The sequence below is a fragment of the Kangiella shandongensis genome, assembly GCF_020005365.1.
GTDB classification, from domain to species: Bacteria; Pseudomonadota; Gammaproteobacteria; order Enterobacterales; family Kangiellaceae; genus Kangiella; species Kangiella shandongensis.
The window spans coordinates 230,686-346,028 of sequence record NZ_JACNML010000003.1 but is presented as its reverse complement, the minus strand read 5'-3'; the positions used below and the strand labels follow the sequence as shown (position 1 = coordinate 346,028).

Below are 115,343 nucleotides of genomic sequence, written 5' to 3'. Positions count from 1 at the left end.
AAACTAATGCTGACAGGAAGTGCTCCATTTCCAATAAGGGTGGTAATAATGGATGGATATCACCGGGCTTGTGGCGAAGCTTGTCATGGAGTACCAAAACCAGAATACTTTGTAGGGTTGCCGCAAGCAATAAGCTAAAGCCGATAATAGCCAGCCAAACGTGAATAATACCCAGTGTATTACCGTCGAAGTTAGCGATTTCGGGTTCTTCGGGGAAAATGGTCAGTAAGCTGGCTATACCTGCAATCACTGCAGTGTATAACATTAAATGTGGAGTCTGCTTGCTGAAGCGATAAACCGCCACCAGCAATACTAAGATTAAAGTAACCAGTGAAACTAAATTTAGCAGTGACAGATTTTGGCCACCGTTGCTGGACCGCTCAATCAATAGATAGACCGTGAAAAGATGACAGGCGGCAGGAATGAAAGGCAACCATTTGCCCCACTCGGGGACCTGCTTCTCAGGGTGTTTTAGACGACGCACCAGAAACAGGGCCAGGCCAAGGTAAGTGAGTCCGGTTAAAACTTGAAAGTAGAGTGTCACTGTTTTAGTTATAACTATAAGTTGATTCTAGGGCTTATTTTAGAGGAAAACCGCGCGTTAACAAGCGGTTCTAGGGCCTGATTATCTTTTTTGATTGAATTTTGTTAAATCCAAATATGTTTTGAAGGAGGGGTGGAGATTATTGCATGGTTATTTTGTGATAATAGGAAGTAACAGGAGCAAGACATATTCTGGTAGACGCTACTGACAAAATAGTGGCACAAAGCCCTTGTTTATCCGTTATAATGCCCCATAATCTTAAAATTCGTTAAATTTCGAGTGAGTTTTAAAAATCTTGGCACAAGTCAATTATAATAAACACAGCTTTCTTGAACTTAATTAGTGAGACTGAAACCGCATGTTTGATAGTTTAAGTGATCGCCTCTCAGGTGCGTTAAAAAGCCTGACCGGTAAAGGGAAAATTAGTGAAGATAATATTAAGGAAACTCTCCGCGAAGTGCGCATGGCACTGCTGGAAGCTGATGTTGCGCTGCCCGTTGTAAAAGAGTTTATCGGGGCGGTTAAAGCGCGTGCTGTTGGTACGGAAGTTGGCAAAGCTCTGGACCCTGGTCAGGCCTTCATCAAAATCGTTAATGATGAAATGGTTAAAGCCATGGGGGCTGAGAATGATGCGCTTGAACTGGGGGCTAAGCCTCCGGTCGTTATTTTGCTGGCAGGCTTACAGGGTGCGGGTAAAACCACGAGTGCCGGTAAACTGTCTCATCTCCTGATTAATCGCGAAAAAAAATCAGTGATGGTTGCCAGTGCCGACGTTTACCGTCCGGCCGCAATTAAACAGCTGGAAACGGTTGCTGGCGAAGTTGGTGCCACTTTCTTCCCGAGTAGCACCGACCAAAAGCCAGTCGATATTGCCAAAACCGCGATTGAAGAAGCGCGTAAGCAGTTTATGGACGTCATTATCATCGATACCGCGGGCCGTCTGGCGGTTGATGAAGCCATGATGAGTGAAATCAGTGAATTGCAGACAGCTGTTGAGCCGACTGAAACGTTATTTGTGGTCGACTCCATGACTGGTCAGGACGCGGCGAACACTGCTAAAGCCTTCAATGATGCACTGGACTTAACCGGTGTTATCTTGACCAAGGCTGACGGTGATGCACGTGGTGGTGCTGCTTTATCTATTCGTCAAATTACGGGTAAGCCGATTAAGTTTATCGGTATGGGCGAAAAGCTGGATCAGCTGGAGCCGTTCCATCCGGATCGTGTCGCGTCACGTATCCTCGGTATGGGCGACGTTCTCAGCTTGATTGAGGAAGTTGAGCGCAAGGTCGATAAGAAGAAAGCCGAAAAAGTTGCGAAGAAGATCATGAAAGGTAAAGGCTTTGACCTGCATGACTTCCGCGAGCAGTTATTACAAATGTCCAATATGGGCGGTATGGCAGGGTTGATGGATAAATTGCCGGGAATGGGGCAAATTCCGGAAGCTGCCAAGCAGAAAGTGATGAACGATAAATCGACTGGTCGCATGATTGCCATGATTAACTCGATGACGCCTAAAGAGCGTGCTCGCCCTGAATTAATTAAAGGATCGCGCAAAAAACGTATTGCGCTGGGGTCTGGCATGCAGATTCAGGACGTCAATCGCATGTTGAAGCAGTTCAATCAAATGCAAAAGATGATGAAGAAGATGAAAGGCAAGGGCGGCATGATGAAAATGATGCGCGGCATGCAGGGAATGAACCCTCCAGGTGGTGGTGGAATGGGAGGTATGCCTCCTTTTGGTCGAAAATAGGTTGTACTCAGCTTGAGTTTCGTTAGAATCGGGCGGACTTTCATTCGAAAAACTTGGAGAATTACATGAAATTAGTTGGATTGTTCGCAGCAGGTGCACTGTTAGCAATGTCTTCAATGACAACCACTGCTGCAGAAGGTGAAGCCGCTCAGAAAACACCGCCACCCAATATGGAAGCGATGATGACGCAAATGATGAAGCAGCAAGCAAAACAACAGGTTAAGCAAACTTGCTCTAATAAAGAGATGTTATCTTGTATGGGATTTGAAGCGTCGAACTGCGAAGAAACCATGACAAAAATGATGGATGATGTACTAAAACAATGCATTACGCCAAATATGCAGAAGCTAATGGCGGCAAAAAATATGAGTCCAGAAGAGCGTGAAGCTTTGAATAAGACGATTGAAAGCTGCGCGAACAAAACGTCAGATAAACATGGTTTTGATACTGAGAAAGCAAAAAGCTGTTCTAAACAGGCTCAAAGCGCTGAATAAGTCGTTATCTTATTTGCAAAAGGCGGTTAAGTTTACTTAGCCGCTTTTTTTGTGGTTGTAGTCCCCTTAAAGGCCTTGCTTTCGCTGTGCTAGAATAGTGCTTCCGGTGCGGAACTATCAGTATTTTGTGCTATTTTCCCACCACAAAGAGGTTTTAGCCCATAAAAGTCTTAATTTTTAAGGTAAAACCGTTTCCAAAAGGGTGTGATTTCATGTAAAATTCGCGCTCTTAAAAATTTGTAAGCCTTAAAAGCGCCTATAAAGGGGGCTTTGGGGTGTTTTGTATTTAAACGTAGAGGATATAAACGTATGGTTAGCATCCGTTTAGCACGTGGTGGTTCAAAAAAGCGTCCTTTTTACCACTTAGTCGTTGCTGATATTCGCGCACGTCGCGATGGCCGTTTCATTGAGCGTGTTGGTTTCTTTAACCCGGTAGCTCGTGGTAACGAAGAGCGTCTACGTGTTGACAGCGAACGCGTTCAGCACTGGATCGAGCAAGGCGCTAAAACTTCTGAGCGTGTAGCTGCTTTGTTAAAAGAAGCTGCTAAAGCTTAATAAGTTTTTGATTTAGTTAAGAATATTTGATTCAGATGTCGGAAGCTTTTGACCCCATTATCGTTGGTAAGTTAAATGGCGCGTATGGCATCAAAGGGTGGGTTAAGGTTTATTCTCATACCTCACCTAAAGAAAACATTCTTAACTATAAACCGTGGTATTTAAAGCTTAACGGCCAGTGGCAGGAAGTTGCTGTTTTAAATGGTCGTGAGCAGGGCAAAACGATAGTTGCTCAGCTTGAAGGTTGTGATGATCGAAACATGGCCGAAAGTTACCACGGCATAGACATTGCGATTGCAAAGTCGCAGCTGCCAGAGCTGGAGCAGGGCGAGTATTATTGGCGTGAACTGATTGGTTTGAACGTCGTTAATCAGTCTGGTGAGCAGTTGGGGCAGATTAAAAAGTTGATGGAAACTGGTGCCAACGACGTATTGATTGTGAAAACACCGAAAGGTGCGGAGCTGTTAATACCTTATGTACCAGATTACAGTATCATCAATGTTGACTTGCAGGCGGGTATTATGACCGTCGACTGGGAGTCTGACTATTAACACTGATGGAGTTCATTTAATGAATATCCACATTATCAGCTTATTTCCGCAGATGTTTGATGCGGTGTGTGAGCAGGGTGTCGTCGGACGAGCAGTCAAGCAGGGCAAGGTGAATGTTGCGGTAACGAATCCTCGGGATTTTACTCAGGATAAGCATCGCACCGTTGATGATAGACCTTATGGTGGTGGTCCGGGCATGTTGATGATGACAGCGCCATTAACCGAAGCGATAAGGTATGCTGAGAGCTCGATGGCAATCAGTAATGATGCTCAACCCGTGTATAAGGTATATTTATCACCGCAGGGGCAGCGTTTAGACCATCAGCTGGTGAAAACATTAGCGCAAAAGCAAAATTTGCTTTTGGTTGCTGGCCGCTATGAAGGAATTGATGAGCGAGTCATCGAGTCAGAAATTGACTTGGAAGTCTCTCTCGGTGATTTTGTTCTTAGTGGTGGAGAAATCGCAGCGATGGCTGTGATGGATTCAGTTGTTCGAACCTTGCCAGGCGTTCTGGGACATCAGGACTCGGCGGAGCAGGATTCGTTTGCGGAGGGTTTATTGGACCACCCGCATTACACAAGACCTGAAGTTTACGAAGGTCAACAGGTCCCGCCCATATTGCTAACTGGCGACCACGAAAAAATTCGTCGCTGGAGGCTGAAGCAATCTCTGGGGAGAACCTGGTTACGACGCAAGGATTTGTTGGAGCAAACCGAATTGAACGATGAGCAACAGCAACTTCTGCAAGAATTTATTGAAGAATATAGCGCTAGCAGCTAGTTCTTCTCGACGATTAATTTTGACAGAGCAAACGCTCAAATGAGGAGCAAACAGCCATGAGTAACATCATCCAACAGCTAGAAGCTGAACAAATGAATAAAGACGTACCAGAGTTTGGTGCGGGTGACACAGTTGTTGTCCAAGTTAAAGTAAAAGAAGGTAACCGTGAACGTCTACAGGCGTTTGAAGGCGTTGTTATCGCAAAGCGTAACCGCGGTCTTAACTCTGCTTTTACCGTTCGTAAAATTTCTTCTGGTGTTGGCGTTGAGCGTACGTTCCAGACATACAGCCCACTAGTAGACAGCATCAGCGTTAAGCGTCGTGGTGATGTTCGCAAAGCGAAAATCTACTACTTGCGTGAGCGTAGTGGTAAATCAGCACGTATTAAAGCAAGACTTGACGTTAAAAAGTAAGCTTTTCTTACTGCATAAAAAAGCAGCCGCAAGGCTGCTTTTTTATTGTCTTGAGTTTTTATTCTAATGAAAAGCTCACTAAAGCAGTGCCACTGGCGCCCACACTGTCAGTGATCTGTATCATTCCGGCATAATTGCCAGCTTTCCAGTTATCGTTGTCGTTATTTAAACGATCGATAAACATGCTGTAAACACCGTTGGACCCGCCCTGGAACCAGTCGGCACCACAGTCCACATCACACTTGATCGCTGAAGTGCCGCCCGCTGGTACAAACGAGTTGTTATAAGTAAATTGGCTTGAGCTTAAACCAGAGACCGGCTCCCCATTTTTGCTGACCAGAATACGAATGGGAAAAGGGTTGTGGTTAGATGATGAAGCTGCGTCAAAAGTATGTGCATCAGCAGCATCAGAGTTACACTGCACAGGCGCCGATTCACACGTGTCGGTATGAGCTATAACCTCTACGTCCAGAGTGTTGCCCAGCTCAGAAACCTCGTCAGCAATATCATCCAACTCATTGCTGATGGCTGTTTGACCGTTGAGTAATGCCTGAACATCGACTGCTAGCCCGGAAACTTGAGCTTTGACTTCGTCGATCTCTTCAGTGAGTGTTTCGACAACGCCCTGGAAGGGTTTTCCGGGAGGTGTTCCTGGGGCTGCAAGAACAGTTGAGGTAGAAGATAATAAAATAACGGATGAAATAACGGATAATTTCATAATAAACTCCTTTTTTGTGTTAAGTCCTTAAATCCACACTGTGATAATATCAATTTTGCATTGCTAGTATAAGGTATTAGTGTGAACTGTTTAAAAATTAATCAATTTTGTTGAGGCTTTTAGGTGAATTCTGTATTAATCGAGCGGTTTTGTGATCATGTCTGGATGGAACAGGGGCTCTCTGATGCCACTTTGGCCAGCTACCGCAGCGATTTGAAGCTCTTTGCTCAGTGGTTAAATAAGGAGAATAGCGAGTTGCAGCATTGTAACCTGGCGACACTTCAGCGTTATATGGCCCATCGCTACCAGCAAAAGTACAGCAATCGTTCGACTGCCAGATTCTTATCCTCTGCACGTAAATTCTACCAATATTTGTTACAGACGAATCAGATCAAAGTGGATCCGACGCAACAGATTGAAACTCCTAAAGTACAGCCACCGGTTCCTAAAACTTTGAGTGAGGAGGACGTTGAGTCTTTATTGGCACAGCCGGATCCGGATACAGCCCTGGGCTTGCGCGATAAAGCCATGCTGGAATTATTGTACAGCAGTGGTCTACGCATAACCGAGCTGATCAGTATGGAGGTTAATCAAATCGGCTTTGTGCAAGGTGTGATGCGAGTTGTCGGTAAAGGGAACAAGGAGCGCCTGGTGCCGATTGGGGAAGAAGCGCTGATGTCGATACAGGCTTATATACAGTATGGTCGGCCTGAGTTAGCGACAGAAACGCCTAATGATTGGCTTTTTTTGAGCACCAGGGGCAGCAAAATGACTCGGCAGACCTTTTGGTACCGCATTAAGCATTATGCCAAAACAGCGGGGATCAGTACGGATTTGTCTCCACACACCTTGCGCCATGCTTTTGCTACTCATTTGCTGAATCATGGCGCTGATCTGCGGACTTTACAGATGCTGTTAGGCCATAGCGACCTGTCTACCACCCAAATATATACTTATGTCGCCAGAGAGCGCCTGAAGCAGCTTCACAGCGAGCACCATCCTCGAGGCTAGTCGTTGTAAATCTTTGTAAATCAACTTACTTTTTGTGATGTTGCGCGGCTAGAATGAATGCTATGGGATGGAAGTAGTTCGTATTATCTGTTGCACGACTACTTGCAATGTATGAATTTCTTTAAGAAGAAAATGGTGTTATGCAAACATTTACGAAGTTTTTATTATTGAGTGTTCTTGGGACATTGTTCATGGCTGACTCACAAGCTGCGACTTTGAAAAAGGCCGATAATACTCAAGCACAGCTGCAGGATGGCAAGGTTTTAAACCCTGAGCAGATTCAACGACTGCTGCAAGGTAAATTCCCATCGGCGAAAATTCAGCATGTAGCCATGTCAGAAATTGATGGTCTATACTCTTTTATGCTTCAAGGCGATTTGTACTATATTTCTGATAACGGTAAGTATTTGATTAAGGGTCAGGTGCTGGATATTTCCACATCGAAAGTGAAAAATGTATCGTCGGAGCGTCTGTCTGAAATCCAGAAGCTGGAGTCGCCAATGCGTATGGCTGCTATTAGCGAGCTGGATGAAAGCGATATGGTGGTCTATAAGGCGCCAAATGAAAAGCATGTCGTTACGATATTCACTGATGTTGACTGTGGCTTTTGTCAGAAGTTGCACCGTGAGCGTCAAAACTACCTCGATCTTGGGATTACCTTACGTTATTTGGCATTCCCTCGTGCTGGTTTGAAGTCAAAATCGGCAGCAAAATTACAAGGGATCTGGTGTGCTGCGGATCAGCAAACGGCTATGACGGAAGCAAAAGTACAGCATAAGTACCGTTCGGGTAGCTGTAAAACACCATTTAAAGAGCATATGGCTTTAGTTCGACAGTTTGGCCTTAACGGCACGCCGGGCATTATTCTAGAAAACGGCGATCTGATTGGCGGCTACCTGCCTGCTGAAGTACTCAGTAAACGTCTAAACCAGATTTCAGCCGACCAGGCTAATACTGAAAAAGTCGCTAATAAATAAGGCTTTTACGGGTATAAAATCGCCAGTACTTGTCGACCTTCACTGGCTAAGACGGTGAAGGTACGACAGGCGGCTCCAGTTGACATGATCTCTAAGGGGGCGCCCATCATTTGCGCGGCCTCAATAAGCTCCCACTCAAGTAGCTCCATATGCTCCCCGGTACCCAGCAATACTGCTTCGTATTGCTCTATCTTTAGCTCCTCAAGCAAACTTTTGTCGATGTCCTGAATATTTTGTGGTAGCGACTGTTGATGAAGAGTCTCCAATGTGACCATGACAGGGTGTTGGTACTGTTCGTCATTAATCGTAATCGTGCCGGGCTCGTAGGATCGAACTTGATATTGGCCTGTCGATTTATCTAATGAAATATCCATGGAATTTGCCGTGAATTTTATGGATGAACACTTTGCAGCTCGTACGAATTTCCAGTATAACGAACTCCAACTATGAGTGTAACCGATTATATCTGATATGCCTTTGAATATACGCCGTCGAGAAGCTTCTGAAATATTGCCGTTGACCGAGTCGAGTCTGCTTAACCGGGTTTATGCTAACCGTGGAGTCTCTGCAAAAGAAGAGCTGCAATATGCGTTGTCTGAGCTTGAGCCTTATCATAGTTTAAAAGGGATAGAGCAGGCCGTATCCTTATTGTGGGGTAGTTTAGAGCGCAATGAAAAAGTTTTGATCGTCGGTGACTTTGATGCTGATGGTGCCACCAGCAGTGCTTTGGCGAAGTTGGTACTAACTCGGTTGGGAATGCAGGTTGAGTATCTGGTGCCTAACCGTTTCGATTATGGTTACGGCCTATCGCCCGAGTTGGTTGAAGTGGCGAAAGAGCGTCAGCCAGCGCTTATCATTACGGTGGATAATGGCATTTCCAGTATCGCTGGTGTTAAAGCGGCGAAGGAGGCGGGAATTAAGGTGTTAGTGACCGATCACCATCTGGCCGGTGACGAGTTGCCTCAGGCTGACGCGATAGTGAACCCCAACCAGCCTGGAGATGAATTTCCGAGCAAGAACCTGGCCGGTGTCGGGGTTATTTTCTACGTCTTATTGGCTTTTCGAGCTTATTTACGCGATAACGGCTGGTTTGAGCTTAACGGAAACAAGCCGCTGAATTTAGCACACTACCTGGATCTGGTTGCACTTGGCACCGTCGCCGATGTAGTGCCGCTGGATAAAAATAACCGTATTTTAGTCCATCATGGGCTGAAGCTGATTCGAGCCATGAAATGCCGTCCGGGCATAATAGAGCTCCTGAGAATGGCGAAAAGGGATCCGGTGAAAATTAAATCCAGTGATCTGGGCTTTGCCGTAGGCCCTCGCTTGAACGCAGCCGGCCGTCTGGACGATATGGGGCTGGGAATAGAGTGCTTATTGACAGACTCAGCGCATCGGGCGCAGGAGCTGGCACAGGTACTGCATAGCCTGAATGTGGATCGTCAGCAGGTTGAGCAGGAAATGCAGGATGAGGCTTTAGCTCAGCTGGAGACGATGGAATTTGATAGCGATAAAAGACATTCCCTGTGTCTGTACGAGCCCCACTGGCACCAGGGAGTGGTGGGTTTGGTGGCTTCTCGACTGAAAGAGCGTAGCTACCGTCCCTGTATTGTCTTTGCTAACGCTGACGATGGTACCATCAAAGGCTCGGGCCGCTCGGTGAAGGAAGTCCATATTCGCGATGCGCTGGCATTGGTGGATGCTAGAAACCCCGATTTAATTGATAAGTTTGGTGGGCATGCCATGGCGGCAGGCCTGTCGATAGCGAAACAAAAGTTTAACGAGTTTCAGCAAGCCTTTGAGCAGGCGGTGCAAACCGTACTGGGTAACCAGGTTCTGGAAGATGTTGTTGAGACTGATGGTGCGCTACAGGCTGACGAATATCATTTGGGGAGTGCTCAGCTGTTAGCGCAGGCAGGGCCTTTCGGACAGGGCTTTGTTGAGCCGGCTTTTGATGACGAGTTTGAAGTCCTGAATCAAAGGATCATTGGTGAAAATCATTTAAAATTAACGCTGAAAAAGGACGGCTGCTCTCAGCCGATTTCGGCAATAGCCTTTAGGATCGACCCACAGGAATGGTCACAACCTGCTACAGCGATTCGAGCGGTATTCAGGCCGGACATCAACGACTACTATCAGGCAGAATTACAGCTGATTATTACGCACCTTGAAGCAATTTAAGCGAGCGGCCTATGAGTTATTCCGCTCTGGGATAGCTGCATCACAGGCATCGGGATCGCCGGTCCACTTGGTTTGGGTGACGGTTCCCCTGTCGTTGTAACCGATTTGAACGGTACAGTGCAGGCTTTCTCTGCCACCGAACAACGTGGTGCCGATACTACCGAAAACATGACTCCCGAAGCCCCCGACACCGATGTTAAATGATGGACGATTTCTGATCTCTCGGGTATTCCATTCCGCATATTTTTTGCCGTTGATTTCTCTATCAGCGGTCGGAACCCCCCAGCTTTGAATAACCGTATCAATGTCGGCTCCCTGCCATGCCGATAGTTTCGATTCGACTTCTGCTGGTTTGATACTGGCGCAGCCGGCGGTGAGCCCTGCTGTAAGAGTCAGCGCGCTGCAGAGTTTCAACTTGGTCATAGTGCCTCCTTTCGGTACATTATTGACGGGTATTAACTCGATTATTAGCCATAAATTAACAGAAATGTAGGGTATTGTCGTTAAAATTTGTAAAACTAATGGGTGGTTATCACCTTGTACTTGTTACATTTTTTCGGTATGACTACAATGACCTGGTTGTTTAATTCTTTCAATAAGGGGAGCACCACAATGTCAACAACAGCTGCTAAGTTAGCAGAGTCAGCGGGCATCAATACAGAACAAATGTCCAGCTGGGCTGCTGCTGCGATGGAATATGCAAAAATTTACCTACCAAAATTAGCCGTTGCCATAATCATTTTAATCGTTGGTTGGATCTTGATTAAAGTATTACTGGGTGGCATGAAAAAGTTGTTTAAGGCAAAAGATTTTGATGTCACGTTAGAGAGTTTCTTGCTGAGTTTTACCAGCATCTTACTGAAGATCATTCTGTTAATTACCGTGATTAGTACTATGGGCGTGCAGATGACGACCTTCGTTGCGTTGTTGGGTGCTGCCGGTTTAGCCGTTGGTATGGCGTTATCAGGTACGTTACAAAACTTTGCCGGCGGGGTCATGTTGTTGATTTTCCGTCCATACAAAGTCGGAGACTTTATTGAAGCGCAGGGCCATTCGGGCACGGTAAAAGAAATTCAAATCTTTAACACTATTCTGAAAACCCCAGATAATAAGATTATCATTATTCCAAACGCTCCTATCTCGAAAGACTCGATGATTAATTACAGTATGGAAGCGACTCGTCGCGTTGATTTCCTGCTGGGTATTGGTTACGACGATGATATTGATCAGGCGAAGAAAGTGATTATGGATGTCATCACTGCCGATGAGCGTGTCCATAAAGATCCTGAGCCTTTTATCGCGGTTAAAGAGCTAGCTGATAGTTCAGTTAACTTTGCGGTTCGTGTCTGGGTTGATAGTGGTGATTACTGGGGCGTTTATTTTGATAACCTGGAAGCGGTTAAGAAAGCGCTGGATGCCAAAGGTATCTCGATCCCATACCCACAGACGGATGTTCATTTACATCGTATAGAACAATCATCGTAGGATTCTCGATTATTTTGTTCTATGGAAGGCGCCACTGGCGCCTTTTTCATGGAAAGGATATTAATTTGGTGTTGAAAAGAGGTGATTCTAATGCTTAATATCTGTACAATTGGCGCCCGTTTTCGCTGAGCTCTGGTTGCTCAGCACTGTGCTTATAAAACGTTGGATAGGATGTGTAGAGTATTATGCAGGTACATTTAAGTGCTTTAGGTTGCCGTTTGAACGAGGCCGAATTACAGAATTGGGCGACGTCATTCCAGAAAGTCGGTTATTCCCTTGCCGCATCAGCCGATGCTGCGGACTTAATTGTACTGAATACCTGTGCAGTAACTGCAGAAGCTGCGCGAAAATCACGCCAGACAGTGCGACGCTTTCACCGAAGTAACCCCGAAGCACGTATGGTGGTGACTGGCTGTTATGCGTCCTTAGAACCAGAAAAGCTCGAACAAATTATGGGCGTTGATTTGGTCGTGGATAACGCTGATAAAGACGTTTTGGTCGATAAGGTAAAAGACGTGCTGGATATGCCGGTCATGCCGGAGTTTGCGACTGAGCCGGGCGAGAGTGCACTGTTTGCACGTAACCGTGAACGCGCCTTTATTAAAATCCAGGATGGATGCCGATACCGTTGTACTTACTGTATTGTCACCGTTGCCCGGGGCGAAGAAAAAAGTCGCTCGATCGATGATCTGGTCGATGAAGTGAATCAGCTGCATGCCGAAGGTGTTCAGGAGATCGTTCTCGCCGGCGTTCACGTTGGTGGTTATGGTTCGGATATCGACTCCAGCCTTTATGAATTAGTGCAAAATATCCTTGAGCGCACGGACATGCCGCGCATTCGCTTTGCCTCGGTCGAGCCGTGGGACTTGGGTGAGAATTTCTTTGAGTTGTTTGCCAACCCGAGATTGATGGCACATATGCACCTGCCCATCCAAAGTGGAGCAGATAGCGTCCTTCGCCGCATGTCTCGTCGATGCCGCACCGAAGACTTTGCTCAGCTGGTTCATGATGCCAGAACTCAGGTGCCGGGCTTTAACGTTACGACGGATGTGATCGTTGGCTTTCCCGGCGAATCGGACGACGAGTTTGAACAGACTATGGAATACATCGAACAGCTGGGTTTTGGACATATCCATATTTTTACATACTCTGATCGTGAAGGGACTAAAGCGGCGCGCTTGCCGAACAAGATCGCTAAAGATGTTAAAAAAGAACGCAGCCGTCGTTTACACGAGCTTGCTGCTGAGCTGAAAGCTAAAGAACTGAAGGCCCAGATAGGTCAAACGGTCCCGGTGTTATGGGAAAGTTCGAACCAGCAGGTGAGTGACGATACTCGGCGTTACTTTGGATACACACCTAACTATCATAAAGTCGCAGTAGATGTTCCGCTGGGGCACAGCCCCGAGCGCTGTATCTTGGCGACAGAGCTAAAAGCAGTCGATGAAGAGCAGGGCATTTTAGTTGGGGAGATCATCGAAGATATTCCAGTATCGTCCGCTCAGCAAAGCGAAATACAGATTACCCAGCTTTAATCACTTTCCACGGGGCTGCTCGTGTCTTCCAGGTAGGGACGAGCAGCTTCGTTGATCGCTTTAAGCTCACTTATTAATTCTTGATGTAAGTCCTCAAGCAGGTTGTACTGCTGCTTTTTCAGTTTGCTTTCGTACTGATTACTCAGGCGTTTTAGACGGGGTGTGCCGACGTAGCAGCTGGCACCATGCAGTTTATGGATATGCTGTAACAACTCATCAAAGTCCTGCGCCTGGTAGCAAGCATGAATGACCCGTCCGGTTTCATGATTAGACTCGACCATCATTTTCAGCATATCTTTAGCCAGATCGGCTTTGCCGTTTGCCAGTTTTAAACTTAGCTCCCAGTCCAACGTTTGCTCAGTATCTTCATCGGATGATTCTTGCTCTTGCGGAGCGGTCGTCAGGGTGCTGTCGGCCTGAGTCCACTTCAGAAGCACGTTAACAAGATCCTGTTCAGATACTGGTTTAGTCATGTAGTCATCCATGCCTGAGTCCAGCAACATCTCTCGCTCGTTCGCCATCGCATGGGCGGTTAAGGCGATAACCGGGGTACTCTGGTTGGTGGCATTAGCGCGGATGGTGCGAGTTGCCTCGAGGCCATTCATTTCAGGCATTTGAATATCCATCAGGATGGCGTCGTAGACTTTGTCTTTCGTTAGTGCTACAGCCTGCATGCCGCTATCGGCGGTATCAACTTTTATCCCCAAGTCTTCGAGCAGGGTTGTCACCAGGCGTAAGTTAGCCGGATTGTCGTCCACGGCCAGCACATAGCTACCTTTCAATTCATTCGCTTTTGCGTGGGTTACCGGTTCAGGTTTGGCTTTAGACTTTTCGGTTTTATTGGAACGTAACAGCTCAATTAATGAATTGTACAGAGCGCGGTAGGTGATAGGTTTTTCCATGGCACGGGCGACACCCAGAGCAGATAAATGCTCTAAGAAATCGACATCCCCGGATGTACTGAAGGTTATAACTGGACAGCCCAACTGGCTGTTGACCTTATTACAGATATGCTCAAGACGTTGGATACGTCGCCTGAAGCGCTGACCGCCAATAATAATCAAATCGACATTCTTTCCGCTCTGTGCGTAGAGATCGACCTCTGTCATCAAATCATCAATTTTCTCAAAACTTCGCACCTGCATCTGCCAGTCTTCCAGCATCTGCGTTAACGACAGTCGTGTCGCAGGATGTGGATCGAAAACAAGGACGGATTTTGAAGCTAGGAATTCGCCTGTTAAGCCATCCTCTGGTAATGATTCCGCGCGCTCGCACTGCAAGGTAAACCAGAAGGTTGAACCGCCGCCTTCCGAACTTTCCACGCCGATATTACCGCCCATTTTCTCAACCAGAGATTTCGAGATAACTAGACCCAGACCGGTGCCACCAAACTCGCGAGTCGTGCTACTGTCAGCCTGACTGAAGGCTTTAAACAAGTTGTTCTGTTGTTCTTTAGTGAGACCGATACCAGAGTCTTTAACCTGTATTTTGAGTTTAAGACCTTTCTTACCTTCTGACTCAACTTCGGCATACAGCTCAACACTACCAGACTTGGTAAACTTCACAGCATTGTTGAGTAAGTTGGTAATGATCTGCTTGATTCGAATCGGATCGCCCAGCAATGCTTTCGGTACGTCGGAGTAAATCAGTGATACCAGCTCAATACCTTTCTGTGAGGCATTCGGGCCGAGGATTTTAAAGACATCATCGACGCACTCACGTAGATCGAACGGATAACGTTCAAACGACATCTTACCCGCTTCGATTTTCGAGTAGTCGAGAATATCGTCAATAATGGATAACAGACCGGAAGCCGAACGTTTAATATCAAACAGGAAGTCTTTCTGTTTATTGTTCAGCTCTGTTTTCAGTAGTAAATCGGTAAAACCGATAACACCGTTCATTGGCGTACGGATTTCATGACTCATGTTTGCCAGGAATTCGGTTTTAATGCGGCTGGCTTCGATAGCCTGGCGGCGTGCAATATCCAGCTCAAGGTTGTTTACTTCGAGCGTCTCCAGCGTCTCACGTAGATCTTCAGTGGCCTGATCGACCGCTTGCTGCATCTCTTCCTGGTTATGCTCCATGCTTTCAGCCATAAGGTTGATGCCGTCTTGTAACGTTTTTAATTCAGCACTGGCATCGGAGCTGATTCGGGTATCCAGTTTACCATCCTTAATTTTATCGACACCCTTAGCCATGCTGACGATAGGTTCGGTAACGCTGGTGGACATGCGGCGAGCCAGGAAGCCGCCGATTAATAAGCCGATTAAGCTGATGAGGATGGTGGTGATGATGGTGCTGTAGCGGCTCAGCATGGAGAAGTCCTGAGACATTAATACCGCGACGTAGCCCAAGATCTCGGTGTTGTTCTTGACGTTGGTGCGCCAGGATTCATGGTCTTCCGGAAACTTCGAAAGAATAGGAGCATGGAAGAGCATACCATTGTCGCGTTTTTCCATGCGGGCAAAGCGCATCAAGTTGGTCTGAGCGCCGATCTGAGCCAAGTCATGAGGACTTTCGATGTTCATTTGTGACAGATATTCTGCCGCTCCAACTGACGTCAGGACTCGATTGTTTTGATCATAAATGGCAACCGCGAGCAACTCTTTATCATTATCTCGGGCTGCCTGAGCCATTTCCTGCAGAGTGCTGTTATCGAGCGTAATAATGCCGTATTCACTGGCTAGAGCTAGATGGGTAGCGATGGTTTTACCACGGGAAATCAGTGAGTCTTCGCTGTCCTGAATATGGTTATTAATAAAAAAAGAGCCCAATAATAAGCAAACCAATAACGTTGGCGTGAGCGCTAACGTTAGAATGCGTCGACTGATTCCCCAGTTTCTCATGGTGTTTGATTATTCCCGTTAACCATCGTTTTATGAATAAATTCTAAGGCTTCTACTTTTTGCATCAGGCCTCCAACTGTCAGTTCTTCATAACCCAGTAAACGGGCAACTTTGCGATTAATACTGACGGCAAAGCTAGTAGGGAACTGGTAAGGCTCTTGCAGTGTGCCGCTCAATATTTGGTGATACAGTTGGGCTGCCTGTTCGCCAATATCATGCGGTTGGGTAAACAATGTTAGCATTGCTCCCTCTTTTAGTACACTTTGCGAGTGTGCTATCACAATAATTCGCTGTCGGTAGGCGTTGACCAGTACCGATTTCCGGACTTTACCCGGTCTGAAAACGCAGTCACTTTCCATGACGATAACCGAGCAGCAATTCTTGAGCTGTTTCATGGTGTCGCGCCCCTTGAGCTTCGGGTCGACCATCACCGGGCGGTAAAACAAATCGTAGAACTTTGACAGTTCTTCAAACCGCTGGATATTGTATTTTGTTTTCGGCGAAATGAAGCTGCCAATTTGAGCCTGATAGACATTTAAGCTTTTGGCTAGCTGCACGAAACGGACTGTGGGCTGGGCGTGGGTTATGGCGTAAACGTTGTTTCTGGAATTCTGCTTCAGTGACTTAAATAACGACTTATTAAGCATTAAGGCCAGAACGGGAGCTGATAACTCCAGCTCCTCAATTTTTCGATAAGACTGGTTCCCGATAACAATAATGAGATCGGGTTTATTCGATTCCAGCTGTTGCTGCCAATTATTTTGCCGCTCCCAGAAAATCAGCGTGTCATCGACTTTCATATTGTGCTGGCTAAGCAGAGACTGCTTAAATGAATACAGTAGCTCGCGTTCCTGAGGCGTTGAGAAGGCACTGAGTACGTTCACTCTGACTACTTCGGGTTCGCTGGAGTGCTCTGCGCTGGCCGTTTGAAGCAATAAAGTACTGCTTAAAAGGACTAAGGACAGTATAAAGATTGACAGTGCTGTGGGTCGAACTGGATTCAAGTCGGAATTCTCCAAGCTTTTTGGTGGCAAAATCGTTATACTACGTGGTCTTTTAGCCTAATCTACCTTGCTTCAATGGCAGTGGCAAGGTCGAGTTAGTTAAGGTTATGATTTTAACGCAATTTTAGTGGAAAAGTGATCAGGATATATGAATCTATTTGTATTTGATATTGAGACCATTCCCGACGTTGAAGCAGGGCGCTTGCTGAATGAATTTAAGGGATTAAGTGATGAAGATGTGGTGTCGGCGATGGAGCACCTGCGTGTCCAACAATCGGGAACCACTTTCCAACCATTGTATTTGCATAAGGTCGTGGCGATTTCGGCAGTATTTCGTCATGGCGATAAAGTCAAAGTCTGGTCGCTGGGTGAAGAAGATGCTGATGAAAAGGAAATCGTACAGCGCTTTTTTGATGGCATCGAACGCTTTGCACCAACCATTGTATCCTGGAACGGTTCAGGTTTTGATTTACCGGTGCTGCACTACCGGGCGATGAAGAATAATGTCGTTGCGCAGAAATATTGGGATACCGGCGAAATCGATAACCAGTTTAAGTGGAATAACTACATTAGCCGTTACCATAATCGCCATATCGACCTGATGGATCTGCTGGCGCTGTATAACCCGCGAGCTAATGCGCCGCTGGATAAAGTTGCTTCGATGCTGGGTTATCCCGGAAAAATGGGCATGAGCGGCGCCAAGGTATGGGAAACCTATAACGAAGGCAATTTAAAGGCAATTCGCGATTACTGCGAAACCGACGTATTGAATACTTACCTGGTGTATCTGCGCTTTGAAGTGATGCGAGGCAATATGACTGTCGAAGAGCTGGAGTCGGAAGAAGCTTTCCTGAAACAGTATCTTGAGCAGGAAAACCAGGAACACTTTAATGAATTTTTAAGCGCCTGGAAAGGTGATGAATAGTTTTTGCTGATATTCAGCATTATTTTTTAGCGATTTTAATAAGAGACCGATTGTAGATGGCACGTAGACGACGTAGAAAGGCTTTGCCGAAAGATCCTGTTCGCGCAGAGATCCACGCTTTTTCACACGAAGGGCGAGGTATTGCTTCCGTAGAAGGCAAAACTGTATTTGTAGATAACGCACTGTTAGGCGAAGATGTTTCGTTTGTTTATACCGCAAAACGTGGCAAGTTTGATGAAGGTGTGGCTGAGGACATTCACGTTGCTTCAGAAGACAGAGTCACGCCACCGTGTGAACATGCGGATATTTGTGGCGGTTGTAGTTTGCAGCATATGAGCAACCCAGCGCAGATTGCTCATAAGCAGTCGGTACTGGTCGAACAGCTCAAGCATTTTGGGCAATATGATTTAGATAAAGATGACTATGATTTAGTCGAGCCCATGCAGGCCGACGTACTTGGTTATCGTCGTAAAGCTCGTCTAGGCGTCAAGTTTGTGCCTAAAAAAGGCGGGGCGCTGGTTGGATTCCGTGAGAAACGTAGCAGCTTCCTGGCGACTATTGATTCGTGTGTGGTGTTAGACCCAAGAGTGGGTCAATTAATCACACCTCTGAAGAAGATGATTTCAGAGCTGGATACCAATAACAAAACCGCTCAGCTGGAAGTCGCCATGGGCGATGATCAAGTTGCGCTTGTTGTGCGTCACCTTGAGCCGCTCAGTGAGAAAGATCACGACATGTGGGTTGAGTTTGGTAAAGAGCATGGGCTTTACATTTACCTGCAACCGAAAGGCCCTAAAACGGTTCATAAGATTTACGGCCCAGATGAAAGAGACTGGCTAAGCTATAAACTGGATGATTACGGTGTTGAGTTACTGTTTCACCCAATGGACTTTACTCAGGTCAATGCCAGCATTAATCAGAAAATGGTTAAGCGTGCTATCGACTGGTTAGAGCCGAGCAAAGATGACCGAGTACTCGACTTATTCTGTGGCCTGGGCAACTTCACCATTCCTCTGGCGACCCAAGTGCAAAACGTCGTAGGCGTCGAAGGTAGCGAAGAAATGGTCGAGCGTGGTGGTATGAACGCCAAGCACAATAATCTCGATAACGTGAAATTCTACGCCACTGACTTACAAGCTGACTTTACGCAAGAAGAGTGGGCACAAGAAGGTTTTAACAAAGTCCTGATTGATCCACCACGCAGTGGTGCACTCGATGTAGTGCAAAACATTGCACGTTTTAATCCCGAGCGCATTGTGTATGTTTCCTGTAACCCTGCGACGCTGGCACGTGATAGTGGCGAGCTAAAGGAAAGAGGCTATAAGTTAGTGAAAGCGGGAGTGATGGATATGTTTCCTCACACAGCACACACCGAATCAATCGCACTATTCCAGAAGGTCTAGTTTTAAATAGTCTTTTTCATCCAATACTACGTTATAAGTCTTATTTGAGGTGCTCACGTACAACTCGTACGCTCCGCGCCTCAAAAAGTCTTATGCCTTGTCTTGAATGAAAAATCCTGCTTTAAAACCATGTCGAAAATGTAATTGCTTGAACTTAAGTATTTTATTTCATTCTTGACGGTGAGGAAGAAGGGGGCACTGTTTTGGCGCGCCTAAAGCAATTTTATATCCCTTTCAGCAAGTTTCGTCATCCTGTGGCTTGAGAGCTACTGAGTCAGCTAAGTCGTGTCTGCCCCGCTGGGTACAGCAAGTCATTATTGTTTATTGTTGGGGTTCATTTTTCACTTCGTCCTACGTTTAGTATATTGTTTTCGTTTCTAATTTCTTTTTCCAGTACTCTTTTATTTCAGGTGTATTACTTAATGAGATGAGTACTTCTACTGATTTTTGATGCCCTGCTTCAGCGGCTTTTTCCAAATATGAAACACCTTCTATAAAATTTTTCTCGGTATACTTCCCTACCATTAAATATCTTCCTAGATTATACATTGCAGAGATGTTTCCCTTATCAGCTGCATCCCTAAGCAGTTCTAATCCTTTTTCCTCTTCTCCACTTTCTAGTAATAGGATAGATAAATTAGCTTCAGCCTCCGGTATCCCACAATCAATGGCCCTTTTATAGTTTTCAATAGCTGATTTAAGCTCTGAGTAGTGATAGATAATCCCAAGCTTCAAAGCAGAATAACAGTACCCCTTACTTAAGGACTTTTCAAAATGCTTAATCGCTTTATTCAGTTGGCCAGTTTCTTTCCAATAAATCATGCCAAGATTATGTAAAGCTTGCCCTGTTTCTTTTAACCCTATTGATTTTTTCAGAAGCTCAAGTGATTTTTTTATGTCCTTCTTAACATAATTGCCTTGAAAATAAGCCCACCCAACATTAGACAGTGCAACGGGATCATTCATTTTTTCTAGAGTTGACCAATAACTGATATCCCAATCTACTTCTACTCCTTTTATGTAGTAGTAAGACAGTCTACTAAGTGCTGGCTGGTACCCTCTTTTGAAGGCTTTTAACAGAAGGTTCGCAATTTGTTTCTCGCTTAACTCAACCTCGTCACTCTTTTCCCCTATTAATGCCATGATATATAAAGCCACAGGAAAACTTCCGGAAATATCTTTATATAACTCATAAGCTTTTACGTAATATTGATTGTTATTTTGCCCGGCTTTGAAATAACTATTTGCGATATCAAGCTTAGCATTTAGAATTCCTTTATTCACAAAACGCTCAAGCAAGTCAACCTGCTCCTCTAAAGAATAAGAGCTTAAGCTGTCTACAGTTAAGTAATACTCAGCAATATAACCATCTCTCTCATTAAGCGAGAGCTTGAATAGCTCTTTTTCTCTAGTTCTTTCATCACTATCCAGGGCTTTATTTATCTTAAGTGCAAAAAGTGGGGTTGGCTCACTTTCTAAGACAAGAGTTGGTTCATCATAAGTTTGAAAGGAAAAATATAATTCTGCTTCCGCTGTGCAGATATTGTGGGTGAGCATTAAAGCGATAAAGGGGAATATTATTTTCTTAATATTAGCCATAGATTAATTTTCCGTATTACCCATAAAAGTCAGCCTTATCATTAAAAATTATAGTATAAATTGGGCATGGTAGCCTAATTTAGTCAAAACGAGTAGGTGACTGAAAGGAATCCCTTTAGGGGAAGTCGAGTTTGACGGCGCGTGAGTAACTTTGATGAGCGAGGGGAGTGCGGAGCACCTAACGTCATGGGGTGCCTTTCTTTTGGTTACTTTTCTTGGGCAAGCAAGAAAAGTGACATTAAATACAATATCTTTAATGTAGCGAACGCAGGGTACATCAAAGCGCATCAAAGTATTAACAAATGAATGTATTTTTCCCCTATTAATTACATATAAAAGCTATAGATTACTATTACTAAAAAGAGTGAGAATAAACTAACACGCATTAACCAAAGCCATTTATATGAACGGCTATTACTTGAGAAGGGACTAGGGAATAATATGAGAACCCAGAATTTCAAAATGGCTCCGGGGTGTAACATCAAGGTAAAGAAGCCCGGACTTCCAAGCTTTTCGAAATAGTCGGGCTTTTCCTCTTCTATGGCGGAAAAGAGAACTCTCTCGAATATAAGCACAACTATTACGAGAGTAAAAATTAGAATTGTCATCATTTCCCTTAGGTATAACAGTATTTATCTTACTATAACGACTGAAATCGATGTATGCGCCACTAGGCGGCTAGCATTAGACTTGAAAAAATGATCCATAAAACGTGGCACATGCGAAGCCATTACAACTAAGTCAGCACCCATGGCCTCTCCAGTATCAGCCAACGCATCATCAAGTTCGACTGCCGGATCATTGCTATGAACCGTTTTATGGTCAAACTGTATACCATGCTCCGCTGATTGTTTTTCGGCGTATTGTGCCAGTTTTTCCTTGTATTCATCTTCATTATGAGCGGCTTCGCTTGGTGGAGATGCACTTACTCCGACAAGACATACGCTTGCTGAATAGAGCTTACCAATATCCGCGGCCACTTTAATTGCTTTCTCCAGAGTGGATTCATGTTCTAAATCCACCGGAACCATAATTTTTGTGTACATAATGTTATCCCTTCAATATGAGTTGCACCGTTTAAGGCATTAACAACAGGCTAACATTTTATAAAAAAATTTTCTTTGTAAGCCTTTATGGTTATTTGCTTACCACGCGAACCAGTGGCTATAAGTTGTGTTGAACGGGCGAAGTTCAGCGAATTCTCTTGTGACCTAAGTCATCCCGCGGTAAGCGACCGAAGGAAGTGCCCTTGGTACCGCGGGATGACAGAGCTTATTACAGTAAATTTAGTGAAAACTAACCCAAATCAAACCGATCCGCATTCATCACCTTACTCCAGGCCGCAACAAAGTCGTGAACAAACTTTTCTTTGTTGTCATCCTGGGCATAGACTTCGGCGTAGGCTCGCAGAATAGAGTTGGAGCCGAATACCAGATCGACGCGTGTGGCCGTCCACTTAACCCTGTCGGTTTTTCGATCACGAATTTCGTATAAGTTATTACCCGTAGGTTCCCATTTGTAGTTCATGTCCGTTAGGTTAACAAAGAAGTCGTTGGATAAGACGCCTTCGTTATCAGTGAATACTCCGTGCTTGCTGCCACCATGATTGGTGCCTAGTACTCGCATGCCGCCAACGAGAACCGTCATTTCTGGCGCGCTAAGTCCTAAAAGCTGGGTTTTATCGAGCAATAGCTCTTCGGCGTTGACAGCATAATCTTTCTTCAACCAGTTGCGGTAGCCGTCGTGAATCGGTTCGAGAGGTTCGAAAGATTCGACATCCGTCATATCGTCGGTGGCATCGCCGCGCCCAGGTGAGAAGGGTACTGTGATATTAATACCAGCAGCCTTTGCGGCTTGTTCGATACCAACATTACCCGCCAGTACGATAACATCGGCAATGCTGGCGCCAGTTTCGGAGGCTATGGGTTCTAATACCGATAGCACTTTAGATAAACGTTGCGGCTCGTTACCTTCCCAGTCTTTTTGTGGTGTTAAGCGAATTCGTGAGCCATTGGCGCCGCCACGCTTATCGGAATCTCGGTAAGTTCTAGCGCTGTCCCATGCAGTTGAAACCATGTCGCTGATCGTCAGGTTACTAGCGGCTAGTTTGTCTTTTACGGCTTGGACATCATAGTCGGTGCTCCCAGCTGGGACAGGATCCTGCCATAGCAGATCTTCTTTCGGCACGTCAGGCCCTATGTATCGAGCTTTAGGCCCCATATCTCGGTGGGTTAGCTTAAACCAGGCACGGGCAAATACTTCTGCCAGATATTCCGGATCTTTGTAAAAGCGCTCAGAAATTTTGCGATATTCCGGATCCACTTTCATCGCCATATCGGCGTCTGTCATGATCGGATTCTTACGAACTGAACTATCTTCGGCATCTACTGGTTTATCATCTTCCTTAATGTCCACGGGTTCCCATTGCCAAGCGCCAGCAGGACTTTTGACCGATTCCCATTCGTGGTTTAACAGCATCTCAAAATAACCGTTGTCCCATTTGGTTGGCTCTTTGGTCCATGCGCCTTCGAGGCCACTGGTTACGGCGTCATTACCAATTCCGCGTGTGGACTTATTGAGCCAGCCAAATCCCTGAGCTTCTAGCGGAGCCGCCTCTGGCTCAGGCCCGAGTTTATCGGCATCGCCATTACCATGAGCTTTACCCACGGTGTGGCCACCGGCTGTTAATGCTACGGTTTCTTCGTCGTTCATGGCCATGCGCTTAAAGGTTTCTCGCACGTCCTGAGCGGTTTTAAGTGGATCAGGTTTGCCATCAACACCTTCGGGGTTGACGTAGATTAAGCCCATCATCACCGCAGCGAGAGGGTTTTCCAGCTCTCGATCGCCCGAATAGCGACTGTTTTTATTATCGCTGGGCGCGAGCCATTCTTTTTCAGAACCCCAGTAGGTATCTTTTTCTGGATGCCAGATATCTTCACGGCCGAATCCGAAACCAAAAGTTTTTAAGCCCATAGACTCGTAGGCAATTGTTCCGGCATAACTAATTAAGTCGGCCCAGCTTAACTTGTTGCCATATTTCTTTTTGATAGGCCACAACAGTCGGCGAGCCTTATCCAGATTGCCGTTATCCGGCCATGAATTCAGAGGAGCGAACCGCTGGTTACCTGTTCCGGCGCCACCACGACCATCGGCAATACGGTAAGAACCTGCAGCATGCCAGGTAAGCCGTATCATCAAACCACCATAATGCCCCCAGTCGGCAGGCCACCAGTCCTGGCTGTCGGTCATTAATGCGGTTAAATCTTTTTTTAGAGCGTCAAAATCAAGTTTCTTAACTTCCTTCTGGTAATTAAAGTCTTCGCCGAGAGGATTGGTTTTTGTGTCATGTTGGTGAAGAATGTCTAGGTTCAGAGACTTCGGCCACCACTCCATATTCGACTGACTGCTTTCTGTAGCAGCACCATGCATCACGGGACATTTACTGTTAGACATGCTTGATCTCCTATATCGTTCTAAGAAGGGTTGTGAGAACAACCTGCAACTGTTAATCCATACTATTGGTCATTTACGGTAATTTGTATAATCCTTTCTCTATACTGCAACAATTGATTTTTTCTATCAACCACAAGGCGGTGTGTTGAGATGTTCGGCTGGTTTTGTGTAGTAGTCAAACCTTTAAGCTATCATTTGTTCTGGAGACTCAATGACAAACTCTAATCATGATAAATTCTGAACTATCCTTCTCCTTTCCAATAAATTTTTATACTGCTACTATGTTTTATTCATGGATTTTAAAGACACCTTTACTTAACACGCTAGTCTTTCAATTGGTAAACAATAAAGATTTATTGGTATGAAACGGAAAGAACACGATATATTCGAGATTGTTGAATCGAGTCAGTTTGATTTCGAGCAGTGGTTAACGCTGAATCATTTATCTCTACCGGATAAGGGGAAGAAAAAGCTGAAGAAGGCTGTCGATCTCGCCGACAAGAATGCCTCGATAACGCCGGTGATCCGTTTGAATACCTTAGCAGCTGGACTTGAGTTGGCGGAGGTTCTGACGCATTTCAATGCGGATAACGATACCTTAACAGCGGCAACGTTATTGCCTGCGGTTATCAGTGAGCAGCTTGATGATGAGGTACTGAATAAACACTTTGGTAAAGGGATTGCTGAGCTGGTTCGCGGTGCAGGACAGATGGAGGCGATGCGTAGCTTGCAGCAGTCCTCTGGCGCAGAGAATGATGAACACCAGGTAGAAAGCCTACGCAAGATGCTGTTGGCGATGGTTAACGATGCGCGGGTGGTGCTACTGAAGCTGGCGGATCGTGTGGTGACGCTACGCCATATTAAGGATGCCAGTGATGAGCTACAGTATTTATTTGCTAAGGAAACCAAGGACATTTTCGCGCCACTGGCCAATCGCCTTGGTATCGGTCAGTTAAAGTGGGAACTGGAAGATCTGGCGTTTCGTTATCTTGAGCCGGGTGCCTATAAAAAGATTGCCAAAAGCTTACGTGAAAAGCGGGTTGCCCGTGAGCAATACATTGTTGACGTTATCGACCTTTTAAATAAGAAGCTAGAAGCTGAATCGATTCGTGGTGAGGTCACCGGGCGAGTTAAGCATATTTATTCGATCTGGAAGAAGATGACTCGCAAGAAAGTCAGCTTCGAAGAAATTTACGATGTTCGTGCGGTTAGAATCCTGGTCGATAAGGTTCAGGACTGTTATGCCACTTTAGGTGTGGTCCATGGCAGCTGGCAGCACATCCCTAAAGAGTTTGATGACTATATCGCGACGCCGAAACAGAATGGCTACCGGTCGATTCACACGGCGGTCGTGGGGCCGGAAGGTAAGGTACTGGAGATCCAAATCCGTACTCACCAGATGCATGAAGAAGCGGAAAAGGGTATTGCTGCGCACTGGGCTTATAAGGAAGGCGCGAATCTGGCTAAAGTGGGCGTCGATGAAAAAATCGCCTGGATGCGTCAGTTACTCGAGTGGCAAAGTGAGCTGGCGGATATCAGTGCTGATGATTTGATGCACGAGTTTCAAACATCGGTATCCGACGATCGGATTTTTGTCTTTACACCGCAAGGTAAGGTGATTGATTTGCCATCGGGCAGTACACCGATCGATTTTGCTTATCGTATTCATACTTCGGTTGGGCATCGCTGTATCGGTGCTAAGGTTAAGGGACGGATCGTTCCTTTGACGCATCAGCTTGAAACGGGTGATGTGGTCGAGATTATGACCAAGAAAGAGGAGCTACCGAGTCGCGACTGGTTAATTTCATATAACGGTTATATTGGTAGTTCCAGAACGCGCAGTAAGATTAATCAGTTTTTTAATAAATTGGACCGCGAAGACAATGTTAACGAAGGACGGATTTTGCTGGAACGGGAGTTGAGCCGCAATGAATTATCCGATGTTGATCATCGTGAGTTAGCGCAGCGTTTACACCTGGCTAGCCAGCAAGAGCTGTACATTAAAATTGGTACCGGTGACTTAGGGATAATGCAGGTCCTTAACCGGGCCAAGGAACAAAAAGAAGATAAAAAGCCAAAAGAAGATATCAAACCAGTCTTACGTAAAAAGTCGAAGCGTAAGTCAATGGGGGATATTTCGGTATCGGGCGTTGGCGATCTGCTGACACAGATCGGCAAGTGCTGTAAGCCGGTACCGGGAGAAGCGATTGTTGGCTATATTACGCGTGGCCGGGGGATCGTTATCCATCGAAAAAATTGTACTCATATCAAAAAGGCGCAGCAAGATCGTCCAGAGCGTTTGATTCCAGTCAGTTGGGAAGGCGAGGCCAGCAATGCTTATGCCGTTGATCTGAGAATTGTTGCACTGGATAGAAAGTCATTACTGAAAGACGTGACGACGGTGTTGGCCAACGAACATGCCAGCATTACGGATCTCTCCACACGACGTGATAATGAGCAGGTTGAGCTATGGCTGGAAGTAGAGCTCGGACAGGTGGATGATTTAAATCGAGTCATGACTCTGTTAAAACAGTTGCCTAATGTGTTTAGCGTTAATAGACGAGCCAGTTAACTTATGAACCAACAAGAATCGTTACACCATACCCAGCGCCTGTTGAGTATTATGCAAGCCCTGCGGGATCCGGATAACGGCTGTCCCTGGGATCGACAGCAAACTTTTCAAACCATTGTGCCACATACGCTGGAAGAAGCCTATGAAGTAGCGGATGCCATTGAAAGTGGTGACATGGCGGAGCTCGAGGGCGAGTTAGGGGATTTGTTGTTTCAGGTTGTGTTCTACGCGCAGCTGGGGCAGGAAGAACAACTGTTTGACTTTGAGTCGATTGCTAAGGCCATGTCCGATAAGCTGATCCGTCGTCATCCGCACGTCTTCTCGGATAAGAGGTTGGAAACCGACGCTGAGATTAAACGTAACTGGGAGCAACTGAAGCAACAGGAGCGGCAGGCGAAAAACGAAAGTAATACCAGTTTGATGGATGATTTGCCAAAAAACTTTCCTGCTTTATCTCTGGCACAGAAAATGCAAAAGCGCGTGGGGCGTCATGGTTTTGACTGGCCGGAAATCGATGGTGTTATCGCAAAGCTGGAAGAAGAAGTCGCTGAGCTGAAAGAAGCGATAGCAAGCAATGACCAACCTCATATTGAAGAAGAGCTGGGCGATCTGCTATTCAGTTGCGTTAATTTATCGCGTCATCTTAAAGTCGACCCGGAAGCTGCTTTGCGAGCTAGTTGTCGTAAGTTTGAGCGTCGTTTCCGTGAGTTGGAAAAGGTGATCGCGGCACAGGGCCTAACCGTCGATAGCGCCAGTCTTGAGCAGTTAGAAGACGCCTGGCAGCAGGCCAAACGTTCTTTAGGCTGAATTCACGAAGAATTTTGTTGTTTAGCAATAATGTGATCCAGATGATTGGCAAACTTCATGCGATCGCTCTGATTTAATGGCGGCGGCCCGCCGCTCTGAATACCGCTGGAGCGTAATGTTTCCATAAAGTCACGCATGGTCAGACGGCCTTTGATGTTTTCCTTGGTAAATAACTCGCCTCTTGGGCTAAGCGCGGTACAGCCCTTATCAATGACTTCATCGGCTAACGGGATATCAGCCGTGATGACCAGATCGCCTTTGCTGGCGCGTAATACAATTTCATTATCGGCCACATCAAAACCGGAGGGAACCTGCAGCGACTTAATGTAAGGCGAGGGGGGAGCTTTGATGTATTGATTCGCGATCAGACACAAGTGGAGCTGCGCTCTTTGTGCGGCCCGAAAAAGAATCTCTTTTATAACTACAGGACAAGCGTCGGCATCGACCCAGATTTTCATTCGTCTTTCCCGAGTTGGTTGGAGTGATTAATGGTCCGTATGATATATCACGTAGCGGTGAAAGTCTTACCTTAGTTTTGTTAGCTTAAGGATTTAGAAGCAAAAAAGACTCGCCAATCATCCGACCTTTTTGATATACTGTTTTCCCGTCCTGGGAGTCCTTTCTTCTCAAAGACAAACGTACGTTTAACAGCCAATTTTGGGCTGGCAATATGCTTTAATTAATTTTTAAGGCATTGATTTTCAATAAATATAGGTTTCTTAATCGTAAAATACAACTTGTATGGTCCATACCATGAGCAAGGGCATTTTGCGATTTGTTGTATTTGAATAGCTGCTGTGTTGACAGCGGTTTCTAAAATTTCGATTGATTGGGTTAGGCTTATGACCAAGTATGTATTTGTAACCGGCGGTGTTGTTTCTTCTTTAGGTAAAGGTATTGCGGCGGCTTCTATGGCGGCACTTCTAGAGTCTCGTGGCCTGAAAGTGACGATGCTCAAGCTTGATCCTTATATTAACGTTGACCCGGGTACGATGAGCCCGTTCCAGCATGGTGAGGTTTTTGTAACTGATGATGGGGCAGAAACGGATCTGGATTTAGGTCACTATGAGCGTTTCGTTCGTACCCGCATGAAGCAAAGCAATAACTTCACTACGGGTCGAGTATATTCTGATGTTTTACGCAAAGAACGTCGGGGTGACTATTTGGGCGGCACGGTTCAGGTGATCCCGCACATTACCGATGAGATTAAGCAGAAAGTTAAAGATGGCGCGGAAGGTTACGATGTCGCCATGGTTGAGGTTGGTGGTACTGTGGGTGATATTGAGTCATTACCATTTATGGAAGCCATTCGTCAGTTGCGCTTTGAAGTCGGTAAAGAGAATGCCATGTTCGTTCACCTGACGCTATTACCTTATATCGCTGTTGCTGGTGAGTTAAAAACCAAACCTACTCAGCACTCGGTCAAAGAGTTGCGTTCGATTGGTATTCAGCCAGACATGTTGATCTGTCGTTCCGATCGTACGATCCCTGCGGGTGAGAAAGCTAAAGTTGCGTTATTTACTAACGTTAAAGAAAAAGCGGTGATTTCTCTACAGGATGTGGATAGTATTTATCGTATCCCATCAGTGTTATTGAACCAGAAAGTTGACCAGATTATCTGTGAGCGCTTCAAGATCGATGCGCCAGAGGCGAATCTGGCCGAGTGGGAAGAGGTGCTTTACCGCGAAGCGAACCCGAATGGTGAAGTCGATATCGCTATGGTTGGTAAATACATGGACTTAACCGAAGCTTATAAGTCGTTAACAGAAGCTCTTAAACACGCGGGTCTGCATAACCGTCAGCAAGTCAATATTCACTATGTCGATTCGCAGGATATTGAGAATCGCGGCACCGATATGCTGAAGGACATGGACGCAATCCTAATCCCAGGTGGTTTTGGTGAGCGCGGTGTAGAAGGTAAAATCGCAACGGCCAAGTTTGCCCGTGAGAATAACATTCCCTATTTAGGTATTTGTCTGGGTATGCAGGTGGCGGTTATTGAATATGCTCGTCACAAAGCAGGTCTCGAAAATGCCAACAGTACTGAGTTCGATGCCGATACGCCGAATCCAGTGGTCGGCTTGATTACCGAGTGGATTAATCGTGACGGTTCGAAAGAAGAACGCACCGATGATTCGGATCTGGGCGGCACCATGCGTCTGGGTGCGCAGCCGGCGAGCGTGAAGCCTGGAACTAAAGCCCATGAAATCTATCAAAGTGATGAAATTAACGAACGTCACCGTCATCGCTATGAAGTTAACGGAAACCTGGTGTCAAAGCTTGAAGATGCAGGCCTTGTGGTATCATGTACTTCTAGTATCAAAGATTTAGTGGAAATGGTTGAGCTTAAGGAGCATCGCTGGTTTGTGGCGTGTCAGTTCCACCCTGAGTTCCGCTCAACGCCACGTGATGGTCATCCATTATTCAGTGCATTCATTGCTGCAGCTAAAGACTATCATGCTGAAAAGGCGGATGCTTAACGCTGTAGCGTCAACTGGTGAAAGCCGAAGGCTGTAATATGAAACTATTAAACTGGGAAGTGGGTTTAGATAAGCCGTTTTTCTTAATCTGTGGTCCTTGCGTTATCGAGAGTGAACAGTTAGCTATCGATACCGCTGGTTATTTAAAGGAAATGACGGATCGTCTTGAGATTCCGTTTATTTATAAGTCATCATTCGATAAAGCCAATCGGTCATCGAGTAAGAGCTTCCGTGGTCCGGGTTTAGAAAAGGGCCTGAATATTCTGCAGAAAGTTAAAGATCAGGTTGGCGTTCCGGTACTGACCGACGTACACGAAGATACGCCGTTTCACGAAGTGGCGGCCGTGGTTGATGTCATGCAAACTCCAGCGTTTTTATCTCGCCAGACAAACTTTATTCGTAAGGCCTGTGAGCCAGGAATTCCGGTCAACATTAAAAAAGGGCAGTTCCTGTCGCCCTGGGATATGAATAATGTGGTCGAGAAGGCACGTGAAACGGGTAATGAACAGATTATGGTATGTGAGCGTGGCGCGTCGTTTGGTTATAACAACTTGGTGTCGGATATGCGCTCGCTATCCATTATGCGCGAGACAGGTTGTCCTGTAGTGTACGATGCTACTCACTCGGCACAGTTACCTGGTGGGCAAGGGGCTTCATCTGGCGGTTTACGTGAGGTGATTCCTGTGTTGGCGCGAGCGGCGATTGCTGCAGGCGTCTCGGGAGTCTTTATGGAAAGTCATCCAGATCCAAGCGTTGCCAAGTGTGACGGACCGAATTCGTTTCCGATGTATCGTATCGAAGAAATGCTTAAGGTGATGAAAGAGCTGGATACGATTGTAAAGCAAGCTGGGTTTGCTGAAGATACGATTACGGACTTTGGTTCCGGCAATTTGTTGTAAAAATTTTTTTGTACTTTGATTGTATAGAACATTAGAGGGTGTGATTTTGAAAATCAAAAATGTTATTGGACGTGAAGTTCTAGATTCTCGTGGTAATCCGACGGTAGAAGCGGAAGTCGTTTTAGAAAATGGCGTTAAAGCGATAGCCTGTTCGCCATCCGGTGCTTCTACTGGTTCTCGTGAAGCGTTAGAACTACGAGACGGTGATGCATCTCGTTACTTAGGTAAAGGCGTATTGAAAGCCGTTGCTTACATTAACAATGACATTAAAAACGCCCTGGTTGGTCAGGATGCTTCTGATCAAGCGGCTATCGATCAAATCATGCTGGACCTTGATGGTACGGATAATAAAGAAAAGTTAGGTGCTAACTCTATCCTGGCCGTGTCTCTGGCTAATGCTAAAGCAGCGGCGATGGCGTCTGGCAAGCCTTTATATCAACATATTAACCGTGACGGAAAATTTGCGATGCCAGTACCAATGATGAACATCATTAACGGTGGTGAGCACGCGGATAACAATGTTGATATCCAGGAATTCATGATTATGCCGGTTGGCGCGCCGACATTCTCCGAAGCTTTGCGCATGGGCGCTGAAATCTTCCACAGCTTGCGTAAGGTACTTCAGGCTAAAGGCTTGAATACTGCGGTTGGTGATGAAGGTGGTTTTGCGCCGGATTTGGGTTCTAATGAAGAAGCTATTCAGGCGATTGTCGAAGCGGTCGATAAAGCCGGTTATAACCTGGGTGAAGACGTTGCCCTGGCGCTCGATATTGCCTCGAGCGAATTCTATAAAGATGGTAAGTATCATCTAGCTTCAGAAAACAAGGAATTAACTTCTGAAGAGTTTGCTGACTATTTGGCTGATTGGGTTGAGCGTTATCCAATCGTATCAATCGAAGACGGTATGGACGAAGGCGACTGGGATGGCTGGAAAGCACTGACTGAGAAGATCGGTGACAAATGTCAGCTGGTCGGTGACGATTTGTTTGTGACCAATACCAAGATCCTGAAAGAAGGTATCGACAAAGGTATCGCTAACTCGATTCTGATTAAAGTGAACCAGATTGGTACCTTGACAGAAACATTAGCCGCTATCGATATGGCTCATAATGCTGGATATACGGCAGTGATCTCGCACCGTAGTGGTGAAACGGAAGATACGACTATTGCCGATTTAGCGGTGGCAACAGCCGCCGGTCAAATTAAAACGGGTTCACTGTGCCGTTCGGATCGGGTCGCTAAATATAATCAGTTATTACGTATTGAAGGTGAATTGGACGGTAAAGCTCCTTACCCAGGCAACGCAGCCTTTAAGTTTAAAAAATAATCTAAAAACCTTGACTGCTGCGGTATCGTACCGCAGCAATTGCTTTATTTACGGAATTTTTTCTGGCATTGTTAGTTTTATGAAGTGGATTGCGCTGATATTAGTCATCATCTTGATGTCGTTACAGTACCGAATGTGGTTCGGGGAATCTTCTTTTCGCGAAATAAAGCTGCAGCATCAAAAAATAGACAACATTAAAAACGAAAACAAAGAACTGGAACTCAGGAACCAGAAAATCGTTGCTGAAATCAACGACCTTCGTGATGGAACCGATGCTATTGAAGAGCGTGCCCGTTATCAACTGGGAATGATAAAGGAAGGTGAAACTTTTATTCGAATCCTAGATTCTCATTAAGCGAGGCGTTTAACCCATGAGCTCTGAGCGTATTTGGGCCGTTATCCCTGCTGCAGGGATTGGCTCTCGAATGAACTCTGATACCCCAAAACAATATTTAAAGATAGCAGAGAAAACGATCCTTGAGCACAGTATTAATTGTTTTCTTGAGCACTCCAAAATTTACAAGGTCGTTGTTGCTTTACATCCTGAAGATACATACTGGGAAGAGTTACCCTTTAAAAATAACCCTCGCGTTATTACAACGACAGGCGGCAAGGAGCGGGTGGACTCGGTGCTCGCTGGCTTGAAGGTGATTCAGGAAACAGAATCTTCTCAGCACGACTGGGTTATGGTGCACGATGCGGCGAGACCCTGTTTAAAAGCCGAACAAATTGATGATTTGATTCATGCCAAAGACTCTTCACCGGAGGGTGCGATTCTGGCTATCGGGGTTACCGATACGGTAAAGCTGGCCAATAAAAAGCAAACTATAGAGAAAACCATCGACAGAGATACCATCTGGTTGGCACAAACACCCCAGTTTTTCCCCGTTGATTCGTTAAAACGCTCTATCGAGTCCGCCCTGGAAAAAGGTGAGTGGGTTACTGATGAGGCTTCGGCTATGGAGCTTTCAGGGCATCATCCTTCTCTCGTTATCGGTTCGCGCAAAAACATCAAAATTACAGAGCAGGAGGATTTATTTCTCGCCTCTCTGTGGTTAAGTCGTCATTAGTTCACACTTTTCCGGATAAACCGTCAAACAGTTTGCACTGTTGCTCTACAGTCTATATTTTCTAGCTTCACATAAACCAACTCATAAAACACCATGATAATACTAAGAAAGAGTTGGCTGTTATTGTTGCTGGTCGCTGCAGTTGCCTGCGGTGGCGGGGGAGATGAAGACGGTGATAGTAACGAGTCAACAAACCAGAAACCAACCATTACCGGAGAGCCTGAGCCTGCTGTTGAAGGCTCGAGTTATGAATTCATGCCATCCGTCGATGATCCCGACGGTGACGAGTTAACGCTGAGCATCGAGAATAAGCCTGACTGGCTTAACTTTGATGACGCAACCGGAGCCCTGACTGGCACACCTTCCGCCCAAGATGTCGGCATGGTTGAAGATATCACCATTAAGGTATCCGATGGCGACCTCAGCGACAGCCTTAATCTTTCTATGACGGTTAATTATGATCCTCTCGAGGAAGCGATACGTACTGGTAAGGCGTCAATTGTCGAAGAGGAGCAGGTGTATTTAGACGGTGCGCTTACGACGATTAATGATAATCAAACTGCTTTCGACGACGCGCTGGTCAAGTTATTCCAGCTTGGGGACAATGGTGAGGTCGTGTCGAACAGTCTCAGCCAGATAGACTGGGATCCAACGCATGATGCAGCATTATTGAGCGGCACTTTTGGCTTTAACCACCCAATACTGATATCCAATGCCGTAACCAATGACAGTTATTCGGTTAATAACAGAACATTGGGAATCGTGGGTAAAGCCGAGGACACACGCTATTTTGTTTTGGGCAGTAACCCGATGCGAACCTGGAAGAGTAATCCTGCGTCTGTGAACACCCAGATGCAGCAGTTTCTACAAAATAGCTTAAGCTGGTTAACCAGACGTGATGACCTGGACGCTCAGCCTTTTAAAGTAGCCATGGCTCACTTAGGTCAAAGCTATTATTTTCCGGATCAGATCGCTACCCGGGAGTGGTTGCAAAACTATTACCCGGATACCGCAACTTTTAATGCAGCCACCGAGTGTAATGGTGCTGCTTTGAGCGGTTGTATTAGCGAGGACACTGATTTACTGATTGTCTCGCAGGTCTTGGATGGTGCCAGTGCCTCTGCAGTAGCAAATGCGGTTAAACAGGCAATGGAATCTGGTGTATCTGTGCTCTACCTGCACCATGACGGCAATAATGGTGAGTTAGCTCAGACATTATTTCCATTATTTAATGTCTACTATGAGGGCGATAATTACTGGCAACGCCAGTCTCTGAGCCAGTATGATGGCTCCAGTCAGTACGCCGTATTGCCTGAAGATGTTGCTAGTGTAAAAGATCTGCTTAGCCAATTCAAAAACCAGAGTTTTAATATTAACCTCGGTCTTTGTGACGATAAAAGCTGTCCGGCCGAGTCCAACTATGACTCCAACTTCTTACAGGCTGCTAAAGTTGTTCAAAACTATTTCCGTCGCCTGGATAGACAAAAAATTTCGATATTCTCATCAACACATTATCGCTATGAGAAAATTCTAATGCTGCTGGCGGACTTTTACCGTCAGTCGGTTCAATATCCGATGGATAAGATAGCGACTCCGACTACCGATTTCTTAAAGTCAATGTATGCTGATCATGCGGTCTATATGAATCGAGATATTGCTCCTGCACAGGCCGACTTAGGTAACTTCAGTCGTAGTGACTTCAGCCATATTACGCCGTCAAGCAAAGTGGTAGAGTTAACCAGCAAGCCACCATTTAGAACCGCTGGTGTCTACGCCTTGCCAGGTCAAAAGTTTGAAGTGACACGACAGGACTCCAATGCCGTACAGACCAAAATTTTTATCAATACTCTACGTAGCGGCGCGACGCACGAATTTAACGAAAACTCCTACAATCGTCCCAAATTCCTGCGTACAACGGACATCGAAATTAAACCGGGTGAGACATTAAGCCTGATTTCGACTCATGGTGGACCGGTTCAGGTTGGGTTTGATGTAAAAGATGTTGCGGTGAAGTTTGAGTTTGCCACTATTGGGCAACACCCGGTGTGGCGTGAAGAAGCCGACAGTGCAGCTTTTGCTCAAGCCGTTAACGCCGAAAACTATGACTGGGCTGAGCTGATCACACCGAGCTTTGAAGTGCATTCGACCACAGAGAAAATGCAGGAAACGTTAAGCGACCCATTATGGCCTGATGCTAACAGCGTTGCCCTGGCTACCATGCGCTATGCTCATAATTTTGCACTGGGCCTGGCGGGTTACTCAGGCCCTGGTATTGATCTGAACACTGAAGTGACAAGCTTTACACAAAACCATAACCTGACTATTGCGTCCATCGATCAGGTAAAACACATGAACGCGGATCAGGCAAATTGCGGCTATGGTTGCTCGGGCAACCCATACGATGCCTACTGGTCTTTCAACCCGGTCGGTCATGGCGATATCCATGAAATTGGCCACGGACTGGAACGCTCCTTATTCCGCTTTAGTGGCTGGGAAGTTCATACTACAACCAATCCATACTCTTACTACGCTAAGAGTCAGTTCCACCTTGAGACGGGAAATGCGCCGAGTTGTCAGAGCTTACCGTTTGAAGAGCTCTTTAACCACCTACAGCAAAGTCGTAATGAAGCCGATCCCTTTGCCTACATGCAGAGTGCTAACTTATCCAGCTGGAGTCGAGGTGCTGCATTCTATCTGCAGCTAATGATGTCGGCGCAGGGAGATGGCGCTTTGGGTGATGGTTGGCAGTTGTGGCCACGACTGCATATTCTGGAGCGAGAGTTTCGTAAAGCGCGTGGCAATGATACTGACTGGAACGCGATGCGAGACAACCTTGGCTTTGCCGGGTGGACGCGTGAGCAGGCGAATAGTATTAGCAGTAATGACTGGATGTTGATCAGCAGTGCTTTTGCCATGAAAAGAGATACCCGGGACTACTTCTCGCTGTGGGGACTCGATTTCTCTGACGCAGCTGAACAGCAGGTGGCGAGCTATGGCTTTTCGGTATTACCGCGCTACTTCTACTTAGCCAATGAATCAGACTACTGTCTAGGACTGGATAAGTCGCGCCAGCTGATCGATGGCAGTGGCACCTGGCCCTACTGACCTTTAATCCGTTAATCTATAAATTAAAGGCACCATTTTGGTGCCTTTTCTATTTCTTGAGCCCGTATTGCACCATGACGGTGCATAACTAGGTGGCTCCACTGTTCTAACTCCTTTGTCACCGTGTTATTTATAAATAGGAACTTTGGGGGAACTTATGGAACAGTTAGCATATTCAGAGCAGTCTATTTTTGAACTCAGCTACGCGCTCAATACCTTTTATGTTTTATCGTTTGCCATTCTGGTGATGTGGATGGCGGCAGGCTTTACCATGCTCGAAGCAGGTCTGGTCCGCTCGAAAAATACCGTTGAAATCCTGACTAAAAATATTGCCTTATACTCTATAGCGAGCTTGTCTTACTTATTGATTGGCTATCAAATCATGTATCCAGGTTCTGCTGTTACTAGTTGGTTTCCGGGATTCGAGCTGCCCAGTTTTGGTGATAACTCGGCTGAAAAAGCTTTTGCTGAAGGTACGCAAATGTCGACGATGGGCGGCATATTTTTCCAGCTGGTGTTTGTGGCAACGGCCATGTCGATTGTCTCAGGGGCGGTAGCTGAGCGCATGAAGCTGTGGGCGTTCCTCATTTTTTGCTTCTTTATGACCTCGTTCATTTATCCAGTTCAGGGATATTGGAAGTGGGGGATGGGCTTTCTTGAAACGGCGGGTTTTTATGATTTCGCCGGTTCCGGGGTGGTTCATCTTTGCGGTGCAGTCGCGGCTTTCGCTGGCGTTTTATTGCTCGGGCCGCGAAAAGGTAAGTATGGACCCGGTAAAGCAATTAAAGCTTTTCCCGGTGCCAATATCCCGTTAGCCACGCTGGGCACTTTGATTTTGTGGATGGGCTGGTTTGGTTTTAATGGTGGTTCACTGCTGAAGATGTCCGATGTGGAGAGCGCAAACTCGGTTGCAATGATTTTACTCAACACCAATACCGCTGCGGCAGCCGGTGGCATTGGCGCTCTGGTGTTTTCAAAAATACGTTATGGACGTGCCGATCTGACCATGATTTTAAATGGTGTATTGGGAGGCTTGGTTGCCATTACGGCTGATCCATTATCGCCATCACCGCTGTTGGCACTGGTATTCGGTTTAATCGCGGGTGTTTTTATCATGATTTCAATCGTTACCTTCGACCATATGAAAATTGATGATCCTGTCGGTGCGATTTCTGTGCATGGTGTCGGCGGTATTTTAGGCTTGTTGGTAGTGCCGCTTAGTAATGCCAAGGCAAGTTTGTTAAGTCAGCTGCTGGGGGTTGGAGTGATTGTACTATGGACCTTCCTTGTGAGTTTTCTGGTCTGGTACCTGATCAAGAAGACGCTCGGTATCCGAATTAATGATGAGTATGAGTACGAAGGGGCCGATCAGGAAGAATGTGGCCTGGAAGCTTATCCAGAATTCACGAAAAGTTAAGGGGGCGACGATGAAGTTAATAACTGCGATTATTAAACCGTTCAGGTTGGATGAGGTTCGTCAGGCTCTAACCGATATGGGAGTTACAGGTATGACGGTCACAGAGGTTAAAGGGTTTGGGCGGCAGAAGGGGCACACCGAACTGTATCGTGGCGCGGAGTATATGGTCGACTTTTTGCCTAAAGCCAAGGTAGAAGTTGCTGTAGACGATGAGCTGGTTGATCGAGTCGTTGAAACCATAATGTCAACGGCTAAAACGGGGAAAATTGGGGATGGTAAAGTCTTTATCACTAGTCTTGAGGCGGTAGTGCGGTTACGCACGGGTGAAATAGGTAGAGATGCACTGTAGTGAGGTTAGAAGTGAGAGTGATGCGTGATTGTATGATTAAAGTCGATAATTTACGAGACGGCAAGGTTATCACGTTATTATTAGAACATCGCAAAGAAATGTACGAATACTCTCCACCGGAGAGTATTCATGCGCTCGAGGAGTCGGAGTTAAAGGAGCCGGCTATTACCTTCTGGAGTGCTTGGCAGAATGAGGAAATCATCGGTTGTGGTGCCTTGAAAGAATTATCGCCTGAGCATGCTGAGATTAAATCGATGCGTACGGCTAAGGCTTTTTTAAGAGAAGGCGTTGCTAATATGATTCTGACTACAATGTTAGCCGCGGGTAAAAAGCGGGACTATCGTCGAATTAGCCTGGAGACTGGAACCAACGAGGCTTTTCAGCCAGCAGTCCGACTCTACCGCAAGTATGGCTTTGAGGAGTGCGGACCTTTTGCAGAGTATAAGAAGGATCCATACAGCTTATTTATGACCAGAGAGATATAACTTTTTATTATTTCAAAAGGATTGACAGGTTCATTCGGATAAGTTTTAATCACTGCATATGAATACATTATTGAACACTCGCCATCACCATCATCACCACGTAAATGCGTTGGCGGTGAGCTGTTGTCTTTAATAATGTAGTCGAGATTAAAGATTTCCTGAAAGCCCCGCCAATTGAGCGGGGCTTTTTTTATGGTTTAGAGATAAGTTCAGGTTTTAGAAAAGGTTATTAAAGTGATATTAATCAGCCAGTTACATCATCATCACCATCATACACTGCGCGAGCGACGGTGGGATGAGTAATGCTTGATTAAAATACTCATTAATAGGTTTCCAGCCCGTTGCTCCGAAAGGACAACGGGCTTTTTTGTTTTCAGGTATATGTAGATTTTTAGGAGAGTAGTGATGACATTAAAAATGGTGGTCCCGAAAGGGAAGCTGTTCAACAAGGTTGAAGACCTGTTATCAGAGGTGGGTTTGACCTTAGTAGGAGATAGCCGCAATTATCGACCAACGCTTTATGGGTGTGACATCGAAGTGAAGTTGTTGAAAAGCCAGAATATTCCAGAGATGGTGGCTTTGGGACAACATGATATTGGCTTTGCTGGCATGGACTGGGTTATTGAGCAGGAAGCTGATGTTGAGGTTTTAATGGACTTGGGTTTTAACCCGGTACGCCTGGTGTCGTGTATTCCCGAAAATTGGAACTGGGAGGAAGTGAAGCAGCGAAATATTATTGTCGCTTCAGAGTATAAGAAGATTGCTAATGATTACCTTTCCAAACTCGGAATTCCTTTTAAGTTGCTGCGAGCTTATGGTGCTACCGAAGTCTTCCCTCCAGAAGATGCCGATATGATCATTGATAACACCAGCACTGGTTCGACCATTCGCGCCAATCGGTTAAAAATTGTTGATACAGTAATCGAAAGCTCGACTCAGTTTATTGCGAATAAAGAGACGCTTCAGGATCCTGAAAAGAAAAAACAAATCGATGACTTGTTGCTATTAATGCGCGGCGTGATGAATGGACGCAAACGTGTGTTACTGGAAATGAATTGTAGTAAGGATAATGTGCAGCAGGTGGTCGATTTATTGCCTGCCATGCGCTCACCAACCGTTAGTGAGTTATATAATGAGGAAGGGTTCGCAATTAAGGCGGCGATTGAACGTAAGTTGATAAAAGACTTGTTACCGCAGCTGATTTCGGCGGGTGCCACCGATATTCTTGAAACACCAATCAGGAAAGCGCTATGAAACCTTTATACAAAAACCAAGACGACTTCTATCAGGAGGTAAGGGGCGCAGTACAGCCTCTTAAGTTGGACTTTAACGAGCGTTCAGATAGTCGTCCGTTATGGTTAGAGGAGGAAGCAATATCTACTGAGTGTTTATGGCGGTATCCAGATAAAAGTGGTTTACAGACTCAGGTCAGTAATTTTTATGGCTTGAATCAGGAGCAGCTTTTATTGACTAACGGCGGTGATGAAGCGATTGAACTGTTGTTTAAGTACGCCTGTCTACAAAAACGTCAGTTAATTTTACCGCTACCTGCATTTAGCCAGTATCTAGTCGGTAAGAATAACTGGAGCAGCTCCATCGATCTAATTGAACCACTGGCAGACATGAGGATTGATTTAAATACTGCAGTTGGTTGCCTGTCTGAGGGAGCCATTTTAATTTTGACCAGTCCAAATAACCCAACTGGTGAGTTGATCCCTTACGATGGTTTGGTTGAGGTTTGTCAGCAAGCTAAATCAAAGGGAGCCCAGGTTTTTCTTGATGAAGCCTATATTGAGTTCGCCTGTAAGGCATACGATAGTTCTCTAGAACTGATTCAGCAGTTCGACAACCTCGTTATTTTACGCACCTTATCGAAAGCATTTGGTCTCGCAGGCATTCGCTGCGGTTACTTACTGGGACAGGCTGAAATAATCAAGCAGTTTGCATCTTTGGCTATGCCATTTAACTTGCCGGCGCCGACTATCGAGGTAGCCAAGAAAGCCTTCACAGAAAGCGCCAAACTCGAGGTTAGTAATTACAGCAAGATGATTGCTCAAAACCGGGAGCTGGTGGGCGAGTTGCTATTTTCGAGCGGCTTACAGCTGGTCGATAGTAGCGCCAATTTTGTATTTATTCAGGGGTGTGACAGCAAATTGAGATTGATAAAAGCGGCCTGTGAAAAACGAAATATTGTTATCAAAACTAATCTTTCGGGATTAACGGTCAACGACAAAGCTGTAAGCGCTCTGAGGATAACCATTCCCTTTTACCTTAAGCCTTTACTCAATGCGCTTCGATTAGCGCTTAAGCCCGAATTGATTTGTTTCGATATGGATGGCGTCTTGATCGATACCAGCCAGAGCTATGATGCGGCCATCAAGGCGACGGTGGAGAAGTTATCAGGCAACGTGGTTACGCAGGATGATATTGAGCGCCTACGCGGTCAGGGCGGGTTTAATAATGACTGGGTGTTAGCTCAGGAATTGACTAATGAACAAGGCACTGAAGTTGGTTTGCAGCAAGTGACTGAAGTTTTTCAAAGTTTCTACCAGGGGAGTGGAGATACAAAAGGTTATAAGTCGTTAGAAAAGCCAATTATCAGCCAACAATTACTGACAGAGTTGTTTATTGCTAATAGCCGAACAATAAAAGCTGCGGTGGTCACTGGTCGGCCAAAGGACGAAGCTGTGGAAGGAGTGCAGATGATTGGCGCAAGAAATAGCTTAGTGATAAGCGATGATGATGTAGAACAGTCGAAACCAAGTCCTGAAGGAATACTTAAAGCACTGCGTTACTTCTCTAAGGAAAACGGTTGGATGCTTGGTGATACTCCTGATGATATGGCGGCGGCTAATCGTGCAGGTGCCATTGCCATTGGTATCGGCAATGACAGTTTATACAAATATGGCGCAGACTTGGTATTAAACGATGTCAATCAGTTGGAGTCTTTACTATGAGTGGTGTTATTAAGCTGCAACGTCAAACGAAAGAAACATCAATTAATTTATCGCTGGACATCAATGGACAGCAAAGGGTGGATATCAGCACCGGCTTGCCATTTTTTGATCATATGCTAAATCAGCTGGCGACTCACGCCGGCTGGGACTTAACGCTAAAGTCAAAAGGAGATCTGGAGGTTGATGACCATCACCTAATAGAAGATGTGGCGATCTGTTTAGGTCAGGCTTTCAATCAGGCATGGCGCCAGCAGGGAAAAATAGTGCGTTATGGACAACGACTGTTACCAATGGATGCGAGCTTATTGATGGTGGCGGTTGATGTGTGTGGCCGCGCTTACGCCATCACTGACTTGCCTTTTTCGCGGGAAAGTTTAGGCGGAATCGGTACCGAAATGTGGAAGCACTTTTTTTATACCTTTGCCATTAACAGCGCCATAACGCTGCATATCAAAACGGAGTACTTTGATAATAATCACCATTTGGTTGAAGCCAGCTTTAAAGGCCTGGCATTTGCCTTGCGCGAAGCTTTACAAGTGGGCGAACGTGATAACAGTACTAAGGGGTGCTTATGAGCCAGATCAGCATCAAGCAAAAAGTACAAAGGATTGGCGTGATTAATACGCAGGCGGGCAACTTATTTAGTTTGTTTGCCTGCTTGAAACGTATCGGTTTTGAGCCGTTAATGATTAACCAGCCACAACAGTTGGACACTAGTATCAGCGCATTGCTGATCCCTGGACAGGGACGGTTTGGACAGGTGATGAGTCAGCTGACCTCGACCGGTTTGGATAAAGTGATTCTTGAGTGGACTAAAGCCGACAAACCGCTGTTAGGAATTTGTGTTGGCCTACAGGTATTGTTTGAGTCATCAGCAGAAGATCCCGGTGTGAGTGGGTTGGGTATTTTTAAAGGAAGAGTCGAGCGTTTGAATAGCCCTAAACAACCCATGGTCGGTTGGTCGAAGATCAATGCTGATAATGCGTTCCTTGATCAGCAAATTGTTTACTTTGTTAACAGTTATGGCGTTAAGACTTCTGATGTCACTGCTGCCACAGTTAACTATGGTGAACAGTTTGTGGCTGCAGTTAACCAGGGGAATATCTGGGCATTTCAATTTCACCCCGAAAAATCAGGGCCTGTGGGCGAGGAGATGATGAAGCAATGTCTGAATTAATCGGTTCAAACGGTCTGATCCCGCGAGTCATTGTCTGTCTCGATGTCGCTAACGGACGCGTGGTTAAGGGCGTCAATTTTAAAGGTTTAATGGATATGGGCGACCCCGTTGAGCTGGCTCTGAAATATCAGGAGCAGGGAGCTGATGAGATTGTCTTTCTTGATATTAAAGCCACTCTTGAAAACCGTGCCAATGCTCTGGAGACAGTAACTCGAGTAGCGAAGAACTTGTCGATCCCATTTTCCGTGGGTGGTGGCCTAAACAGTTATCAGGATGTGGCGCAGTTTTTGAAGGCTGGTGCTGATAAAGTGGCTTTAAATTCTGCGGCAGTAAAGACCCCAGAGCTTATCAACCAGATAGCGGAAGGGTTTGGTTCACAGTGCCTGGTGGTCGCTATAGATGTGAATAAAAATGATGTTGATGACTATGCGGTCTATATCAGAGGAGGCCATGTGAAGACGGATATCAACGCTTTTGATTGGTTCAAAGAAGTCGAGGAGCGGGGAGCTGGCGAGATTTTATTAACGGCCATGCATCGTGATGGAACCGGTATAGGTTTTGATAATGAATTAATGTCTCGTGTGGCCACAGAAAGAAATATTCAAGTGATCGCTTCTGGCGGTGCGGCTAATGCTCAGCATTTTATCGATACCTATAAAGCGGGCAGTGATGCGGCTTTAGCTGCAGGAATGTTTCATCGCGGTGAGTTCAGAGTGGGCGATGTAAAGCAGGCCTTGAGCAAACAGAATATTTTAACCCGTTAATGAAACGGGGTGAGGAGAATTTAGATGTTAATTCCTAGTATTGATTTATTGGATGGCAAGGCCGTTCAGTTGGAGCAGGGAAACCCGGAACGCAAGATTGTTGAAGAAGCGGATGTCTTTGGGTTATTGGAACAATTTTCGCTGTATGGTGAAGTCGCCATCATTGACTTAGACGCGGCGCTGGGACGTGGCAGCAATAAAGCATTAATTAAGCAGTTAATAAAAAAATATCCCTGCCGTGTTGGTGGTGGTATTCGCGATTATGAAACTGCCCGAGATTATTTATCGGCCGGTGCCAAAAAGGTTATTCTCGGAACCTCCTGTCGCGCCGACTTTGTGAAAAAGCTTCCCGCCTCGCAGCTGATTTTTGCGATTGATGCCAAAGGCGATGATTGGGTTACGCATGGCTGGCAGTCGACAGATAGCATAAAAGTATTGGATCTGATTGAAGAAATTCAAGACAACTGTTCCGAGTTTTTATACACCCAGGTCCAAAAAGAAGGGCTGTTGCAAGGCATTGATCAGGAGCGAATTCAACAAGTGGTGAAAGCTGCAAAAATACCAGTCACTGTGGCTGGCGGTATTACCACATTAGAAGACGTTGGGTTTATTAATCAGCTGGGCGGTAACAGTCAAATTGGCATGTCAGTGTATACCGGTAAGCTTAGTCTGGATGATGCCTTATTCAGTTGTCTCGATTTCGATAAAACTGAATTAATCCCAACCGTGGTTCAGGACGCTGAAACCAGTCAGGTTTTAATGCTGGCTTATTCAAGTAAAGCATCCCTACAGCAGGCGATAGAGCGAAAAGCTGGTGTGTATTACAGTCGCTCGCGGCAAGAGTTATGGCAGAAAGGTTTAACCAGCGGTAATACACAGGAGCTGGTCAATATTGATTATGACTGTGATGGCGATACGTTGCTGTTTAAGGTAAAGCAGTCAGGTAATGCCTGTCACTTTGAACGCTATAGCTGCTTCGCTACCCAGAGCCGCCAGTTTGACTTAAATACACTGAACCAGGTATTCGAACGTCGTCTTAGCGAATTTGAGTCCAAGGTTAATGGACGCTCATTTACGCAAAAATTATTTGCCAGTGAAGAGTTGCAAATCGAAAAGCTCAATGAAGAGTGTCAAGAGTTGATTGAGGCGAAAAATTTGGACGAGGTTCGCTGGGAAGCGGCAGACTTAATCTTCTTTGCTTTAGTTAATGCCAAGGCAAAAGGGGTTTCCGCGCAAGAAATCATAAATGAGTTGGGGGCGCGTAATGCAGGTTAATACAAGCAGGATTATGCCATGTCAGGGTTGGCAGCGTGATTTAAACAGCAGTCAGGAAAAGACTCTTTCTCAAGTTAAGGAGCTGTTAGAGGCGATACGTTTAAATGGTGACAGCACTATTGATGAGCTCAGTCAGCGCTTCGACGGTTTTAGGCCGATCCTGATGGAGTTAAAGCCATACGACCAATATGGTCTCGACGATGATTTACTTGAGGCCATCGTTGCTGCTGGGCGGCGTATAGAGGCATTTGCCAAATTTCAGCGACAGCAACTTCGCGATAAGACTTATATTGATGAGTGTGGTGAGTTCGGTTTTCGCTATCAGCCAATTGAGCGTATTGGAGCTTATATTCCGGGCGGTCGTTATCCGCTAATTTCTACGGCTTTGATGACGTTAATTCCAGCAAAAGTTGCAGGTTGTAAGGAGCGTATTGCCTGTTCGCCATCGGATCACCCGGCTATTCTAGCGGCGGCAAGCTATGCTGGGGCGACACAATTTTTGAAGTTGGGCGGGGCGCAGGCTATCGCTGCCCTAGGCTATGGTTACGATGAGATCGCTCCGGTACAAATGATCGTAGGCCCCGGTAACCAGTATGTTAATGCGGCCAAGCAGTTATTAAGTACAACAGTACAAATTGACGTAGCAGCCGGGCCCAGTGAATTGCTGATTTTAGCCGATGAATCGGTTAATCAGCAGTGGCTTATTGCCGATATGGCAGCGCAAGCAGAGCATGATCCGCAGGCACAGAGCTTGCTAGTGACCGACAGTGTCGAGCTGCTGGGTAGTATTGAGCAGCAGCTGTCAGAGGACACTGAATTGAATCAACTATTAGAGCAGGGACAGATTGTTTTGCTACAGGCGAATACCGTCGAGGATATGGTGAATTTCAGTAATCAATATGCCCCAGAGCACCTGCTGTTAGCCGATAACCGCATCGATCAAAATGACTTATCGAGTTTCGGTTCTTTATTTATCGGAGAGAACAGTGCGGTTGCTTTCGGTGATTATTGCTCAGGCCCAAACCACACCTTACCAACCATGGGCTCTGCGAACCGCTCCAGTGGCCTGAGCGTATTGAGTTTTATGAAGGTGCAGTCGGTGCAGGCCATTCATGAAGCAGGGCGCAAAACCCTATCCTCTATTGGGGAAAAAATAGCAGAGGCTGAGCAATTGGTTTGGCATAAGAAGAGTATGGCGGTAAGATCCAGTTAATTGAATTAGTGGGTCTTTATATGTTCAGAATCGGTCATGGTTATGACGTTCATAAGTTTGGCGGCGACAAGCCGCTTATTCTCGGTGGCGTGCTGTTTGAAGGGGAGCAAGGATTAGTCGCCCACTCTGATGGGGACGTGGTGCTTCATGCGGTTTGTGACGCGCTGTTAGGAGCTATCGCCAAAGGTGATATCGGTCACCACTTCCCGGATACCAGCGATGAGTTTGCGGGCGCTGACAGTAAAGAATTATTGCAGTCAGTTATGGCGCTGGTTGGGAAAGAAGGTTACCAACTGGGTAATCTTGATGTCACCATTGTTGCTCAGGCTCCTAAAATGGCGGACAAAATCGAAGGCATGAAAAGTGTTATCGCAACCATCAGTGATGCTGAGCTGTCACAAGTGAACATTAAAGCTACGACCACGGAAAAACTTGGATTTGTTGGACGAAAAGAGGGCATCGCCGTGCATGCGGTCTGCCTGTTGCAGAAATTATCATGAGTAATCTTGAGCAAACCCAGTGCTATGACTGGCAGCGACTTTATGGGACGTTGCTGGGAGAAGTGACTTTTAAGTCGAAACTGGAAGATTTCGTGGTCGAAGAAGCGCTTCGTTTTGAGCTATCAGGCGAGGGCGCGCATCATTATCTTTATATCGAAAAACGTAATGTGAATACCGATATTGTTTGTCACAAGCTTAGACGATTTGCTGATGTTAAGCCTACCGATATCGGTTATGCCGGGAAAAAAGATCGTTTCGCGGTGGCGCGTCAGTGGTTCAGTGTACAGCTCCCACTGCTGAAAGAGATCAATTGGCAAGAATTTAATGATGATGAAGTGCTGGTTCTGCAGGCGACGCGTCATGACAAGAAGCTTAGAATCGGTGCGGTAAAATTCAATCATTTTGATATCACGCTGAGAGATTATATTGGTTCATCGAAAGAGTTTGATCAGCGTCTAGAGCAAATTGCACAAAGGGGATTTCCGAATTATTTTGGTGAGCAGCGTTTTGGTCATGATGGGGCTAACCTCGAACGCGGTATTGACTTGCTGGTTTCCAATAAGAAGCTGAAAAACCGTAACCTGCAAGGACTCTTATTCTCTGCGGTGCGGTCTTTCCTGTTCAACCATGTTTTGTCTAAGCGTATTGAGGATGGATTAATTTCAACCCTGCTCGAGGGAGATTTCGTCATGCTTAGCGGCTCCGAGAAAGGCTTCATTATCGAAGATCTGGAAGCTGAGCAAGTTCGCTTTAAGGAGAATGATATTCTGCTAACAGGCCCAATGCCCGGCTCCAGGCGACAGCCATTGAATGAAGCCAGGGTGTTCGAAGACGAAATGCTGGCCGACTATGAGGTATTAGTACAAAAGTTGGCGAATAAGCGATTTAACGAGGAGCGGCGAGCTCTCATGTGCTTTCCTCAAAATGTCACTTCAAAATGGCATAATGACACGACCGTAACACTATCCTTTGATTTACCTAAAGGTGCTTTTGCCACCAGCCTGCTGCGTGAGTTAGTTAGGGTGGTGCAGTAAGCAACAATAACTGAATGATAAATTTATGAAAATATTACTAAGTAACGACGATGGTTTTTTTGCTCCGGGAATTAATACCTTATTCGATTATTTGTCGAAAATTGCGGAAGTAACGACCGTTGCCCCGGATCGAAATTGTAGCGGTGCCAGTAACTCGTTAACTCTGGATAAGCCAATCCGGTCTTATGAAACGGAACGTGGCTTTTATTCTGTCACAGGAACGCCCACTGACTGTGTTCATCTGGGCACTCATCATATTATGCCGGAAGCGCCAGATATGGTGGTGGCAGGTATCAATACGGGAGCTAATCTGGGTGATGATACGCTTTATTCGGGAACGGTTGCCGCCGCGATGGAAGGTCGTGCTCTGGGTTATCCTGCTATTGCAATATCTTTGCTAGGACATGACTGTAAACACTATGTGACTGCAGCTAAGGTCGCTATCGATATCATCAAGCGTTTGAAAGAGCATCCCATGGAGAAAAATCGGGTGCTTAACATCAATGTGCCAGATGTTCCTTATGAGGAATTAAAGGGAATTAAGTTAACGCGCTTGGGAAATCGTCATCGTGCTGATACTATTATCTTGGATAAGGATCCAAAAGGGCGTCCGATATACTGGTTAGGACCGCTGCCTGAAGGCCAGGATGTGGGGGAAGGTACTGATTTTCATGCGGTTTTAAACGGCTATGTCTCTGTCACACCAATCAACGTCGATTTAACGGCGTACAATAGCTTTGACGAACTTGAAGATTTCCTTAAGACAATGACAAGCTAACAAATACAGATAATAAATATATGAATGCAACACACATTTCGGGTATTGGCATGACTTCAGCACGTACACGCACACGCTTGGTGGAACGTTTAAGGGCCGAAGGAATAAAAAATGAAGAGCTCTTAAAAATTATAGAGTTAACCCCGCGTCACCTTTTTGTTGACGAGGGGTTATCGCACCGAGCTTACGAAGATACAGCTCTGCCGATTGGCATGGGGCAAACCATCTCGCAGCCCTATATTGTCGCTAAAATGACGGAAGCATTAATGGAAAGCGGCAGTATGGACAAGGTGCTGGAAATTGGTACAGGATGTGGTTATCAAACCTCGATCCTGGCTAAAGTCTCTAAAACCGTGTTCACGGTAGAACGCATCCGCGCATTGCATATGCAGGCCAGGAAGACATTAACCGGTATCGGACAACACAACGTCAAATACCTGTTAGCCGATGGTTTTAATGGCTGGCAGCAATACGCACCCTATGATGCCATCATTGTCACTGCAGCGCCGCCAGACATCCCGGAAAAACTGTTGCAGCAACTGGCTGACGGAGGGCGAATGGTGATTCCGGTAGGCTCTACCGAAATGGCACAAGACCTTATGTTGGTTCAGCGTAAGGGCAATCAGTTCGAGAAAACATTAATTGAAAAAGTACGCTTTGTACCTTTAGTCAGCGGCATTGAGCGATGAACATATTTACCAAACTGTACGACGCTTGCATGCGTTGGGCCCGACATCGTTATGCTGTTTTTTTCTTAGGCTTTATTAGCTTTATAGAATCCATCTTTTTCCCCATTCCAACAGCCGCAATGCTGGCACCGATGGCGTTGTCCAAGCCTGATCGCGCTTTATCATTAGCGTTAATAGCAACGGTCACTTCGGTTCTTGGAGGTGTTGTTGGTTACCTTATTGGCGCTTTTGCATTTGAGTCATGGGTATTACCCTGGATTAATGAGCTCGGATATACCGAGACTCATGATCGCGCCTTGGAATGGTTCGCGAAATACGGTGTCTGGGTCGTATTGATTGCAGGGTTCTCGCCAGTACCTTATAAGATATTTACCTTAACCGCCGGGGCTTTGGGTATGGCTTTCGTTCCATTTGTTATCGCCTCAATTGTTGCTCGTAGTGCACAGTTTTTCCTGATTAGTGGATTAATTAAATGGGGTGGGGAACAAATGCAGCATAAATTGCGTCAATATGTAGACTGGATTGGTTGGGGCGTTGTGATTTTAGGTGTTTTGGCTTACATCATTTACAACGTTGCCAATTAATGGCTAAATAGTCTTAATTTACAAAAGGTTACTGCGATAGGGATTAGCACGTTAATGCAAAAAGAGACCAAAGACATTCTCAAACGATCGGCCATTCGCTCGCTATGGATTGTGGCGCTGGTGTTATTAGTTTATTTGTTGCAGGGATGTGGTAATCCTCGTTTAGCCCCGGTAGAAGAGCGCGATGCCACCGGTAATGGCGCCGAACTGCATAGTTTTTATCCGCCATCGGAAGTTGATAACAGTCAACAGTTTTATTTTGTAAAGCCAGCCGATACCCTGTATTCCATTGCTTTTCGTTACGGTCTCGATTATCACACCTTGGCTGAAGTGAACAATATTGATGCTACTTATACGATTTATCCAGGTCAAAAGCTGGATTTAGAAAAAACGCGCCAGATAGAAAGTCGTCGTGTGGTCAGTGATTCTCAAGTTGCGAAAAGTGATAATGCCAATGCAACGCCAACGGGAAATCGCGTAATAGCACGACGAACACCAGTCCAAGAAGTATCTCGACCTACGACGACTGTATCGCGTCCGACTACGCAGAAGAAAAGCTCTTCGCAGGCAAAACAGAAACAGCCGAAAAAATCAAAAGAAACGAAAGCTACGTCAGCAAAAACAGAAATCAAAAAGCCAGTCAGTAATCAGTCGCGAACAGAGCAGGCTAAACCGGTTAAGAAAACACGCCGTAAACCGGCCCAAGCGCAAAGCTTTACCAGTAAGAGCGTGAAATATTGGATGTGGCCGAACATGGGGCGTGTTATCAAACGTTTCTCGAGTAAAAGCAACACACGGGGCATTGATATCGCAGGCAACATGGGAGAGCCGGTGCGGGCAGCTGCGCCAGGATTAGTGGTTTATGCTGGACGGGGGCTGAGAGGGTATGGCAACTTGATTATTGTGAAGCACAATAACGAGTTTATCAGTGCCTATGCCCACAACAAGCGCCTATTGGTGAAGGAAAATGAAATCATTAAGGCTGGTCAAAAGATTGCTGAAGTTGGTAATACTGACTCGGATATTCCTAAATTACACTTTGAGATTCGGTTTAAAGGTAAGCCCGTTGATCCGTTACGGTATTTGCCGAAACGGTAAGGGATGATTTAAGGAAATAAAGCCGATAACAAAAGCGGTGAACATTCTTCTAACCAATTAAATAAAACTTACTCTTGTTCAAAGTGCTTTAAGATTTTACTCCTCGTATTCTTTAGTTTCTGTGTTACTCGAGGCAGGATATTATCTTTTATGTTTTCGTCAAGGTAGTCTATCGACTCTGAATAAGCTATATATCTATAATCTTTTAAATTTTCTTTAGAAACACTATATTCAGCTTTGATCTCGTTAAGGGATTGAGAACGATAAACTACTACTTTAATGTCGTAACTTCTAGGTCTTGAGTCACCATGGTTTTGCCACTGCCACCAGCTTTGCCCTAGTAATGGTTCAGACATGGCAGCAGGTCCAAAATTTTCAAATTCAAGCACTAGGGGAGTAGCTGTAGCGGTATTATAAGTACAAGACTGTAAGTATAATACTGAAAAAAAGAATAAAAGTAACTTTTTCATCATGTTAGCCACACTTCAGTTGTTCGTTCGTTAATAAACTTGCTTGGGCGGAAGGGATAAATATTGCTCCACTAAGCCAAGAGTAGTTTCTTAAAGATATTTCCTCGAATAAGCCGTCTCCCACCGAGTCCCAATGCACCTCATAAACTTTTCCTTTGGAGTATAACCAAGTGTGCATGCCTCCACGAGAAATCCCAAAACCGAATTTCACATTTTCCAGACTCAAAATACTAACTGAATCAAGAGGTGTTTGCTTTTTGTTTTTATTCAGTTTTTGGAATGAAGGATGAGTTTTACTCGTCGTATTATAGTTTGTTACCTTATAAGATACCGGTATTCGGTAGTACTCACATTTTTTGTTAGCAATAACTGCTGTATAGGTATGCTCGTCACTTTTGTCTTTTGGGTGGCTAACATCAGGGTTTATGTAGATACCCTTCCAGTTGTGATTATCTACTAGATATCGAGCTAGATTTGTTCCTTTTGAACCTTTGAGCCATACCTGTTTAGCAGCTTCGGTATTTCCTTTCTTATTAAAGGCATATTCCAGAACGTTTAGGACATAAGTAATACAGTCAGTTGATTCAAAGTCTTTGTATTTTTCGGGCTCTTGTTTTTTAAGCTGACTGCCAACTTTGTTATCATGATTATTGTAAATATGCAGTAATCTTTGGCGGGCCCAGTCCGACAAACTCTTTTCATTTTCCATAACGATCTTTTCCTAGATTGTTTTAAGATATATTTTCAGTTATTTCTGCTTAAGTCAAGCCGTAACTTTTATTTGTGCGTAACAGTTTATATTTTATCGCTCTTTTGATGGAGGGTGGTTTGATATCTTTTGAGCTGCTCTATCTAACAATAGCAAAATCTCTTTAACCACCATCTCCGGCTCATCATTTTGCGGGAAGTGATAACTTTTATCTGTTAGTACGGCTTTACCCTGTGGAAAGGCTTCTGCCCATTCTTTGTGTAGTTGTCCCCACATCTGTCGGGCTTCGTCGGTAAAGAACAGTAGTGGTGGCTTTTCATAGGTTTTAATCGAGGCGATAACTGTCACAGGCACATCCGGAATTTGGGGATAATCGGGCAGTGGTCGTTTAGCCCAGAAGTCCAGGTACTGATTCGAGATACCGTTTTTCATATCGTCGAGTTTGACCTGAGCTATTTCTTTTTCTGCTTTTACGAGATCAATTTGCCGCATGATATCGACGTCATGTTCTGATGCCGGTTCTATCAGCATGAGCGCAGAGATTTTTTGTGGGTATTTAGCAGCAAATACCCGGGCCACATAGGCTCCGTAAGAGTGGGCGATATAGACCACTTTTTGCTCGATATTTAAAGCTGCTAATAGCTGATGTGCTTCTTCAGCGTATTCTTCTGAGCTGTAATTCTTTTTTACCGGACTGGAGTTGCCATTACCGATTCTGGAATAGCGAAGGACTTTGGCATATTTAGTCAGTTGTTCATAAATCGGATCCCAGTCCTGAAGTCCTGCAGAGCCTCCTGCCTCGAGTAAAATGATAACGTCGCCAGAGCCTTCCAGTTCGTACTCAACCTGGTAACTGGCAACTTCGGTAGTTTTAATGGATGAAACGACAGGAGAGGCTAGTAGTATTGCGCATACCAGAAATAGAATTTTCATTAAATCACCTTAGCTATTAAACGGTGCTTTTTGCATATTTTTAATAAAACCCAAGTCAACCATGGTTTTCATAAAGCTGTGAGGTTTGCGTTCGATCTGACTGGCTATAAGTTTTGACATGCCTCCTTTGAAATCGAGTCTGGGGTACTCGCTTAAGATCTCTTCGAGCGTTTTCTTATGAATGTCATGTAACCATAAGCCGAGAACGTCGGCACCTGCACCATAGTGCAACAGAGCAATTTCAGGCTCTCGTTTATGGGCGATACCGACGGAGGTGTGTAAGGCTATCATCTCATGCACCATATCGGCTTTGCTGGTATCGATCTTATGTTCCAGGCAAAAGTTACGAGCCGTTTTAGCGCCTTCCAGCTCGAAGGTCTCAGGCCCATCAAATGGTTCAATCAGACCTAGATCATGCATGATAGAGCCGAGGAAAAAGACTTCTTTATCGAAGTTGCTTTTGACCTTATGTGCCATAGCGACACCGAAAGCGTAGCTCCTCAGGCAGTGATTAAGCAAAAATCCCGGACTATGCAGCTGTACCAGCTTTAACGCTTTTAAGCAGTTTGCTGAGTCAGGGATTTGGTATTGTGTTTTTGCTACATACTCTACATGCTTTCCTGAAATAAAACGCTTACCGCGGTTTACGGTATTTCGAATATCAGTCGCGATAAAAGCATGAATTAAGCAAGGTTTGGAAGGGGCCGTTTTTGTCGTTGTGAGTTCCATTGTGGTTTTACTGATTCCGTGGAAAAGTTGAATGGGTTATAGCAACAGTCCTGCATTGGATAACTTGAACTTAAGAGCTTCCATGTTGCCTTCGTACTCCCAGTACATGTCGCGGCCATGAGATGATTTGACCAGAATATATTGTTCACTGATGGACTGGATGCGCTCCACGGCGACTACTTTTGTCGTGAACGCTTCTTCTTTCACTTCTTCCGTGATTTCCTGATTATTGTCGTCGTAACCGTGAACAATGAATGCGGTTTTAACCCTGACTTCAAGGAAGTGCATAAATACTCCTGTTATTTAATAACTTTAATCGCCAGTGCATGAATATCGGTCTGCATCATGTCTCCAAGGGCATCGTAGACTAAGCGGTGCTGTTGCAGCATGCGTTTTCCTTCGAGTGCGTCACTTTTGATAATGACGGTGAAGTGGCCAAGACCGCTTTTGGCACCGGCATGGCCAATGTGTTTATGGCTATCATCAATGATTTCCAGCTGTTCCGGCTGTAATGCTTCTGAGATCAGTTGTTGCATCTTTTCGATGCGTGCGGTGTTATCGGGTGCTTGTTGTGTCATAATCAATAGAGCCTTGTTGTTAAGGTAATACTTTTTTGTAGGGTTTTACAGTGACGTTTTGGTAGACGCCTGCGTCAAGATAAGGATCGGTATTGGCCCACTCCTGTGCAGAGTCTATAGACTCAAACTCAGCAACAACCAGACTGCCAGAAAAGCCAGCTTCACCCGGGTCATTGGCATCAATCGCGGGTAATGGACCAGCCATGATCAGCCGACCTTGTTCTTTTAAGCGCTCTAATCGTTCAATGTGAGCAGAGCGCGTTTTTGCCCTTAATGGCAGTGAATTTTTGACATCTTCCGAATAGATCATATAAAGCATCGATCGTTCCTATTTTTGATTGGGTTGCTCTTCTTCTATGTGCAGGTGATCTCTTAAGAGCACCATGCTGATAATGAGCAGGCCAAAGAGTATCACAAATAAGCTGATAAGCTTAAAGTAAAACCAGAAGTCAGTACTAAAATTAAAAGCAACGTAGAGGTTGAGCCCGCCATAAGCGGCCAGAACGATGACCCATAACCAGTTGATTTTAATTAGCAGCGATTCGGGAGCGCTATCTTTAATTAGTCCGCTCGACTTGGTTAAGTCTTTGATAATGTATTTCTTCGACGTCAGCTGCCTGATTAAAATAAACGCAGAACCTGCCCAAACGACGATACTGGTTTTCCACTTAATGAAGTCATCATCATCAAAATAGTAGGCCAGCGCGACGAGTGCCAGACCAACAAAGAATAGGGAGATATGACTTTTTTTCACTTCTTTTTTCGTCAGGTAATGAACAATCATCTGGATGAGGGTTAAACCGCTCCATATGGCTGCCGCCAGGATCAGGTTTTTGGTGCTTAAATAAGCAGCAATAAAACCAATGATAGGATAGTTTTCTTTAATAAATGTCATAAAAATACTCGTTATTTGGCCTGCTAAGTTTACCTTATCGCAAAAGGTAGGCAAACTAGCGGTAACGATTATTTAATACATTTGTGATGTTAAGAGATCTTCATAGCCATACCATAGCCTCAGACGGTGATTTAACGGTTTCAGAGCTTCTACAGCTCGCTTCAGAGCGCGGAGTTCAGGAGCTGGCAATCACCGATCATGACTCTGTTGCGTCGCTTGCTGATGCTGTGTCAAAGGCAGGTAAGTTAGAGCTCAAGCTGATTCCAGGGGTAGAGATTTCGGCTGCTGTCGGTAAGAAAAAGCAAGATAGCGTACACATCGTTGGTTTGCAGATTGATCATCAACATGCCGGGTTAAATAGCTTTCTCAATAATATCCAGAAAAAGCGCCATGAGCGCGCATTACAGATGGCAGAAAAATTGGAGGTCGCTGGTATCAAGGGCGCTCAGCCGGATGTTGAGTATATGCTTGATAGCCAGCCAATGGTTTGCCGAACCCATCTGGCGCAGTATTTATTAGAGCGAGAAGAGGTGAAAACCTTTGGCGCAGCCTTTAAGCACTATTTGGCAAAAGGCGGTAAGGCCTACGTTAAAGACGATTGGTTTGATATCGAAGATGCAGTCGCTATGATCCGGCAGGCTGGGGGGATTCCGGTTTTGGCCCACCCAACACGATACGGTATGGGGTCGAATAAATTAAAGCAGCTTATTCAACAATTTAAAAATGTTGGCGGGCAGGGTATTGAGGTCTGCTATCCGAACATTCATCCGGGACAGAAGAATTTACTTGCAGATTGGAGTGTACAGTTTAACCTGTTGGCCTCACAGGGTTCAGATTTCCACTCACCCAGTAAGCCCTGGGCTTTATTAGGTAAATTTGCACCACTGCCAGAACAGGTGACTCCTGTCTGGGAATCCCCGGCCTGGACTACATCCGACTAAACGGTAAATTGATAACATGACTCAACTAATTGAAATTCATAACGAAAATCCGCAGCCTCGGCTGATCAGCCAAGTGGTGGCTATGATTCGCCAAGGCGCTTTAGTTGCTTATCCAACCGACTCTGGTTATGCACTTGGTTGTCATATTGGCGATAAAGCGGCTCTAGACCGTATTCGACGAATCCGTGATCTCGACAAAAAACACAATTTCACTCTGGTTTGTCGCGACTTATCGGAACTGGCTACTTATGCTCGTGTCGATAATACGGCTTTCCGCTTAATAAAGAATAATACTCCCGGGCCATATACTTTTATTCTACGAGCAACCAACGAGGTGCCCAACCGCTTAAAACACCCCAAAAAGAAAACGATTGGTATCCGAGTTCCAGAAACCCCGATTGCACAGGCAGTTTTGGAAGATCTGGGTGAACCACTCATGAGTTCCAGCTTGATCCTGCCACAGCAGGATGACAAACAGATTTTAGAGCCTTATGAAATTTACGAGCTGCTGAAAGGCCGAGTCGATGTTGTGATTGATGGTGGCTACTGCGGGCATGAGCCAACGACAGTGGTTGACCTGACTTCAGGATACCCAGAGGTATTGCGTCACGGCGCGGGTGATGTGTCGGTATTTGAATGAAAGAAAAGGGGCTAGAATGCCCCTTTAATCATTAATTCTTTTTAAAAGTTATATACTCCTAACCGTCTTAAGTACTGCGCCGCTCTATCGTCACCATAACTATGGGCTAATCGGAGATAATTTTTAGCCTTGGTCGTGTCCTTTTCTATAAAATTCCCATGATAATAAAGCATTCCCAGTGTGTAATTATCAGCAGCAAGTACTTTCTTATCTTCCTCGGAATAACTCTTATCAGAACCTATGATCTGGTTTAGAAAGTTTATTATGGTAAGGTACTGATGAATATCGCCATACCAGTTTAGATGGCCATGCTTTGCTCTTGGGTATTCGTAATATTCAATATCAACTGCTTCTAATTGATTAAGTACGTAATTTAAGCGCCGACTATGCTCTGCATAGGCAACCTCATCTTTTGTTCCTGCGAACAACAATGTAGGCACTTTAATATCCTCTGCACGATACAAAGGAGAGCTGTCCTTTAGCTTTTTGTACTCAGTATCAATATCACCCACTACAAAGCCAATAGCATCTTTGATTTCCTGTGCATGGTGCAAGTTTGATGCACTATATAGTAATGGCAAATCAAAAACACCGAATGCGGAAATAGCACATTTATAGGTGTTCGGGTAGAGAATTGTGGAAGTTACAGCTGAATAGCCTCCATAACTGCTACCATAAATACATACATTATCAGCGTCTATTTGTGGCAACTTAAGTGCTTTTTGGGTCAACACGTTAATATCAGCTTCAATTCCTTTACCAAACTGTTCCCGTCCTGCACTCATGTATGCTCTACCATAGCCGGAGCTACCACGGAAGTTCATTGTTAAAACAGCATATCCACGGTTCACTAAGAATTGAATCCCACGATCAAACTCATTAAGGTCTTGGACCCCAATTGGGCCACCATGAGGCATCACAACTAAGGGATTATTTGATTTATTCTCAGGTAAATATAAAAATCCTTCGATCGTTTTGTTGAGATCACTTTTTGCTGTTAATAGCTTGGCTTTTACAAAATGATAGGGATGTAAATCTGGCTTTGCATTTTGCAAGAACCTGAGTTTATCCCTTTGTTCATTATAGTGATAAAACTTTCCTGGATGTGATGCATCATATGCAAATATCACTAAGTTCGAGCTGTCTGTAGATCTATCAATAATAAAAACAGAGTCCAGTCCAATTTTGTCATGGAGCTTTGCTTGAAGCTGTTGTTCAGCCTTATCTAAAAACTTTTGTTTGTTTACACCTCTTTCAACATAAGTAACCGAAGTTAATTTATTTAGTTTGGAATTATAGTTGGCACCTTTGATGTCGTAACTCTTAGACTGATAAATAACTTCAACGGCTTTTTGTTGCTTTGTATCAAACTTTACGACAGCGACTTTATCTCTGTTCAAATTTGATAACGCTACTATGTATTGGGCGTTTATTTTAGAAATAGGCTTGAAAACATCTAATTTAGAGTGGTTAGTACTATCGTCTTTATTTTTACTGACTTTAAAAAACTCCCTCCACTCATTTTCTGACTCATCGAAAATTGAATAAGCAGTATAATCATCATAGTATTGCCCAACCATTTCTAGACTATAACTGTCATTTGAAACATAAAACTCAAATGTATCATCTAGATCTTCGCTTAGAACCTGAAAGTTGTTGAAAACTTTTTTATGCGCCTTTTTATTGTGCTTTCTTAGACTACGTAATGGCTTAAGATCTAATTTGACTAGCTCAAACTTATCGTCATCTTTCTCTATTTTCGAAAATAGAGCTTTATCTTCGATATCAGGCATAGGGTTAACAACAAACCCAAAGCTTTCTATATTGAAGTAGTCAATATCAAAGCTATTTTCTTTGAATTCAAAATCAATAAAGCGAGTAAACATTCTATTAAAAGAGCCTATATAACTGACATACGCGGTGTCATTGTCCAGCCAGTTAAAGTCCATGATCTTCATGTTGTTGGAGTTGGACAGTTTAAAGATTTCGGTAGCCTCTTTTTCACCCGATTTTAAGGCAAACAACTGATGGTATCCATCAAGGAAACTTTTGCCAATGAGCGCTTTACCGTTAGGTGATATAACAAAGTTCTTAAACTGACTGGAGGAAAATATTTCATTAGCCTTTATAAGCTTAGAGTTAACTGTTTGAGAGCTTAATGCTAATATGGCTGTTAATATTATTGTTCTAAGTATCATTTTTCTCCCCCTTTAAGTTTTCAACGTACTCAAAAAACTCATCTTCTGGTCCATCCTTAGCGTAGACTAGAGGATATCTTTTAAGAAGTTCATTGAAGTTATTTTTCAAGAAATCCAGCGCCAATGTTGAGCTGTTTTTGGTTTGTACCCGGTAACCTCGGCCTATTCTGTTTATGCTAAAGTGGCCAATATAGTTTATTTTGTTTGGTTCTATATTTATCTTCCAATTTTCATCTTGGTTTGAACCAAGCGATATGAAATTATACTTATTGTATATTTTGACTCGAGTGATATCGTAAGTTCCGGCTGGCATGCTAGTTACTACAAAATTATGATCGTTATCATAAAGAGTATGTTCTAATTTGTACTTCCCTGACCCAGAAAATATCAGGCTATGAATTGATGTGTCAGATTCATAGGCAATTACGACGATACCCATTGATTCTTCAGGTTGTAGTACACCTTTTTTCGAAAAGTTACTTAACTTAGATGCGCAGCCTACGGTTAAAAGTACTAGGGTGGCAAAAGCAAGAGCGATTATTCGCTTCATTATTATGTCCCTCTTATTTCAATATTATTATAGAAAATCGAGGCTAGTATATCTGAAAAGACCTCACATGTTTAGTTTTTAAGCAACTTTCAATTTGGTGACTGGGGGCGTTAGATCCATTACTAAGAGAATTTTAGCTTGTCAGCCTTTAACATTGCCGGCGCTATCATCAGGCTGGAATATGCCAAAAGTATTACCTTTTGTGTCGATAAAGTATCCCTGCCAGCAGGTTTGCGGGATAGCAAATTTAGGTAAAGCTACCGTGCCGCCTTGTTTCTCAATGACCTGTGCGACTCCGTCAAAGTTTTTGACTTCAAAGGAGCAGACAAAGGCATTGGTGCCACATTCCATCGGTGGTTTATCGGCTGGTCTTTGCAGCAAGCCTCCAGAGTTACTTTTAGCATTTATTTTCCAATAATTGAGAGGGAGACCTTCTACTTTGTCAAAATGCCAGCCAAAAACTGCATTATAAAATTGAATGGCCCGTTTTGGCTCGCTGGCCTGAATTTCGAAGTATATTTGGTTCATCGTTTCTCCTTAGGCATTTTGCAGTGTTTCCAGATCGATTTTTTGCATTTGCATCAGTGCTATCATGGCTCGTTCGGCTCGTTCTGAATCATCATTGAGAACGTCCTTTAGAGTCTCGGGGACGACTTGCCATGAGACTCCATATTTATCCTTAAGCCAGCCACACTGACTAGGTTTGCCGCCATCGGCAGTCAGCTTCTCCCAGAAATAAGCTACTTCTGCCTGATCTTTGCAATTAATAATAAGAGAAATTGCTTCATTGAATTGAAATATGGGGCCGCCATTCAGCCCCACAAAATGATCACCATCAAGCTCAAAATCAACCGTCATAACACTTCCTTCAGGGCGGCCGTGTAACTTAAAGCCTGCTTTGCGGTAACGAGCAATGTGGTTGATTCTTGAGTTTTTAAAATAGATGTATAAAACTCAGCTGCTTCTTGGGCTTGATCATCAAACCATAAATTTGTGGTGATTTTATTTGCCATGACTATCCTCCACTAAACTCTTCAGCCATTGCTTTCTCTAGCTCATCGTCACTTAGGTCTCTGATATGATGAGCTATTGACCAACTATGACCAAATGGGTCGACTAGCACACCATAGCGATCTCCCCAGAAGGTATCTTCCGGTTCCATCCGTGCTGTGGCGCCAGCATCGAGCGCTTGCTTGTATGCCTTGTCACAGTCATCCACGTAGCGGTGGATTGTTACAGGACTACCGCCTAATGCCTTTGGGGTTTGTGACTTGCCTTCACAGAACTCCGGGAAGTCATCCATAAGAAAAACAAAACCGTCGTCAAGTTTGAGGCAAGCGTGCATGATTTTGTTGCCGTCCTGACTCGGGACTCGTTGTAACTCTTCTGCGCCAAAGGCCTGGCAATAAAAGTCTATCGCTTCTTTACATGGCTCGCATACCAGGTGTGCAATCGGGGCTCTTAACTGTTCAGGTTTGTTACTCATAATCTACTCCTTGTATTGATTAAGTTTTACAGTTCTACAATAGGTTTAAATCCGCCCCAGAACATGCGCATACCGTCAAACGGCAAGTTCTTGGGATCCATCATGTCAGCCAGGCGGGGATCCTTCATGACTTTTTCATTGATCTCGTCCCGTGCTTCACGTGACTCGTAAAGGATGTAGGAAAAAATAACTGTTTCATTATCTTTTAACTTAACGCTTTGTGAGAAAGAGGTGACTTCTCCTTCAGGTACGTCGTCGGCCACGGCCTCGATAACTTTAAGTGCGCCGTATTCTTTCCAGACCTTACCTGCGCGTCTGGCCATTTCGATGTATTCGTCCAGGTTGTCTTTCGGTACGGGTAAAACATATCCATCGATATAAAGTGACATAACTCATCTCCTTTTAAGTTGTTGGAAAAGGGGCCTGCCAGGCAGGTAGTTGCATTAAATTATCGTGCCAACGCTGTATGTTGCTAAAACCGTTGAGCGGGATTTGTGCCTTGTCGGCATAAGGTAGCAAGACGGCGACTGATAAATCGGCTAAGGTCAGGCTGTCACCGACAAGAAATTCTTGAGCTTCTAAATGGTCCTCAAGAATTTTTGCATGCTGATAGAAGTCTTTATCAGCACTCTTTATTGCGTCCTGATCCGGCTCGCCCAGGCCGAACTGGGGTTTAATGATGTTTTCAAAATAATAAACACCGGCAGTAGGCAGGAAGTTATCCATATCCCAACTCAACCAACGCATTACATCGACCTGCCGTTCATCCTCTGGCCATAAGTCGGATTTTGCCTGGCGGGCAAAATGACACATGATGGCGGTGGACTCCCACAGGGTTCCGTTATCCGTTTCGAGAACCGGCACCTTACCATTTGGATTTTTACTGAGGAAATCAGGCGTTTTATGTTCCAGCTGTCCTAGATCTACGTGAATAAACTCTACTGGAAGTTGTAAATGTTTCGCCACTGCACATGTTTTATAACAGTTGGCGGTTTGTGCATAGTACAGCTTCATTTCATACTCCTTTGACTACTGTTAGTAAGTTATTGACCTTTATCAATTTGTTGCTGAACTTCTTTCCAGGCAGGAAAGGCTTCTGCCAGTTTCTGTCGGCCCTGCTCTGTCAGTTGCCAGGCTCTAACGCGGGCATCTTCCGAGGGCGCTGGCTTGATCCAGCCGTGCTTTGCCATCACGGCAGCACCACGGGTCATGGTGGTGCGCTCCAGCACCAGAAAGTCAGCCAGCTCAGTGACGGGCATGGGCCCCTTGAGCTTTAATGTTGCCAGTACGGAAAATTGAGTTGCTCGCAGTCCAAAAGGGCGTAGCTTTTCTTCATACAGACGAGTCAAGGCTCTGGCTTTACGCCTGGCTTCAAGGCAATGACAATCTTTAGTTTCAATGAATTCTGGTGCATTCTTCATACTTTAAGTGTATATGCACGTATTTTGTTTTGTCAACAGCTGAATGTTTTTTATACTGTTTTTGCTAACTACTTGAAGTTTTGTTGGTGTAGGCAGAGATAAGGACAGAAATATAGCGTTTTTGAATGTTCTCGTTATAATGGGCAGTCTTAAGTATTTTCTATAAAAAATTTCAAAGGAAATCCATTGAGTTCTATAGCAGTTGGTCAACAGCGCGTACTATCAGGCATGCGTCCTACGGGACCGTTACATCTTGGGCATTATCACGGTGTTTTAAAAAACTGGGCACAAATGCAGCATGAGTATGAGTGCTTTTTCATGGTGGCTGATTGGCATGCCTTAACCACAAATTATGATGATACTTCACATATTGAAGGGTACGTTTGGGACACCGTTATTGACTGGTTGGCAGCGGGTATTAACCCAAGTGCGTCGACTATTTTTGTGCAGTCGCGAGTCCCAGAGCATGCGGAACTGCACCTGTTGATGTCGATGACGACTCCTCTTGGCTGGTTGGAGCGAGTACCGACTTATAAAGAGCAGCAGGAAAAGTTGAAAAACAAGGATTTATCAACTTACGGTTTTCTTGGCTACCCATTGTTACAGGCCGCGGATATTCTTGTTTATCGTGCGGGCAATGTACCTGTCGGGGCCGATCAGGTGCCGCATGTTGAAATGACTCGTGAAGCGGCGCGTCGCTTTAATCACTTTTACGGTAAAGAGCCAGGCTTTGAGGACAAAGTGACCCAGGCTATTAAGAAAATGGGTAAGAAGAACGCTAAGTTATATAAAAACTTGCGCAAGAAGTTTCAGGAAGAGGGCGATCATGCTGCGCTGGAAACTGCTCAGGCACTGGTTGAATCTCAGGCCAATATTTCACTCAATGATCGTGAGCGTCTATACGGTTACCTTGATGGTGCGGGAAAAGTGATCTTACCCGAGCCAAAAGCGTTATTGACGCCAGTTTCGAAAATGCCTGGTCTGGATGGACACAAGATGTCCAAGTCTTACGGCAATGCGATTTCCATGCGTGAACCTCGAGAATCGGTGGAGAAGAAAATTCGTACCATGCCGACCGATCCGGCACGAGTTCGCCGTGACGACCCGGGTGACCCAGAGAAGTGTCCTGTCTGGGAGTTCCACAAGATTTACTCTTCTGATGAAGTTAAAGAGTGGGTTCAAAAAGGTTGCACCACAGCGGGGATTGGTTGCGTTGAGTGTAAACAACCGGTGATCGATGGTGTATGCGCTGAACAACAACAATTTGTTGAGCGTGCAAAAGAATATGAAGAAAGCCCAGAGATTGTTCGTAACATTGTATCCGAAGGGTGTGATAAAGCGCGAGATGTTGCGCGCGAGACCATGGACGATGTGCGCCAGGCGATGGGGCTTTCCTATAAATAAACGAGACCACAGTAGATGACAGAGTCGACGGGCGAGTCAAACCAAGAAAAGCAAGAGGCTGTTGAGCAAGAGCATTCAGATCCTGATCATGTACAGGAGGAAATGCCTTTTGCTCTGGTCGATGGTGAACAGGTTGAGGAGTTTCCGCAAGACCTGTATATCCCGCCCGATGCGTTGGAAGTATTTCTCGAGGCTTTTGAAGGACCTTTAGATTTACTGCTTTACCTTATTAAACGCCAGAACCTCGATATTCTCAATATTCCGATTGCTCACATTACTGAGCAATACATGGAATATGTGGAATTGATGAAGGCATTGCAGCTTGAGCTGGCTGCTGAGTATCTGGTGATGGCTGCTATGTTGGCTGAGATTAAAAGCCGCGTTTTATTGCCTCGCCCAGAAGTTGAGGATGAGGATGAGGAAGATCCACGAGCTGATCTGATTCGACGCTTACAGGAGTACGAGCAGTTTAAGCAAGCCGCAGAAGATATTGATGAATTGCCACGTATGGGCCGGGATGTCTATTCAGTCAATGTTAAAAAGCCCGATATGAATATCATCAAGCCGGAGCCAGAAGTTGATATGAAAGAGCTTCTGGTCGCATTGCGAGACGTATTGAAGCGGGCAGAAATGTTCTCCAGTCACCAGGTTAAGTTTGAGGCGTTATCCGTGCGCGAGCGGATGGGAAAAGTGTTGGAGCGTATATCGGCGAAAAGCTTTACCGACTTTGCCAAGTTATTCGATCCGCAGGAGGGGCGAGCTGGCGTAGTCGTGACCTTTTTGGCTATCATGGAGTTAACCAAGGAGTCTTTGCTGGAGATTATTCAATCCGATGGTTATGGGCCCATTCATGTCAGAGCGAAGACCAGTGGCAGTATAGAAGGTGAAGAAGACATTGATGAGGCTTTGGCCGATATAGAGACTACAAGCGATCAAGCATGAGTATGAGTATCGATAAAATAAAATGCATTATTGAAGCTGCATTGATGGCAGCCGGCAGTTCTTTATCTAAAGAGCGCATGGTCCAGCTTTTTTCCGATGAGGATAAAGTGCAAACCACTGATGTAACCAAAGCGTTGTCCATGTTACAGGAAGAAGCTACAGGGCGGGGCATTGAGCTGGTTGAGGTCGCTACAGGTTTTCGTTATCAGGCCCGTCAAGAGTACGCGGAGTGGGTGGCTAAACTATGGGAAGAAAGACCTTCTCGTTACTCCAGAGCTTTGCTTGAAACTCTATCGTTAATCGCTTACCGCCAACCCACCACAAGGAGTGATATTGAGCAGGTACGTGGCGTTGGTGTCAGTAGTTCAATCGTTAAAACGTTGCTGGAGCGCGAGTGGATTCGCGTGGTTGGGCACCGTGATGTGCCGGGTAAACCTGCTCTGTATGCGACAACCAAGCAGTTTTTAGACTATTTTGGCCTGAAAAGTCTGGATGAGTTGCCATCGTTGGCTGAAATCAAGGATCTGGATAACCTGAATCCTGAGCTAAAGTTTGAGCAGGACGAGGATGAGGGGGAAAGTTCGAAGCAAACGGAAGACGATACCTCTCAAGAAAATACGGACAATGATGGAGAGTTCGATGAGAATACTAAGGATGAAACGTCTGGGGGGATAGATGAATCTGAGTCTGACAGTCCGGAACCAGAAGAGCAGGCTGAGTCGAGTGCAGATGATGAAGCCGAGACGATGTTTCCTGATGATGACAAAGACGAGCACAAACAGGAAGATCAGGTGTCGTCAGAAGGAGAAGAAGAGAGTGAACCGAGTTTAAAGCCGACTGAGTTGCAAGATTGACTTATTCCATAGCCTGAATTTATCAAACTGATAAGTAATACTAGGTTTTCATAATCAATTTTATCTATACTTTTCTCACCATTAAGAAAATCAATGGCTTGTGGTGAGGTTGCTTTGAGTCTTTTAAGTAAAATTCGTACCAGTTTAACGACGCATCGAGCAGAAGTCGTCGGTCAGCAGGATAGCTTTGTCGAAAGACGTCACCGTCAGCGGATTAATGCTCTGGCGGGCACCCGGATGCTAATCATCGATGATTCCAAGACTGTTTGCAGCATGTTGAAAAAAATGTTGGAGCAGAATCGGTACGATGTTTCTGTTGCTTACGATGGTGAATCTGGTATTCAGTTAATTAAAAAGCAGCTCCCAGATCTTATTTTTCTTGATATAGTTCTCCCCGGTATTAATGGTTTTCAGGTACTGCGAGCACTGCGTAAAAGTCCGCTGACCCAGCATATACCGGTTATTATGATTAGTGGCAACGCCCTGGCAACGGAAAGATACTACGCTGAACGTATTGGTGCCGATGATTTTATCAAAAAACCATTTACTCGATATGACGTTTTTCATCGCCTTGAAAACTTTATCGACGATCACAGACGGATACAACGCCTGGCTTCCTAAATCTTATTCTTTGGGGATTTAGTCGAGTTCTTGCTCGACTGTTTGCGGTTAAAAGCCTAAAATTAGCCTAATACTCAAGATAAGTTCATCACTATGTCAAAGCAGCGATCTGATAACAGATCTGAAAAGTTACAGAAAATTCTGGCTAATGCCGGTTTAGGTTCCAGACGGGAAATCGAAAAATGGATTGCCAATGGTCGTGTCAGTGTTAATGGTTCAATTGCTGAGCTTGGAGAAAGGGCGACAGACAAGGACACCATTCGAGTTGACGGCCGAGTCATTAAAATTAAGCCTTCGGACGAGGTGTATACTCGCATTATCGCTTACCACAAACCATTGGATGAAGTATCGACACAGAAAGATCCGGAAGGGCGGCCAACCGTTTTTGATCGCTTACCCAATACCAAGTTTGGACGATGGATTAGTATCGGCAGGTTGGATATCAACACAACGGGACTGTTGTTATTTACCAATAACGGCGAGCTGGCCCATCGGTTAATGCATCCTTCGTACCAGGTTGAACGTAAGTATGCGGTGCGCATTCACGGGCAGGTTACGGATGAAATGTTGGAGAACCTTAAGTCTGGAGTTTTGATTGATGGCGATATGTGCCACTTCAATTATATTCAGCCGGGCGGTGGCGAAGGCTCTAACCAGTGGTACGAAGTCGGTTTATCTGAAGGTAAGAACCGAGAAGTGCGGAAATTGTGGCTGTCACAGGGCGTTGACGTATCGCGGCTGATACGGATTCAATATGGACCGATTGACTTGCCTAAGAGTTTAAGTCGTGGTCGCTGGATGGATTTAAATGAAACACAGATTCAGCAACTTGCTGAGCTCGTTGACCTTGAAGTACAGGCTCGTAAGTCACAGCCGAAACCACGTGGTAGCAAGCGCAAAAATATTTGGAAAAAGGGGTGATTGGGAACGTTAGAGTCACAAAAGTGTCATATAAGTACGCTGTGGCTCTAATACAAAATTGCTATATTCGAGGAGTCATTTTTGAATTGGTACCCCCTTCATGGAAAAGACTCTATCCAAGGCTTCTACCTTGCCAATACCACCAGGAGAGACTGCTCCTCTATCCTTTGATACACTCAGGGGAATGAATCTATCTGACTCGCAGTATTACTTAAACCGAGAGCTGAGTTTATTGGCTTTTAACTGGCGAGTCTTACAACAAGCTTTAGACCCGAGCATTCCTCTTCTTGAGCGAATTCGCTTCATTTTTATTTGTAGTAGTAATCTGGATGAGTTTTTTGAAGTTCGAGTCGCGGGGCTTAGGCATGATCTGGCCCGTGGCGATACCAAGCCGAGTTTAAACGGCGCATCGACAGAAGAAGTCCTCAGGGAGATTACAGAAAGAGCACATAAACTGGTTGATGAGCAATATCGTATTTTTAATCAAGAGCTTTTACCTAAACTGGCCGAGGAGTCGATACAGTTTCTTCCCTCCAATGAATGGAATGATGAGCAATATAAGTGGCTGAAAAAGTATTTTAAACATCAGGTGATGCCAGTTATCAGTCCGATCAGCCTCGATCTGGCGCATCCATTTCCTCGTCTGGTAAACAAAAGTCTGCATTTCCTGTTACATCTGCATGGTAATGACGCCTTTGGGCGTGATTTGGAATATGCTGTCCTGCATATGCCACGATCTCTGCCTCGTATTGTCGAACTCCCTGAAAAGGTTGGGGGAACGAAAGAGCATAATTTTGTATACTTATCTTCGATCATTTCTGAGTTCGCTGAAGATTTATTCCCGGGCATGGATATCCACGGTTGCTACCAGTTTCGCTTAACGCGGGATAGTGATTTATTGCTGGAGGAAAACACCATCGAAGATTTAGCCAGTGCCTTAAAACGAGAACTGCAATCGAGGAACTTTGGTGCTGCGGTCCGTTTGGAGGTTAGTGAATCGTGCCCGAATAAAATAACAAATTTTTTACTACAGAAGTGTAACTTAACTTCAGATGAGCTGTATCGGGTAAATGGGCCTGTCAATTTGAATCGACTTATGTCATTGCCTGAGCTGGTGGACAGGCCGGACTTGAAGTTTGTGGGCTTTACTCCAAAAGTGCCCTCTGATATCGCTCGTCGAGGGGTGTATGAGATCATGGCGGAACGGGATATTTTGCTGCATCACCCGTATCAAAGTTTTCAGCCCGTCATTGATCTAGTGCGGCAGGCCGCTTCAGATCCCGCGGTACTGGCTATCAAGCAAACCCTGTATCGCACCGGTAGTCAGTCGGCGATAGTTGAAGCATTGATTGATGCTTCTCATGCTGGTAAGGAAGTAACGGCGGTGGTTGAGCTGCGAGCTCGTTTCGATGAAGCGGATAATATTGAGCTGGCACAGAAACTGCAGGAGGCCGGTGTTCTGGTGGTTTATGGTGTGGTTGGGTATAAGACACATGCCAAAATGTCGCTGGTAGTGCGCAGGGAAGGGAAAAGTAAAAAGCTGACGCGTTATGTGCACTTAGGGACCGGTAACTATCATGCCGGTAATGCTCGTCTCTATACCGATTACAGTCTATTAACCAGCGATCCACAGATTTGTGAAGATGTGCATAAAGTATTCCAGCAATTAACCGGGATGGGCAAGGTTTACGAGCTAAATCAGCTCTGGCATGCGCCATTTACTTTACACAAAAACTTACTGGCTGCCGTGGATCGTGAAACCCAGCATGCTTTGGCAGGAAAAAAGGGGCGCATGATTATCAAGCTGAACTCGTTAACCGATCAGTCTCTGATAGAAGCTCTATACCGAGCATCCATCGCTGGCGTTGACATTGATTTAATTGTACGTGGCGTGTGCTGTTTGTCTCCCGGCATAAAAGGTGTATCCGAGAATATTCGCGTACGCTCCATTATTGGACGTTTCCTGGAACACTCCCGGGTGTATTATTTCTACAATAACGGTGAAGAGAATCTGTATGCTGCATCAGCGGACTGGATGGAGCGTAACCTATACCATCGTGTCGAAACCTGCTTTCCCATCTTACAGGCCGATTTAAAGCAACGTATGATGGATGAGCTGAATTTAATGCTGGCGGATAAAAGGCAGAGCTGGATGCTGCAAACGGGCGGTGACTATCGGCTTTTTGATTCAAACTGTTCAGCAGAGACTAAAGTTCAACAGGTGCTGCTTGAGAAACTGGCTCATTAAACAATTTCAATGGTCAGTGATTTTTGGTGGTCGCTTAAATAGCCTGCTTCACGGTTCAATTCGGCAATAACTAAGAGGTGTTCGCTGGCCCATCGCTCAGGGATTTGAATGACTAAACCCTGCTGACCTTCAGGGATAAAATGGAGCTCATGAATGTTGTGATTATCTCGTTTAACATTAAATAAAATGGCTAAGCGTAAAATTCTGACGATAGCTAATAGCGCAGGCTGAGGATCGTATTTATTATCCAGCTGCTCAGGGTAGAGCTTTTTCTTTTGATTGGCGATGATTGCAGCAAGGGAGTCTTTAGTCTGCTGGCTAAAACCCGGCATATCGCCATACTGGACTATGTAAGCGCTGTGCATTCGCAGCTTGGAGAAACTGATGGATAGACCGACTTCGTGAAGGTCACAGGCCCAGTCCAGATAGTTTTTGTATATGGGATCGTAAATTCCCCACAGATCAGCTGTCTGCTCGAAAATGAGTTGGGCACTTTGTTTAACTTGAAAGGCGTGCTCCTGATCGACGTTAAAGCGATGCATCAGACTATGGACGGTCTGGTGGCGAATATCATTCCCTTTTAATTCTTCCACCAGCTCTAATAATATCCCTTCTCTGAGGGATGCATCCGCTATATGCATCTTGTCGATGTTCAGCGTGTCGAACAACCCGTATAAAATAGCCACGCCACTCGTAAAGGTACTCTTGCGACTCTCGGTGAGACCTGAAAACTGAACCTTGTTGAAGTCACCGATATCGATGAGCTTTTGCTTTAAGATTTTCAGATGGTCAAAGGTGATAAATCCTTGAGCCAAGTTTAAGTCGAATAGCACTTTATAAACCGACTCAATACTTCCAGAAGCACCAAGGCAATGCTCCCAGTGTATTTTATCGTAGAACTTTTTAACCTCAGAGACCTCAATTGCCGCGTTCATAGCGGCTTCATTAAAATTATCTTCTGTAATGTTCCCATCAGGGAAAAACTTTTTGCTGGTGACACAGCCTAGCGATAAGCTATCCATAATTTCAGGCTTGAACTGTTCACCTAAAATAATTTCAGTACTACCGCCTCCAATATCAATGACCAGTGCTTTCTTTAGATCAGGATGGTTATGCGATACCCCATCATAAATCAGACGTGCTTCTTCCCTGCCTGGAAGAATGTCAATAGTATGGCCCAGTATGGATTCAGCCTGTTTGACAAAGGTTGCGGCATTTATAGCTTTCCTCAGCGTGTAGGTGCCGACGACCGTTACATAGGAGCGATCAATATCGCGAATACGTTCAGCAAATAGCTGCAAACAATTGAGGCCGCGTTGTATGGCTTCATCTGAAAGTTTGTGGTTTTGATCAAGGCCTGCAGCCAGCTGGACCTTTTCCTTTAGGCGTCCAATGACACGCAGGGTGTGGCCATCGAACTGTGCAATGGCCAAATGGAAACTATTAGAGCCTAGATCGATCGCCGCAAATTGAGACACAGGCGAGCTACCAGCAGGTTTACCGGCAACAGAAGGCGCTTTCTGGCTGAGAGTGGCGTTCTTCAAAAGGTGTCCTTAAGCTGTTTAAATAAAGTCCCTTGCATTGATTGCTTGCCCGTTGACATCGGTCGATGCCTCATCCATGAGCCATAAATAGGCTGGCATGATATCTTGCGGTGTCGGCAAAGTCTCTGGGTTTTCTCCAGGATAAGCATTAGCACGCATTTTGGTACGGGTTGCACCAGGATTGAGACTATTGACCCGGATTGAAGTGTTTTCCAACTCATCGGCCAAGACCTGCATCATGCCTTCGTTAGCAAATTTAGAGACGGCATAAGCCCCCCAATAGGCGCGCCCTTTGCGACCAACGCCGGAAGAGGTGAAAACAAGCGAGGCATTGTTTGCTTTCTTGAGAAGAGGGATGCAGTATTTTGTCAACAAAAATTCAGCATTGACATTGACTTGCATGACTCTAAACCAGGTTTCTTCGTCAAAATGTTCAATAGGGCTAAGTAAGCCCAGATCGCCGGCATTATGCAGCAGTCCATCTAACCTACCGAATTCATCCTCAATGACGTGCGCCACTTTCTGATACGTTTCAGGGTTGTTATCCTGTAAATTGACCGGTAGAAAAGCTGGTTTTGGGTAGCCCAGAGCTTCTATTTCATCGTATACTTTTTCCAGTTTACGGGTGTCACGAGATAGTAAAACCACAGTTGCACCGTGTTTGGCGTAGTCTAGGGCGGCTTCTTTACCAATGCCGTCGGTGGCACCAGTGACCAGAATGACCTTGTCTTTTAGAGAATCGGTAGCGGGTTGGTAGTTTTGCATCAAAAAGTCTTAAATTGGTTGGATTATTGTGTGGAGTTATTTTACCTTATATTAGCTCGTATACCCAATCAACTTATAAATTGTGACTTTCAGAGCTTGCATTGCGGTCCAATTCGTGGCCTATTACAGGCTTCTTCAAAGGGTATTTAAACTACTTAAATACCTTGTTATTGATTGTGGAGAGGTGAGGGCCATTCCCTTCCGGTGACGCATTGTCTAAAATGCTTTGAGTTTCCACTGATATCGCCCCTGATGCAGTGGTTGGGTATAAACCGATAGATAAGTGAAATATTAGGAACATGTATGGGAAAGCGTATAGCCGTTGTCGAAGACGAACCATTATTACAACAAAACTACAGTATGGCGTTAAAAAAAGCGGGTTATGAAGTTGTCGTTTATGAGACCAAAAATGAAGCCGAACACGCTTTTGCCAATCGTTTACCCGATTTAGTTTTGCTTGATATCGGGTTAGGCAATGAACAGGAAGCTGGCTTTGAAATATGCCGGAGCCTGAGACAACAATCGACCCAGTTGCCGATTATTTTTCTAACTGCGCTTGATAGTGATCTGGACATTATTTCTGGACTAAGGTTAGGGGCTGATGATTACTTGACTAAAGATATCAGCCTACCACATCTTTTGGCTCGAATTTCAGCGCTGTTTAGACGTCTTGAGTCGTTGCAGGAAGCGCCGAATGCTAATGCTATTCACCAGGTGGGTTCGCTTGAAATTGATAATGAGCGCCTCAGCGTAAAATGGAGCGGTACGCTCGTCGACTTGACGGTCAGTGAGTTTTGGATTGTCAATGCGCTGGTATCTCGCCCAGGGCACGTGAAAAATCGTGAACAATTAATGCAGGCGGTTAAAGCCGTCGTAGACGACAGTACCATTACGTCACACATAAAGCGTATTCGCCAGAAATTCCAGCGTATCGATAAGTCGTTTGACTCTATTGAGACCGTTTATGGCATGGGGTATCGCTGGAACCAGGCATAATGAAATCTTTATCTCTCAAATGGCGTATTTTACTGATTAGCTGCGTTTTTTTACTGATTCCGTTAGCCAGCTGGTTGATCGACAGTAAGTTTGAGAGTGATTTAGAGCGCGACAACTTTCAGCAGGCCATTCAGCAAGCTAATAATTTGCGTAGTTTTTTCGAGCAGCTGATACAACACGACAATAACTTTCGTCATAAACTGGATACCGATAACTCTAAGCCAACCTTGCATGTCGCTTTACGAGAAACCGGTATTTTGATCGATGGCTACTCTGATGAATGGTACCCCTATCACGGTTTTGGCAACCGTATACAGAATTTTGGGCAATCTGCCGAATTGAATCTGGTTGAAGACCAACAACATTTCTTCTTACTGTTTGATGTGGAAGACGATGAGGTGGTGTACCGTAAGAATCTCGAACTGGGCGGGCAGTCGGATAAGATCGAAGTCCAGCTAAATGCCTATCGCTTACAGTTCTCGCCGATAGCGCCTGGGCGCGTTGCGGCGTTGCGGCAGACCAGTAGTGGTTACCGGGAGGTCAATTCGGTTTATGCGGTCTGGCAGGAATCATCTCAAGGTTATCAGTTAGAGGTCCGAGTCCCCAGAGAACTGGTGGGAACAACCTTTAATGCTGAAATCCATGATGTGGATAAAGAAGGCTCATCCCCTAAGTTACAAGGATTGTATTCTTTTACTAATTTTGAGTTGGCTGACTTGAACAGCATGCTAAGCGTTGGCGCTTTATCGCGACTGAAAGCTGATGACTACCGTGTGATGGTGACCAATTTACAGGGTGACATTGTTTATGGCTATGGTCAGCCCCACCAAAGTATTAAGGGCCATTGGCGTAATCGCTTATGGTTAAGTGATTTAAGCCCGATTGAAACCCGGGGCTCTAAAGTCAGTTTATCCAGTGAAGAGCTGGATAAAACATTACTGGGGCAGGCGCAGGAACAACTGGTCGATGCGGGAAACCTGACTGCTTATTCAAGAATTTTAGAGCCTTTATACGACGGTGATGCCATTGTTGGCGCTCTAATTGTCGAGTCTTCAGCCATCAATCAGAAGCTCTATCTGAGAGATTTCTGGTTGAGGATGCTGTTATTAATGCTACTCTTCTGGGTTTTGATGGTGTGGTGGTTGTATCGTTCGAGTAAAGACTATAGCCGTCGTATTGTGGAGCTACGAGATATTACTGAAGAAGCCGTATCAGAACAGGGACAGATCCGCCATGTCATAAAACGGGAGGAGTATTACGATGATGAGGTCGCCGATCTGACCAATACTTTTTCGCAGTTAACGACGCGACTAAAGCAGCATCATGATTATCAAGAAAAATTAGTGGCGAGGCTGAATCATGAGCTGAGGACGCCGATCGCAATTATTCGTAGTTCGCTGGACAACCTGAGTGCTGACAGCTTGTCTGAATTAGATGCTCAGATGCTACGCTCTGCACAGTCCGGCGCCAGTCGAATGAGCCAGACATTGAGTCGACTCAGTGAAGCAACACGTTTAGAGCAGGCTATTAAGAGTGCTGATAAGCATACGTTTGATGTTGATGATGTACTCAAAGGTGTTTCTCAGGCATATGCGACCAATTGGCCAGAGCATCAATTCAAATACAATTCACAGGTATCCGGAGTATCGCTAAAAGGTTCCAGAGATTTGTTTGTGCAAATGGTTGATAAACTGATAACCAATGCCGTTGACTTTGATGATAGATCTGCGCCGATTGTAATTTGCTTACGGGAGGATGATTCCCGTTTAATCTTTGAAGTGAGTAATCGAGGGCCCGTCATTGATAAGAAAGCTTTAAAGTCGGTCTTTAGTTTAATGCATTCGAGTCGTAAAAACTCGGGGGGGCACCTGGGGCTTGGTTTGTATTTGGCAAAACTTATTGCTAATTTCCATAATGGGCATATCGTGGCAAAAAATCATAGCGACAACGGCGGGGTCAGTATCGTTGTCAGTTGGAAGAATAAGTATTTTACGCGCTAGTTATTCTGAACTATGATGTAGTGAAGGATATTTCATGAGTAATCTCACTACCGATAACGACTTTCTATTCAGCTTGTCACAGTCTTTACTTACGAGCGGGAGCGTTCAGCAGACCGCAGATATCATTGTGCAGGCGCTACAAGGACATATCAAAAGCTTTGACTGTGCCTTTTTTCGATTTGAGCCCCAGCATAACCAGCTCATCTGTATCTCTTATACAAACCGCAATAGCATTAAGCTCGAGTCTTATAAGCTAAAGCCCATCGCTTTAGGTGCCGGAGTCGTTGGGCATGCTGCGGAAGAAAAGCGCGCCATGAATATTGCCAACAGTAAAGACTGTGATTTCTGGCTCGAGTATATCAAGGGGAATGTTTCAGAATTAGCCGTGCCCGTGGTTTATCAGGGAAAGTTATTGGCTGTGATAGATTTGGAGGATGATCATGAGGGCTATTTCGAAGAGTTGACGCAACAATTAGTGCAAGACGTTGCTCATCTGATTGCTCCCTTTTTAGCAAATCAGCTCCTGAACGAAGAACGGCAGTTCCAGCTTGAGCAGATTAATTACTCTGATCAGTGGGCTAAATCCAAAGAGTCTTACTTTTCAATGCTGCTGGAACAGCTCGGGGATCCCGTCTTTATTGTCAGCCCATCGGGAAAAATTATTGATCTGAACCATAGTGCTGTTTTGTCTCTGGGTTTTGCTAAAAATGAATTAATCGGGCAGCGTATACAAAAAGTTGAAAGCCTGTCGGGTTCAAAGGCGGCAACTTATTTTTATAAAAAGCTGAAACATGACGAGACCGCTGTTGTAGAGGGTATTCATACTCGCAAAGGAGGTTCTCGTTTTTATGTCGAAGTAAAACTCGCTCGTTTGGATGATGGCAATATTATTGCGGTCGCTCGGGATATCTCCAAAAGGCGGGAGGTGACCGAGAAACTGGAGAGTAGCCGGGCTTTTTTACAGGAAGTGATACGGATGTCCCCCGATGTGATGTATACCTATGATCTGGTTCAGGATAAGCTATTGATGGGCGGAAAACGTCTAACCAGACTGCTGGGCTATTCTGACAACGAGCTGACATCGTGGAAAGATGCTCTGGCTTTGACGCACCCTGATGATTTGGCAAGTATGAAGCAGCGTGCCGAAAGAGTTTTGGATTCGCAACCGGGAGAAACCGTAGAGGCAGAAGCCAGAGTAAAAAATGCCGAGGGAGAGTATCGACTGTTGCAAAATCATTGTTTGATTTTCAAACGCGATGATTATGGCAAGCCGTTATTGGAACTCGGATCAGTAAGAGATATTACTGAACAGTACCGGCTCGAAAAAGAGCTGGAACAGAGAGAGAATTACTACCGAGCTTTGGTTGAAAACGCTTTCGATGGTATTGCGCTGTATGATATTGAAGGTCATGTGAAGTTCTCGTCTAATAGTGCCTTAAAATTATTAGGTTATAGCGCAGCGGATACACAGAGTCTTAAGGCTACGGACTTTGTTCATGCTGATGATCTTAAACTGGCAAAAAACGCCTGGAAATGGGTCTTAAAACATCCTGGTAGAGTGTATCGCATTCCTGAGTATCGTATTCTTAAAAAGTCTGGAGAGCCTGTCTGGGTAGAAAATACATTTATTAATCTGCTTGATGATCCAAATGTCGAAGGAATTATCAGTAACTTCAGGGATATCAGTTACAAGAAAATTTCAGAGCAGTCGTTATACAAGATTTCGAATTATGACAGTTTAACAGAGCTGCCCAATCGCCGCTTTTTGAAACGGCAACTAAAGCGCTATATCACTCAGGCCAACAGCTATCACTACAATGTTACGCTAATTTATTTTGATGTTATCCAGTTAAATATTATTAATGATGCTCTAGGGCATTGGATGGGTGATGAAGTATTACAGTATGTAGTTGGTATTCTCCGTCGTTATACCGAAGATTTTGATTTTATTGCCAGAGCAGGAGACGATGAGTTTGCGATTGTTTTAAATCAGAGAGATGCTTTTGAAGCCAGTAAGTTAGTTGAGAGTATTTTGTCTGAGTTCGATAAACTGATAATGGTCGGTGGCTCGGAAGTCAAAGTCTCGTTGCGAGCGGGCGTAGTGCGCTTTCCCGATGATGGTGCGCAAGCAGAAGAGCTGCTGAATAAAGCTGAAATTACGGCTCGCCGTGTTAAGGAAATAGCGGCGCCTTTTGCTTTCTACCAGTCTGAAGTGACTGAAACCGCTCGTGACAAGTTAATGTTGGAAAAGGAAATTGTACACGCTCTCAACCAGGAACAGTTGATGCTCTACTATCAACCGAAAGTGTGCTTAAAAACGGGTAAGATTGATTCGCTGGAGGCCTTATTACGCTGGAATCATCCTAAAAAAGGGTTTATCTCACCGCAGCTGATAATCGGGATTGCGGAAGAAACCAGTTTAATATACCGTCTGACCGATTGGGTTGTTCAAAAAGCTATAGAGCAAATCAGTCTTTGGTCCAAGGCCGGCTGCCCAGTTAAAGTCTCGGTTAACTTATCTGTAAAAGATTTATTGCGAGAGGATTTAAAGCAAAACCTTTCAGAAACGCTGAGGCAGTATGATGTGAAGCCAAGTTTGCTGGATATCGAGGTCACTGAAAGTGCAGCATTGGCCGACATGAAAAGCTCTGTCAGTATGCTGCAGGAGCTTAAAAGCATGGGGGTAACGATTAGTCTTGATGACTTTGGTACCGGTTACTCATCCATCAGCCACTTAACCTCGTTACCGGTTAATCAGGTCAAAATTGATCAGTCATTTATTCAAAAAGTCAGTCTTACTGCTGAGGAAAATAAGCACGATAATAAACTCATTATTAAAAATATTATTCGTCTGGCAAGAAGTTTCGGGTTGACCTCTATCGTTGAGGGCGTCGAAACCGAAGAGCAATTAGAGTTGCTGAAGCAATATGACTGTGATCTGGTACAGGGTTATTTATTCAGCCGCCCTGTACCGGCTGAAGAGGTAACGCCACTGATTAAACAGGAAATAATGGAGTTACCTCAGTTAAAGAAAAGTACCGGTAATTAAGTAGATGATGTCGCCGCCGTAAAATTCTGCCAAAAGTAATCTCTAAATTCCTGTGGGCTGCTAATCACTTTGTCTGCCCCCCAGGTATGAACCGAGTCTTCTGGCAAAATATAACCCCAGTCTGCTGCCACGGTTTTCATCCCCGCAGCTCTTCCGGCCATGATGTCACGATCGGCATCGCCAATATACAGGCACTGAGCTGGCAGCAATTCTGATTCTTTACATGCAGCAAATAGTGGTTGTGGATTCGGTTTGGTTGGGCTGACGGTGTCGCCGCTGATAATACTTGAACAGCGGTGGTCAAGCTGCAGATTGTTGAGCAAAGGCTTGGTCAAAAACTCGGGTTTATTGGTGACAACGCCCCATTTGATGGCGCTAGCTTCCAGTTCCAGCAGAAACTCTGCCAACCCTTCGAAAAGAGCGGTATTAACTGCCAGATTCTCTGCGTATAGTTGCAGGTATTGTTCGCGCATAGCCTGGTAGTTAGTGCTGTTAATGTCAATGCCAAAGCCAATTTTAAGCATGGCGAGAGCACCGTGGGACACGTGTGGACGGATCTCAGAGTAAGGTATCGGCTCTAAATCGTGGTGCTCTCGTTGGATATTCAGCGCTAATGCCATATCAGGAGCGGTATCAAGCAGTGTACCGTCCAGATCAAAAAAGACGCCTTTAATGTTCTGTTTCTTCATGATCAGTCGTTGGGTTGAGTATGAGCAATATAATTCACATCGACGTTATCGCTCATCCAGTACTTTTTCGTTAGAGGATTGAAGTGCATGCCTTCAATACTTTTAAAGCTAAGTCCTTGCTCACGGCTCCATGCTTCTAATTCTGACGGGCGAATAAACTTTTTAAAGTCATGTGTCCCTTTGGGCAGCATCTGTAGTAAATATTCGGCACCGACGATGGCAAACAGAAAACTTTTGGGATTACGATTGATGGTTGAGAAAAAAACATCACCACTCGGTTTAACCAGTTTTTTACAAGCCTTGATGATGGAGCTGGGTTCAGGCACATGCTCCAGCATTTCCAGGCAAGTTACCACGTCAAATTCTCCAGCATGTTTCTCGGCAAACTCTTCTGCCGTAGACTGCAAATATTCGACATCAACACCAGATTCCAACTTATGCAGCTTCGCGACCTGTAGTGGCATTTCGCCCATATCAATACCGGTGACGGTGGCGCCTTCTTTGGCTAGTGATTCGGTAAGAATACCTCCACCACATCCAACATCGAGAATCTTTTTGCCTTGCAGATCCCCAACTTGATCCATAATGAACTTAAGTCGAAGCGGGTTGATGTCATGCAATGGTTTAAAGTCACCTTCTTTATCCCACCAGCGAGATGCCATCTGTTCAAACTTATTGATCTCATGGGGATCGACATTGGCTCGTGAAGAACTTTGGTTTTCGGTCTGTGTCATGCGTTTGCCTTCGAATGTTGAATCTTATCACGCCAGTTTTTAGCCATACTGATGAGTTGCGAGTTATCCAGCCGACATAAGTGGCCATTTTCTACCTGGAGCCTGCCATTGACCCATACGTGGCTTACCTGCTCACGTCCTGCAGTATATACGATCTGTGATACCGGATCATAGAGTGGCTGTGCCTGAATGGTATTCAAGTCGATTGCAGTCAAGTCGGCGGCTTTACCTACCTCAATAGAACCGCATAGCTTTTCCATACCCAACGCTTTTGCTCCACCCATGGTGGCAGAGTAGAGAATATCAGCCGCAGAGCATGCCTGAGCAGAGCCGGTATAGACCTTGCTAAGCAGGGAAGCAGTTTTCATTTCTGAGAACATATTTAAATCATTATTGCTAGCGTTACCATCGGTTCCCAGAGCGACATTAATTTCGGCTGTCAGCAGGTCTTGAACCGGACTGATCCCGCTGGCCAACTTCATGTTGGACTGTGGGCAGTGCACTACAGATACGCCGTGGCTGGCAATGGTCTCAATTTCATTGCGATGCAGCTGCGTTACATGAACGGCGATCAGGTTGGGGTTAACTAACTCCAGCTCCTGAAGCCTTTTCAGGGGACGCTTGCCATGCTGGGATAAACTTTCCTTGATCTCGTGCGCGGTTTCATGCACATGCATATGAACGGGGAGCGACAGTTCGTTACTTAGCGTTGCAATTTTACTGAGTGGCTCATCGGAAACGGTATAGGGAGCGTGAGGGGCAAAAGCGAAAGTAAGAAGTTCGCTATGCTTGTAATCATCGCGTAAGCTCAGTCCCTTCTTCAGGTAGTCTTCCCAGCCAGAACCCCAGGCAGAGGGAAAGTCAAACATCAACATGCCGATGGTGGCTCTCACCCCAAGTTTTTGCGCTACTTTTGCGGTCATATTGGGCTGGAAGTACATGTCATTGAAACAGGTGGTGCCGCTGAGTAACATTTCAGCGATAGCCAGAGTGACACCATCTTCGCAGAAAGCATCATCGACCCACTTGCGCTCCGCCGGCCAAATATGGTTTTCCAACCACATCATCAAGGGAAGATCGTCTGAGAGCCCTTTAAATAAACTCATGGCTGCGTGTGTGTGGCAATTAACGAAGCCTGGCAGTAAAGCCTGATTTGGCAACTCAGTATGACTGTCAGTTGTATAATGCTTGAACAGTCGTGGGGTTGGCTCAATGGCGACGATTTTATTGTGGTTAATAGCAATGGACAGGCCTGTTAACGCTTTCACGTTGCGTTTACCTTTACTGCTGACGGGAATCATCCATTCAGGACTGATGATTTGATCCACATGCTTTAAGGTTGCTGCTTCTTCGCTATGACTCAACGCGGACTCGCTTGTTATTTCAATGACTTAAGAGGCGCTATTATACCTGACAAAAGTAGGATGCATAAGGAGTGGTGAAATAAACATCATAATGTCTAAAAAACATACTGTTATCGTGATAAATATTAGCGAAAAAATGAGGCTTGTGTTAGAATTATTTGCTTAAATCGAAGCATAGTGTCTTTGAGATTTCTAATTATAACTATCAGAATTTTAAGGGTTTTTCAGAATGGGTGAACTTGCCAAAGAGATCCTGCCGGTTAACATTGAAGATGAACTAAAAACATCGTATTTAGATTATGCGATGAGCGTCATCGTTGGCCGAGCACTGCCAGATGTTAGGGATGGATTAAAACCTGTACACCGTCGTGTGCTGTACGCGATGAATGAGCTGGGCAATGACTTTAACAAGCCGTATAAAAAGTCGGCCCGTGTAGTGGGTGATGTTATCGGTAAATATCATCCGCATGGTGATTCTGCGGTATACGATACCATCGTTCGTATGGCCCAACCTTTCTCTTTACGTTACATGCTGGTTGATGGTCAGGGTAACTTTGGTTCTATCGATGGCGATTCGCCGGCGGCGATGCGATATACCGAGGTACGCATGGCCAAAATGGCGCATCAATTGCTGGCCGATTTAGACAAAGAAACCGTCGATTTTGAAGAGAACTATGATGGGTCCGAGTCTGAGCCAACGGTATTACCGACCAGAATTCCCAACTTGCTTGTTAATGGTTCGTCGGGTATTGCCGTCGGTATGGCAACCAATATCCCACCGCATAACTTGAATGAAGTCATTGATGGGTGTCTAGCGCTTATTGAGAATCCGGATCTTACGATCACGGATTTGATGGAGTATGTGCAAGGACCAGATTTCCCAACCGCCGCCATCGTTAACGGCCGTGCGGGTATTATAGATGCCTACCAAACGGGGCGTGGTAAGATTTATTTGCGTGCACGCAGCCATATCGAGACTGATGAGAAGAATGGTAAGGACTCCATCGTTGTCACCGAATTACCGTACCAGGTTAATAAAGCTCGTCTGATTGAAAAGATCGCTGAGCTGGTTAAAGACAAGAAAATTGAAGGTATTACAGGCCTGCGTGACGAGTCGGATAAAGACGGTATGCGTATGGTGATCGAGCTGCGTAAAGGTGAAGTACCTGAAGTGGTATTGAATAATCTTTATGCGCAATCACAAATGCAGAACGTGTTTGGGATTAACATGGTGGCGCTGGATAATGGTCAGCCACGACTGTTCAACTTGAAAGACGCTCTGGATGCTTTCATTACGCACCGTCGAGAAGTGGTTACTCGTCGTACGATTTTTGAATTACGCAAAGCGCGTGAAAAAGCGCATGTGTTGGAAGGTTTAGCGATTGCTTTGGCCAATATCGACGAAGTGATTGAGTTGATTAAGAAGTCGCCGACGCCAAAAGAAGCTAAAGAAGAGTTGATACATCGTCAGTGGGCACCTGGTCAGGTGGCTGACATGTTGGCTCGCGCTGGTACTGAAGCCTGCCGTCCAGAGCATTTAGCGGCAGAGTTTGGCTTCCATGACGGTTATTACAAGCTTTCTGAAGAACAGGCTAAAGCGATTTTAGAGCTTCGCCTGCATAAGCTCACAGGTCTCGAGCACGATAAAATTATCAGTGAATATAAAGACTTGTTGGGGCTAATCGAAGAGCTGCTACATATTCTTATGAGCAAAGAACGCTTATTGGAAGTGATTTGTGAAGAACTGGAAGAAGTTAAGGAAAGCTTTGGCGACGAGCGTCGCTCTGAAATACTGGATAGCAAGCTCGATTTAACGATTGCTGATCTGATCACAGAAGAAGATGTTGTAGTGACTTTATCTCACGAGGGTTATGTGAAGTACCAGTCGCTGTCTGATTATAAAGCACAGCGTCGTGGTGGGCGTGGTAAATCTGCGACCAAGATGAAAGATGAAGATTTTATCGACAGTTTACTGGTCGCTTCGACCCACGATACGATTCTATGTTTCTCGTCTCGCGGTAAAGTTTATTGGCTCAAAGTCTTTGAGTTACCAAATGCTGGTCGCGGCTCTCGCGGTAAACCGATCGTTAACGTGTTACCGCTTGAGAAAGATGAGAAAATCAGTGCAATCTTACCTATCCGTGAGTTCTCAGAAGACCGTTATGTCTTTATGGCAACGACTAACGGTACCGTGAAGAAAACGTCATTGGAGCAATTCTCTCGCCCTAGAACTAGCGGCATTATAGCCCTGACCATTGCCGACGATGATGAATTGATCGGTGTTGCAGAAACATCGGGCGATGATGAAATTATGCTGTTCAGTGATGCCGGTAAGGTCATACGCTTTGAAGAAGACGCGGTGCGTGCCATGGGTCGAACCGCTCGCGGTGTGCGCGGCATGAAACTGCCGGATGGCGCCAAAGTCATTCAAATGTTGGTCGCTGAAGAAGATTGTTCCATTTTGACGGCTACGGAAAATGGTTACGGTAAACGTACTTCCGTGGACGATCACCCACTACGAGGTCGTGGTGGTCAGGGGGTTATCTCGATCCAGATGAGCGAACGGAATGGCCAGGTAGTCTCGGCAGTGCCCGTGATTGACGGAGATGAAGTGATGCTGATCAGCAAAGGGGGAACTTTAATCCGAACGGGCGTTGATGATATCCGGATCATGGGTCGTAATACTCAAGGTGTTCGTCTGATTCGTTTGGATGATGATGAAACCCTGGTTGGTTTGCAGCGAATCGTTGAGCTCGACGTCGATGACGACGATGAGCTTGAAGACAGTGCGGATATTGAGCTGGATGACGATTCGATAGAAGAATAGGTTCTTAGATTTATTGAATCAGATCAGTTAATGTAGCATGAAAGTCTAAAAAGTAGGGGAGTGAGATGACTCGTGCATTTAACTTTAGTGCCGGGCCTGCTGCAATACCGACAGAAGTATTAGAGCGTGCGCAAGAAGAGCTTTTAAACTGGAACGGATACGGTTGCTCAGTGATGGAACTGGGCCACCGTACGCCAGATTTTAAAGAGATCCTCCATAATACAGAGACCAACCTTAGAAAACTGTTGAAGATCCCTGATAACTATCAGGTGTTATTTATGCACGGCAGTGCCTCACATCAGTTTTCGATGGTACCGATGAACTTTCTGGCACCGGGGGATAGCGCCAATTATCTGGAAATGGATCATTGGTCGAGAATGTGTATTGATGAAGCCAAACGCTTCGGTAATATTCACGTTGAGCAAGGTATCCGTAAAAATTCTGATGGACTGCTGGAGCTGGTGCCCGAGGTGGAATGGAATCTGGATGAAGACGCAAAATACCTCCATTTTACTTCCAATGAGACCATTGTCGGAGTGCAGTTTGAGCAAGATCCTGAGTGCTTTAAAGGTAAGTTAGTCAGTGATATGTGCTCGGATATATTGTCGCGTCCAATCGATATTGAAAAATATGCACTGATATATGCTGGAGCTCAGAAAAATATTGGTCCATCGGGGATGACGGTTGTTATTGTACGAGAGGACTTATTCGATAGCTTCCAGACCGAGAGAGTTCCTCGCCTTTTCCAATACCCCCATGTTGCTGCCAAAGGTTCTATGCCAAATACGCCGCCCAGCTTTGGAATTTATTTTGCTGGTCTGGTATTTGAATGGTTGCTTCGGCAAGGAGGTGTGGAAGAGATGCATAAACGTAATCTGGAAAAGGCAAATATGCTCTATGATTACGTTGATCAATCTTCTTTTTACCACTCGCCAGTCGCCAGAGGTTCGCGTTCTTTTATGAATGTGGCGATACAGCTGGACGACAGGTCATTAGAAGAGCGTTTTCTTAAAGGTGCTCAGGATAATCATCTCATTGCCCTTAAAGGACATCGTTCATTCGGTGGTTTGCGTGCCAGTATTTATAATGCCATGAGTATCGATGGTGTGAAGGCGTTACTTAGTTACATGGAGCACTTTGAGAAAACTCTGTAGTTGGTTGTGCGACCTGAAAACAGTTTCTACCGGCTGACTTGGCCTGATAAAGGGCTTGGTCAGCATTGTGAAGTAAGTTATTTATTTTGAAATCATTCTCAGGATAGGAAATGGTTATACCGATACTTGCTGTATATTGGATATTCTTATTTTCAAAACTTACCATTCGGTTTTGAATCGCATCAAGTAGCTTCTCAGCAAAAAGACAGCCTTGCTCCAGACTGGTTTTAGGTAGTATAAAGCCGAATTCTTCACCGCCTATTCGACCACAAATCTCACTTTGTCTGATGTTAGACATGACAAGCTTCCCAAAGTCTTTCAAAATAAGATCCCCTGCTTTATGCCCGTACTGGTCATTGATCATTTTAAAATGATCTAGATCCAACACCAGAATAGCAAACTCCTCTTTGTGGCGCTTAGCCCGTTTATATTCTTGCTCGGCGCGATGCAGGAAAGCCCTACGGTTTAATAACCCTGTCAGCTGATCAAACATGGCCCACTGTTTCATGGTTTGTTCCAATTCAATAACCTGCAAAAACAAACCTACTAAATACCAGGATATTACCGGAGCTATGATGATAGGGATCAGCGCAGAGCGAATTAAAGAGGTATAGCTAAAGTTAACTTCCTGAAACGATTGAAAGAGAAAATTGAGCCCTACCGCCATAATGAGTGCAGTGAGGGTTATTATCAATATAAGTTTTATTCTACCAACTTTATAGAGAATTGTTTTCATTGTGTGGCTGCTTTCCATATACGTAGAAGCAACCTTAGTTGAAAAAATAAAGAAGGAATATATTTTTGAGACTTATTTCACAAAACTTTGCAGTTCTAGAAAAACTAGAACTGCAACTAGTCCTATTGATTTAGTTCGGTGACTTTAAAATATCTAAAAAGAAACTGTACTCCATTGCCGTTTGTTTCAGTCTTCTAAAGCGCCCGGATGTACCGCCATGACCTGCTTCCATATTCGTATGTAAAAGCAGCTGGTTGTCACCGGTTTTATATTCGCGTAACTTCGCAACCCATTTCATGGGTTCAAAGTACTGAACCTGTGAGTCGTGCAGGCCAGTAGTCACCAGCATATGAGGGTACTCTTGGGCCTTGACGTTATCGTAAGGTGAGTAGGACAGCATATAATCATATGAGTCTTTATTTTTTGGGTTGCCCCATTCGTCAAACTCATTGGTGGTTAAAGGAATACTCTCATCCAGCATGGTGGTAACCACGTCTACGAAAGGCACATGGGCGGCGACACCCCGGTATTTTTCCGGCGCCCTATTAACCACCGCGCCCATCAGCAGGCCGCCTGCGCTACCTCCAGCGATGAAAACTTTATCTTGAGCTGCATATTTTTGTTTAATAAGACCGTCGGTAACATCAATAAAATCTGTGAATGTATTGATTTTATTGAACATTTTTCCATCTTCATACCATTGGCGGCCCAACATTTGGCTGCCCCGGATATGTGCAATGGCAACCACAAACCCTCTATCCAATAAAGATAACCAGTTAGAGCGAAATCTGGGATCAAAGGTGGCGCCGTAGGAGCCATAACCATACTGATAGAGAGGGTTCGTACCATCTTGTTTAAACTTGTCGTTCTTGTAGACGAGTGATACGGGAACTCTGGCTCCATCGCGAGCCTCTATAAACAGCCGCTCACTGCTGTAATTCGTACTATCGAAGTTATCCAGTATTTTGTCTTGCTTTAATAGCGTACTTTCACCGGTTTCCATATTAAACTGATAGATAGAGTCCGGTGTGGTTAAGCTAGAATACTCGTATCGTAAGTATTGGCTTGAAAAGTCTTTATTCGTTGAGAACTGCGCTGAATAGGCGGGGTCATTGAACTCGACCGACTTGAAGCTTCCGTCTTTGATGTTCATGATACGGATTGTCATCAAGCCATTCTGACGTTCGGTGATAGCAATATAGTCTTTAAATGGGGTCACTCCTGTGATTTGAGTATCTTCACGGTGGGGGATGACTTCTTCCCAGGCATCTATCTTGTCGTGCTTGTCCTTACGGACTTTCATCAAGCGGAAATTTTTAGCCTTATAATTGGTTAAAATATAAAAATAATCCCCTGTCTTATAAATCGAGTACTCATGCCCATCTTCCAGTGGGTAAAACTTCTTGAACTGGCCTGTAGGGTTATCCGCCTCTAAAAAGCTTTGTCCTTTTGTTTCCGTACTGTAATGGCCAATTTCTATCAAGGAGCCGTCGGTTGTTTTCATGATGTTGGTGTAATAACTACTGTCGGTTTCTTCATAAACCAACACATCCTTGTCTTGAGGGGTTCCTAATTTATGGCGATATACCTGGTACCCAAGCAGCGTTTGCGGATCTTTTTTAATGTAAAAAACAGTTTCGTTATCGTTTGCCCAAACAACACTTCCCGTTGTGTTTACTAAGGTGTCCTGAAGCGCTTTGTTGGAGCTTAGGTCTTTAAAACGTATGGTGTATATGCGGCGGCCAACTGAATCATCTGTATAAGCCAGTAACTTGTGATCAGGACTAACCTCTGCGGCAGCAACGTTAAAGTAATCATGCCCCTTGGCCAACTGATTAACATCAAGCAGCACTTCTTCTTCTGCTTCTAAGTTGCCTTTTTTGCGGGCATAGACAGGGTACTCTTGCTCCGAAGTGAAACGCACGTAGTAATAATAGTCACCCAGACGATAAGGTACGGTAGACTTGTCTTTTTCAAGACGATTTACCATCTCATCATAAAGCTTTTGTTGTAATGCTTTAGTTCCGCCCAACATTGCTTCTTTATACTCGTTCTCTGCCTCTAAATGAGCAATCACCTCCGGATCCGTACGGGTGTCATCCCGCATCCAATAATAGTTATCAATTCGAGTGTTACCATGCGTGGTGATCTCGTAGGGAACTTTTTTAGCCACTGGCGGGGCTAGCGTTAGCTTAGCCTTCTGATTAGTCGTGGCTTGACTCTTATCAGTCGTGGAAGCTGGGGTGGTTTCTGAACCTTTTTTATCAGTCATCACATATATACCGACAACTAATGCGATTAAGCATAGGAAAGCAATGATATATTTCATTAGAAAGGGCATCCTTGGAGGTTAATAATTCGACACTATACTAGCAGTATGTTTGGCAATTTGCAGTAGTATGTTGGTTTGGGACTGTTTTAACAGGCAAAGGATGAAAATCATTTGAAATTAAAGGATAATGGCGGCCGTTTTAAGAATTCACATAACGCCAATGGTCTGGCGTTACAAATACTGAGGGGTCAGTTATGAGTTGTGATTTTATTAAATTAGCCAACTCGGGTGTGCAAGAGTTGCATCCATACCAGCCAGGTAAGCCAATCTCTGAATTAGAAAGAGAACTGGGCATAACCAATATCGTTAAGTTAGCCAGTAATGAAAATCCGATAGGGATCAGTGCCAAGGCGCAAGCGGCGATGGAGAAGGAGTTTTCTGAATTAGCGCGCTATCCTGATGCGAACGGTTACTATCTTAAGGCTAAAATTGCTGAACGTGTCGGTGTTGATATTAATCAGATTACGCTGGGTAATGGCTCGAATGATGTTTTGGAACTGATTGCTCGTGTTTTTGTTGCACCTGAGCATGAAGTGATTTTCTCACAACATGCTTTTGTTGTTTATCCGATTGTGACGCAAGCCATTGGTGCTAAGAAAGTGGTGATTCCAGCGAAAGACTGGGGCCATGATCTCGAAGCGACAGCAGAAGCGATTACGCCGAATACTCGTATGATCTTCATCGCTAATCCGAACAACCCTACGGGTACCTGGGTTAAGTCTGGCGAATTAAAAGCTTTTATGGACAAGGTACCAGAAGACGTATTGGTTATTTTGGATGAAGCTTATTACGAATATGTGGAAGATAAAGACTATCCGCAAACCATTCCTTGGATTAAAGATTATCCTAACTTAATCGTGACGCGTACTTTCTCGAAAGCTTATGGTCTAGCGGGTATTCGTGCCGGGTATGCGGTGGCGAATGAAGAAGTTACGGGTTTAATTAACCGTCCGCGTCAGCCGTTCAACATGAACTCATTGGCATTGGCAGCAGCTGAAGCCGTGCTTGATGATCATGAATATCTACAGAAAGCCCTGGACGTCAATAAAGCGGGTATGCAGCAGCTTGAAGCTGTCTTCAAAGAGCTTAACTACGATTATATACCCTCCGTGACAAACTTTATTACGGTTGATATGGGTAAGCCGGCCGGCCCAATATACCAGCACATGCTGGAGCAGGGTGTTATTGTTCGTCCAGTTGCGAATTATGAAATGCCAAATCACCTACGCGTCAGCATTGGCCTGGAAGAGGAGAATGCCAAGTTTATTAAAGTCTTACGCGAGATGGAAAAGTAGGAGTCCGGTTTGAGTGACACATCAACGATCCCTGTAATAACCGTCGATGGTCCCAGTGGGTCCGGCAAAGGGACTATTAGTCAAATTCTGGCAACAAAACTGGGCTATCATCTGCTGGATAGCGGTGCTTTGTATCGCTTAACGGCTTTGTCCGTGATTAAAAATAACTTGGATATTGATGATGTAGATGCGATTTCCAAGGCAGCGTTGGAGCTGGATGTGGTCTTTGAACCACAAGCTGAAGGCGAGCAGAAAGTGTTGCTGAATGGCGAAGACGTTGGTGTTCAGTTACGTTTGGACGAAACCAGTGCTATGGCCTCAAAGGTGGCGGCGATCCCGCAGGTGCGAGAAGCTTTGCTGATCAGACAAAAGCAGTTTAGACAAGCTCCGGGCCTGGTAGCCGACGGTAGAGACATGGGGACCGTGGTTTTCCCCGATGCCGAACATAAGGTGTTTTTGACTGCAAGCCCCGAAATACGGGCAGAAAGACGCCATAAACAGTTGATCGAAAAGGGCGTAAATGCTAATATTCGGCACCTTCTAAAAAGCATCATCGATAGAGATGAGCGTGATCGCACTCGCACTGTGGCCCCATTGGTGCCAGCAGAGGGTGCTTTTGTTGTAGATAGCTCAGACTTATCAATCGATGAGGTTGTTCAGCAAATCCTTGATTTTATAGGGGTTTCTGAGGCTTGATTGGAAAGTTGGTTCGCATGGATGATGAACCAATAAAACTCATTGACCCATGGCAACTGGATAGTCGCATGGTGATTTTAACTCAAGTTCTTGCTAAGACATTTTAGCAGAGCGTATTAGGTACAAACGAATGAGCGAGAATTTCGCAGAACTATTTGAACAGAGCCTACAGAACGTAGAAATGCGTCCGGGCGCTATCATCACTGGTACAGTGGTTGATATTGATAATGAAGTTGTTGTTGTTAACGCAGGCCTTAAATCTGAAGGCGTTATCCCGCGTACACAGTTTACTGATGACAAGGGTGACTTAGAAGTTAACGTTGGCGACGAAGTTGAAGTAGCTTTAGACGCAGTTGAAGACGGTTTCGGTGAAACACGTCTATCACGTGAGCGTGCTAAACGTATTGCTGCTTGGGGCGTGCTTGAAGCTGCGCACGAAGCAGACGAAACAGTTACTGGTGTTATCACTGGCAAAGTTAAAGGTGGTTTCACGGTTGAAGTTAAGTCAATCCGCGCTTTCCTTCCTGGTTCTTTGGTTGACGTTCGTCCTGTACGTGATACATCACACCTTGAAGGTGTTGATCTTGAGTTCAAAGTTATCAAGCTTGACCAGAAACGTAACAACGTAGTGGTTTCTCGTCGTGCTGTTATCGAGTCTGAAAACAGTGCAGAGCGTGAAGAGCTTCTTGCTAACCTTGAGGAAGGTGTGGAGCTTAAAGGTATCGTTAAGAACCTTACTGATTACGGTGCATTCGTTGACTTGGGCGGTGTTGATGGTCTTCTACATATCACAGATATGGCTTGGAAGCGTATTAAGCACCCAAGCGAAGTGGTACAAGTTGGCGACGAAATCGACGTTAAAGTATTGAAGTTCGATCGTGAGCGTAACCGTGTATCTCTAGGTATTAAGCAACTTGGTTCTGACCCATGGGTTGATATCAACGATCGTTACCCAGAAGGCGCACGTCTACAAGGTCGCGTAACTAACCTGACTGATTATGGTTGTTTCGTTGAGATTGAAGACGGTGTTGAAGGTCTTGTACACGTTTCTGAAATGGATTGGACTAACAAAAACATCCACCCATCTAAAGTTGTTAACTTGGGTGACGAAGTTGAAGTTATGGTTCTTGATATTGACGAAGAGCGTCGTCGTATCTCTCTAGGTATTAAGCAATGTGTGCCTAATCCTTGGAACGAGTTCGCTGCAACTCATAACAAGAACGACAAAGTTACTGGTAAAATTAAGTCAATCACTGACTTCGGTATCTTCATCGGTCTTGAAGGCGGCATCGACGGTTTGGTTCACCTTTCTGACATCTCTTGGACTGTTTCTGGTGAAGAAGCGGTACGTGATTATAAGAAAGGCGACGAAGTTGAAGCTGTTGTGTTGTCAGTAGACGCTGAGCGTGAGCGTATCTCTCTAGGTATTAAGCAAGTTGATTCAGATCCATTTGCTGAGTACTTAAGCGAACATCCGAAAGGTACTGTGGTTAAGGGTACTATCACAGACGTTGACGCGAAAGGTGCAACGGTTGAACTAGCTGAGAACATAGAAGGCTACGTTCGTGCTTCAGATATCGCGCCTGAGCGTATTGAAGATGCGAGCAAGCACTTGAGCGTTGGTGACGCAATCGAAGCTAAATTCGTTGGCGTAGACAAGAAAAACCGTAATTTAACCTTGTCTATCAAAGCGAAAGACGCTGCAGAAGAAGCTGAAGCAATCAAAGAGTTCAGCAACGAGAAAGGTTCTTCTTCTCCTGCAACGCTAGGTGATTTATTGAAAGAACAGCTTGGTGATGATGAGTAAGTTTACCGCTGATTTTTCGTAAAATCATGAAAGCCCAGCTAACGCTGGGCTTTTTTTTGCCTAGAAATTTGTAAAAAATGCCATATAATTAAGCTAGTTAGATGATTTTTGCTTTGAAATGCCCCATACTATGGGTATTCAATTAAATGGAGGTCTAGACCAATGACGAAATCACAACTGATCGAGTGTCTAGTGGATAAGAATCCTCAGCTGTCGGTTCGCGATGTCGAACTGGTCGTTAAGTCGTTGCTTGACCAGATGTCAGAAACACTATCTGACGGTGGGCGAATTGAGATCCGTGGCTTTGGCAGCTTTTCGCTGCACTATCGTGCGCCGCGTGTCGGAAGAAACCCTAAAACTGGTGAGTCGGTTTCGCTTCAAGGAAAGCATGTTCCGCACTTTAAACCAGGTAAGGAGTTGAGGGAACGCGTTGACGCTGGTAAGGATCAGCCGATAAAACCATAATTATCCACCAAGGGCTTTGCTATTACACAGCAGGTTCTTTAACGCTTGGAGCTAAGCTACTTTGCGTAAACTATTTGCCATTATCCTTTTCGTAGCTGTACTGCTTGTTAGCACCGTATTCGCTTTAAATAACGACCAAGAAACTGCCATTAACTATCTGTTTGGTACTACGGAAATTCCTGTTTCTTTGGTGGTATTCTGGGCCGGGCTTTGCGGCCTGATCCTGGGTATCTTAGGCATGTCTTTTGCTGTCTATAAATATCGACACCGTCAGTCGAGATTAAAGAAACAATTGGAAAAAGCTCAAAAAGAGCTACAACATCTTCGCCAACAACCTATCGCTGGCAAGGACCCCTTTTAAATGGAACAGTGGTTTTTGTACGGGGTGTTAGCTTTACTGCCCCTGGCTGCATTATCGGGTTTCTTAATGGGGCGCAGGCAGCGTAAAAGTGAGAAAGACGGTAGTTTATCCAGTAATTATATTAAGGGTCTAAACTACTTACTCAATGAGCAGCCAGACAAAGCTGTCGATACTTTCATCGATCTCCTTAAAGTTGATACCGATACTGTGGAAACCCATTTGGCACTCGGTAACCTTTTCCGCAAAAGAGGGGAGGTTGATCGAGCTATTCGCCTGCATCAGAACCTGATAGCTCGTCCCCAACTGTCAGGGAAAGACAGAAATACAGCACTCTACCAGTTAGGTTTAGATTATAATGCAGTAGGGATGTATGACCGCTCTGAAAAGCTATTTACTGAGTTACTGGACGATCCGGCTCATAAGAGTGATTGTCTAGTCCAATTATTACATATTCATCAGTTAACCAGAGACTGGGATGATGCGGCCAAGGTGGCCGAAGAGCTTCAGTCGAGTATGGGAGTCGAGCAAACTAAGCCGATAGCGCATTTTTATTGTGAACTCGCCGATCAGAAGCGTCGGGAAGGAGACAGTAAGGCGGCTTTAGCTAATCTGAAGAAAGCGTTGAGTATCAACTCAGACTCGGTGCGCGCCAGCCTGCTCCAAGGACAAATTTATTTACAGCAAAAAAATTTCAAGCAAGCCATAAAGTCTTTTCAGAGAATTCTACAACAGGATATCGCCTTTATACCGGAAGCCTTACCCAAGATAGCTAAAGCATACAAAGAAACGAAAGACTTTAGCGGCTATAAGCAGTTTCTTAATAAAAGTTTAGAGCAGGGAGCTGGGGTTTCTGTTTTAATAGAGCTTTCCAAAATCGTACAAAAAGAAAAAGGCGATAAAGCGGCCGCATTACTCATTGGTGAGTTTTTACAGGAGCGTCCCTCACTGAAAGGATTACAGCGGCTAATAGCTCTGCATATTGAGCATGCACAAGACTCCGCCAGGCCCAGCTTACAGTTATTGGATGATATTGTAGAAAAACTGATCTCACGTAAGCCACGTTATGAGTGCCAAAACTGTGGCTTCCATACCAAGGCTATATATTGGCAGTGCCCAAGCTGCAAGGAATGGAGTTCTGTTAAACCAATTAAAGGAATAGAAGGCGAGTAATACTTTACAGCAGGTGAATCATGTCCGATCCTAAAATTCTAGTTGCTCTCGATTACCATGACAAAGAGCAAGCATTAGCATTAGTAGAACAGCTTAATCCTTCCATGTGCGGGTTAAAAGTCGGTAAAGAAATGTTTACGCTCTTTGGCCCTGAGTTTGTTAAAGAACTGGTAGAACGCCGATACAATGTCTTTTTGGACTTAAAGTTCCATGATATTCCAAATACAGTGGCAAAAGCTTGTCAGGCCGCTGCAGAGCTTGGTGTGTGGATGATTAATGTCCATGCGTCAGGAGGCAGGGTGATGATGGAAAAAGCGCGTGAAGCCCTTGATGAGTGCCAGCACCGTCCCTTATTGATTGCTGTGACTATGTTGACCAGCATGAATGATGAAGTGTATGGCGAGTTAGGTTTTAAACGAGATCTGGCTGAGCAAGTGAATTATTTAGCGCATATGGCGCGTGATTCAGGGCTGGATGGTGTTGTTTGCTCATCGTGGGAAGCAGAAAAGCTAAAACAAGAGTGTGGACAGGACTTTACACTGGTAACGCCAGGTATCCGGCCTCAGGGAAGCGATAAAGGGGATCAAAGTCGTGTGATGACTCCTGAGCAGGCAGTTCAGGCCGGCTCTGACTATCTGGTCATTGGGCGTCCTATTACTCAAGCCGACGATCCTTACAAAGCTTTGTGCGAGATATCTGATTCTCTTGTAAGTCACTTGTAGAAATAAAATGGAACGATTAATCTTCTTCTTGCAGGTCTGAAGGACCTGCAACTAAGGAAAATAACCATATAGAAGGAGATTATTATGAAGTTTTTAGCATCCCTTGCTCTATCACTCATGCTGATATTTGCTGCTCACTCTGTTGAAGCTGCCAAGTCAGAGACCTCGTCAAGTCAGCAACAGGTGATGAAAGTCAATATTAATAAGGCTGGTACTAGTCAGCTTGCAGCTGTACTAAAGGGAGTGGGTTTGAAAAAAGCCCAGGCGATTATTGATTATCGTAAAAAATTCGGGCCTTTTAAATCAGTTAACGAGCTTACCGCAGTTAAAGGGATCGGAACTAAAACCTTAGAGAAGAACCGTTCTAAAATTACTATTTAGTACGTTTTGTTCTGGCCAGGAAATCTTCAGGACAGTTAAGTCGATTTTTTGGCCAGACCAGCCCTATGATTAAGCCTTCTACAAAACCGATAATATGGGCCTCCTCAATAACACTACCCCCTAACCATTCGTTATAGCTATTATTCTCACCTATTATCTGTGGCAGGAAAATTTTGATGCCGACAATAATCAAAAGTAACCCGCTGAGCTTTACGCCAAGCCTTACTTCCGCTACCGCAGCTGCCGCTATTAATCCATATAAGGCTCCTGACATACCAACATAGTGCTGTAAGTCCGGTACCCATAAATAAAGGCCGATAATATTGCCGACGAAGAGGAGGGTAAACCAGGCTAACCAGTCAACTTGCCTTAACAGGTTTATAAACAAAAACATGGTAAACCAGAGACCAGCCAAATTTAAAAGAGTGTGATTGAAACTTAAGTGAACCAGGTTCGGTGTGAAAAAGCGCCAAAATTCCCCTGAGATAATGTGCTCCCGATCATAAGCCATCCATAAATCTGATTGAGGTAATGCAAAAGCCAAGGCAATGCAAATGTGACTTAAAATCAAAGGGATAGCGTATTTTTTTAATAGATTTAGCATAATGTTAATTTATTGGATGTAAAATTTACTTCACGGCTTTATTTATTTATATTGATTAATATTTGTATACAAAACCATAACGCAGGCTCTTTATCATAATAATACTCTTTTAAAAGCAACAAGTTATGGTACCACTTTGTTAGAAGCGTATTCTGTAATTCATTAGATATTTTTGTTTTATATCACATTTACTTGAAAAAACTACCTTTTGGAGGCGTTTATTATGTTTGAATCTATTGCAATGATCTGTTATCTATCTATGGCGGAACCACAGCAAAATCAACATCTTTCAATCGAAACAACGGATGTTATTTTAGAGGAATATACAGGCACATTTGGCGGAGAGCCAGAAGAAGAACCTGATGAGGATGAGAAGAAGAGAGAATAATATTGCATAACTTTGTTTTAGATTTAGGTTTAGAAAGTTTACTTAAAGACTGGTTTACTATTGGTTTAGTAAGCTGTTTAATTTTTCATTTGATGCTCACCAAACATAAACGTTTGGTGAGTTTTTGTGCATTTCTAGTCGTAATTCAGTTTATAAACTGGCAGTTAAGTCCTTGGCTTATGCAACACGGGCAAGGGAAATTTATATGGTATATCTCATGGATGATAACAGACATCTTAATACTGCTGTTTATCGCTTATCGGGCTGTAACGAGTAAAACGGTTACAAAAGAGGAGTTAGCGATAAGTATTTTTACAATAATGGCAATTACGTTTCATGTTTTGCGTTATGTAGAGCGACATTTTACAGAGTTCTCAATGATTAAAGATGTGCAGAGCTACGCTTACACTGCTATTAATCTCTGCATTTTATTTGTGCTGTTAACACCAATCATAAAAACATTAATTCATATAGCAGGAAAACACATCAATGGCATCACTATTTTTGGCTTACGGTTTAGTGTTAGCAGCGTTCGCAGCAGCGCTGTTTTGGCTGATCCTGAAGGTCTATCGAAACGAAAGCAGCGAATCCTATAGCGAAGATTTTGCAGAGGGCCTGTTTGCGGGCGAAGGTAACGTTGTCGACTTATCTGCATTCCGCAGAGCGGATGTTAGTGCCCTTCGTTTAATACAGGAGTACTCCATTGTAGAAGCAAGCAACCTGACAGAAAGGGACAAGTTACAGGAAATCCTGGCCTGGAACCAGAAACTTGAGACTTTTGAGAGAAATAATAGAAGTATTATTCAGTCTCGAGGCTTCCTAAAGCCAGTACAGAGCAAAGAGCCTGGTACAAAGCAGTTGCCTGTAACGGAAATTTAATACCATTTTTAACCAGAAAAAGCGCCTGTGAGCGCTTTTTTTATGATTAGCAGCCTTTCTCTAACCGCACACTCATTGCCACTGACTTTGATTACTATTGCTAATCATAGCTAGTAGATCTTTAAGTTGCTTAGATAAGTCATATTTGCATTAATATCAATGCGTTATTCTCATATTTGCATCAATGTAAAGATTAAAAGAAATTATTAAATGTAAAATTTACTTCAAAGTTTTATTTATTTATATTGATTAATATTTATACACAAAACCATAGCGCTGGTTCTTTAAAATAATAATACTCGTTTAAAAGCAATAAGTTATGGTACCACTTAGGCGGAAGCGTATTCCGTGATGCATTAGTTATTTTTGTTTTATATGACATTTACTTGAAAAACTACCCTTTGGAGGCGTTTATTATGTTTGAATCTATCGCAATGATCTGCTATTTATCTATGGTAGAACCGCTAGAAGATCAACAATCTTTGTTGGATTCTAAAGAAGTTGCTCTTGAGACCTACACCGGTAACGGTGGTGGTGAGCCAGACGACGAGCCTGACGAGACTGAGAAGCAAAAGTTTCGATTCGCAGCTCTTGAATCATTCACCGGCAACGGTGGTGGTGAGCCAGACGACGAGCCTGACGAGACTGAGAAGCAAAAGTTTCGATTCGCAGCTCTTGAGTCATTCACCGGCAACGGTGGTGGTGAGCCAGACGACGAGACTGATGAGACTGAGAAGCAAAAGTTTCGATTCGCAGCTCTTGAGTCATTCACCGGCAACGGTGGTGGTGAGCCAGACGACGAGCCTGACGAGACTGAGAAGCAAAAGCTTCGATTCGCAGCTCTTGAGTCATTCACCGGCAACGGTGGTGGTGAGCCAGACGACGAGCCTGACGAGACTGAGAAGCAAAAGCTTCGATTCGCAGCTCTTGAGTCATTCACCGGCAACGGTGGTGGTGAGCCAGACGACGAGCCTGACGAGACTGAGAAGCAAAAGCTTCGATTCGCAGCTCTTGAGTCATTCACCGGCAACGGTGGTGGTGAGCCAGACGACGAGCCTGACGAGACTGAGAAGCAAAAGCTTCGATTCGCAGCTCTTGAGTCATTCACCGGCAACGGTGGTGGTGAGCCAGACGACGAGCCTGACGAGACTGAGAAGCAAAAGCTAAGTTAGTTTTAGTTTTTAAGTGTTAGGTACTGAGCAGCTATCTTTATATAGTGGAATGAAATGGTATGGTTTTATTAGTTGAGAATAAAAGGAATGATAGTTGCTCTATAATTTTGTAGTAGAACTTAACTTATGGCAGCTACTTAAAGATATTTTTACTCTTTCTTTAGTAGGTTGCCTGTTTATGCATCTCTTGCTTACCAAACAAAAGCGGTTGGTAAGCTTCTGTGCATTTTTGGTCATAGTACAGTTTATTAACTGGTGTATAAGTCCAAGTTTAAGAAGTCATGAAATTGCTGCGTACATCTGGTATGTCACGTGGGTGGTTACTGACTTATTAATTTTGTTCTATGTTGCATTTAGGGCTGTGACGACAGGCAAAGTATTAAAAGAAGAATTTGCTGTTTGTGTATTAACGATTGTAGCTATTGCTTTTACTATAGGACGTTATATAGAAAGGCACTTTACAACATTTGAGTTTGTAAAAGACATTCAAGCATATGCACTACAAGCAGTGAATATATGTATCGTTTTAGTTTTATTAACACCAATCATAAAAACATTAATTCATATAGCAGGAAAACACATCAATGGCATCACTATTTTTGGCTTACGGTTTAGTGTTAGCAGCGTTCGCAGCAGCGCTGTTTTGGCTGATCCTGAAGGTCTATCGAAACGAAAGCAGCGAATCCTATAGCGAAGATTTTGCAGAGGGCCTGTTTGCGGGCGAAGGTAACGTTGTCGACTTATCTGCATTCCGCAGAGCGGATGTTAGTGCCCTTCGTTTAATACAGGAGTACTCCATTGTAGAAGCAAGCAACCTGACAGAAAGGGACAAGTTACAGGAAATCCTGGCCTGGAACCAGAAACTTGAGAATTTTGAGAGAAATAATAGAAGTATTATTCAGTCTCGAGGCTTCCTAAAGCCAGTACAGAGCAAAGAGCCTGGTACAAAACAGTTGCCTGTAACGGAAATTTAATACCATCTTTAACCAGAAAAAGCGCCTGTGGGCGCTTTTTTTATGATTAGCAGCCTTTCTCTAACCGCACACTCATTGCCACTGACTTTAATTACTATTGCTAATCATAGCTAGTAGATCTTTAAGTTGCTTAGATAAGTCATATTTGCATTAATATCAATGCGTTATTTCCATATTTGCATTGCATTAAGGATTAAAAAAAATTATCAAATGTAAAATTTACTTCACGTTTTTATTTTTCTATATTGATTAATATTTATACACAAGACCATAACACGATCTTTTTAACAATAATAAATGTGCTCTAAAAACAATGAGTTATGGCAGTGACTAAACGGCAGCGTTTTCCGTAATTCTTTTATTACTACATTTTACTTAATTTTTTATATGAAATTATTACTGTTGGAGGTAATTATTATGTTTGAATCTATCGCTATGATCTGTTATTTATCTATGGTAGAGCCACAAGAAATTAATCAATCTTGGGCTGAACCTAATCCTAAACTTGTATTGGAAGTTTATACGGGTGGAAATGGTGGAGAGCCTGAGGATGATGATCCAGATACCACTAAAAGAGACTGATATTGCAGAATTTTGTTATTGACCTTAACCTAGAAGGGTGGATTACCGACTGGTTTACTTTGGGACTCGTTGGGTGCTTTATCCTTCATTTACTTCTCACTAAGCGTAAACGCTTAGTGAGTTTTTGTGCTTTTTTAGTTATTGTTCAATTCATGAACTGGCAGCTTAGTCCCTGGTTGATGGAGCATGAGCACGGGAAGTATTTATGGTACGTAACATGGATGGTTACTGACATTCTTATTTTACTTTATGTAGCATTTAAAGCTGTAACGACAAAGAGTGTTAGCAGAGAAGAGATTGCAGTAGTCATAGTCACAATGATTGCTATAGCTTTTAACATAGGCAGGTTCATAGAGAGGCATTATACTGAGCTAGACTATATTAAAGGTCTACAGGCGTATGCTCTGCCAGCAGTTAATATTTGTATCTTACTCTCATTACTAACTCCAATACTGAAGCAACTTGTGTATATAGCAGGGAAATATATTAATGGCATTACTATTTTTGGCTTACGGTTTAGTGTTAGCAGCGTTCGCAGCAGCGCTGTTTTGGCTGATCCTAAGAGCGTATCGAAGCAAAAACGTCGAATCCTATGAGGGCGACGCAGAGCTGAATCTCTTCGGTGAAGAAGGGAACGTAGTTGATCTGTCTGCATTTAGGCAAGCGGATATTGCTGCGTTGCGCCTAATACAGGAGTACTCTCAGATTGAAACGAGTAACCTGACCGAAAAGGATAAACTGCGTGAAATTTTGGCGTGGAATCAAAAGCTGGAAGACTTCGAGCGAAAGAACCGAAAAATTATTCAGTCCAGAGGCTTCCTAAGACCAGTACAGAGTAAAAACAGCTCAAGCAGGGTAACGCCTTTATCTAAAATTTAATTTGCTTAGATGTAAAAAAAGCGCCTATTTGGCGCTTTTTTTACATTTGGACATGGGGATGGTTTGAGCTAGCTGATAAAGGTAGAGTTTCCTTACATATCAACGTAGTCCTTTATTAACTAAAGAGTCTTAGTAAAGCTAATGAGTTGCTATTTTAAATTTACAATCCTCATTCCCAGTTCTTCTTTTGAGCTATTCGCCTGGTAGTTGGAGAGAATCATCTCTGCCTTTTCTTCTGGAGTTAGCTCGATCCCACGAGCATTAGCAAGCGACTCGACCAGCGTAATAATTCTTTTAAGAGTATCGACCTCTGATGAGTAGTCAATTTGATTTGTCGTTTCATTGATTGGAATAAGTGCTAACCGGAAACCCAGAGCTCTAGCCAGGCTGTCAATTTTGTGAACCCCAGGATCTGTGGTTTTTCGTTCCAAGATACGATAAATAGTCGATTGACTAATATTAGACTTACGCTGCATTGAATAATCGGTTTCACCAAAGTTATTCATCAGTTGCTTGAGTTGATCAATAATTTCGCTCATATTTTACCCTAACAATGCATATTTGACTTGATTTCAATGCAATCATGCATTAATATATATCCAAGATGTACTTTACTAAGTTTTTATAGTTTATTTGTATCACAGTCCAGCGAACAAATAAAGCAATACTGAAAAAATATATAAGTTCTTAAGATACAAGTAAAAACAATACAAATTGATACAGTTTTCCTTCAGCTATATGGTGGGATTTGGCCAAGAATCACTTCTTGGCCTTTTTTTTGCTAGTAATAAATAATATCTCTTTTTTCAATCACATAGCCATTTTTCTCATCTGAGAATACCTTTCTGGAAATCCAATTGTTATAGCTATCCATTTTTAAATATTCATAAGTTAAAACTGACTTACCCTTATTGGTTGATTCAATTTCTTTTTTAACAAAGCCTTTATCGTTGTACTCCAGTGAGAAAGTTGTACGATAATCTTCACCAAAACGATTTGTATACTCTAAAGGCCGGTCATTAGAATTATATTTGGCAGTGTAGCTAGATAGGTGTTCAAATCTTTTGTTCACCGAGTTAACTTCTACTAAGTTCCCTTTGGCATCATGCTTGTAAAAATGCATTTGCGAGTCATACTCACTAATCATAAGCGCAGCATATGGCAGCAGTGCGTCTTTTTTATACAGATATTTCAGTTTTTGAGTTGAGCCGGAGCCGTAGTTACTGGTTCGCTCATATAGTCTGCCTTTAACGTCATAAGTATAATTACTTTGAGATGCATCGGGGGGTGTATCAGGCTTTTCTAGATTAGTATACTGATGGAGGGTACGAGTTAACTTTCCGGTAGTATTAAAGTCGAGTTCTATTCTACCTTTTGCGAAATTATCTTTATTGCTGGGGACGTTGCTGTAGTCGAAGCTGTGCGAGACGCTCTTTACAGGGCCTTTAAGACCGTAGTAGGGAGTATCTATAGCCACTTGTTGATCGCTATTCTCACAGGCCGTAAGGATAAATAATATCAATAGAATGGAAATGATTTTAAGGACGTTATGATTCATATAAATTCCTTTTCATTGTTAAAAAACAAAAAAGGCCTCGCATCGCTGCAAGGCCTTTAAAATATGGCTCCCCCTGCTGGATTCGAACCAGCGACATATGGATTAACAGTCCACCGTTCTACCGACTGAACTAAGGGGGATTTATGTGTTCAGCGTTGTGTGCTGAACGGGGCGAGATAATAGACATATTTCGCCCATCGGTCAACACCTAATTTAAAAAAAAGTTTAATTTGCTATTTTTTTAAGTCTTTCAATAGCTTTCTCAAGTGTTTCCATACTAGCTGCGTAGGATAGACGCATATGTCCAGGCGAACCAAACGCGGAACCTGGAACCAGTGCCAGATCGACTTTTTCAATAAGCAGTTCTGCCAGGTCTAAATCTGAGTCGCAATTATGTTTATCAATCAGTCCCTGCACGTTAGGGAAGGCGTAGAAGGTGCCGTCACTGGGTAAACAGGTGATACCATCGATAGCATTTAGTTCGCCTACCAGATAGTCATGACGTTTTTTGAATGCTTCGAGCATAGGCTTTATGCAACTTTGATCGCCATTAAGTGCTTCTGTTGCCGCTGCCTGGCTTGGCGTTGCGGGGTTTGAAGTACTTTGCGACTGGATCTTTTTCATGGCCGCAATTAAGTCGGCAGGGCCGCCTGCGTAACCGATACGCCAGCCTGTCATGGCATAAGCCTTGGATACACCATTCAGGACAATAGTACGATCATAGAGCTCGGGGCAGGCAGTGAGAATATTGGTGAAGGGTTCGTCAGACCATAGAATATGCTCGTACATATCGTCAGTAGCGACAACAATATCCGGGTAGTCTTTTAAAACTTCTCCTAAAGCTTTCAGTTCTGCTTTGGAATAGGCGACTCCGGTTGGGTTGCTTGGACTATTGATCACGAACAAGCGTGTTTTATCTGTGATTGCATTTCTAAGTTGCTCAGGCGTGATCTTGAGATGCTGCTCAATACTGGTTTCAATAATGACTGGCTTCGCTTCTGCTAGTAAGGCCATGTCTGGATATGATACCCAGTAGGGGGCAGGGATAATAACCTCGTCGCCGGGATTTAGCAGAGCCTGGCAAAGGTTGTAAAAACTTTGCTTGCCACCGGATGAAACCAAAATTTGGTTTGGGGCATAATCTAAGTTATTGTCACGTTTAAACTTGCTGATAACAGCCTGTTTTAATTCTGGGGTCCCATCAACGGCGGTATACTTGGTCGCACCATCATTAATTGCATTGATGGCGGCTTGTTTAATATGTTCTGGCGTATCAAAATCTGGCTCGCCGGTACCCAGGCCGACGATGTCACGCCCTTGAGCTTTCAATTCTTTTGCTTTGGCTGCTACAGCTAACGTTGGTGATGGTTTGATTAGCTGTACTCGTTTAGATAGTTCGATAGTCACCGTAACCCCTCGATTTTTTTACTCAATGTGAGACAATAAGTGCCAATCATACTCTAAGTTATTACGCCACCCAAGCAGTTCTGGTGGGCGATAGCAGCTAATTAACCAAAAGTCATAAGCCCATGAGCGAAGTCTTCGATCTTCAGTCACAATTTGCCCCTGCCGGCGATCAGCCGAAAGCTATAGAAGAGCTATTGGAAGGTCTGGATGATGGCCTTTCTCATCAAACTTTATTAGGAGTTACTGGCTCGGGTAAAACCTATACTATGGCCAACGTTATTGCTCGCAGCGGACGTCCGGCGATTGTCATGGCGCCAAACAAGACCTTGGCAGCGCAGCTGTATGGGGAGATGAAAGAGTTTTTTCCTAACAATGCGGTAGAGTACTTCGTATCTTATTATGACTATTATCAGCCTGAAGCTTATGTTCCAGCATCGGACACCTTTATAGAGAAGGACGCTTCAATCAATGAGCATATTGAGCAGATGCGGTTATCGGCTACCAGGGCTTTGCTGGAGCGCCGGGATTCAGTGATCGTGGCGTCAGTATCGGCCATTTACGGACTGGGTGATCCTAAAGCGTTCCATAGCATGGTGATGCATCTTAAGGTTGGTGATGCGATAGATCAGCGCTATATCTTGCGTCGTCTGGCTGAGCTCCAGTACACACGTAATGATATGGAGTTACAGCGTGCCACTTATCGTGTACGAGGGGATCTGATTGATATTTATCCCGCTGAGTCCGACAAAAATGCGATTCGTGTTGAGCTGTTCGACGATGAAGTTGAAACCATCCAGACCTTTGACCCGTTAACTGGTGAGGTTATTAAGAATCTTACCCGTGTAACAGTGTTCCCCAAAAGCCATTATGTGACATCTCGCCAAACCATTTTAGATGCCATTGAGCAGATTAAAGTCGAGCTGAAAGAGCGGCTGGGCCAGCTGTATGACATGAATAAGCTGGTTGAAGCACAGCGCTTAGAACAGCGAGTTAAGTTTGATATCGAAATGATGCAGGAGCTGGGGTACTGCTCGGGTATTGAAAATTACTCGCGCTACCTGTCTGGCGCTCAGCCAGGTGAGCCACCGCCATGTTTGTTGGACTACTTGCCTCCGGATGCCTTGATGATCATCGACGAGTCGCACGTTACAGTGTCTCAAATAGGCGCCATGTATAAAGGTGATCGTTCGCGAAAGGAGACATTGGTTGAGTTCGGCTTCAGATTGCCTTCAGCGCTGGATAACCGGCCGCTGAAGTTCGACGAGTTCGAGAAAATCACACCACAGACGATTTTCATTTCTGCTACACCAGGGGCTTATGAGGAAGAGCATGCTGGTCAGGTCGTCGAGCAGGTTGTCCGTCCGACGGGACTGATCGATCCCGAAGTTGAAGTTCGTCCGGTGGGCACTCAGGTGGATGATCTCTTATCCGAGATCCATAAGCGGGTCGAGGTCAGTGAGCGCGTATTGGTGACGACTTTGACTAAGAAAATGGCTGAAGACCTGACCGATTATCTGTCAGAGCATGGTGTTAGAGTTCGCTACTTGCATTCAGATGTGGATACTGTCGAACGAATGGAAATCATTCGAGACTTACGATTAGGTGAGTTTGATGTTTTGGTCGGTATCAACTTATTGCGAGAAGGGCTGGACATGCCAGAGGTCTCTTTAGTTGCCATTTTAGATGCTGATAAAGAAGGTTTTTTACGTTCCGAGCGCTCCTTAATTCAGACAGTTGGCCGTGCCGCGCGCAACTTGAATGGTAAAGCTATTCTTTATGCCGATAGAATTACCGGCTCTATGAAGCGCGCCATTGATGAAACTGAGCGTCGTCGGGGGATTCAGCAAGCATTTAACAAAGAGCACGGTATTACACCGCAGGGCATTAAAAAGAAAATCACCGATGTCATGGATACAGGAGCCAAGGGCGGTAAGAGACAGGTTGCAGATAAGAAAGGGAAGTATCATGTACGCAGTCTGGCGGAGAGTGTGGAAGAGATAGAAAGCCTGGAAAAAGAAATGCTGGATCTGGCAAAGAACCTTGAATTCGAAAAAGCAGCCCAGGTCAGGGATAAAATTGAAAAAATTCGCGAAGAAAGTATTGCCTAGCTCACATAATTTATAAATGCAGGGAATTATTTAGGCTGATAAACCGTCATATGGTAAAATCTTTGACTTATTTGGGTTTGCGCCGAATAAGTTTAATTAAGTTTGAGTTAAGTTGAGCTGTTATATGGTGTCACTTTCATCATTATAGTTGCGAGGGAAAAGAATAATAATGAGTCGACTTATTTTTATCTTACTGACAACCGTTGCCTTTAGTTGGAGTAAAGCCAGTATTGCAAACTCCGAGGTAACCACCTATTTTGGAGAAAAGCTTAACATAATCAATAGCTTCTTAGCAAAAAGTCATGATAAAGCAGTAAAGCAACCCGAGCTACTGGTTGAGTTTGTAGACAAAGAGCTTCTGACTATCTGGTCGGCTAAAAATACATTGAGAGCAATGTTAGGTCCTAAGCGTTGGGCCGGTATCGCACCACAGGAGCGCATAGATCTAATCAATACCTATAAAAATACGATTCGCCGTTACCTGTATGAGGTTTTACAACAGTACAGAGGGCAGAAGGCCCTGGTAAACGACCTACGATTGAATTCAAAAGGCAATAAGGGATGGCTTTCTGTTTTGTTAGAATCACCAAACTTTCCTGATCTGAACATTGATTTGAAAATCTATAAGGACAGTAGCGTTTGGACAGTTTATGATTTCAGTTTTCAGGGAATAAGCTTTGTTAAAATGAAGCGACGTTTTTTTCGAGATACTTTTGATCAGCAGGGTGCTGACGGCATCATTAAAGCCTTAAAGCACAAAAATAATGAGTTTAATCAAATGCTTGCAGCACAGTAATAACTATGAGTAAAGCGTGGTACTTGGTGCACTGTAAGCCTCGTCAAGAAGCTCGGGCACAAGAAAATCTGGAAAATCAATCAATTAATGGCTTTTTACCGGTCATTTCCATCGAGAAAGTGGTTCGCGGTAAAAGGCAGTCTGTCACTGAGCCTCTGTTCCCGGGCTATCTTTTCGTTGAGCTGGCTACCGACGGAACCCACTGGTCAAAAATACGTTCGACCAGAGGTATTAGGGATTTTGTGCGCTTTGGCGGCATTCCTGGCAAGGTTTCAGCCGATCTTGTTCATGAATTACAGGCTGTTGATAAAGAGTTTGTCACAAATGTGGATGAACAAACGCCTAAAACAGGAGATAAGGTCAGAATAACGGCGGGACCATTCAGGGATCTGGAAGGTGTTTTCCAAATCCCTGACGGTGAAAAGCGCTCCATCGTGTTGCTTAATCTGATGGGGAAGCTGACCAAGCTCGAAGTAATGAACTCAGATATCGAAAAAGCGTGATTAATATTTTTCTAAATATTACATATCACGGGTTTCGGCTGATTTGAGAAATCTATATAATGGCGCTTGCTCAGGTTCGCGCTTGATATAGAAATACAATAAAAACAGTAAGATAGGCACTTTGGGAGCCGTAACCCACGGGCGGTAGCGTACCCAAAGCAGGAAGAATAATCACTGATGGGATAAAATATGAGCAAAGAGCTACTAACAGAAAGCTTGATAAAAACAGTTAACCATATAGCAATCCAGGCAGGCCATGAAATAATGGCCGTTTACCAAAAAGACTTCGAAGTCTATGAGAAGTCTGATGACTCTCCTCTTACAGAAGCAGATCTAGCTTCCCATCAGTATATTGTCAAAGAATTAACTGAGTTAACTCCTGATACCCCAATCTTGTCCGAAGAATCAGCCGATATTGACTGGTCCGAAAGACAGCAATGGGAAACCTATTGGCTGATTGATCCCCTTGATGGTACAAAAGAATTCATTAAGAAGAACGGCGAGTTTACTGTTAATATCGCGCTGATCAGTAATGGTAAACCTACTTTTGGTGTTGTTTATGCGCCCGTATTGGATACTCTATATTACGGAGTGGAAGGCGCTGGAGCGAAGAAACAGGTTGGAGATGAAGTTACTTCAATCGCTGTCAGTCAGACCCCTTCTAGCCCCTTAAGAGTGGTCGGAAGTCGTTCTCACCAGTCAGAACAGATGCTCGATTACCTAAAACAGTTTGATGATTATGAACTGGTCCCTATGGGAAGTTCATTAAAAATATGTCTTGTTGCCGAAGGGAAGGCAGATATATATCCTAGACTGGGGCCAACCTCAGAGTGGGATACAGCTGCGGCTCATGCGGTGCTTAGTGCTGCAGGGGGCCGTTGCTTCTTGTATGATACCGACCAAGAGCTAAGCTATAACACAAAAGAATCGCTGCTGAATCCATACTTTATTGCGCAAGGACCAACGCCTTGATGACCCGAACACTTTATATTCTCGTAGTCTGTTTGTTCTTTAACGTCTCAGTTAATGCAAAGCCGTGGGTGTCAACTGACAATATTCAATTAAGGGCAGATATTGAGAAATTGTCTCGAGAAGGAATTATTAAGTCGCCAATCACAACTTGGCCTTTAATGTGGTCCTCTATAATAGAAGATCTGGAAGATGCTGATAGGAGTACTATCAGTCAAGGAATGCTCCCTGTTTATTTGAGAGTTTTTAGGGAGGCTAGGTATGAAACAAATCACAGAGCAAAAAGTTCATTAGGCATAAGAGCTGCCAATCAAGCCGAAATAATAAGAAATTATGGTGATGAGCGACGCGAAGAAGCTGAAGCAACTCTTAGTGTTTCTGCTATGAGTGATAATATTGCCTGGGGTCTGGAGTATTCACAAGTTTTAGACCCTCTGGATGGAGAAGAAGTACGTCTGGACGGATCGTATCTTGCTACTGTTTGGGGTAACTGGGTTATTTCAGTAGGTGCACAAGAGCGTTGGTGGGGGCCTGGTTGGGATTCTTCGCTGATACTTTCGAATAATGCTAGACCGGTACCTTCTATCGTTTTACAGAGAAACCATTCCGATAGCTTCGAAACGCCATGGTTATCTTGGATAGGTCCATGGACAATGACAGCCTTTGCAGGACAGCTAGAGAGCGATAGGTATGTCAAGCATGCTAAGCTATTAGGGTTGAGTATTTCTTTTAGGCCGTTTAATTCTCTTGAGATTGGTTTGAGAAGAACTGCTCAATGGGGTGGAGAAGGAAGGCCTGAAACCGCTTCTAGCTTTTTTGATATGCTTATTGGACTTGATAACTGTGATGAAGGCGACTTATCTTGTGAAGACTACAGTAACGAGCCAGGTAATCAGTTAGCCGGTATCGACTTCAAATATCATCTGCCATTTGATTCACTAAATTCATCTCTCTATGGCCAGCTTATTGGTGAAGACGAGGCAGGTTATGCTCCGTCAAGAAAAGTATATCAGCTAGGCATGGATACTGACCTATATTTTGATGACTTTTCAACAACTCTGTTCTTGGAATATGCGGATACAGAGAATGAGTTTAGACCTGACCTAACTTACAATAATCACATTTATCAGACTGGTTATCGTACGGAAGGGGTTAATGTTGCTTCTACTTACGACAATGACACTCAAAGCTTGACACTTGGTAGTATTACCCATTTCCGTAATGGACATTCGCTCAATATTTCATTGTCTAAGGTTGATATGAATAGCGATGGTGGGGACGGAGATCACTCTATATCTACCGAAGCCGTGGATTTTACAAGAGTTAAGATTAAGTATAGGGTCCCTAGTAAGTATGGCCAATTTGATTTTGAGCTGAAAGGTAATAGTGAACTTATAGACACCTTTGGCTACCAAAAAGATCGCTACACAGTTGGTATTTCATGGACGATGGCCCTTTAATTAATCTTGATGAAGTAAGCAGGCTCTATCATCAGGTGGGTAACACCACTTTCTAATGATGTAGAGTCAAACATAATTAAAAGAGATGGTATGCTACTAAATAAGAAAGTTATATACATATTGACCTTTTGCCCGTTGATATTCCTTCAATCCTGTGTATCTGCACCTCCCGAAGTTTATGCTTCGGTTCCTCTTATTAATGGTGAAAGCCATCCTTCTGGGGAGTACTTACCTGAGGGCATGCAAGCATCCTTAGAAAGTAAAAAAGCAGGAGAGCATTTTACTTATGATAATAAGCAAATGAAGCTGGGTAGGGACTATATGTCTGCACTAGGGCTTAACTGTAAAGAAGTACAGGTTGTCAGCAAAGTTACCGTTAGTTACGAAACATCAATTTGTAAGTCTGAGAAAGGTTGGTTTTTAATACCTAGCCTTATGGATAAACGTACCTCTGAATTTATGGAGGGGTGATACAGTGTTAGATATGAAATTCTCTCTCAAATTATTACTTAGTGTAGCCATCTTTTTAATAGTATCCATTGATGTTAGTAAGGCAGCGTCTGAAGAAGAAATTTTATCCAGTTCCTCATTTGATTTTGACACCTCACAGCTACTCAACCAGCAGCCAAATAAGTCTGTGACTTCACCCAGTAATAAATTAGAGTCAGGCCAGTATGTGAATAAGGCTCGCAAAGGACGCTTATTGCCAGGAGAGCAAAGGGTCGAGTATTTATTACCTTCTTCAGAACGAAACCTGCCTCCACCTTACGGCGCAAACTTATTTGCAGGTGGTTACGAAAGTGAAAGAATTGATGGTGTAAACGATGATTATTTAATTGCCCCTGGGGATAAAGTATCCATTTGGATGTGGGGGGCGATAAACTTTGCTGAGGTCGTTACAGTTGATAATCAGGGCAATGTATTTTTACCGAATATTGGACCTGTTCAACTAGCAAATACTCGGGCTAGCCAAGTCAACAAGGTAGTAACTTCCAGAATAAAACAAATATACAAGTCCAATGTAGAAGTCTATGTCAACTTACTGAGTCCAACGCCTATATCTGTATTTGTTTCTGGCCCAGTAATCAGGCCCGGACAATATGCCGGTATGCCATCAGACAGTCTGCTTTACTATTTAAAAAGAGCCGGTGGGATCGATGCTGATCGAGGAAGCTATAGAACGATTTCTGTGTTAAGACAAGGGAAACCTGTTCAGGTTTTTGACTTATATGATTTTCTAAAAAAAGGTGAAATGCCTGAATTTAACTTTAAGGATAAAGACGTCATTTTTGTTTCTGAGCAGGGTGCCACAGTAACGGTGGGCGAAGGTGCTAGAAATCCATTTAGATTCGAGTTTAAGGATGAAACAGCACAGGGAAGCGAACTAATTACATACGCTAGACCTTTATCAAAAATTAGTCACGTAGGAGTGGCTGGCACACGTGAGGATGGCCCGTTTTCTGTATATTTACCATATAAAAAATTCAGCAACTTCACACTGAAGGATGGAGACAAGTTACTTTTCAATGATGATTGGGATGCACAAATATACGACATTAAAGTCAGTGGAAGTCACTTAGGGCCTTCCCATTACACGGTCGATAAAAGCACAAAGCTTTATGACCTGCTTAATCATGTGGAAGTTGATCCTGAACTGGCAGATTTCGAGAATATCTATATATTGCGGAAAAGCGTTGCTGAAAAGCAAAAGGAAATGATAGACCAGTCTTTAGAAAGACTTGAAAGGAGTGTTTATACAGCACCTGTACAGTCAACTGGCGAAGGGACTATCCGAACTCAGGAAGCAAGACTGGTTTCAGACTTTGTAAAAAGAGCTAAGCAAATTGAGCCATTAGGCAAAGTGATCGTTTCAGAGAATGGCAATGTCGCTAACATCTTGCTTGAGCAGGGCGATGAGATTGTAATACCTCAGAAATCCAATTTAGTACATGTTGGCGGAGAAGTATTAATGTCCCAGTCGGTGGTCTATAACGAGAATGCTTCAATCGAAGATTACATTGCCTGGGCAGGTGGCTACTCCGAGAGAGCGAACCACGAAAGAATCCTTCTAATCCACGCTAATGGATTGGTTAAATATATTGATAATCCAAATTCAGGATGGATTTCCAGCTCAAGCGATAATAACTCAATTAAGCCTGGAGATCAGATCTTAGTCCTTCCAAAAGTCGACGCTAAAATCTTGCAGTCCGTTAAAGATATGACTCAGATCATCTATCAAATTGCTGTAGCAGCAAATGTTGCTTTAGACTAAAGATGGCAAAAGTTCAAACGCGTAACAGGCTAAGAATATGGCAGGATGTCATATTCGCGTTATTTATTCGAGGTTTACAGAGTAAGTTTAATGACAAGTTTGGTATAAGCTGGGCAATAATCCAGCCAGTAAGTTTCATCTTTATTCTTTCTTTTATTAGAGGGGCGATGAATGGTGCTGAAACGCACTCTATGCCAACGTTTGTTTTTATGGTTTATGGAATTGTAAGCCTGACGTTTTTCCTGACCACTCTGAGCGCCTCATCTAAAGCATTACAAAAAGATAAGCCACTTTATGCATTTAGGCAGGTTGTTCCGATTAGCTCCTTCGTTGCATCTTCTTTGTTTGAATATATTGTGAAGATTGTGGTTATATTGGTGCTAGTAATAATTATGTGGTTTATAGATATAGACTTAACATTGCATGATCCTATAACTGTAATAATAAATTTTACTCTTATTTGGATAATAGCAATGAGTCTTGGGATCATATTTTCTATCTCTTCAGCATTTTTTCCTGAAGTGACTAAGTTTCAGCAAATGGCTCAGCGTCCAATGCTGTTTATATCTGCCGTATTTTTCAGTCTCCAAGATATTCCAAAAGAGTTTTGGCCATATTTAGAATGGAATCCATTGTTACACGCAATTGAGCTTTCTAGGCAGGCCGCATATCCTAATTTTGGTGCGGTTGGTGTGAGCCAGCAATATGTTTATTTATGCACTTTGAGCTTACTGTTTCTCGCCTTAGTCGTATATAAAAGATATTGGAAGCAAGCGATTAGCTTATGATTCATTTGAATAATGTAACAAAATACTACCCATCACAACTCGGTAACCAGTACATATTAAGGGATGTTTCTTTTTCATTCCCAGAAGATAGAAATATAGCGATTTTAGGTGCAAATGGGGCGGGTAAGTCTACTTTATTCAGAATGTTAGCAGGGAGTGAGTACCCTAACTCTGGAAGCATATCCTCATCGGCTTCTATTTCTTGGCCAGTGGCTCTCTCAACTGGTATTCATGCTCAAATGACGGGTAGAGAAAATACTCGTTTTATTGGAAGAGTTAACGGGGTGGCGAATTTAGCCAAATATGAAAAAAAAGTTCAAGAGTTTGCTGAGCTAAAACATAAGTATGACTTACCGGTAAAGTCATACTCAAGTGGTATGAGAGCTCGCTTGGCTTTTGCTTGTTGCGTAGCGATAGATTTCGATATTTATCTGATTGACGAAGCCACATCAGTTGGGGACCAAAAATTTAAGCGCAAGGCAAAAAGAGCGCTTATGGATAAAAGTGTCAGTGCTAACATAATAATGGTCAGTCATGACATAAAAGAGATTAGACACTTTTGCGATAGTGCTGTTGTTATAAAAAAAGGTCAGCTAAATTTTTATGATGATCTGGAAGAAGCAATTTCTATTTACAGGAAATTATAATGAATAATGATTTTAGTGAGCAGGTTGAAAATGATTTTCTTGCCATAAAGTCCAAGGTCTCAGAAGAGCAATGGAATAGTTCTGAATATTTACTGAGCTATGCTAAAGATATTGAAGAGTCTTATCCAGAGTTATCAGTCAGAATAATGAAAAGGGTAAAGTATCTAAATAACTGGTATGCGAAGAAGGTTAAAAGTAAGATTCAAAAAGACGAAGAAGCTAATAATTCTGTGCCTGGAAAGACAGAAGCGGGAGCAGCTCATTCCATTGTGCCAAAAAAATCAAAAAATAAAGTAAAAAAAGACGAGAAGAGCAATAATGGAAAAGTAAGTAATAAATTGGGGGGGGTAAACCTTAAGCAAACCTTTAAAAAGCCCTTTTTTATTTTTGTTGTTTTTCCATGGCTTGTTTTCTTTTTCTACCAAATGACTTTCGCAGCACCTAGATATGTTAGCCAATCTAAAATAATTGTCGAAAAGCCAGATAGTGCGGCAACAATGGACACAGGCATGGCGATCCTTTCAGGTCTAGGTGTAGAGTCAACAAGTAAGGATGCTGAACTCGTTAAGGCCTTTATCTACTCTTCAGACCTTCTCGAGTATTTGGACAAAAAATTGGACCTTAAAGATCATTATGAAACAGCTACAAGTGATTACTTCTCAAAACTTGAAGCAGATAGCAGTAAAGAGAGCTTTTATGCCTATTACGAAAAGCACGTAGAAGTAACTATTGATGATAAGTCACAGGTCATCACAGTAATTGTACAGGGATTCACCCCTGATTTTTCCCATAAGCTTAACAATGAAATTGTCAGTCGTGCTGAAACTTATATAAATGAAATTAGTAATAAGCTAGCCACAGAGCAATTAAGGTTTATACAAAAAGAAAACCAGCTTATTGAGGCAAAAATAAAAGAGACAAAGAAGCAATTACTTGAGCTCCAGAACCAATACGGTCTTATTGATCCTGAGGCAGAAGGTATGGCGATGCAAAAGATTACATATTCAATGGAGGCAATGCTTGCACAGAAAAAAGCAGAGTTGAAAGCCGCTAAGAATATCATGAATGACAACGCACCACCGGTAACTAACATTGTCAGGGAAATTCAAGCCATTGAGGAACAGCTAAAGTTGGAACGGAATAGACTTGCTGATAATGATGGCGGAGATTCCGTTAGTGAGGTACTTTCTAAGTTTATTGGATTAAAAGTGGATATGGAGTTGGCCCTCAAGGCTTACGCTTCATCTCAACTATCGCTTGAAAAGTCCAGAGTGGAAGCCTACAGGCAAGTAAAGTATTTGGTTACAGTTGAAAAACCGACTATTGCAGAAGATAGTACCTATCCTGACATTACCTACAACCTAGCGTTATTAGCTGTCATTCTTTTAATGCTATTTAGTATTGGTAGGATTATTCACTCAACAATTATTGAGTTAACAAAATAAATTAACAAAGAGCATTTTTAATAGAATTTAATATGAAGAAAAAAAAAGTTTTGATTGTTTTTGGCACAAGGCCTGAAGCTATAAAGATGGCCCCACTTGTAAAATTGCTTGATTCTGCAAGTGGCTTCGAGTCCAAAGTTTGTGTTACTGCACAGCATCGTGAGATGCTGGACCAGGTTTTAGATTTGTTTGATATCGTTCCTGACTATGATTTGGACCTGATGAAACCGGGGCAGGACCTTACAAGTATAACTTGTGGTATTTTGACTGGGTTAAGGGATATCTTAAGTGATTTCAAACCTAATCACGTCTTAGTACATGGTGATACAGCAACCACTTTATCTGCTTCATTAGCGGCCTACTATCAACAAGTAAGTGTTGGGCATGTAGAAGCCGGCCTTAGAACCGGTAATATCTATTCTCCTTGGCCTGAAGAAGGTAATAGAAAGTTAGCTGGCTCTATAGCTAATTTGCATTTTGCTCCTACTGAGAATTCAAAAAACAACTTAGTTAAAGAGGGAGTGCCAGAAGCCAGTATTCATAAAACGGGTAATACAGTTATTGACGCACTTCTCGAGGTTGTTAAGAAACTTGAGGGAGATGAGCTGCTGAAGTCAAACTTAGCGGAACAGTTTGGTTTCTTAGATGATACACAAAAAATTGTGCTTATTACCGGTCACCGCAGAGAGAGTTTTGGTGATGGTTTTGAAAGAATATGTAGCGCAATTAGTGAGCTGGCCACTAAGTTTCCCAAAACACAGTTCGTATATCCGGTTCATCTAAATCCTAATGTAAAAGAGCCTGTAAATAGACTTCTGAACAATCAAAGTAATGTACATTTAATTGATCCATTGGACTATTTACCCTTTGTCTTTCTGATGAATAAGTCCCATATAATTTTAACCGACTCTGGTGGTATCCAAGAGGAAGCGCCGTCTCTTGGTAAGCCAGTTTTAGTTATGAGAGATACAACTGAGAGACCGGAAGCTGTTGCTGCAGGCACCGTTAAACTTGTTGGTACAAATCCAGAAAAAATAATTTTAGAAGTAAGTACTTTGTTAGAAGATGATAGTGCTTATGAGAAAATGAGCTTTGCACATAATCCATATGGTGATGGCAAGGCATGTGAGAGAATCCTAACTGTACTTTCTAAATAATAATAAAAGGTTTTACTAATGTCATTCGACTCAGTATCTGTTGTTGGGTTAGGCTATATTGGCTTACCGACTGCTGCAATGTTTGCTTCGCGAAAAGTTAGTGTTACAGGCATCGATGTTAGCGAAAAAGTTATTAATACTATTAATGATGGAAAGATCCATATTGTTGAACCGGACTTGGATATAATTGTTCATGCCACCGTTTCAGAGGGATACTTAAAAGCTCAGGACACACCTGAACCATCTGACGCTTTCTTAATCGCGGTACCTACACCATTTAAAGGTGATCACGAGCCAGATCTTTCTTACATAAGGTCTGC

At 44.2% G+C, this 115,343-nt stretch carries 112 protein-coding genes, 1 tRNA gene and 1 pseudogene (2 of these 114 only partly in view); 76 read left to right on the top strand and 38 right to left on the bottom strand.

From position 1 onward, the window contains the following. Positions 1-544, bottom strand: partial view of a cytochrome C assembly family protein gene (locus H7708_RS05060; protein WP_223669384.1) — the 5' portion only. The gene continues 251 nt to the left of window position 1, outside the view; the window shows 544 of its 795 coding nt (coding positions 1-544); it begins with the start codon at positions 542-544; its stop codon lies beyond the left edge, outside the window. A gap of 358 nt (positions 545-902) precedes the next feature. Here H7708_RS05060 and ffh point away from each other — a divergent pair, with 358 nt between their 5' ends. The 6 genes from ffh (at position 903) to rplS (ending at position 5,091) form a co-directional block, all read left to right on the top strand. Beyond that, positions 903-2,297 carry a signal recognition particle protein gene (gene ffh, locus H7708_RS05055; RefSeq protein WP_223669383.1) on the top strand — a complete coding sequence of 465 codons (1,395 nt, stop codon included), beginning with the start codon at positions 903-905 and terminating at the stop codon, positions 2,295-2,297. Between the two features lie 65 nt (positions 2,298-2,362). Then, positions 2,363-2,791 (top strand): hypothetical protein, encoded by a 429-nt coding sequence (locus tag H7708_RS05050; RefSeq protein ID WP_223669382.1) that lies wholly within the window; start codon positions 2,363-2,365, stop codon positions 2,789-2,791. A 309-nt stretch (positions 2,792-3,100) separates the two neighbouring features. Further along, positions 3,101-3,346 carry a 30S ribosomal protein S16 gene (gene rpsP / locus H7708_RS05045; RefSeq protein WP_223669381.1) on the top strand — a complete coding sequence of 82 codons (246 nt, stop codon included), beginning with the start codon at positions 3,101-3,103 and terminating at the stop codon, positions 3,344-3,346. A 35-nt stretch (positions 3,347-3,381) separates the two neighbouring features. Then, a complete protein-coding gene (gene rimM, locus H7708_RS05040; protein WP_223669380.1) occupies positions 3,382-3,897 on the top strand; it encodes a ribosome maturation factor RimM in 516 nt (171 codons plus the stop codon). Positions 3,898-3,916: 19 nt separating this feature from the next. Beyond that, on the top strand, positions 3,917-4,678 hold the full coding sequence (gene trmD, locus H7708_RS05035) for a tRNA (guanosine(37)-N1)-methyltransferase TrmD (RefSeq protein ID WP_223669379.1): 762 nt from the start codon (positions 3,917-3,919) through the stop codon (positions 4,676-4,678). Between the two features lie 56 nt (positions 4,679-4,734). Continuing rightward, entirely contained in the window at positions 4,735-5,091 is a 357-nt protein-coding gene (gene rplS, locus H7708_RS05030) for a 50S ribosomal protein L19 (RefSeq protein WP_223669378.1), read from the top strand. Positions 5,092-5,149: 58 nt separating this feature from the next. Here the strand turns inward: rplS and H7708_RS05025 are convergent, their stop codons facing one another. Further along, positions 5,150-5,809 (bottom strand): hypothetical protein, encoded by a 660-nt coding sequence (locus H7708_RS05025; RefSeq protein WP_223669377.1) that lies wholly within the window; start codon positions 5,807-5,809, stop codon positions 5,150-5,152. Between the two features lie 123 nt (positions 5,810-5,932). Between H7708_RS05025 and xerD the strand changes: the two genes are divergently transcribed. After that, a complete protein-coding gene (xerD, locus tag H7708_RS05020) occupies positions 5,933-6,820 on the top strand; it encodes a site-specific tyrosine recombinase XerD (protein WP_223669376.1) in 888 nt (295 codons plus the stop codon). Between the two features lie 191 nt (positions 6,821-7,011). After that, positions 7,012-7,797, top strand: coding sequence for a thioredoxin fold domain-containing protein (locus H7708_RS05015; RefSeq protein ID WP_223669375.1), 786 nt, complete (start codon positions 7,012-7,014; stop codon positions 7,795-7,797). Between the two features lie 5 nt (positions 7,798-7,802). Here H7708_RS05015 and H7708_RS05010 read toward each other — a convergent pair whose 3' ends face one another. Then, complete coding sequence (locus H7708_RS05010; RefSeq protein WP_223669374.1) at positions 7,803-8,171, bottom strand: Mth938-like domain-containing protein; 369 nt, start codon at positions 8,169-8,171, stop codon at positions 7,803-7,805. Between the two features lie 103 nt (positions 8,172-8,274). Between H7708_RS05010 and recJ the strand changes: the two genes are divergently transcribed. Then, the gene (gene recJ, locus H7708_RS05005) at positions 8,275-9,978 is read left to right on the top strand and encodes a single-stranded-DNA-specific exonuclease RecJ (RefSeq protein ID WP_456237566.1); all 1,704 of its coding nucleotides are present in this window, start codon (positions 8,275-8,277) and stop codon (positions 9,976-9,978) included. A gap of 9 nt (positions 9,979-9,987) precedes the next feature. Here recJ and H7708_RS05000 read toward each other — a convergent pair whose 3' ends face one another. Then, positions 9,988-10,401 carry a hypothetical protein gene (locus H7708_RS05000; protein WP_407929718.1) on the bottom strand — a complete coding sequence of 138 codons (414 nt, stop codon included), beginning with the start codon at positions 10,399-10,401 and terminating at the stop codon, positions 9,988-9,990. A gap of 267 nt (positions 10,402-10,668) precedes the next feature. Between H7708_RS05000 and H7708_RS04995 the strand changes: the two genes are divergently transcribed. Continuing rightward, complete coding sequence (locus H7708_RS04995) at positions 10,669-11,463, top strand: mechanosensitive ion channel family protein (RefSeq protein ID WP_407929722.1); 795 nt, start codon at positions 10,669-10,671, stop codon at positions 11,461-11,463. A gap of 185 nt (positions 11,464-11,648) precedes the next feature. Continuing rightward, the gene (gene mtaB / locus H7708_RS04990; protein ID WP_223669370.1) at positions 11,649-12,995 is read left to right on the top strand and encodes a tRNA (N(6)-L-threonylcarbamoyladenosine(37)-C(2))-methylthiotransferase MtaB; all 1,347 of its coding nucleotides are present in this window, start codon (positions 11,649-11,651) and stop codon (positions 12,993-12,995) included. Here the strand turns inward: mtaB and barA are convergent. Both barA and H7708_RS04980 read right to left on the bottom strand, forming a co-directional pair. Further along, positions 12,992-15,844, bottom strand: coding sequence for a two-component sensor histidine kinase BarA (gene barA / locus H7708_RS04985; RefSeq protein WP_223669369.1), 2,853 nt, complete (start codon positions 15,842-15,844; stop codon positions 12,992-12,994). The two genes, mtaB and barA, sit on opposite strands and share 4 nt — an antisense overlap. Beyond that, entirely contained in the window at positions 15,841-16,779 is a 939-nt protein-coding gene (locus H7708_RS04980) for an ABC transporter substrate binding protein (RefSeq protein ID WP_223669368.1), read from the bottom strand. Before H7708_RS04980 ends, barA begins: the two co-directional genes overlap by 4 nt. Before the next feature lie 217 nt (positions 16,780-16,996). Here H7708_RS04980 and H7708_RS04975 point away from each other — a divergent pair, with 217 nt between their 5' ends. Together H7708_RS04975 and rlmD are read left to right on the top strand one after the other, a co-directional pair. Next, positions 16,997-17,773 (top strand): 3'-5' exonuclease, encoded by a 777-nt coding sequence (locus H7708_RS04975; protein WP_223669367.1) that lies wholly within the window; start codon positions 16,997-16,999, stop codon positions 17,771-17,773. A 56-nt stretch (positions 17,774-17,829) separates the two neighbouring features. Next, complete coding sequence (rlmD, locus tag H7708_RS04970) at positions 17,830-19,176, top strand: 23S rRNA (uracil(1939)-C(5))-methyltransferase RlmD (RefSeq protein ID WP_223669366.1); 1,347 nt, start codon at positions 17,830-17,832, stop codon at positions 19,174-19,176. Positions 19,177-19,533: 357 nt separating this feature from the next. Here the strand turns inward: rlmD and H7708_RS04965 are convergent, their stop codons facing one another. The 3 genes from H7708_RS04965 to katG form a co-directional block, all read right to left on the bottom strand. Beyond that, a complete protein-coding gene (locus H7708_RS04965) occupies positions 19,534-20,775 on the bottom strand; it encodes a tetratricopeptide repeat protein (protein WP_223669365.1) in 1,242 nt (413 codons plus the stop codon). Between the two features lie 632 nt (positions 20,776-21,407). Next, a complete protein-coding gene (locus H7708_RS04960; RefSeq protein WP_223669364.1) occupies positions 21,408-21,821 on the bottom strand; it encodes a universal stress protein in 414 nt (137 codons plus the stop codon). Between the two features lie 250 nt (positions 21,822-22,071). Continuing rightward, a complete protein-coding gene (katG, locus tag H7708_RS04955; protein WP_223669363.1) occupies positions 22,072-24,228 on the bottom strand; it encodes a catalase/peroxidase HPI in 2,157 nt (718 codons plus the stop codon). 361 nt (positions 24,229-24,589) lie between these two features. On the opposite strand from katG, the gene relA reads away from it, so the two are divergent. Further along, complete coding sequence (gene relA / locus H7708_RS04950; RefSeq protein ID WP_223669362.1) at positions 24,590-26,800, top strand: GTP diphosphokinase; 2,211 nt, start codon at positions 24,590-24,592, stop codon at positions 26,798-26,800. 3 nt (positions 26,801-26,803) lie between these two features. Then, on the top strand, positions 26,804-27,607 hold the full coding sequence (mazG, locus tag H7708_RS04945; protein ID WP_223669361.1) for a nucleoside triphosphate pyrophosphohydrolase: 804 nt from the start codon (positions 26,804-26,806) through the stop codon (positions 27,605-27,607). A 2-nt stretch (positions 27,608-27,609) separates the two neighbouring features. Here mazG and H7708_RS04940 read toward each other — a convergent pair whose 3' ends face one another. After that, positions 27,610-28,065 carry a YaiI/YqxD family protein gene (locus tag H7708_RS04940; RefSeq protein ID WP_223669360.1) on the bottom strand — a complete coding sequence of 152 codons (456 nt, stop codon included), beginning with the start codon at positions 28,063-28,065 and terminating at the stop codon, positions 27,610-27,612. A gap of 384 nt (positions 28,066-28,449) precedes the next feature. Between H7708_RS04940 and H7708_RS04935 the strand changes: the two genes are divergently transcribed. From H7708_RS04935 to H7708_RS04830, 22 genes are all read left to right on the top strand, one after another. Beyond that, complete coding sequence (locus tag H7708_RS04935) at positions 28,450-30,087, top strand: CTP synthase (protein ID WP_223669359.1); 1,638 nt, start codon at positions 28,450-28,452, stop codon at positions 30,085-30,087. 38 nt (positions 30,088-30,125) lie between these two features. After that, positions 30,126-30,986: a 3-deoxy-8-phosphooctulonate synthase gene (kdsA, locus tag H7708_RS04930; RefSeq protein ID WP_223669358.1), complete on the top strand. Its 861-nt coding sequence runs from the start codon at positions 30,126-30,128 to the stop codon at positions 30,984-30,986. 43 nt (positions 30,987-31,029) lie between these two features. After that, on the top strand, positions 31,030-32,313 hold the full coding sequence (gene eno, locus H7708_RS04925) for a phosphopyruvate hydratase (RefSeq protein ID WP_223669396.1): 1,284 nt from the start codon (positions 31,030-31,032) through the stop codon (positions 32,311-32,313). 79 nt (positions 32,314-32,392) lie between these two features. Then, complete coding sequence (gene ftsB / locus H7708_RS04920) at positions 32,393-32,668, top strand: cell division protein FtsB (protein ID WP_223669357.1); 276 nt, start codon at positions 32,393-32,395, stop codon at positions 32,666-32,668. A gap of 16 nt (positions 32,669-32,684) precedes the next feature. Beyond that, a complete protein-coding gene (gene ispD, locus H7708_RS04915; RefSeq protein WP_223669356.1) occupies positions 32,685-33,383 on the top strand; it encodes a 2-C-methyl-D-erythritol 4-phosphate cytidylyltransferase in 699 nt (232 codons plus the stop codon). Between the two features lie 93 nt (positions 33,384-33,476). Next, positions 33,477-36,488 carry an ImpA family metalloprotease gene (locus H7708_RS04910; RefSeq protein ID WP_223669355.1) on the top strand — a complete coding sequence of 1,004 codons (3,012 nt, stop codon included), beginning with the start codon at positions 33,477-33,479 and terminating at the stop codon, positions 36,486-36,488. Positions 36,489-36,645: 157 nt separating this feature from the next. Continuing rightward, positions 36,646-37,905: an ammonium transporter gene (gene amt, locus H7708_RS04905; RefSeq protein ID WP_223669354.1), complete on the top strand. Its 1,260-nt coding sequence runs from the start codon at positions 36,646-36,648 to the stop codon at positions 37,903-37,905. A 10-nt stretch (positions 37,906-37,915) separates the two neighbouring features. Then, positions 37,916-38,254 (top strand): P-II family nitrogen regulator, encoded by a 339-nt coding sequence (locus H7708_RS04900; protein WP_223669353.1) that lies wholly within the window; start codon positions 37,916-37,918, stop codon positions 38,252-38,254. A gap of 20 nt (positions 38,255-38,274) precedes the next feature. Then, positions 38,275-38,739, top strand: a complete 465-nt coding sequence (locus tag H7708_RS04895) for a GNAT family N-acetyltransferase (protein WP_223669352.1) — start codon at positions 38,275-38,277, stop codon at positions 38,737-38,739. Between the two features lie 405 nt (positions 38,740-39,144). Further along, the gene (hisG, locus tag H7708_RS04890; protein WP_223669351.1) at positions 39,145-39,993 is read left to right on the top strand and encodes an ATP phosphoribosyltransferase; all 849 of its coding nucleotides are present in this window, start codon (positions 39,145-39,147) and stop codon (positions 39,991-39,993) included. After that, a complete protein-coding gene (locus tag H7708_RS04885; protein ID WP_223669350.1) occupies positions 39,990-41,696 on the top strand; it encodes an aminotransferase class I/II-fold pyridoxal phosphate-dependent enzyme in 1,707 nt (568 codons plus the stop codon). Before hisG ends, H7708_RS04885 begins: the two co-directional genes overlap by 4 nt. Further along, the gene (hisB, locus tag H7708_RS04880) at positions 41,693-42,271 is read left to right on the top strand and encodes an imidazoleglycerol-phosphate dehydratase HisB (RefSeq protein WP_223669349.1); all 579 of its coding nucleotides are present in this window, start codon (positions 41,693-41,695) and stop codon (positions 42,269-42,271) included. The genes H7708_RS04885 and hisB overlap by 4 nt, the downstream gene beginning before the upstream one ends. After that, positions 42,268-42,873 (top strand): imidazole glycerol phosphate synthase subunit HisH, encoded by a 606-nt coding sequence (hisH, locus tag H7708_RS04875; protein ID WP_223669348.1) that lies wholly within the window; start codon positions 42,268-42,270, stop codon positions 42,871-42,873. Before hisB ends, hisH begins: the two co-directional genes overlap by 4 nt. Further along, entirely contained in the window at positions 42,861-43,637 is a 777-nt protein-coding gene (gene hisF, locus H7708_RS04870) for an imidazole glycerol phosphate synthase subunit HisF (RefSeq protein WP_223669347.1), read from the top strand. The genes hisH and hisF overlap by 13 nt, the downstream gene beginning before the upstream one ends. A 24-nt stretch (positions 43,638-43,661) precedes the next feature. After that, on the top strand, positions 43,662-44,912 hold the full coding sequence (hisI, locus tag H7708_RS04865) for a phosphoribosyl-AMP cyclohydrolase (RefSeq protein ID WP_223669346.1): 1,251 nt from the start codon (positions 43,662-43,664) through the stop codon (positions 44,910-44,912). Beyond that, complete coding sequence (gene hisD, locus H7708_RS04860) at positions 44,902-46,125, top strand: histidinol dehydrogenase (RefSeq protein ID WP_223669345.1); 1,224 nt, start codon at positions 44,902-44,904, stop codon at positions 46,123-46,125. Before hisI ends, hisD begins: the two co-directional genes overlap by 11 nt. 20 nt (positions 46,126-46,145) lie before the next feature. Further along, a complete protein-coding gene (gene ispF / locus H7708_RS04855; protein ID WP_223669344.1) occupies positions 46,146-46,625 on the top strand; it encodes a 2-C-methyl-D-erythritol 2,4-cyclodiphosphate synthase in 480 nt (159 codons plus the stop codon). Beyond that, positions 46,622-47,659, top strand: coding sequence for a tRNA pseudouridine(13) synthase TruD (gene truD / locus H7708_RS04850; RefSeq protein ID WP_223669343.1), 1,038 nt, complete (start codon positions 46,622-46,624; stop codon positions 47,657-47,659). Before ispF ends, truD begins: the two co-directional genes overlap by 4 nt. Positions 47,660-47,684: 25 nt before the next feature. After that, entirely contained in the window at positions 47,685-48,437 is a 753-nt protein-coding gene (surE, locus tag H7708_RS04845) for a 5'/3'-nucleotidase SurE (RefSeq protein ID WP_223669342.1), read from the top strand. Between the two features lie 20 nt (positions 48,438-48,457). Beyond that, positions 48,458-49,126 carry a protein-L-isoaspartate(D-aspartate) O-methyltransferase gene (locus H7708_RS04840; protein WP_223669341.1) on the top strand — a complete coding sequence of 223 codons (669 nt, stop codon included), beginning with the start codon at positions 48,458-48,460 and terminating at the stop codon, positions 49,124-49,126. Continuing rightward, positions 49,123-49,710 carry a YqaA family protein gene (locus H7708_RS04835; protein ID WP_223669340.1) on the top strand — a complete coding sequence of 196 codons (588 nt, stop codon included), beginning with the start codon at positions 49,123-49,125 and terminating at the stop codon, positions 49,708-49,710. Before H7708_RS04840 ends, H7708_RS04835 begins: the two co-directional genes overlap by 4 nt. Positions 49,711-49,764: 54 nt before the next feature. Beyond that, positions 49,765-50,808, top strand: a complete 1,044-nt coding sequence (locus tag H7708_RS04830) for a peptidoglycan DD-metalloendopeptidase family protein (RefSeq protein ID WP_223669339.1) — start codon at positions 49,765-49,767, stop codon at positions 50,806-50,808. Between the two features lie 68 nt (positions 50,809-50,876). Here the strand turns inward: H7708_RS04830 and H7708_RS04825 are convergent, their stop codons facing one another. From H7708_RS04825 to H7708_RS04790, 8 genes are all read right to left on the bottom strand, one after another. Next, the gene (locus H7708_RS04825) at positions 50,877-51,281 is read right to left on the bottom strand and encodes a hypothetical protein (protein ID WP_223669338.1); all 405 of its coding nucleotides are present in this window, start codon (positions 51,279-51,281) and stop codon (positions 50,877-50,879) included. Between the two features lies 1 nt (position 51,282). Further along, positions 51,283-51,987 carry a hypothetical protein gene (locus H7708_RS04820; RefSeq protein ID WP_223669337.1) on the bottom strand — a complete coding sequence of 235 codons (705 nt, stop codon included), beginning with the start codon at positions 51,985-51,987 and terminating at the stop codon, positions 51,283-51,285. Between the two features lie 93 nt (positions 51,988-52,080). Then, entirely contained in the window at positions 52,081-52,920 is an 840-nt protein-coding gene (locus H7708_RS04815; RefSeq protein WP_223669336.1) for an alpha/beta fold hydrolase, read from the bottom strand. 9 nt (positions 52,921-52,929) lie between these two features. Next, positions 52,930-53,649, bottom strand: a complete 720-nt coding sequence (locus H7708_RS04810; RefSeq protein ID WP_223669335.1) for an HD domain-containing protein — start codon at positions 53,647-53,649, stop codon at positions 52,930-52,932. A gap of 36 nt (positions 53,650-53,685) precedes the next feature. Further along, positions 53,686-53,937, bottom strand: a complete 252-nt coding sequence (locus tag H7708_RS04805) for a hypothetical protein (RefSeq protein WP_223669334.1) — start codon at positions 53,935-53,937, stop codon at positions 53,686-53,688. Between the two features lie 11 nt (positions 53,938-53,948). Next, positions 53,949-54,227 carry a BolA family protein gene (locus H7708_RS04800; protein ID WP_223669333.1) on the bottom strand — a complete coding sequence of 93 codons (279 nt, stop codon included), beginning with the start codon at positions 54,225-54,227 and terminating at the stop codon, positions 53,949-53,951. Between the two features lie 19 nt (positions 54,228-54,246). Beyond that, positions 54,247-54,546, bottom strand: coding sequence for a YciI family protein (locus tag H7708_RS04795; RefSeq protein WP_223669332.1), 300 nt, complete (start codon positions 54,544-54,546; stop codon positions 54,247-54,249). A gap of 9 nt (positions 54,547-54,555) precedes the next feature. Then, complete coding sequence (locus tag H7708_RS04790) at positions 54,556-55,122, bottom strand: inner membrane-spanning protein YciB (RefSeq protein ID WP_223669331.1); 567 nt, start codon at positions 55,120-55,122, stop codon at positions 54,556-54,558. Between the two features lie 86 nt (positions 55,123-55,208). Between H7708_RS04790 and H7708_RS04785 the strand changes: the two genes are divergently transcribed. Continuing rightward, complete coding sequence (locus tag H7708_RS04785) at positions 55,209-56,063, top strand: PHP domain-containing protein (protein ID WP_223669330.1); 855 nt, start codon at positions 55,209-55,211, stop codon at positions 56,061-56,063. Positions 56,064-56,079: 16 nt separating this feature from the next. Continuing rightward, entirely contained in the window at positions 56,080-56,703 is a 624-nt protein-coding gene (locus H7708_RS04780; protein ID WP_223669329.1) for an L-threonylcarbamoyladenylate synthase, read from the top strand. Between the two features lie 41 nt (positions 56,704-56,744). Here the strand turns inward: H7708_RS04780 and H7708_RS04775 are convergent, their stop codons facing one another. The 8 genes and pseudogenes from H7708_RS04775 to H7708_RS04740 form a co-directional block, all read right to left on the bottom strand. Then, entirely contained in the window at positions 56,745-58,901 is a 2,157-nt protein-coding gene (locus tag H7708_RS04775; protein WP_223669328.1) for an alpha/beta hydrolase family protein, read from the bottom strand. Then, the gene (locus H7708_RS04770; RefSeq protein WP_223669327.1) at positions 58,891-59,451 is read right to left on the bottom strand and encodes a hypothetical protein; all 561 of its coding nucleotides are present in this window, start codon (positions 59,449-59,451) and stop codon (positions 58,891-58,893) included. Before H7708_RS04770 ends, H7708_RS04775 begins: the two co-directional genes overlap by 11 nt. Positions 59,452-59,592: 141 nt before the next feature. Continuing rightward, complete coding sequence (locus H7708_RS04765) at positions 59,593-59,979, bottom strand: VOC family protein (RefSeq protein ID WP_223669326.1); 387 nt, start codon at positions 59,977-59,979, stop codon at positions 59,593-59,595. 9 nt (positions 59,980-59,988) lie between these two features. Continuing rightward, positions 59,989-60,464, bottom strand: a pseudogene (locus tag H7708_RS04760) (VOC family protein). Positions 60,465-60,466: 2 nt separating this feature from the next. Beyond that, on the bottom strand, positions 60,467-60,937 hold the full coding sequence (locus H7708_RS04755) for a VOC family protein (RefSeq protein ID WP_223669325.1): 471 nt from the start codon (positions 60,935-60,937) through the stop codon (positions 60,467-60,469). Between the two features lie 26 nt (positions 60,938-60,963). Continuing rightward, on the bottom strand, positions 60,964-61,326 hold the full coding sequence (locus H7708_RS04750) for a DUF1428 domain-containing protein (RefSeq protein WP_223669324.1): 363 nt from the start codon (positions 61,324-61,326) through the stop codon (positions 60,964-60,966). A gap of 13 nt (positions 61,327-61,339) precedes the next feature. Beyond that, the gene (locus H7708_RS04745) at positions 61,340-61,951 is read right to left on the bottom strand and encodes a glutathione S-transferase family protein (RefSeq protein ID WP_223669323.1); all 612 of its coding nucleotides are present in this window, start codon (positions 61,949-61,951) and stop codon (positions 61,340-61,342) included. 29 nt (positions 61,952-61,980) lie between these two features. Further along, positions 61,981-62,358 (bottom strand): MarR family winged helix-turn-helix transcriptional regulator, encoded by a 378-nt coding sequence (locus H7708_RS04740; RefSeq protein WP_223669322.1) that lies wholly within the window; start codon positions 62,356-62,358, stop codon positions 61,981-61,983. A gap of 186 nt (positions 62,359-62,544) precedes the next feature. Between H7708_RS04740 and H7708_RS04735 the strand changes: the two genes are divergently transcribed. From H7708_RS04735 to ppk1, 6 genes are all read left to right on the top strand, one after another. Continuing rightward, on the top strand, positions 62,545-63,762 hold the full coding sequence (locus tag H7708_RS04735) for a tryptophan--tRNA ligase (protein ID WP_223669321.1): 1,218 nt from the start codon (positions 62,545-62,547) through the stop codon (positions 63,760-63,762). A 15-nt stretch (positions 63,763-63,777) separates the two neighbouring features. Then, entirely contained in the window at positions 63,778-64,704 is a 927-nt protein-coding gene (locus H7708_RS04730; protein WP_328798967.1) for a segregation and condensation protein A, read from the top strand. A gap of 2 nt (positions 64,705-64,706) precedes the next feature. Beyond that, positions 64,707-65,558 (top strand): SMC-Scp complex subunit ScpB, encoded by an 852-nt coding sequence (gene scpB / locus H7708_RS04725; protein ID WP_223669320.1) that lies wholly within the window; start codon positions 64,707-64,709, stop codon positions 65,556-65,558. Between the two features lie 93 nt (positions 65,559-65,651). Continuing rightward, positions 65,652-66,179: a response regulator gene (locus H7708_RS04720; RefSeq protein WP_223669319.1), complete on the top strand. Its 528-nt coding sequence runs from the start codon at positions 65,652-65,654 to the stop codon at positions 66,177-66,179. A gap of 93 nt (positions 66,180-66,272) precedes the next feature. Further along, entirely contained in the window at positions 66,273-67,100 is an 828-nt protein-coding gene (gene rluB, locus H7708_RS04715; protein ID WP_223669318.1) for a 23S rRNA pseudouridine(2605) synthase RluB, read from the top strand. Positions 67,101-67,284: 184 nt separating this feature from the next. Further along, positions 67,285-69,348 (top strand): polyphosphate kinase 1, encoded by a 2,064-nt coding sequence (gene ppk1, locus H7708_RS04710; RefSeq protein WP_223669317.1) that lies wholly within the window; start codon positions 67,285-67,287, stop codon positions 69,346-69,348. On the opposite strand, the gene H7708_RS04705 is transcribed toward ppk1, so the two are convergent. Further along, a complete protein-coding gene (locus tag H7708_RS04705) occupies positions 69,345-70,892 on the bottom strand; it encodes a Ppx/GppA phosphatase family protein (RefSeq protein WP_223669316.1) in 1,548 nt (515 codons plus the stop codon). The genes ppk1 and H7708_RS04705 overlap by 4 nt on opposite strands. An 18-nt stretch (positions 70,893-70,910) precedes the next feature. Beyond that, on the bottom strand, positions 70,911-71,657 hold the full coding sequence (locus tag H7708_RS04700; RefSeq protein ID WP_223669315.1) for a YciK family oxidoreductase: 747 nt from the start codon (positions 71,655-71,657) through the stop codon (positions 70,911-70,913). Positions 71,658-71,960: 303 nt separating this feature from the next. On the opposite strand from H7708_RS04700, the gene pdsR reads away from it, so the two are divergent. Genes pdsR through H7708_RS04685 form a run of 3 tightly spaced genes read left to right on the top strand, consistent with a single transcriptional unit; the run spans position 71,961 to position 77,702 of the window. Then, a complete protein-coding gene (gene pdsR / locus H7708_RS04695) occupies positions 71,961-72,653 on the top strand; it encodes a proteobacterial dedicated sortase system response regulator (protein ID WP_223669314.1) in 693 nt (230 codons plus the stop codon). Further along, a complete protein-coding gene (locus H7708_RS04690; RefSeq protein WP_223669313.1) occupies positions 72,653-74,653 on the top strand; it encodes an ATP-binding protein in 2,001 nt (666 codons plus the stop codon). The genes pdsR and H7708_RS04690 overlap by 1 nt, the downstream gene beginning before the upstream one ends. 34 nt (positions 74,654-74,687) lie before the next feature. Next, positions 74,688-77,702 (top strand): bifunctional diguanylate cyclase/phosphodiesterase, encoded by a 3,015-nt coding sequence (locus H7708_RS04685; protein WP_223669312.1) that lies wholly within the window; start codon positions 74,688-74,690, stop codon positions 77,700-77,702. Here the strand turns inward: H7708_RS04685 and H7708_RS04680 are convergent. Genes H7708_RS04680 through H7708_RS04670 form a run of 3 tightly spaced genes read right to left on the bottom strand, consistent with a single transcriptional unit; the run spans position 77,699 to position 80,489 of the window. Further along, positions 77,699-78,391 carry an HAD family hydrolase gene (locus tag H7708_RS04680; RefSeq protein ID WP_223669311.1) on the bottom strand — a complete coding sequence of 231 codons (693 nt, stop codon included), beginning with the start codon at positions 78,389-78,391 and terminating at the stop codon, positions 77,699-77,701. The two genes, H7708_RS04685 and H7708_RS04680, sit on opposite strands and share 4 nt — an antisense overlap. 2 nt (positions 78,392-78,393) lie before the next feature. Then, positions 78,394-79,125 carry a bifunctional 2-polyprenyl-6-hydroxyphenol methylase/3-demethylubiquinol 3-O-methyltransferase UbiG gene (gene ubiG, locus H7708_RS04675; RefSeq protein WP_223669310.1) on the bottom strand — a complete coding sequence of 244 codons (732 nt, stop codon included), beginning with the start codon at positions 79,123-79,125 and terminating at the stop codon, positions 78,394-78,396. Further along, entirely contained in the window at positions 79,122-80,489 is a 1,368-nt protein-coding gene (locus tag H7708_RS04670; protein WP_223669309.1) for a TRZ/ATZ family hydrolase, read from the bottom strand. Before H7708_RS04670 ends, ubiG begins: the two co-directional genes overlap by 4 nt. 229 nt (positions 80,490-80,718) lie before the next feature. On the opposite strand from H7708_RS04670, the gene gyrA reads away from it, so the two are divergent. After that, positions 80,719-83,316: a DNA gyrase subunit A gene (gene gyrA / locus H7708_RS04665; RefSeq protein ID WP_223669308.1), complete on the top strand. Its 2,598-nt coding sequence runs from the start codon at positions 80,719-80,721 to the stop codon at positions 83,314-83,316. 65 nt (positions 83,317-83,381) lie between these two features. Beyond that, the gene (gene serC, locus H7708_RS04660) at positions 83,382-84,470 is read left to right on the top strand and encodes a 3-phosphoserine/phosphohydroxythreonine transaminase (protein ID WP_223669307.1); all 1,089 of its coding nucleotides are present in this window, start codon (positions 83,382-83,384) and stop codon (positions 84,468-84,470) included. Here the strand turns inward: serC and H7708_RS04655 are convergent. Continuing rightward, positions 84,436-85,206, bottom strand: a complete 771-nt coding sequence (locus H7708_RS04655) for a GGDEF domain-containing protein (RefSeq protein ID WP_223669306.1) — start codon at positions 85,204-85,206, stop codon at positions 84,436-84,438. The genes serC and H7708_RS04655 overlap by 35 nt on opposite strands. A gap of 130 nt (positions 85,207-85,336) precedes the next feature. Further along, entirely contained in the window at positions 85,337-87,535 is a 2,199-nt protein-coding gene (locus H7708_RS04650) for a S9 family peptidase (protein WP_223669305.1), read from the bottom strand. A 197-nt stretch (positions 87,536-87,732) separates the two neighbouring features. On the opposite strand from H7708_RS04650, the gene hisC reads away from it, so the two are divergent. The 8 genes from hisC to H7708_RS04610 all read left to right on the top strand — a co-directional run bounded on the left by hisC (position 87,733) and on the right by H7708_RS04610 (position 94,435). Then, complete coding sequence (gene hisC / locus H7708_RS04645) at positions 87,733-88,833, top strand: histidinol-phosphate transaminase (RefSeq protein WP_223669304.1); 1,101 nt, start codon at positions 87,733-87,735, stop codon at positions 88,831-88,833. A gap of 9 nt (positions 88,834-88,842) precedes the next feature. Continuing rightward, a complete protein-coding gene (cmk, locus tag H7708_RS04640) occupies positions 88,843-89,529 on the top strand; it encodes a (d)CMP kinase (protein ID WP_223669303.1) in 687 nt (228 codons plus the stop codon). A 130-nt stretch (positions 89,530-89,659) separates the two neighbouring features. Beyond that, entirely contained in the window at positions 89,660-91,336 is a 1,677-nt protein-coding gene (gene rpsA, locus H7708_RS04635; protein ID WP_223669302.1) for a 30S ribosomal protein S1, read from the top strand. A gap of 162 nt (positions 91,337-91,498) precedes the next feature. Next, positions 91,499-91,801, top strand: coding sequence for an integration host factor subunit beta (locus tag H7708_RS04630; RefSeq protein WP_068991992.1), 303 nt, complete (start codon positions 91,499-91,501; stop codon positions 91,799-91,801). Positions 91,802-91,862: 61 nt separating this feature from the next. Continuing rightward, complete coding sequence (locus H7708_RS04625; protein ID WP_223669301.1) at positions 91,863-92,162, top strand: LapA family protein; 300 nt, start codon at positions 91,863-91,865, stop codon at positions 92,160-92,162. Continuing rightward, positions 92,163-93,332, top strand: a complete 1,170-nt coding sequence (gene lapB / locus H7708_RS04620) for a lipopolysaccharide assembly protein LapB (RefSeq protein ID WP_223669300.1) — start codon at positions 92,163-92,165, stop codon at positions 93,330-93,332. 20 nt (positions 93,333-93,352) lie between these two features. Beyond that, entirely contained in the window at positions 93,353-94,054 is a 702-nt protein-coding gene (gene pyrF, locus H7708_RS04615; protein WP_223669299.1) for an orotidine-5'-phosphate decarboxylase, read from the top strand. 84 nt (positions 94,055-94,138) lie between these two features. Further along, entirely contained in the window at positions 94,139-94,435 is a 297-nt protein-coding gene (locus tag H7708_RS04610; RefSeq protein ID WP_223669298.1) for a ComEA family DNA-binding protein, read from the top strand. On the opposite strand, the gene rrtA is transcribed toward H7708_RS04610, so the two are convergent. After that, positions 94,428-95,039 carry a rhombosortase gene (rrtA, locus tag H7708_RS04605; protein WP_223669297.1) on the bottom strand — a complete coding sequence of 204 codons (612 nt, stop codon included), beginning with the start codon at positions 95,037-95,039 and terminating at the stop codon, positions 94,428-94,430. The genes H7708_RS04610 and rrtA overlap by 8 nt on opposite strands. Positions 95,040-95,262: 223 nt before the next feature. Between rrtA and H7708_RS04600 the strand changes: the two genes are divergently transcribed. The 6 genes from H7708_RS04600 (at position 95,263) to H7708_RS04575 (ending at position 99,913) form a co-directional block, all read left to right on the top strand. Then, positions 95,263-95,427: a hypothetical protein gene (locus tag H7708_RS04600; RefSeq protein WP_223669296.1), complete on the top strand. Its 165-nt coding sequence runs from the start codon at positions 95,263-95,265 to the stop codon at positions 95,425-95,427. Between the two features lie 489 nt (positions 95,428-95,916). Beyond that, complete coding sequence (locus H7708_RS04595; protein ID WP_223669295.1) at positions 95,917-96,306, top strand: hypothetical protein; 390 nt, start codon at positions 95,917-95,919, stop codon at positions 96,304-96,306. A 416-nt stretch (positions 96,307-96,722) separates the two neighbouring features. Next, a complete protein-coding gene (locus tag H7708_RS04590; protein ID WP_223669294.1) occupies positions 96,723-97,478 on the top strand; it encodes a hypothetical protein in 756 nt (251 codons plus the stop codon). A 584-nt stretch (positions 97,479-98,062) separates the two neighbouring features. Next, entirely contained in the window at positions 98,063-98,452 is a 390-nt protein-coding gene (locus tag H7708_RS04585) for a hypothetical protein (protein ID WP_223669293.1), read from the top strand. 417 nt (positions 98,453-98,869) lie between these two features. Beyond that, the gene (locus H7708_RS04580) at positions 98,870-99,034 is read left to right on the top strand and encodes a hypothetical protein (protein WP_223669292.1); all 165 of its coding nucleotides are present in this window, start codon (positions 98,870-98,872) and stop codon (positions 99,032-99,034) included. Positions 99,035-99,523: 489 nt separating this feature from the next. Continuing rightward, complete coding sequence (locus tag H7708_RS04575; protein ID WP_223669291.1) at positions 99,524-99,913, top strand: hypothetical protein; 390 nt, start codon at positions 99,524-99,526, stop codon at positions 99,911-99,913. Positions 99,914-100,062: 149 nt separating this feature from the next. Here the strand turns inward: H7708_RS04575 and H7708_RS04570 are convergent, their stop codons facing one another. The 4 genes from H7708_RS04570 to H7708_RS04555 form a co-directional block, all read right to left on the bottom strand. Beyond that, complete coding sequence (locus H7708_RS04570) at positions 100,063-100,452, bottom strand: helix-turn-helix domain-containing protein (RefSeq protein ID WP_223669290.1); 390 nt, start codon at positions 100,450-100,452, stop codon at positions 100,063-100,065. A 242-nt stretch (positions 100,453-100,694) separates the two neighbouring features. Further along, on the bottom strand, positions 100,695-101,471 hold the full coding sequence (locus H7708_RS04565) for a hypothetical protein (RefSeq protein WP_223669289.1): 777 nt from the start codon (positions 101,469-101,471) through the stop codon (positions 100,695-100,697). 64 nt (positions 101,472-101,535) lie between these two features. Then, positions 101,536-101,611: transfer RNA gene (locus H7708_RS04560), tRNA-Asn, on the bottom strand. Between the two features lie 85 nt (positions 101,612-101,696). Beyond that, positions 101,697-102,878, bottom strand: a complete 1,182-nt coding sequence (locus H7708_RS04555) for a pyridoxal phosphate-dependent aminotransferase (RefSeq protein ID WP_223669288.1) — start codon at positions 102,876-102,878, stop codon at positions 101,697-101,699. A 122-nt stretch (positions 102,879-103,000) separates the two neighbouring features. Here H7708_RS04555 and uvrB point away from each other — a divergent pair, with 122 nt between their 5' ends. From uvrB to wecC, 12 genes are all read left to right on the top strand, one after another. Further along, positions 103,001-104,986 (top strand): excinuclease ABC subunit UvrB, encoded by a 1,986-nt coding sequence (uvrB, locus tag H7708_RS04550; protein ID WP_223669287.1) that lies wholly within the window; start codon positions 103,001-103,003, stop codon positions 104,984-104,986. Positions 104,987-105,155: 169 nt separating this feature from the next. After that, positions 105,156-105,782: an MlaC/ttg2D family ABC transporter substrate-binding protein gene (locus tag H7708_RS04545; protein WP_223669286.1), complete on the top strand. Its 627-nt coding sequence runs from the start codon at positions 105,156-105,158 to the stop codon at positions 105,780-105,782. A gap of 5 nt (positions 105,783-105,787) precedes the next feature. Then, positions 105,788-106,285 carry a transcription/translation regulatory transformer protein RfaH gene (gene rfaH / locus H7708_RS04540; RefSeq protein WP_223669285.1) on the top strand — a complete coding sequence of 166 codons (498 nt, stop codon included), beginning with the start codon at positions 105,788-105,790 and terminating at the stop codon, positions 106,283-106,285. Between the two features lie 189 nt (positions 106,286-106,474). Next, positions 106,475-107,257, top strand: coding sequence for a 3'(2'),5'-bisphosphate nucleotidase CysQ (gene cysQ / locus H7708_RS04535; protein WP_223669284.1), 783 nt, complete (start codon positions 106,475-106,477; stop codon positions 107,255-107,257). Further along, a complete protein-coding gene (locus H7708_RS04530) occupies positions 107,257-108,714 on the top strand; it encodes a capsule assembly Wzi family protein (RefSeq protein ID WP_223669283.1) in 1,458 nt (485 codons plus the stop codon). Before cysQ ends, H7708_RS04530 begins: the two co-directional genes overlap by 1 nt. Positions 108,715-108,804: 90 nt before the next feature. Then, positions 108,805-109,185 carry a hypothetical protein gene (locus H7708_RS04525; protein WP_223669282.1) on the top strand — a complete coding sequence of 127 codons (381 nt, stop codon included), beginning with the start codon at positions 108,805-108,807 and terminating at the stop codon, positions 109,183-109,185. 13 nt (positions 109,186-109,198) lie between these two features. Then, complete coding sequence (locus H7708_RS04520; RefSeq protein ID WP_223669394.1) at positions 109,199-110,986, top strand: polysaccharide biosynthesis/export family protein; 1,788 nt, start codon at positions 109,199-109,201, stop codon at positions 110,984-110,986. A 2-nt stretch (positions 110,987-110,988) separates the two neighbouring features. Continuing rightward, on the top strand, positions 110,989-111,774 hold the full coding sequence (locus H7708_RS04515; RefSeq protein WP_223669281.1) for an ABC transporter permease: 786 nt from the start codon (positions 110,989-110,991) through the stop codon (positions 111,772-111,774). Continuing rightward, a complete protein-coding gene (locus tag H7708_RS04510; protein ID WP_223669280.1) occupies positions 111,771-112,421 on the top strand; it encodes an ABC transporter ATP-binding protein in 651 nt (216 codons plus the stop codon). Before H7708_RS04515 ends, H7708_RS04510 begins: the two co-directional genes overlap by 4 nt. Beyond that, positions 112,421-113,866: a lipopolysaccharide biosynthesis protein gene (locus H7708_RS04505; RefSeq protein WP_223669279.1), complete on the top strand. Its 1,446-nt coding sequence runs from the start codon at positions 112,421-112,423 to the stop codon at positions 113,864-113,866. Before H7708_RS04510 ends, H7708_RS04505 begins: the two co-directional genes overlap by 1 nt. A 32-nt stretch (positions 113,867-113,898) precedes the next feature. Then, positions 113,899-115,023 carry a non-hydrolyzing UDP-N-acetylglucosamine 2-epimerase gene (gene wecB, locus H7708_RS04500; RefSeq protein WP_223669278.1) on the top strand — a complete coding sequence of 375 codons (1,125 nt, stop codon included), beginning with the start codon at positions 113,899-113,901 and terminating at the stop codon, positions 115,021-115,023. An 18-nt stretch (positions 115,024-115,041) separates the two neighbouring features. Beyond that, positions 115,042-115,343, top strand: partial view of a UDP-N-acetyl-D-mannosamine dehydrogenase gene (gene wecC / locus H7708_RS04495; RefSeq protein WP_223669277.1) — the 5' end (the start) only. The gene runs 964 nt beyond the window's last position; only the first 302 of its 1,266 coding nucleotides appear in the window; it begins with the start codon at positions 115,042-115,044; the stop codon falls past the right edge of the window.

Excerpts from the sequence above, each read along its gene's own strand:
- ffh (WP_223669383.1), top strand. The coding sequence starts at position 903 with ATGTTTGATAGTTTAAGTGATCGCCTCTCAGGTGCGTTAAAAAGCCTG.
- H7708_RS05050 (WP_223669382.1), top strand. The coding sequence starts at position 2,363 with ATGAAATTAGTTGGATTGTTCGCAGCAGGTGCACTGTTAGCAATGTCT.
- rpsP (WP_223669381.1), top strand. The coding sequence starts at position 3,101 with ATGGTTAGCATCCGTTTAGCACGTGGTGGTTCAAAAAAGCGTCCTTTT.
- rimM (WP_223669380.1), top strand. The coding sequence starts at position 3,382 with ATGTCGGAAGCTTTTGACCCCATTATCGTTGGTAAGTTAAATGGCGCG.
- trmD (WP_223669379.1), top strand. The coding sequence starts at position 3,917 with ATGAATATCCACATTATCAGCTTATTTCCGCAGATGTTTGATGCGGTG.
- rplS (WP_223669378.1), top strand. The coding sequence starts at position 4,735 with ATGAGTAACATCATCCAACAGCTAGAAGCTGAACAAATGAATAAAGAC.
- H7708_RS05025 (WP_223669377.1), bottom strand. The coding sequence starts at position 5,809 with ATGAAATTATCCGTTATTTCATCCGTTATTTTATTATCTTCTACCTCA.
- H7708_RS05015 (WP_223669375.1), top strand. The coding sequence starts at position 7,012 with ATGGCTGACTCACAAGCTGCGACTTTGAAAAAGGCCGATAATACTCAA.
- H7708_RS05010 (WP_223669374.1), bottom strand. The coding sequence starts at position 8,171 with ATGGATATTTCATTAGATAAATCGACAGGCCAATATCAAGTTCGATCC.
- H7708_RS05000 (WP_407929718.1), bottom strand. The coding sequence starts at position 10,401 with ATGACCAAGTTGAAACTCTGCAGCGCGCTGACTCTTACAGCAGGGCTC.
- H7708_RS04995 (WP_407929722.1), top strand. The coding sequence starts at position 10,669 with ATGGAATATGCAAAAATTTACCTACCAAAATTAGCCGTTGCCATAATC.
- mtaB (WP_223669370.1), top strand. The coding sequence starts at position 11,649 with ATGCAGGTACATTTAAGTGCTTTAGGTTGCCGTTTGAACGAGGCCGAA.
- barA (WP_223669369.1), bottom strand. The coding sequence starts at position 15,844 with ATGAGAAACTGGGGAATCAGTCGACGCATTCTAACGTTAGCGCTCACG.
- H7708_RS04975 (WP_223669367.1), top strand. The coding sequence starts at position 16,997 with ATGAATCTATTTGTATTTGATATTGAGACCATTCCCGACGTTGAAGCA.
- rlmD (WP_223669366.1), top strand. The coding sequence starts at position 17,830 with ATGGCACGTAGACGACGTAGAAAGGCTTTGCCGAAAGATCCTGTTCGC.
- H7708_RS04965 (WP_223669365.1), bottom strand. The coding sequence starts at position 20,775 with ATGGCTAATATTAAGAAAATAATATTCCCCTTTATCGCTTTAATGCTC.
- H7708_RS04960 (WP_223669364.1), bottom strand. The coding sequence starts at position 21,821 with ATGTACACAAAAATTATGGTTCCGGTGGATTTAGAACATGAATCCACT.
- katG (WP_223669363.1), bottom strand. The coding sequence starts at position 24,228 with ATGTCTAACAGTAAATGTCCCGTGATGCATGGTGCTGCTACAGAAAGC.
- relA (WP_223669362.1), top strand. The coding sequence starts at position 24,590 with ATGAAACGGAAAGAACACGATATATTCGAGATTGTTGAATCGAGTCAG.
- mazG (WP_223669361.1), top strand. The coding sequence starts at position 26,804 with ATGAACCAACAAGAATCGTTACACCATACCCAGCGCCTGTTGAGTATT.
- H7708_RS04940 (WP_223669360.1), bottom strand. The coding sequence starts at position 28,065 with ATGAAAATCTGGGTCGATGCCGACGCTTGTCCTGTAGTTATAAAAGAG.
- H7708_RS04935 (WP_223669359.1), top strand. The coding sequence starts at position 28,450 with ATGACCAAGTATGTATTTGTAACCGGCGGTGTTGTTTCTTCTTTAGGT.
- kdsA (WP_223669358.1), top strand. The coding sequence starts at position 30,126 with ATGAAACTATTAAACTGGGAAGTGGGTTTAGATAAGCCGTTTTTCTTA.
- ftsB (WP_223669357.1), top strand. The coding sequence starts at position 32,393 with ATGAAGTGGATTGCGCTGATATTAGTCATCATCTTGATGTCGTTACAG.
- ispD (WP_223669356.1), top strand. The coding sequence starts at position 32,685 with ATGAGCTCTGAGCGTATTTGGGCCGTTATCCCTGCTGCAGGGATTGGC.
- H7708_RS04910 (WP_223669355.1), top strand. The coding sequence starts at position 33,477 with ATGATAATACTAAGAAAGAGTTGGCTGTTATTGTTGCTGGTCGCTGCA.
- amt (WP_223669354.1), top strand. The coding sequence starts at position 36,646 with ATGGAACAGTTAGCATATTCAGAGCAGTCTATTTTTGAACTCAGCTAC.
- H7708_RS04900 (WP_223669353.1), top strand. The coding sequence starts at position 37,916 with ATGAAGTTAATAACTGCGATTATTAAACCGTTCAGGTTGGATGAGGTT.
- H7708_RS04895 (WP_223669352.1), top strand. The coding sequence starts at position 38,275 with ATGCGTGATTGTATGATTAAAGTCGATAATTTACGAGACGGCAAGGTT.
- hisG (WP_223669351.1), top strand. The coding sequence starts at position 39,145 with ATGACATTAAAAATGGTGGTCCCGAAAGGGAAGCTGTTCAACAAGGTT.
- H7708_RS04885 (WP_223669350.1), top strand. The coding sequence starts at position 39,990 with ATGAAACCTTTATACAAAAACCAAGACGACTTCTATCAGGAGGTAAGG.
- hisB (WP_223669349.1), top strand. The coding sequence starts at position 41,693 with ATGAGTGGTGTTATTAAGCTGCAACGTCAAACGAAAGAAACATCAATT.
- hisH (WP_223669348.1), top strand. The coding sequence starts at position 42,268 with ATGAGCCAGATCAGCATCAAGCAAAAAGTACAAAGGATTGGCGTGATT.
- hisF (WP_223669347.1), top strand. The coding sequence starts at position 42,861 with ATGTCTGAATTAATCGGTTCAAACGGTCTGATCCCGCGAGTCATTGTC.
- hisI (WP_223669346.1), top strand. The coding sequence starts at position 43,662 with ATGTTAATTCCTAGTATTGATTTATTGGATGGCAAGGCCGTTCAGTTG.
- hisD (WP_223669345.1), top strand. The coding sequence starts at position 44,902 with ATGCAGGTTAATACAAGCAGGATTATGCCATGTCAGGGTTGGCAGCGT.
- ispF (WP_223669344.1), top strand. The coding sequence starts at position 46,146 with ATGTTCAGAATCGGTCATGGTTATGACGTTCATAAGTTTGGCGGCGAC.
- truD (WP_223669343.1), top strand. The coding sequence starts at position 46,622 with ATGAGTAATCTTGAGCAAACCCAGTGCTATGACTGGCAGCGACTTTAT.
- surE (WP_223669342.1), top strand. The coding sequence starts at position 47,685 with ATGAAAATATTACTAAGTAACGACGATGGTTTTTTTGCTCCGGGAATT.
- H7708_RS04840 (WP_223669341.1), top strand. The coding sequence starts at position 48,458 with ATGAATGCAACACACATTTCGGGTATTGGCATGACTTCAGCACGTACA.
- H7708_RS04835 (WP_223669340.1), top strand. The coding sequence starts at position 49,123 with ATGAACATATTTACCAAACTGTACGACGCTTGCATGCGTTGGGCCCGA.
- H7708_RS04830 (WP_223669339.1), top strand. The coding sequence starts at position 49,765 with ATGCAAAAAGAGACCAAAGACATTCTCAAACGATCGGCCATTCGCTCG.
- H7708_RS04825 (WP_223669338.1), bottom strand. The coding sequence starts at position 51,281 with ATGATGAAAAAGTTACTTTTATTCTTTTTTTCAGTATTATACTTACAG.
- H7708_RS04820 (WP_223669337.1), bottom strand. The coding sequence starts at position 51,987 with ATGGAAAATGAAAAGAGTTTGTCGGACTGGGCCCGCCAAAGATTACTG.
- H7708_RS04815 (WP_223669336.1), bottom strand. The coding sequence starts at position 52,920 with ATGAAAATTCTATTTCTGGTATGCGCAATACTACTAGCCTCTCCTGTC.
- H7708_RS04810 (WP_223669335.1), bottom strand. The coding sequence starts at position 53,649 with ATGGAACTCACAACGACAAAAACGGCCCCTTCCAAACCTTGCTTAATT.
- H7708_RS04805 (WP_223669334.1), bottom strand. The coding sequence starts at position 53,937 with ATGCACTTCCTTGAAGTCAGGGTTAAAACCGCATTCATTGTTCACGGT.
- H7708_RS04800 (WP_223669333.1), bottom strand. The coding sequence starts at position 54,227 with ATGACACAACAAGCACCCGATAACACCGCACGCATCGAAAAGATGCAA.
- H7708_RS04795 (WP_223669332.1), bottom strand. The coding sequence starts at position 54,546 with ATGCTTTATATGATCTATTCGGAAGATGTCAAAAATTCACTGCCATTA.
- H7708_RS04790 (WP_223669331.1), bottom strand. The coding sequence starts at position 55,122 with ATGACATTTATTAAAGAAAACTATCCTATCATTGGTTTTATTGCTGCT.
- H7708_RS04785 (WP_223669330.1), top strand. The coding sequence starts at position 55,209 with ATGTTAAGAGATCTTCATAGCCATACCATAGCCTCAGACGGTGATTTA.
- H7708_RS04780 (WP_223669329.1), top strand. The coding sequence starts at position 56,080 with ATGACTCAACTAATTGAAATTCATAACGAAAATCCGCAGCCTCGGCTG.
- H7708_RS04775 (WP_223669328.1), bottom strand. The coding sequence starts at position 58,901 with ATGATACTTAGAACAATAATATTAACAGCCATATTAGCATTAAGCTCT.
- H7708_RS04770 (WP_223669327.1), bottom strand. The coding sequence starts at position 59,451 with ATGAAGCGAATAATCGCTCTTGCTTTTGCCACCCTAGTACTTTTAACC.
- H7708_RS04765 (WP_223669326.1), bottom strand. The coding sequence starts at position 59,979 with ATGAACCAAATATACTTCGAAATTCAGGCCAGCGAGCCAAAACGGGCC.
- H7708_RS04755 (WP_223669325.1), bottom strand. The coding sequence starts at position 60,937 with ATGAGTAACAAACCTGAACAGTTAAGAGCCCCGATTGCACACCTGGTA.
- H7708_RS04750 (WP_223669324.1), bottom strand. The coding sequence starts at position 61,326 with ATGTCACTTTATATCGATGGATATGTTTTACCCGTACCGAAAGACAAC.
- H7708_RS04745 (WP_223669323.1), bottom strand. The coding sequence starts at position 61,951 with ATGAAGCTGTACTATGCACAAACCGCCAACTGTTATAAAACATGTGCA.
- H7708_RS04740 (WP_223669322.1), bottom strand. The coding sequence starts at position 62,358 with ATGAAGAATGCACCAGAATTCATTGAAACTAAAGATTGTCATTGCCTT.
- H7708_RS04730 (WP_328798967.1), top strand. The coding sequence starts at position 63,778 with ATGACAGAGTCGACGGGCGAGTCAAACCAAGAAAAGCAAGAGGCTGTT.
- scpB (WP_223669320.1), top strand. The coding sequence starts at position 64,707 with ATGAGTATCGATAAAATAAAATGCATTATTGAAGCTGCATTGATGGCA.
- H7708_RS04720 (WP_223669319.1), top strand. The coding sequence starts at position 65,652 with ATGGCTTGTGGTGAGGTTGCTTTGAGTCTTTTAAGTAAAATTCGTACC.
- rluB (WP_223669318.1), top strand. The coding sequence starts at position 66,273 with ATGTCAAAGCAGCGATCTGATAACAGATCTGAAAAGTTACAGAAAATT.
- ppk1 (WP_223669317.1), top strand. The coding sequence starts at position 67,285 with ATGAATCTATCTGACTCGCAGTATTACTTAAACCGAGAGCTGAGTTTA.
- H7708_RS04700 (WP_223669315.1), bottom strand. The coding sequence starts at position 71,657 with ATGCAAAACTACCAACCCGCTACCGATTCTCTAAAAGACAAGGTCATT.
- pdsR (WP_223669314.1), top strand. The coding sequence starts at position 71,961 with ATGGGAAAGCGTATAGCCGTTGTCGAAGACGAACCATTATTACAACAA.
- H7708_RS04690 (WP_223669313.1), top strand. The coding sequence starts at position 72,653 with ATGAAATCTTTATCTCTCAAATGGCGTATTTTACTGATTAGCTGCGTT.
- H7708_RS04685 (WP_223669312.1), top strand. The coding sequence starts at position 74,688 with ATGAGTAATCTCACTACCGATAACGACTTTCTATTCAGCTTGTCACAG.
- H7708_RS04680 (WP_223669311.1), bottom strand. The coding sequence starts at position 78,391 with ATGAAGAAACAGAACATTAAAGGCGTCTTTTTTGATCTGGACGGTACA.
- ubiG (WP_223669310.1), bottom strand. The coding sequence starts at position 79,125 with ATGACACAGACCGAAAACCAAAGTTCTTCACGAGCCAATGTCGATCCC.
- gyrA (WP_223669308.1), top strand. The coding sequence starts at position 80,719 with ATGGGTGAACTTGCCAAAGAGATCCTGCCGGTTAACATTGAAGATGAA.
- serC (WP_223669307.1), top strand. The coding sequence starts at position 83,382 with ATGACTCGTGCATTTAACTTTAGTGCCGGGCCTGCTGCAATACCGACA.
- H7708_RS04655 (WP_223669306.1), bottom strand. The coding sequence starts at position 85,206 with ATGAAAACAATTCTCTATAAAGTTGGTAGAATAAAACTTATATTGATA.
- H7708_RS04650 (WP_223669305.1), bottom strand. The coding sequence starts at position 87,535 with ATGAAATATATCATTGCTTTCCTATGCTTAATCGCATTAGTTGTCGGT.
- hisC (WP_223669304.1), top strand. The coding sequence starts at position 87,733 with ATGAGTTGTGATTTTATTAAATTAGCCAACTCGGGTGTGCAAGAGTTG.
- rpsA (WP_223669302.1), top strand. The coding sequence starts at position 89,660 with ATGAGCGAGAATTTCGCAGAACTATTTGAACAGAGCCTACAGAACGTA.
- H7708_RS04630 (WP_068991992.1), top strand. The coding sequence starts at position 91,499 with ATGACGAAATCACAACTGATCGAGTGTCTAGTGGATAAGAATCCTCAG.
- lapB (WP_223669300.1), top strand. The coding sequence starts at position 92,163 with ATGGAACAGTGGTTTTTGTACGGGGTGTTAGCTTTACTGCCCCTGGCT.
- pyrF (WP_223669299.1), top strand. The coding sequence starts at position 93,353 with ATGTCCGATCCTAAAATTCTAGTTGCTCTCGATTACCATGACAAAGAG.
- H7708_RS04610 (WP_223669298.1), top strand. The coding sequence starts at position 94,139 with ATGAAGTTTTTAGCATCCCTTGCTCTATCACTCATGCTGATATTTGCT.
- rrtA (WP_223669297.1), bottom strand. The coding sequence starts at position 95,039 with ATGCTAAATCTATTAAAAAAATACGCTATCCCTTTGATTTTAAGTCAC.
- H7708_RS04600 (WP_223669296.1), top strand. The coding sequence starts at position 95,263 with ATGTTTGAATCTATTGCAATGATCTGTTATCTATCTATGGCGGAACCA.
- H7708_RS04595 (WP_223669295.1), top strand. The coding sequence starts at position 95,917 with ATGGCATCACTATTTTTGGCTTACGGTTTAGTGTTAGCAGCGTTCGCA.
- H7708_RS04590 (WP_223669294.1), top strand. The coding sequence starts at position 96,723 with ATGTTTGAATCTATCGCAATGATCTGCTATTTATCTATGGTAGAACCG.
- H7708_RS04585 (WP_223669293.1), top strand. The coding sequence starts at position 98,063 with ATGGCATCACTATTTTTGGCTTACGGTTTAGTGTTAGCAGCGTTCGCA.
- H7708_RS04580 (WP_223669292.1), top strand. The coding sequence starts at position 98,870 with ATGTTTGAATCTATCGCTATGATCTGTTATTTATCTATGGTAGAGCCA.
- H7708_RS04575 (WP_223669291.1), top strand. The coding sequence starts at position 99,524 with ATGGCATTACTATTTTTGGCTTACGGTTTAGTGTTAGCAGCGTTCGCA.
- H7708_RS04570 (WP_223669290.1), bottom strand. The coding sequence starts at position 100,452 with ATGAGCGAAATTATTGATCAACTCAAGCAACTGATGAATAACTTTGGT.
- H7708_RS04565 (WP_223669289.1), bottom strand. The coding sequence starts at position 101,471 with ATGAATCATAACGTCCTTAAAATCATTTCCATTCTATTGATATTATTT.
- uvrB (WP_223669287.1), top strand. The coding sequence starts at position 103,001 with ATGAGCGAAGTCTTCGATCTTCAGTCACAATTTGCCCCTGCCGGCGAT.
- H7708_RS04545 (WP_223669286.1), top strand. The coding sequence starts at position 105,156 with ATGAGTCGACTTATTTTTATCTTACTGACAACCGTTGCCTTTAGTTGG.
- rfaH (WP_223669285.1), top strand. The coding sequence starts at position 105,788 with ATGAGTAAAGCGTGGTACTTGGTGCACTGTAAGCCTCGTCAAGAAGCT.
- cysQ (WP_223669284.1), top strand. The coding sequence starts at position 106,475 with ATGAGCAAAGAGCTACTAACAGAAAGCTTGATAAAAACAGTTAACCAT.
- H7708_RS04530 (WP_223669283.1), top strand. The coding sequence starts at position 107,257 with ATGACCCGAACACTTTATATTCTCGTAGTCTGTTTGTTCTTTAACGTC.
- H7708_RS04525 (WP_223669282.1), top strand. The coding sequence starts at position 108,805 with ATGCTACTAAATAAGAAAGTTATATACATATTGACCTTTTGCCCGTTG.
- H7708_RS04520 (WP_223669394.1), top strand. The coding sequence starts at position 109,199 with ATGAAATTCTCTCTCAAATTATTACTTAGTGTAGCCATCTTTTTAATA.
- H7708_RS04515 (WP_223669281.1), top strand. The coding sequence starts at position 110,989 with ATGGCAAAAGTTCAAACGCGTAACAGGCTAAGAATATGGCAGGATGTC.
- H7708_RS04510 (WP_223669280.1), top strand. The coding sequence starts at position 111,771 with ATGATTCATTTGAATAATGTAACAAAATACTACCCATCACAACTCGGT.
- H7708_RS04505 (WP_223669279.1), top strand. The coding sequence starts at position 112,421 with ATGAATAATGATTTTAGTGAGCAGGTTGAAAATGATTTTCTTGCCATA.
- wecB (WP_223669278.1), top strand. The coding sequence starts at position 113,899 with ATGAAGAAAAAAAAAGTTTTGATTGTTTTTGGCACAAGGCCTGAAGCT.